This is a genomic window from Fictibacillus terranigra (assembly GCF_030412265.1).
Lineage (GTDB): Bacteria > Bacillota > Bacilli > Bacillales > Fictibacillaceae > Fictibacillus_C > Fictibacillus_C terrinigri.
In genome coordinates, this window is sequence record NZ_JAUHLN010000005.1 from 1 (window position 1) to 115,343 (window position 115,343).

A 115,343-nucleotide genomic window follows, 5' to 3' on the forward strand; every position below is an offset into this window, starting at 1 on the left:
CCAGATTTTTTTTCTTTTCCCATTTAGAACACCTCCCTTCTACTCTATTAAATGCTAATAGCAGAGAAGTGGATACGGACAAGTTGATCACTGTTGAAAAAAGGCTATGAACGGATAAACGCAAAACTGGTATTCTGCGGGATGCTAGTTTTATGAGGGAATAAATTTATGGCTTATGCCTTGGCGCTTATTTGTTATTTTATTGGGGGAAATGAAGGGTGGATAAGTGGCAAGTGTATATGGAAATTTATCAGTTACTTAAACAAGGAGGATTTAATAAGTGTGAGGTGGTAACTATTACCATATAATGTAAAATAGGTCAAAACACTCTACCGGCTAGGTGACATAGAAGGTTTTGTGAAGGTCGTTTTAGGAAGTTATGAATAATAACGATCTGATAATTAAAAAAAGGTTATTTTTATTCCCTTAATCCATCCCTAAAAGTAATTCCCTTTTCATGACGTTATTTACCTTAAAGGGAAGGTGCTTTGTGTATGACGTAAAACCCACGCTAAGACATTTTTTGGTAGTAAAGTAGCTTTTTCCTTACTCTAAGCTAATACAGCTTCTGTTAAAATGGGATCGCCAAACACATGGTTCCATTGCCCAAATTGAAGATTGGTTGTGATGATTCTGCCGTTAAGGGCTATCCCATTATGATCATTTGATGGAAACAGGCGATGACGCAGGATGAACCCACACATTCAAGAATGCGCTAAACGCTTGAAGTTAAGCTGGACTCGGGAGCATTATCATGAGATTAAGGCAGAGAGTCACGAAGAGTATTTATTGCGGTTAATGGAAAACACATAGAGATGACTTGAAAGAGGAGTTCTGCTCCTTGTTTATGAAGCGGAATATATCCCAATTCATCCAGGACGAGTACATCCAGTTTCTCAATCTGCTTGAACAATCGGCTCAGCGAGCCTTTCTCGTGGCTTACCCCTAATTATAAACCGTTTGTAAAAAGCGTTACCCTTTATGGGTACCTGTACTGCCCTAATTGGTGTACTACCTGTTTACGGAGCTCCATGTGGAGTTGCTGTTTATGTCATAGGTGTGAGTCTTATAACATTTATAACTGTTTCTATAGCATCTGAAAGAATCACAAAGAAACAAGTACAAAAACAAGTACAAGGAAATCTAACGGAAGAAAATCTGTTGAATGAAGTATCAGGGGGAGATAAATAACGGTCTGTAGTTGTAATATTCAGTATTTTTTCGGTGATACGGGAGTAGCGTGATATTCTTTATGTTTGCAAAATAAACCAAGCATCCGACTTTCTTGGTATCAGAAAGAAGATGTTCGCACTCCCTCAGTTTTTTAATAAATTTCTTAGGTATGGTGGGTACTAATAGTTACGGATACAGAGATTTCTTCGGACGTTGGGTTATCCGGAGAGAAGTCTATTTGATCCGCTAAACTGATTACAACTTAATGGTGAGACATTACAGGATCCAATACAGTGAATTTGATTTTCAAAGTTCCTTATATCCTTTCTTATCTTTCACAATCAATAACTTTGAACCTGGAGATGTTATTGCTACAGGAACTCCACTGGCGTTGGAATGGCTCGTGATCCTCAGATGTTCTTGAAAGATGGGGATGAATTATTAATAAAGTCGAGAAAATAGGTGAATTAAGAACTTTAGTTAAGGCTGAAAAGTAATCATTTAGGCTTTAGTTCGGACTGTTTTTAGTTTGTAGAGGGAGGGGACAGTTATGTATAAAGAATATTTATCATTCGCAATTCAACTGGCTAAGGATGCAGGACAACTCATTCTTCTTCGAGCGGGAAAAGCCGGTCAACAGACTTTGAAATCAGCAACAGACTTTGTAACAGAAGTGGATGTCTTAGCGGAAAGTTTCATCATCGACCGAATCCGGGGAAAATATCCTAATCATCAGATTTTCAGTGAGGAAGTGGGCGGGATAGAAGGTACAGAGGACTTTGAATGAGTTATCGATCCTATTGATGGCACGGTAAACTACAGTGTAGGTCTTCGAGTTGTATGGGGTTTCCATAGCACTCACCTATAGGGGAGAACAAGTTGTTGGTGTCATTTCTTTACCAGCGTTAGGTGAAATGTTTTGGTCGGCAAAAGGAGCAGGTGCCTTTCAGAACGGAAAGCGGAAAACCCATTAAAGTTAGGTATGTTGAGCTCTGTAAGGCATTTGTTTCATATGGTGATTTTGCAAAGGACGGAGACAAGGAAAGCAATAGGAATCGTATTAATTGTTGGAGAACATTGTAAATGAATTATACAGGATTCGTATGGTAGGAACGGCCGAATAAGGGACTTTTTTATAAGTTTCCATCATAAGTGTCCATTATTCGGGTGACAGTTCAAAGGAGCGAGGTTTCTTAACAAGTGATTTCAGGCATACCTACGAGAACAATTGGCAGATGGATCTTCAGCTAAGGCGATCTAAGCTTTGGTTTTTTAAAGGCTTGGAAAAGAGACCTACTTCAGAGGAACATCGTTAGACCACTAATATTGGATTGCCGGATTTAATCATTCTAAATTAAGGATATAGGTTTGGGTACTGACAGTATTTTTAAGATAATCTTCTTGGAGAATTCCATAAACTCCACAGTCCTTGTATTGATTCTTGGCATTGCGGATCTTATGCCTGATCATACCTTCCTGTGCCATCCCAACTTTACTCATAATTCTGCCAGAAGCTGCATTATCGATGTTATGTGCTGCGGATATTTTGTGAATATTCATATACCTAAAACCAAATTCAACAACCGCTCTTAACGCTTCAGTCCCATAGCCCTGATGCCACCATCTGCATCCAAGCGAATAACCTACTTCACAGTTTTCAGTGGGAATGTCAAAATTGTATAATTCGATTTCTCCAATTAGTTCACCGGTAGTTTTTATTTCAATGCCCCAGTCACAAAATTCCTTACTGCTATACTCCCTCACAATTCCATCCACCCACTCAAACGTTTCCGAAACTGTCTTGTGTGCTCCTTTAATTAGATTGTCAGTTACCCGTTCGTCTGAAAGCCAATGGTCAAACATACTTTGTGCATCAGTAGGCTCCAATCTTCTAAGGATTAATCTGTCGGTTTCTATTTTTGGTGTTCCTAAATAGTTAATCATTCTGTCACCTTCTCCAATTAAACCATTATATTAAAACCAATTTCCTAAAACTTTTCTGCGTTTTCATTTTCACTCTATCACTCGACTTCAGTCTATATTGATTGTTCCTTAAACGATCAATTATCATCCATCATCTGTTGATAAAGACCAAATCTTTCAAAGTTTGACAAAGTGTATTATCTTTTATATTTACTTATGTAAATGCTTGTGTATTTAAAAACATAAGTGTATTTATATGAACGCACTTTTAAAAGTTTGCCTTTAAGCAATTTAAAAACAACCCTGGCAGGATTAAAAAGTGCGCAGGCAAGTCTTCAGACTTTTGCTCTGATTCGGAAAACCAGCAGGCAAAGCAATTGTTTCAAGACTGCGCCCAACAAGCCCAGACAATCGTGGATTCTTTAAGTCCGCGTCTGCAAGAAATTGAACAAGAAGAGCCACAATATGAACAAACAGTAAACGGGAGAGTAGTGAAAAGAGTGGTTATGTCATTATTTTCCAATTTTTCATTGCATAACATATTTCAGGAATAGGTGATCGTATGAGGAAAATTCAATCAAAAGGTATTTTGATTTCCCTTTTGGTTTTATTGCTACTGAATAGCAGCTGTGAGACATCGTGGGCCGAAATCAGCTCCTGAACATCGAAGATCATTGGGATTGTGTTGGGTTATCATGCGGTTTGAAAGTAGGAGGTAATGTTCGTTTAGTTGTAGAAAATTCAATTTCTTTTCTATATCAAAATGAAATCCGAGATCGAGAAACCAAATAGAAAACGTGATAACAAAGGATAAACAACCAAAAATGCCCCCTAGTCATTAAGGAGCATTCTTGTATAGAGGTTATTGTTGTTGGCCTTGTTGGCCCTGTTGACCTTGTTGGCTCTTACGTTGTTGAGACTGTTGGTTTTGCTGACGAACTTGTTGAACATTCGTTTCGCTACCAAATTCAGTCCCGTAAGATTGACCAGCCTGTTGTTGGCCCTGTTGACCTTGTTGGCTGTTACGTTGTTGAGACTGTTGGTTTTGCTGACGAACTTGTTGAGCGTTAGTTTCGCTACCAAATTCAGTCCCGTAAGATTGACCAGCTTGTTGTTGAGCTTGTTGCTGTCTTTGACGAGCAGCTTGTTGTTGCTGTTGTTGGTTATCCATGTTTTTCACCTCCATGAAATATAATTTATCCTGTATATGAGCTTTTTATCCTTTATAATCACCGATTAACTTTCTTTTATGAAGAACTGTACCCGCATTGATGCAACGGTATGGTCCTTAATAACGAAGCAGAACCATGTTTTTTTACAAAGATAATTGTAATTCGGAATCATCCGTACCTTTATTCAAGGATTTAGGAACTTTCTCGCGGATACTTTGTCGGAAGGAGAATTGGTGAAAGCTTCCGTACTGTGATGACTCTGAGCATGTCACTTGGCCTTCTGCCACTTTGGTGGAGGGAGGTGAAGAATGATGAAAATCAACCGCAATATTTATAACAGGGTGAATGGCTTAATAAGAAAAAAGATTTATGCAAAAGGAATTTATGGTTCCTGATGACGAATAGTTAGGGGCTGGAGGGGGTGAAGAACTGGAAAAAAGGTCTTATTATCATTTCATCGTTTGCTATAAAGACAAGTTGGTCTTTGATGGTGATGAACATGCATTAAAAGAAATGGCTCCATCATTTGAGGCTAAATCATTGTTGCTTATGATTTCTATTTAGTGGAAGAAAAAATACTGTAATCCCTAGGAGCCGTAATGTTGGATGCCTCTATCAAGCTTCCACAACCAGTTTGTTAAAGATTATAATATAAAAGCCTCCTTTTTATTGAGTGATTCTAATTATTCCCCGTAGCTTTCAATCAGGTTGGCCATATGGGCATAAGCACCGCCTGCCAACAGAGCAGCTGCAACTAAAATAGCTTCTGATAGCTCTTCTTTTGTTGATCCTGCTCGTTGGGCAGATTTTGTATGAACGTCAATGCAGTACGGGCATTCTGTGGTATGGGCTATTGAAACTGCTATTAATTCTTTTAACTTTGCATTTAATTTTCCTTCTTTGGTTGCTTCAGTGTTGAAACGGGAATATGCCCTAAAACCATTAGGGATTAATTGATTCAAATTGGCTAACTTTTTAAGATTGGATCGGCGATAGAGGGTATCATTGGCATCTTGATCAAGGGCATTTTGCATATGAGTGCTATGAGTAACTGCTCCTCCGGCTTCAAGTGCAGCTGTTACAAACACTGCTTCTACCAATTCTTCGAGGGATGCACCCGATTTTTTAGCATTACGGGTATGCACATCAATACAATAAGGACACTCAGTTGCGTGCGCCACAGCGACAGCAATAATTTCTTTATCCTTTTTTGTAAGAACGCCTTCTTGCATTACGGTTCTACTAAAATTTTCGTACGCTTGCTGTTGGGCAGGAGCTAATTCGCCCAGCTTAGCAAGATGACGTAAGTTTTCCCTTTGATATAAGTTATTTGCCATCATTCATATTCCTCTCTATAAAACTGATTTTTTTAAATTCAAAGTCCTTCCTTTATTACTTCCTCAGATTCACCTTGGCCTGTTCCATTTTTTATACTATCCATTTTGAATAAGAGTATTCAAAGCTTGTCAAGCCGTATTTTTTCTTGGAATAAAAAATCAGTAGTATTTTCCTGGATACGGAGTCGTCTGATTTTTCCTGCCTGGTATGCAGCTAATACCGGTTTACAAGACTTTGCGAACAACAAGAAAACCCCAGGTGAAAAGAACAATTGTATGTAAACCCTAACCCCAGTTAATAATAGGAAACCATTTTAGAAATAATTGCATAAAAAATAGTTTAAATTGAGATGTTATGTAAAAAAGGAGGTGACTAAATAATGGCAAATCGTAGTGGTGGTAATCGTAATCAAGTATTAGTACAAGGTGCACGACAAGCACTTGATCAAATGAAATATGAAATCGCAACTGAATTTGGTGTGCAACTTGGAGCTGACACAGCTTCTCGTGCGAACGGTTCAGTAGGTGGTGAGATAACAAAACGTCTTGTTGCTCAAGCACAATCGCAACTTTCCGGAGGTTTTGGTGGAGCATCTCGTTAATTGTAGGTAATAATGTATAAGTTTTACTTCTCTCAAACAAAACATAAATGGATCAGGCTGCCTAAAAATAGGTAGCCTTTCCGTATTTCGATTCAAAACTAGATCACTTTTTTTAAAAGAGCTAAGGGATAACACAGAGGTGGTCTACAATGGCCAAGCAGACTGATTGTTATCCCAATAATCATTAACATCAACAAAAGGATAAAAAAATATCCAATTTTTTTGTGTTAAATAAATGTAAATTTACCACATAACAATTTCCTGGGACCTCTGAACCTCGGGCCTACACTTCGGCGGTTTAACTCGGGCGAGCCGTCATCTTAATGGTTTTCAATCCGCAACCGACGCGAGTTCCGTGCAGTACAATTACTTTATTTCGGGAGTTGATTATCATTTATTCCAATTATGGCCAAAGAATACCTTCTACAACTAAAATTTCAAATAAGCTAGTCTACATAATCGCAGTTCTCGGAAGCAAGCCAACAAGCAAAACCCTGAATTCGGCCAAAAAGGCCAAAATTCAGGGTTTTTGTGTGTGCGAACACAAGGAAAAGCACGTTTGTGAGGAAAGGACAGATCTTCGATATTCGCAAGTTATCGGCGTTTCTCTATCCTATGGGCGGTTTGACAATTGGTTACACTTCATTTTTATAGCTACTGTGTTAAAGTGTTCATGAGATATCCCCTAATACTATTGACCTTAGTCCTCTTGTTATGTAACCAAGCAAGAGGACCCTTTTTTGTTTCTCCCTTTAGTCACCCAGTAAAGGCCGACTCTCAAGGGATAAATTGCAAATGTCTGTTACCGTTGCATGCATATCTTCTACAATAGGACACAGTATACACAACGTCGGAAGGCGTAAAAAACAACAGGGAACAGGCGTACTTCAGTAAGAACTATCTTGAAGGTAGTTCTTTCCTTTTTGGAGATTCGACCTTCTTGTAGTGAGTCTTCAAAGACACAAAAAATCTGATCTCCCTTACAGAGATCAGGTTTTTTATTTTCACTTTGGTTACGGGTCATCTTCCTTATTGTCATATCCACTTCCCGAATGCTCAAACCCTTTTCCGTTTACTTTTTAATTTTTTTTCGATGGCTTTAACTTCACTCTCCAATAGTATTGTTTTTAAGATAATCATAAGTTCATTAGGCTGAACTTCTTTTGGATACTTCCGCATAATCTTTTCGACCTCGATCAACTGGTCATACGTTAGTTCAGCTAGAATTTGATCCTTCGTATAAGGCATACTCCTCCAGTCACTCCTTTTCATGAATGCCCCTCTGTGTACGATGTAGTTCGGAAACGGCTAAACCATATGTTTTAATGTTTACATCATTTTCTTCGGTTGGGGCAACCTACTCTTAGGCACTAGAAGGGTGTCCTAGTGTCTTCCTTAGTTCCTCAAAAGACAAGCGAAAAGGCGACCCATCTCGACATGGGTCGCTATCTACACTATTTCCCCATTAATCTCAATATCTCACATAATAAGGACTTGTATACCTTAACTAGGTAGTTCCCTATCTTTTGTGTTTGGGAATGCAGCGATGGTTTTGATCTTATCTGGATTTATCATGACATGTCCTGATTTATCCCCCGACTTCGTCAAGGGATAAATCGAACATTTCTCAATACATATTTTTTTGCGTGTTTAACATGCCTGGTTGTACGATTTCACAAAAGTAAAACAATTTAAACGGCCTTTACAGGTGTTTAAAATTTAAATTAGGGGATTGTTTACTTCTTAACCTCCTAAAGCTACACGTGCAGCTAATTGATCAAGAGCTTCTTGAACAGTCGTCGGAATTGGTGGGTCATAATCCGCAGGAACAGTAGGTGTATAGCTAGTCCGAAAGCATCATCAACTCTAATTAGTGTTGTACTCGTTCCTACAAGAGTTACTCGAGACCGAATAGGTATCGAATCTACTGTCGCTCTGACTCTTGTAATTACATTATTAACTCCATTAACAATTAACCTTCCTGAATTAGGGAAAGGATTGAAAATATTTTCCGTTATAGCAAAACTGGTTAAATTCAAAGGATCAATTGGAATATGACCAGATTGAACATTAATGATGATATTTCCATTTATTCCTCCACCCACTAAGTTAACTTGGGTATCCGTTGTAGCTTGTGAATTAATAGTAATATTTCCACTAGAAACAAATGAAGCAAACATCACCATCTTAATTCCATTTTGAGTGTAGCCAGAAGATAGCAACGAGACTTGATTAACAGAAGTGCTTAAAGCAGTGAATGTTGGAGTAGGTGTGATGTTGACTCCTTCAAAAAATAGGGAAACGGGCAAAAAGTGTAAAAATCGACTTGACGTCTACAACATACTGCTATTATCTTAATGATCCGTGAAAATTTGCATATAGAGGAACATAACAAATCTAACTTCTCAGTTACCTGAGATCTTAAAAATGATGGTGTACTAATTTCCATTACTACCTATTTGTTAAGATTCTTTAAGTCTTTTTATATGACTTAGAGGTGGGAGGCCGAACAGCCGAGAGTATTCGCGACTGAAATGGGATGGGCTTTCATAACCAACTTGGAATCCTGCATTTGCAGCATCTGCTAACTGTGAAAGCATAAGTCGATGGGCCTCTTGCAATCTTAACTGTTTTTGAAATTGCAAAGGACTCATTCCTGTTACTTGTTTAAAGTGATGATGTAATGAAGAAGAACTCATGTTTACAGACTGTGCTAACTCTTTTATGCTTATAGGCTGAACAAAGTCACGCTTAATTTTCTGTATCACTGTTGAAATCCTTTGAGCATGACTACCGGCGGTAGAAATCTGTTTGATAGAATCTCCCTTAGTATCTTGCATAATACGGTACAAAATTTCTCGAATGGCCAAGGGTGCAAGAACAGAAATATCCTGCGGAGTATCTAAAAGACGGACTAGTCTTACAACTGCATCAAGTAAATCGATGTTTGTCTTACTAACAAACAAGCCCCGAACCGATTCCCTCTTATTTTCAAGTGACATACTATCAGACTCGCGAAGAATATCAAAAACCAGTTTTGAATCAAAGTTCAATTGAAGGCAAAGGTAGGGAGTTTCGGAAGTAGCTTCGAGGATTTGCCCAGAAATTGGTAAATCGATAGAAACAACAAGATAGTGAAAAGAATCATATCTATAATTTTCTTGCCCTAAAAAAACCAATTTTGAACCTTGTGCTACTATACATAACGCCGGCTCATGAATGAGATGTACTGGTTCTGATTTTGTAGAACTACGAATGAAATGCATAGAAGGAATGCTAGTAGAGTGAACCCCGTCCTCAGGTGCTAAACGTTCAATGAGTTTTACTAATTCATTTCTTTTTTCCTTTTCCATATCTTCCTGCCTATCCAAGCCTGTTTTTCGGAACATATAATCCACCCTTTCAATAAATGCTATAATGCGAATCATTTATCTCCAACTCGATATTACTCAATTTAATCTAATAATGGAGGAATAGGCAAGAATTCGAATGAAATAGATTACCGCATATATCCCCTGTTGTTCGATAATAAATGGAGAACTTAATAATTTCAAGTTAGGAGGGTGAATTGAAACACTGATCATATCTAATATTTAGATGATGAGGACGTGTGAATGCTGTCTAAAAGAAATTCAATATTTTTATTATTCATCTGTATTTCTATTCTAGAGGCTTGTGATCAGAATCCTAAAGATCCATCAATCAGTCAAGAACTAAATGAATCAAACAATAACATTAAAGGAGATCAAAACATGACTAGTCAATCCAGCAGTCAAAAACACCCTTATGTTGGTATGTGGGTAACACAGGACGGATACATCCGACATGAACTGTTACCTAACGGCCGCTACGATGAAGCTCGTGGTGACAGGAAAAGTGCTTATCAAGGAAAATATATTATAACAGGGGATCACATCGATTATATAGATGATAAAGGCTTCACGGCTGATGGAGATTTTCGGGAGGGTATCCTTTATCATGCCGGAATGATTCTTTACCGAGAAGAAAAATAGTATTCATTATATATTGTTCCAATTTAAGGAGGAGAAATATCTTGACTATATCAGGAAAAGTTGTCGCTATCACAGGGGCAAGTAGTGGTATCGGAGAAGCTACTGCACGATTACTTGCTCAAAGTGGTGCCCAGATAGTATTAGGTGCTAGGCGCACAGATCGACTTGAGCAGATTGTTTCCCAAATTCGTTCAGGGGGAGGAATTGCGGAACATTATTCCCTAGATGTCACTGAAAGAGAAGAAATGAATGCGTTTATTAGCTTTGCTCAAAACACATATGGACGTGTAGATGTTATTGTAAATAACGCAGGAGTGATGCCTCTCTCAAAACTTGAAGCTTTAAAGGTGAATGAGTGGGATCTTATGATCGATGTAAATATTCGTGGCGTTCTACACGGTATCTCTGCGGGACTTCCCATAATGAAAAAACAAGGATTTGGTCAGTTTATTAATATTTCCTCAATTGGAGGGCATGTGGTATCACCTACTGCGGCTGTTTATTGTGCCACTAAATTTGCAGTGGGAGCCATATCTGAAGGCTTGCGAATGGAGGTTGAAGATGATATCCGTGTTACGGTTATCTCACCTGGTGTTACAGAATCAGAACTCGCAGACCGCATATCTGATAATGATGCTCGTGAGGTGATGAAAGAGTATCGAAAGATTTCAATTTCACCGAACGCAATTGCGAGAGCAATTAAATTTGCTATTGAGCAACCAGAAGATGTTGATGTAAATGAAATTATTGTAAGACCTACTGCAAGTTCCACTTGAACTGAAGAAGTATAAAGAATGAATATCAAACTGCTATAAATTATTGTTAAGTGTAACTCTTTTAACTCAGCTGCAGAATAAATGAATAGTTGATGTGAAAAAGCAATTTGCTATAATGGATGTTTATGGCGAATTTCTTAAATCTGAAAACAACGGTGTAAAATTCCCCAATAATAACGGATCATTATCTCAAAAACAACGGGGAGTGTAGAGGGATAATGATCAAGGATGGGGAATTTTTTATGATAGACTGCAATAGCAGAGTTAACCGGCTTTGACCCGAAAACCATACGGAAATATTTAAAGGAAAATGAGCTTCCTAAGAGCAACAATTCAAAGGGTACGTGTACACAACCATATTAGATTCATACAAGGATTACTTGTTAAGAAGATTAAAGGAAGGTACAACCAACTAGTGCGAGGTACTACTAGAGGAATTACATTCAATGGGTTATCCAGGAAAGTGATGGCATTGCAGAATTAGATCCTAACCAGCTATCTCTGGATGATGTGGAGGATAAGGAAGCCTAAACAGATCAAGTATAAAAGACTTCTGCTCTGCGGCTGGGATCCACGAGCAGAAGTCTCATCAGGAGAAGATGTGCCATAGGAAACCATTCCCTGTAGTTTAATTGTATTCATTCAGTCTTAAAATATGCTGAAGGAGAAGCAAAATGAACAAAATGAATCTCACTCTAGAAAATCTGGAAAAGTATCCGATAATGCCTAAACAGAATGGTCCTAATCTTGAAGGAGTGGCTGCAACACAACATGCCGTTGAATCTGCCCTTGAAACTCTATAAATACGTGCCGTTTGAAGAAAGAGAAGCGACGATCACGGCCAGCAATGATCCGTTACCATTGGCCGACTAATCAGACCAGCGATCAGACAGGTGATATCGCTAGGTATAATGCCAACGAGCAGATTGAGCGTAAGAAATTCATTGAGAGAATGGAAAGGGCAGTGAGCTAGGCTGCCGAAGATGGAACGGTTCCTTATAGAGGAAAGGTATATGTGCTCAGAATCGGAATACTTAACTGACTTTTCCGTGTACTGCCATAGTTCCAGCCGCCGATCAGTCATGTATCCTATGCAAAGATTCGATGGATTGATCGGCTGACACTAAATTTAAACCTGGCGAGTACTAAGGGAAGATGATTGGCCAGTTAGTTGATTCTTTTATTAAGGATTTTCTTTTTTATCTTTTGTGAAGAAATTAAAAGCCAACGAAGCCCTCCTGTATACAGCACAAAACAGATGTTATAAAGTAAAATGTGTTAATAAAGTGTTGAAAAATCCAATAGTACATCTGAACGAGGGAATGTCCTATGGCTGAAGGACACCAATAGCTTTGGCATATTGACCAATTTTATACGAAAGTGAGGAGTCAATGTTGAGGATTATGGAACTACCCGGAGGGAAATAGATGAGTAAAAGCTAATCACAAATACAGGTTTAAAAAACGTCACTTCTTGATGGCGTTTTTTTATATAGAATAAAATTCCGTTCTCCTTTTCATCAATCGGACAAATCACTATGGAATATTGAAAAATTCCATGTATGTCCATTGCGGTTCTTCAGATTTCCGCATCCTATAGAGTATCAAAAGGTATAAGGAGGTAACCATTTGCCACCTGGAACAACGGATGTTGTCGTTATTGTGTTTGAAAGAGTTCCAACATCTAGAAGGTTTCAAATTACCGATTTTGCCATTATCGGTAGTGCTGGCCCTTGTAGAGAGTTTCTAAGAAGGGGAGAAGATGTAGTACATGCAGAAAGTTGTCTTTTAAGACAGAACTTTAGAATTGTTTTTGACAGTTCAAATGTTCTGCTTTTTGTTCGTCGGTAATCATATAGAAATTAGACGTATAATATTAATTTATAACCAAGCGCGATTCTTAAAAAGAATCGCTTTTCTTGTTAAACTGGTGGAGATGGTTTATGCATTGAAACGGCGGCCATAGTTTTTTATAGAATCCCATAATAGGGTCGCTTTTTATGGGAAAAAATCTTAACTTTGCTCGTCGTAATTTTCCTGGCACAAGTTTATTCGGTTAATCAAAACAGGGTCAGCATACTTTGGAAAGAAAACAAAAAAACCTTCGCATAAGAGCAAAGGTTTTGGGTAAATGAGAAAATCAGCGACTAGGGGGGCTGGCCCCCTAAATTACTATATGTGAAAAGGTCAGTTAATGATTGGACAATTGGAGGTTGGCCTTGCATTTTTCCAACAACATTTTACATAAAATCTCACCAATTATAGCAACCACTCATCAAAATTCATTAGTTATTAGTGGTGGTCGCACACCCATAGCCTGCTTGATATCACAGACTGTAAACATCACCATAAGGCCCACTGGATCTCCAGTTGTCAGGGTCATTGTCCATCATTTCCAAAACTTCTCCTCTGGGTCCAGATGACCTCCAATTATTGTCCGTGTCCGTGGTGTCCATCGGTTCCAAATCGACTGCCATAGTGCCGAAAAAGTCTCTTTGAGTTCCACAAGACCTCCAATCGTTGTCTTCATCTGTTTCCATCGCTTCCAAAACATATGATGGATGATTGAAACAATCTCCGATACATTGATTATTCTCGAAACCGGAACACTGGCATTCTGGTTCCCGTTAACACATAAGGTTGGTTCATTGTTTCATTCATCACAGGAGATTCATTCATTTGCTGGTCACAGTTACAGTTTTGAGTAACATCTACGTTGTTTTCCATCTGTCGAATTTCAGGTAAGATGTCCATGACATCCATTATTCCCATGATCGTATTGTCATTACTGAAACTGCTGGAGCTGCTTGAACTGCTGCTAGATGACTCTTCCTCCCTGTTATTACTTGTACTAAGGGAGGGATTGGTTCTTCTATTAAACCTGCTTGATGATTCGTCTCGCCAAAAACTGGGTGCAGGCGTATTTGTCGATTCATATCTCCAATGGTATTTTGGGAGACTGGTCCTACTAGGAAGAACAGTATCATTGAAACTGGTTGGATCGCTGGGAACGCTCGGAGCGCTGGGACGGCTGGAACTACTGCTTGATGACTCGTTACTATCGTTTCTCCAGTCACGGATTTTTCGGCTCATATCATTTGCGGCCCTTACTGGAAAAACCCAAGTAGAACCGATGTAACGGCTGCTACTCGGTGACTCTTTTCTTTTGTGTAACATCATATTGCCCCTTTCAAGTTACTATATCTGGAAAGGGACAAGTATCATGATTTGAAAAATGGGTCGTAAAACCCGTTAATTAAAAACAGGATGAGCGCGCGCCTTTTCGCATTAACCATACTATGTATGGTACTGGCCCATATATTTCACCCCCATTAACTTATGGGGGCTTTTTTGTTGTTGAAAACCGATAGTTCACTTTATGGAACTTTTGCCTTTGTTTGATCTGCTTAAATTCTTAACAAGCGACTCCATCACCCTGTCTAAATCATTTACATCCTGACAGGACCACCCGGCTAACAAGTGCCTTAGTTCAGGTACAAAATTTCAAAGGGGATATGTAATCTTTTGACGAATTATGAAAGTATCAAAGGGATATGGTTTCGATAGGAGAGGGTTTTAATTTCGGTGGGGGCACTGAGATAAGAATCCTCTCTTTTTTGACGGATCTTTTTTAAGAGTTCATGTCCCAACCAGCCTCAAACATGTTTCTACAAGTAGGGGGATGGACAGTATTACTGGATCCCACGGGCCAGAACGTCCTCCCCCGACTACCTAAAGAATAACCTATAAATAGGATAACCAGATAGAACTGGTTAACCTCATAATACGATCGGCCATATAGTTGAAAAAAGGAATTTTTTGTAACATTATATTTTGTTCTAAACAACTATTTCATTTTTCAACGAAAGGATGAGCTTCTAACCGTTAAAAGTTAACATATTCAGTTTGTGGCGCATATACTGGATTGGTCCCAGGGTAGTAAACAAGATATCTAAGCCTTTATTCTTCAGAACATAAACTTTAAATTTAGGGGGAGATTAGTATTGCAAACTGCACAGCAAACAATGGTTAGTATTCCATTCCCATCAGTATGGGGTATCCATGCTGCTATAGCTGGTAGACCAATCGTTTGGGGCGTACTCAACATTAACTCTATGACAGATAACAGGGTAATTGGTACGGTTAATTTTCGTGGTACACATATTCCGATTAATGGACATTGGGATAAAAACACCAAACAAATAAGATTTGATTCACCTTATGCCACATTTTCTGGAAACTTAGCCATATTTGATGAGCCCCAGATTAGAATTCGACATTTTATTTTAAATGGGAGGCTTATTATGAAACCTCCTTCTTTACAAGCAGGCGAATACGGAACATGGATTGCTACAACCAATAGAGCTCTTACCGGAAATCCCGTAATTAGTGGTACCTTGCCCCCTGTTGGAGTCTTTTTAACATCGAATATACTTAGTCAGCTACAGCAGAATAATGTAAGAATTTAGGTTTAAATGGAAGAAATGTAAGACGAACCTCCTTTTTTGTTTTTCGATACATCTCCAACATACCTGTGACAAAACAAACTAATTACAAAATTATTTGAGGTGTATCATGGTCCACCATCTGAAGAATTTTTTGACGCGGGAATTTTTTACTGCCCCAACTATCTCTAATAAAACGAATCCGCACTCCATTTACTGCCTTTTCGAACAGCAGTTCTGTGATGCCATTACCAATTTGGTCGTTCCGATAGATGAAATATTCCAGATTTACGATGAATAGCTTGGGATTTGATATGCTAAGATATAGTAAGAAACCAATGACAGGCAAAACAAGGACGATTACTATCCAATACAAAGCTTTGGCTTGCCGACGAACTTCCTAAATTGCTATGAAGTAGATAAAGAACGTATTTAACAGGTATAGAAAAAAATCCACTCCAACTAAAATTCCTCCTTAGTTTTTTCCTTAACATGTACAAACTATGTGCAAGTATACGTTTGGAATACTAGGAATTGTTTAGATTGACCTTTGCAGGGATAGAATGTCGGACGATATTTCCTTTAAGCTTTCCCTGGATTTTGTCCAATTGGAATAATCGGGATCATTAAAGCCAGACGTAGGACTTTGGACGGACATTCAGTTGCAAATTATAGGAGAAGCAACAGGCGACTTGCAGACTATCTTCGACGTTCATTGGAATATCGCTGTACCAGAACGGATAAAGGCATGCATAATAGGAAGAAACACATCAAAAAGGAGCATCTGGTAGTTAGGTAGATGCTCCTTTTTTCAAAAGTTGTACTCTAATAAATTGATCCGTTATCATCTGATCAAAGTTATAAAAAATTACTAGCCACCTTCAATTTACGATTAGACAAACGCAATATCAATCATTCATTAATGGTTAATGGATGGAACGTTATCATCACTGACTGTCACTAACTCCATTTGATTTACTGTTTCTCTCCTGAGGTTTTTTTAGTCTTTCCATCCAAAAGAGAGCGTAATTCTTTAATATCCTCTTCAGATAAGGACTCCTCTTGGATGAACTGAACCAGCATCGACTTCAGCGTCCCACCGTAAATTCTCTTTATAAAAGACTGTGTCTCAGCGCGCTGATATTCATCCTGCGAGTAAAGGGGAAAAAAAGTATAGACCCTCTGATTTTTATTTACACCGACCACCTTTTTTTGGACTAGACGATCCAAAAGAGAGCGTACTGTTTTCAGCTTCCAATCCGTTCGCCCCTCCAATGAGAAATAGACTTCGTTAGCCGTTTGCGGGGGCTTTTCCCAAAGAACGTTCATGACTTCCCATTCTGCTTGAGAAATACTGGGTACTTTTTTAGACACTCTTATCCTCCTCCTTCTTAGAGATGTCAACCTCAATTGTTCGGTTTTTTCCACAGCAAATACTTAATATATGCCTTTATCTCTCAAAATAGATAACGTTATTTCTGCCGCCTTACTTCCGTAGGCATTATCTTCATTTTGTAGGTTAGTTGCAAAGAAATAAGTGTCTTCCGTGGTCTCTACATACCCAATAAACCAACCGTTTATATTTTTGCCATTTACATTACCTGTACCAGTTTTCCCTGACAACCATGCACTATTTTTTTCATCTAATTTGAGCGTATCTTTAACGGTTTGGACATTTTTCTCCTTAAATCCAAATTGGTTTGTATAAAAAGCTTTTAGTAATTGTACCTGCTCTACCGGAGATATCTTTAATGAAGACTCTAACCAATATTGTTCGATTCCACCAGAAACATCGTAATTACCATAGCCTATTTCTTTTAGATAAGCTTGAATGTTACCCAGTTTATTTTTTTTATCCAATTCCTGAAAGTACCAGGTTACTGAATTTGTCATTGCTGTAGACAAATTCTGATCCATATTCCAAGAATCATAAGGGTACTTTATTCCATTCCATTTAATTGATGAATTTTCACTGGTTATGACATTTGACTCCAACCCTAACAACGCGCTATAAATCTTGTAAGTAGAATTCGGGGAAACTCTCAATGTACTTTTATTCTCATTATAAATACTATATTGATCAGCTTGCATATCATATAATACAAAGCTCCCCTCATATCCGGAAAAATATTCGCTTAGATCTTCATAAACTGTCCGGTCACTATTAAAATTGTAACGATCATTATCATCGGCCATTGCAGAAACGATTGGAATTTGACTTGCAACAAATACTCCCACAAGCAAAAAGATAGCTATACTCTTCAGTTTCAACAGTTTTGACTCATTTGCAAAGGATGCAATCTTTTCAATACGTTTTTTTATTTGCTCCTTGGAGCCGTTTAACTGATTTGTCAAAGGCAATTTCATTGGATGAGAGGCTCTTTCCACAAAATGAATAATCGTATTTCCGTATTTTGCATAGCAGTCCTTATCTAAAAAGTTTAAAACAGCAATATCACAGGCTATTTCACGATCCAACCTCATTTCCCTAAAAGCAAACCAAACAAGCGGATTAAACCAGTATAAAATTTGATAAATAATGATCAAGTAATTCGTCGCAATATCTTTATATTTATAATGATTCAATTCATGTAAAAAAATGTGTTTAATATCTTCCATAGAAAGCCATTTGCCAAAATGAGCCGGTAACACAACATACGTTTTAAAAAGACCAAACGTCATCGGAGATGTGACAAGCGGTGATTCACCTACAGTAAACTGTCTTGATATATTTAATTGCTGCTTACACTGATCAAATAAGATGAGAACGTCTTTATTTTTTAGTTCAGTTGTAGTGCCTTTTATGCTCGTTACCTTTAACCAAGCATGAATTGTCATAACAGCCAATACTAACATCCCTGCAATCCATATGCCGGAGAAAATTATATTCAGGAATTCCAGATTGGGACGACTTACAGATACCGTAAAGTCATGCATCCAATTTCCGTTACTAACCACATCATCTCCAGTATGGGTAGTGGAAGGGCTTATTCCATTGCTTTGATTAACATTCAGCGAGATAAAACGATTTCCGAAATTAATTAATTGATTCGGTATATAAGGAAGTGTCAATGCAATCATCAATAAAAACCATAGATTATATTGCCATTTAGCTGATAATTGCTTTTGGAACACTTTCTTAATCAGCATAATAACTGCAATGGTAAATGAAGACACCATAAGACTAATTACAAAATGAGTTAAGAACATGTGCTCGTCTCCATTCCTCAGCATTTTTACTTAGTTCTGACAAAATTCGTTGATATCTTCTCAAAAAAAAATCTAATTGTAGTGCCTAATTTTAGCATTTCATTGGTAGTTTATCAATTTACTAATCCTTGTGAACATTATAGCAAAGGGGTAGCAAGGCTTTTCCTGGCTTAAACAGACAACAACTTTATTAAAGTCTCCCTATCTTTTCTAAATTTAAAAATTGACATCACTGGATTACAAATGTAGTATTATATTACAAGTGTAATCAAAAAAGGGTGTAAAGATAAGTGAATGTTATATCGTGTTGTATCGAGGCCTTCTGTTGCTGATGTTTTATAAAATGTTTTAGAAAGGGGTTAGATTTTAATGAAATCATGTAACACCATTTTTACTACTTTTAAATTTAAAAAAATTGTACCTGTACTACTTCTCTCATGTTTAATGCTTGTAGGTTGTTCAGAGGATAACAGCCATTCTGCTCAATCTAAACAAAAAAATCAAAAAACTTCAATTACAGATGATTTTGCCAAACTTGAGAAAAAATTTGATGCTAGACTTGGCGTCTTCGCACTGGACACTGGTACAAACAAAACAGTAACTTATCGGTCAGATGAGCGTTTTGCATATGCATCTACCCATAAAGCTTTAGCTGTAGGGGCACTCTTACAACAAAAGTCAATAGAAGACCTTAACCAAAGAATTACCTATACCCGTGATGATCTTGTAAATTTTAATCCGATCACAGAGAAGCATGTTGATACAGGAATGACTCTTAAAGAGCTTTGCGATGCTTCTATTCGATACAGTGACAATACTGCGGAGAACCTCATACTTAAGCAGCTGGGTGGGCCAAGTGGCCTTAAGAAATCACTCAGGGAGATTGGTGATAATGTTACCAATCCTGAGCGATTTGAGCCAGAGTTAAACGAAGTTCAACCAGGAGAAAAACATGATACTAGCACACCGAGGGCACTTGCTACCAGCCTCCGGGCTTTCGCAATTGGAGACGCACTCCCAACGGAAAAACGTACAATTTTAACACAATGGCTTAAGAGAAACACCACTGGAGATACATTAATTCGTGCGGGAGTACCGAAAAGTTGGGAAGTTGCAGATAAAAGTGGAGCAGGATCATATGGAACGCGAAATGACATTGCTATTATTTGGCCACCGAAAGGAAATCCTATTGTTCTTGCAATACTTTCTAGCCGTGATAAAAAGGACGCTGATTTTAACGACAAGCTTATTGCACAGGCAACAAAGGAAGTAATCGGTACCCTTAAAGTCAACCATAGGTAAGTAAGTTAGTGACGATAAAGTTATTTAAAAAACATATAATCCCATTCTGATTTTAGGATGGGATTAAAATAAATTTGTTTAAAACACCAGTTGTGCTGCATCATAATAGGGCGCTTTTCTAGAGTAAGGTTGCACTCTCTTCGCATCTAGGGGTATTTTTCAAAATGGACCTTTTCTAGGGGTTGGATAAAAACACCCAAATAGTAAGACATAATTGACAGACGACAGACAAAGCCCATTGAGTTCTAATTATTACCATGGGTTAAATTTCTGTTTATCACAACTTATTTTTGTATGGAATTCAACTTGTGGAATTACTGAAACTAATAAACCAAAGGGGCCGAACCTATTTCACGTAAGCTCACAGGGATCCATTTATCGAATATGGACCTGTGATGCGGTTGCATAAAATCGGCCGAAAACCCCAAATGTTGCTTAAGAACCGAAAACTAAAAATAAAAATGGAATGCCAGGATGAGCGTTATCACTTCGGTTATTTTTTTAAAATGGATTAAAATAAGGAAAGAGAGAGACAAAGTCAGGAGGGGAACGGATTGAAACATAAAATTTCAATTCTTTTTATAGCCTTACTTTTTATCCTGGTTGCAGGATGTTCGGATGGACCTAAGCCAGATCCTACAATAAAAGAATATATGAAAAACTGGCAATCTATGAAGTTTGATAAAATGTACTCCATGCTTTCCGATAAAAGCAAAAAGGAAATGACAAAAGATGAATTCGCGAAAAAATATTCCGCGATTTATGACGGAATCAATGCACAAAATATTTCTATAACACCGGTTATTCCAAAAGAAGAACCGGATCCAGACATGAATGGGAACGTGACGTATACATACAAAGTAAAAATGGATACGTTGGCGGGTCCTATTCAATACAAACATAAAATAAAAATGGCGGAGCAGGAAAAGGACGACAAGAAAAAATGGTTTGTAAAGTGGGATTACTCGCAAATTTTCCCCGGTATGGAAAAGGGGGATAAGGTTAGAGTTCAAACCAATAAGGCAAAACGGGGGGAGATCCTCGACCGGAATGGAAATGGGCTTGCCGTAAATGGCATGGCCGAACAGATCGGTATTGTCCCGCAAGAGCTTCCTGGGAATGGCGATGACAGCAAACAGCAGCTCGCAAAAGCACTTGGTATCAACAAAGAGGTCATCGATAACGCATTAAATTCTTCATGGGTAAAACCAGGGTATTTCGTTCCTATCAAAACGATTGCGGAAGATGATCCCCGGCTTAAAAAAATCTTAAAGATTAAAGGTATTAGTAGCCAGTCGATTGAAACTAGGGTGTATCCATACAAAGAAGCTGCATCACATTTAACAGGTTTTGTGCAGCCAATTAAGGCGGAAGAACTGGAAAAACTCAAATCAGAAGGCTATCAATCTACCGATGTTATCGGGCGAAGAGGTCTCGAGAAATTTTATGAAAAGCAGCTTCGTGGGAAAAATGGAGGACTCATCCGGATTGTAGATGAGGGAGAAAATGAAAAAAGAGCAGTCGCGAAGAAAGAAGCCATTGACGGTAAACCCGTCAAACTAAATATTGATATGTACCTGCAAAGGAATCTTTATAACCAAATGAACAAAGATGTTGGTACAGCTTCGGCAATAAATCCAGTAACCGGTGAGGTTTTGGCACTGGTAAATAGCCCAGGGTTCGATCCGAATGATTTTGCTTTAGGAATACTCGGTTCACGTTATCAACAATTGGAAAAGAACCCGAAACAGCCGCTGTTAAACCGTTTTGCCTATACATTCGCTCCGGGTTCCACATTTAAACCGATTACCGCCGCAATTGGACTAGAGACGAATAAGCTTAACCCAAATAAGGAAGTAGCGATTTCAGGGAAAAAGTGGCAAAAAGATAAATCATGGGACAAGAAGTTTGTTACGAGGGTTACTGAAGTTCCTTCTGTAAATGTGAATTTGGAAAAAGCACTGATTTATTCTGATAATATTTACTTTGCTCAGGCAGCTCTCGCAATTGGAAAAGAAAAGATGGTAAAAGGAGCTGAGAAATTTGGTTTTAATGAGAATATGCCGTTTGATTTGGATTTCGAGAACTCTTCGTTGACAAAAGAGGATATCGATTCAGAAGGAATGCTTGCCGATACTGGTTATGGACAGGGTCGAGTTGAAATGAACATTCTTCACCTCGGGCTCTCTTATACTCCATTTATCAATAACGGGGACTTAATTGCGCCTAAATTGGTGAAAGAGGAAAATCCGAAGCCAAAGATATGGAAGGAAAATGTTGTTTCACCAGAGACCGCTACGCGGATTCGCAGCTCTCTCGTAAAAGTGGTAGAGGACAAAAGGGGAACGGGATATAATCCCCCTCTAAAAGGAATCAAGCTTGCGGGTAAAACCGGAACAGCTGAGTTAAAATCAAAAGTAGGTGAGAAAGGGAAAGAAAACGGCTGGTTTGTAGCTTTCAACCAAAAACAGCCGAACCTGCTGATTTCTATGATGATTGAGGATGTACAGGATAAAGGGGGTAGCCATTACGTTGTTCCTAAAGTTAAAAAGACTTTTAAAACATATATGAAAGAAAAGCCTCTTCATTAAAGAAGGGGTTTTCCTCATATGGAAAAAGAGCATACAAAGCAGCCATTATCAAATTGTGATTTTACTTTAAAAATCACGGTCCGTATTCTGGAGGAACACTTCGTTATCCGCATATGTAAATCATCGGTTTTAAAGAGGATTACCATCAAAAGCATCAATCCCACCCCATTTAGGGCATGTTGATAAACAGGATGAGATGATTAAGATTAATTTTACTCCAAAACCAAAAATGGGGTTTTATGAGCTGAATATTTGAATTTGAAAGTAGAGTCAGATTTATAGCAAGAGCAATAAGCTTAACCGCCAAATCCAAAAGAACCGAGAATGCCTTGCGTGGATTAAAAGCGTACCGAAAACAAGTTGATGCGATTTGAAAGATAATCGAGAGCACCATCACCCTCGCTGATGTGTGGGACTAACTTTTTTGATCAGTTTACGAATGGCTTCAGGTTTATTTTGAATGTTCCATGAAACCTGGGTTCGGCTCTTCCTGCGTTATCAATCCCAACAGTACGCGACGCCAACATCAGGAATCACCCCATCGATGATCATTACTTTCGCGTGCAATAACCCTTTATCATAGAGATAGATTTGAAGCCCGGCTTTCCAACAGTTCGCCGTAAAAGGTTGGGGTTGAAAGGGACACGATTTTTTGATCCGCGTGCTGAGGAACCAGTAATCTTAGACGGAAGCCACGGGCCACAGCTGTCTTTTCGCCACGATTATATCTGCATCGGGTACAAAGTAAGGTGTGGTGATATCACAATGTTCTTGGACGCTCTCCACAGCTCACGAGGAACAAGATAAACCCATTGAAACATGGCTGCGTCGGAACGGGTAAAGTAGAGGACACAACAAGATCAGGATAAAAAAAAGCGGTCCGAAATCGCAGACAACAGCCACCTGGCAAGGCAGCTCTTTGTACAGGGGTGGCACTATGGAATATTGAGTTAGGCACCATCGTTGATGTCGTCCCAAGCACAAAGAAGTTGCACAAAGCGTATATGCATACGATGGAAGGTAATCCTGGAATTCTTACTCCAGTCGCCCGGGAGGCCTACTTCATTTTAGTGAGACAACTGTGCGGGGTATTGGCACTGGCTAAGAGACTATAAATATTAAAAAGGTAAGCTGACCCTGGAAAAGAGTCAGCTTTTAGTGCTGGTGGGCGGAAACTGAATGTAAGTAGGCGAAAGTGAGCTTTGGGTGGGCGAACCTTTGTCGAGGGAGAGCTTAGTAAATGATAAGGAAGCCCGGCCCCTTTTTTACAAGAGGGCTTCTATTTTTTTAGAATAGATAGAAAAAATCCTATTAACCAAAAAAGTAATCTGCTGATATTACGGCATATTATTCAAATTTTGAAAAGAGAAAAAAGGGTGAAATGTGTTTCGCACACAGGTTCACCCTTGTGAACGCGAGAAGTACATGAGCATGTATTAAGATTGAAACCCCTGATACCATTGGTATCAGGGGTTTTTGTTTGTTGTTTTGGTGGTCAGTTTTATTAGTCAAAATCATTGACCACATTTTGACCACCAAAATTTAATTTATTTAAGAATCCTAAACCTCACTCACTTTAGGAAGCTAACAGATATGTTAAGAGGATAAGTCATACAAGAGATCTATTTTTTGGTCTCTTATTCCTTATTAAACCATCGGCCCAGAATGTGGAGGAAGAGTTGCTGATTTTACAAAAAATAAATTAGTTAAGGATAAATGGTGGTGAACCGTACCATAAATGACGGCTAAATTTTTTTGTTTGGGAAGGGTTTAGAGGCGATTAAAGAGGCTGAGCAGTATGTTGTGATATGGAACGAATGAGGTCCGAGTAGCTTGGTTTAAAAACTAACCGGGACATCTTGAGCACCCTTCAAGTTTCGCCAAAAAGCGTTATTTTCTGCTGTGCTGGAAAATACAAAGAAAAAGATAGGTGTGATTTCTGCTTTACTCGGACTTTCTGATGGAGATGGATAATAGCCCAATAAATATCGGGAACGGAGTTGATCTATTTGATCCGACTGCCGTTTTCTAATCAAATTGGCATTAAAACGTGGAAGTTGACATCTGTGAATGTAAATTATAGACTGTACAACCGTGCAAAGTTAAGCTGAAGTTGAACTTCCGTTTACCTCCTGTTTAACTGCATTATGTAAAGGTGATTGGCTATCACGAAGAAGAGAAAATGGTGGTTGTCAAAGAAATGGGGATTTGCAGCGTCTGTTGCCTTAATTCCATACGCGGTATTAAAGACGCTTTGGGCGAATGGAGTCGTCATTCTCGCTTCCGTGAAAGGAATCGAGGGACTGCATGCCTCTATGAAAACCAGCGCAGATCCGGTCAGCGCATTTCTATACGTCAACGCATCGACATAACCGCCGTGTTGGCACTCATCGCTTCTACGCTTGCGGTCGCTCTAGTCCAAGAATGGGGGCGCAGGATCCCGCGCTGGATGCTGCTCGTACCGGCAGGCTTGGGCGGAACGTTCTTTATAAGTATCAGCCTCGCAACCTTCTATAAAATGGCTGTCGGAACCATTCGCTTGACTGATACACCGGAGTTTGACCCCTGGGTGCTGCTTCCTGTATACGGAGGATTTTTCTTTTGGGGAATTGCGATCAGCATGGCAGCCTTGTCTTACGGGATTAGAACGGGCTTTTACACCCCTTCGAACGTGTAACAGCTTTTAAAAACAATTGATTGAAAGAGGTGGCTTGGAACATGAGCAAGATCAACTTAAAGGTTTGGCCCGGTTACGCCGGGTGCCTCTGGGCGATTATGTATGCGGTTTTCGTTCGATTCTATCAAGCTGCGGGCGGATCGATCGGGCTGCCGGGCAGCCTCGCAAACCCCGAAGGGTTCCAAATGGTTAGTTATATCGCCGGCGTGGTGGTCATGCTTGCAGGTTTCTTCCTATTAGGACTCGTCAAGCCTTGGGGGAAAACCGTTCCGGCATGGATCCCCTGGATTGGTGGGAAGAACGTCCATCCTCTTTTATTATTGATCCCCACGCTCATTGGCTGCGCCTTCGCGATTGCTCACGGAGTCAGTGGGATCATCACCGAAATCCTCCATTTGGTAGGAATCATGACCATCCAAATCCCCGGTTGGGCCGAGCTCGATGTCCGCGAATTAGCTGTATGGGATCTTCTGGTTTACGAGCCATGGTTTATCGTCATGGGCATTCTGGCGGGCTTGGCGGCATGGAACTATGCGAATGATACCAAAATTTTGCAGCCTTTTCTGCGGCAATCTGTGGACGGATTTTCCCTTTGCACGGAAATACGCAAAACCATTACAACACCTATTTTGTTTCTTACCGCCCGATCCAGCGAAATGGATAAGCTACAGGGGCTATTCTTGGGCGGAGACGATTATGTAACCAAACCGTTTAACCCACTGGAAGTTGTCACCCAGTGCACCTTGGGCGACCCGTTATTTATTCACGATGGATCCGGAGCCGGACCGCATTTGGGTAACTTTCGATCCGAAGCTTATGACGCGCGCTATCCGCAATTTGCTCGTCAATGCCGTCGTCCATAATCCTGAGGGTACCAAGATTGCGGTTCGAATCTCGCAGCTTCATGATCGGACGACGGAGATTCGGATCGAAGATAATGGGGTCGGATTCAGCGAGAAGCTCGGTCAAAACGATGAAGATCGAACATCCTCCGCACGTTCGGGGTTGGGATTATCTATTGCCAATAAATTTATAGAAGCCCATGGCGGAACTTTAGCCGTCCACAGCAAACCGAGCGAAGGGACAACAGTTTCGATCAGGCTGCAAGCGGCGCAAAATTAGGGTGAAGTTGAGTTTCCGTTTACTTCATGTTTACTTACACTCCTTATACTAAAGCTAAAGTCGTATAAGGAGTTGTGATTTTTTTGAAACCAATAAATTGGGGTGATTTATCCCATGCAACAACGACTCGCTCGAAGCCATCGGCGTTGCGCTGGTGGAGGCGCTGGCCGGATTGGGCCCGTTACGCAGCGATTGTTTGGACGCTCTTCTATGGTGCGTTGGCGTTATATTGGTCGTTAGGAGGCTCAGGTTTTCCATTAGGTTTGTTAAACGATCCAATTTCGCAATATTCTGCTTTTAGACATGCGACGGCCTCGGTTGCAGGACCTGTTATTGCTATTCTAAGCTTCCTTGGAGCGGCTGCTCTTTTCATGTTCAAGTTCAATATGCGAGGTATCGCCCGAACGATTCTGTTGTTTTATGCTTGGAGCGCAGCGGCGTTTCTCTGCTTCGCTATCCCGGATACCCGCGCTCTCATTGGAGTGGCGTATGCTCCCATTTCATTGATAGCGGTTCTTTTCGGTAGGTCGCTCAATTATTTCGATTTCTTCACATGGCCGGTGATCAATCAATATATTTGCCTTGTAGGCGGTTTGCTTTGGGCGGCGACAGCATTATCTTTCCAGCGTCAAACCCGTAACGCTTGCGCCTATTGCGGGCGTAAAAGCGATGCGAGCCGTTGGATAGTTTCGAGCTCCGTCATACGCTGGGGAAGGTGGGTGACCTATGTTGCGATCCATGCCCCTTATTACGATATCACCCGCATTGCCTGGCTGCTGGGAATCCCTCTTGGAGTAACAAAGGAATTATATCAAAGCCTTCAGGATTCAGGTGCAGTATGGGCTGGAGCGGGCCTTGCCCTGGTATCGATTGGCGGCGCCGTTCTAACGCATGGACTTATCAAGCCATGGGGGGAGACCTTCCCTCGGTGGTTTCCGTTTTGGTCCGGGAAGCGCGTACCTGTAGCAGCAGCCGTCGTTCCTGCCGGATTTGTCTGCATCCTGTTAACCGTTTCCGGCATTCAAGTCTTCTTCCAATTTGTTTGGAGTCCCGACTTTGAAAATTGGGGAGCATCAACACCGCTGCTGCTAATGCCTATTTGGGGGATTGCGTTAGGGGTCGCTACGATGTTCTACTATTTCCGGAGGCAGCAACACTGCAGTCATTGTTCGCAATAACCCTGATAATGGGAACGACGATGAGGAGTTTATCAATAAGATCCGAACACAAATGCAGCAGATGCACGTAAGGTTCCCCTGCATGAAATCAATAACACAAAGAATGAAGCTGCCGGGGTAAGTTCCTTCTCAATTTTTGCCGTTATAACCGCTAAGGTGAAACCTTTGTTTTTTCGCTTAAGCAAGCGGCTCGCAACTTCTATCCCTTAATCGATGCTGCCCCTTAAACTTGTGCTTTCATTATTAATAAAAAAACAAAGGCATTTCATTCAGCACATCAATTTCTAATTGAGCATGATCACCACCATTGCAAGAAATCCGAAGGTCTTTTTATCTCTAGTTTCTTATATTTATTGGCCTCGTGTGCCTATATTATTGTAGAAGATTTGGAAAGTCCATCGTCATATTACGATAAATTACTATTTTTTCGTTCTTGACGGAGTAGGGGAGGTAAAGCCCACTGTTCAAAACCTGACGACCAGGTCACCCTTGCTTGGGGGCTGGAAATTTCGCTTTCGCGATGATACGCAGAACTGTATCTCAAATAGTGGTAAAGCAGGAGTGGAAGTTTCTCCTGGTTAGCACAGTCTGAAAGAAAAAGGATACGTATAATTTCAAGGAAGGGTTTTACCTTTCCTTTTAGCTTGTAGACAAAGTCTCATGTCTAGAAGTTTTTTTATTGTAGAATCGCCCAAGCGTACCAGTCGTTCTTAATAAAATGGTCTTGATTCAATATTTGTTGGTATTCGCTGATCAAAGAGATTGAAACCAATGTGGCTTACCGATAGTTCCTGGGGTATGGGTTAGGGGAAAAAATCCCCCACTTCTCCACCTTCGGGAAGAATTACGCCCGACGGGCATTTTTCTGCACAGGATAGACCGCGCTTGTATTGGACAAACATTTGGTGTAGGTAAAAAACCGGATGCCTACTACGACAAAGTCTTGATGACAAAATTAGTGCAGGTAACACGCACACGCTAAACTTGCATGACATTGATCTCTTTGAACAAATCTTTTACCGCATTACCGAAGGATCTACTAGCCCTTAGTTCGTGGCTTCCCGAAGCTTGCAATATAGTCTGCGATTTTGGATTTCACAACCGTCATTTCATAAAGTACTTGCGATAGTAGGAATAGTCTAACGACAACTAACAAATGATAAGGGATACTATATGGATGTTGTTTTCATCACATATGACAGGAGTGAAAAGTACTTGAAATCCAATTTCTTTAAGAAAAATAAAAACAAGAATAAACAGGATCAAGAGATTACCCCTGATCAAATGATGAAAAAAAATAACAGAAGCAAACTAACCGGTAAATTGGATGAAACGATTCAGATTATCAAAAGCCTTTTAGGAGAAAACGATGATTTTGTTATTCGCCATTTTCATATCTTTGGCCATTATTCGGCCGCTATGGTTTATCTCTCTCACATCGTTGACCATGAAGTTGTCAATCGTGATATTCTAAAGCCTTTAATGAATGTCCCGAATCATTTAGTGAATAAAATGATAAACCTCACTCAATTGGAAGACGTGTTATTGAATGAAACGTTGTCTCATAGCAAAACGCACATAGAAAACGATATTGGAAAATTAATTTCGGCTCTATTGCATGGTAAAACGGTCATCGTGATTGAGAAGTTAGACAAAGCGTTTCATATAGACACGCACAAAGTAGAGAAAAGAGCTGTTACACAACCCGAAACAGAACAGGTCATCTTAGGACCAAGGGAAGGCTACATTGAATCGATTGTGACCAATCTTGCGTTATTACGCAATCGTCTACCAACAGCAGATCTGAAAGTAAAGACGATGACGATTGGTCGTTTAACGAAAACAAAGGTAGCGATCTGTTATCTAAAAGGAATTGCGAATGAATCACTCATTAAGGAAGTCGAAAAGCGCTTGTCTCAAATCGATATCGATGTCCTTCTTGATGTTGGCTATTTAGAACAATTTATTGAAGATAATCATTACTCACCCTTTCCCCAGATCCAGACCACGGAACGGCCCGATAAAACGGTAGCAAGCTTAGCGGAAGGAAGAGTAGCTATTATAGCGGATGGTTCTCCTTTTGCTTTGATTGCTCCTGTCGTATTTCACCAGTTCTATCAGACAACAGAAGATTATTCTAGTCGGTTTTTAATGGGCAGTTTTATGCGAATGGCTCGAGTCTTAGCCCTTGTATTTTCTTTATTCTTCCCCGGAATCTATGTATCAATGATCTCGTTTAACCCTGAATTAATACCAACCGAATTTGCGGTGGCCGTTGCCGGAGGAAGAGCGGGTGTACCTTACCCTGCCGTCGTAGAGGTTTTGTTAATGGAAGTCTCTATGGAGGTGTTACGGGAAGCGACTGTTCGTTTACCGAGGCAAGTGGGTGGGGCTCTGTCCATTGTAGGTGTTCTTGTCATTGGACAGGCTGCCGTGGAAGCGGGATTTGCCAGTCCAATTACGGTCGTTTTTATTGCATTAACTACGATTGGCTCATTCGCTACTCCTGCTTACACTGCAGCATTTGCCTTAAGGATATTACGTTTTTTGATTATTATACTTGCAGGAATCTTTGGTCTTTATGGTGTGGTAGTTGGCGTGATTTTTATATTCAACCATATGCTTTCATTAAAATCTTTTGGTGTTCCTTTTATGAGTCCCATGTCTCCAGGCAATTTACAGGGTATCAAAGATACGGGTGTTAGAGCACCTCTATGGTGGATGTATAAACGGCCCTCCTTCCTTCATCCTACCAACGAAGTGCGGTTAGGCACTAGTCCGAAGCCGTTCCAAAAGGCTCAAAGTGTTCCATCAGTTGAGGGCAATCAACTGACACAGGAGGAAAAAAATGAACCAACTCCGTGAAATAACGGTTATTCAAACAACATGTATTCTTATTAGTACCATTATAGGAGTCGGCGTATTGCCTCTTCCTCTCTTCGGAGTAAAAGCAGCCGATACGGGGGCTCCATTGGTAACGTTCCTAGCCATTATGATCGCCTTTTTAGGGTTGTGGGTCATTACCAAGCTTGGAATTCGTTTTCCAAACCAGTCCATTATTCAATATAGTGAAACGATTATTGGGAAATGGCCAGCGAGAATATGTAACTTTTTGGTCATCGCTTTTTTTCTGCTTTTAACCGGACTCGGCGCAAGGGAGTTTGGAGAGGTTGTTGTCACTGCTGTCTTAAGAGAAACTCCAATCGAAGTCACTGTGATTGTCATGTTATTAATGGCCGCAATTCCGGCGCGAAACGACATCAATATTTTTAGTTACATTCACGTATTTTTTCTTCCAGTGATTCTGTCACCCGGTTTAATTATCGTAGCCCTCTCGCTAAAGAATGCAAACGTTCTTTATCTGCAACCTCTATGGGGACATGATCACAAAGTGATGATCCTTGGAATATTGACGATTGCCGCCTTGTTTCAAGGCACTTTCATAATAACCATACTAATTCCTTACATGCGTCGACCAAAGAAAGCGATGAAAGCCAGTCTGTGGGCAATCGGAATCGCAGGAACCTTTTATTTATTAATTGTGATTGCGGCCGTTTCAGTATTTGGACCTGAGGAAATCAAACAATTACTTTGGCCAACGTTGGAGTTGGCTAGAACTACTTCTTGGGGAAGGGTTTTGCAACGGTTGGATGTGATCTTTTTAGTGGTTTGGGTAACGGCGGTATTTACCACGCTTTATTCTAGTTATCTGTTTATGGCTTTTTCCATCAGCCAATTTTTTCATTTGCGTGATCATAAGATGCTCTCGTATTTTCTTTTACCGCTTGTGTTTGTCATTGCTATGTACCCGAAAAATAGCCTCAAAATGTATGAGGTTATCGTACTAGTAGGCACATTCGGATTAATCCTTACCATTATTTATCCCTGCGTTTTATTGGTTATGGCTATACTTCGGAAGCAAGAGGGACACAGGACGATAGAAAATGGGTAATCATGGAAATATTATTCGTTTACTTTGTGTTATCGTTTTATTGGTACCGTTGTTAACGGGGTGTTGGGATAGTGTCGACATTGAGGACCGAGCAGTTGTGCTTGCCATTGCCATTGACAAAGCTGAAAAAAATGCTAAAGAAAATGAGGCAGAGATTTCCCACCTTAAACAAAAAGGTTTTCGAAAACCTCAAGAAAAGATGATTCGTGTCACTGCTCAAATCGCTGTACCTGGACGGATACCATTGGGTCCAGATACAGGGGGAGGAACGGGTGAAGAAAAACCGCCTGTTTGGGTATTAAGTGCCGTTGGGCACACGTTAGATGATGCATTACTGAATTTACAACAGGAGGTGGCAGACCCCATTTTTTTAGGACATCTACGTGTAATCATTATCAGTAAGGATCTAGCAAAAAAAGGGGTGAAACGTTTTAACGATTATTTTCGACGTAATCCGGAAATCAGGAGATCTGCATGGTTGGCCATTTCTAATGGTAACGCAGCCAAGCTTATAAATGTAGCCCCTAAACTCGAAAGAGTACCGGCGTTATATATAGCTGCGATGCTTGAAAACGGGGTTAAACTGGGGAAATTTCCTAATGATTTTATCGGCTTGTTTTGGAGGACATTATCCAGCAAAGGCCAGGACGCCTATCTTCCTTTTTTAAAAGTGAAGGAAGAGGAAAATATTCAAATAAAGGGTCTTGCCAATTTTAGCAATGCTAAAATGGTAGGGATGACGGAACCCTTGGAAATTGGACTATATATGGGTGTAATGGGCGAGCGAAAAGGAGGCTATGGAGTCTTTGTTGACGTTCCAGGCACTAAAGCAAAGGTGTTAGTTGAAGCAGTTCATCGTAAATCCAGAGTAAAAACGGTTATCCGAAACGGGAAACCCCATGTACAAATTAAAATTCGTTACGAAGGTCAGATTAATGAAAAAGACCATGAGAAAGTGGAAATAAATAAGTCCGCAGTGATTAAACGTATTGAAAAAAAGGCCGCTACTGATACAGAAAAATCAGTCAAGGGGCTAATAAGAAAAACCCAGCAAATGCAATCCGATATCTTTGGTTTTGGAGAGTATGTTCGTGCGAAACATCCAACGTACTGGAATGAAAACGTTAAAACAAAAGAAAACTGGCACAAACTTTATAAAGAGGGAACGTATGAAGTCAAAGTGGTTTTCCATATTCGTCGTGTCGGAATGAAAGCCGAATAGGAAATTAAAATCATCAAAAGAAATAAGAAAGGAGATCTTATGTATGAAATTGGATACGCCAATTATATTGTTTTTTTATTAGTCGTCACCGGGGTACTCCTCTTACGGCAAGATGCAAAAGCATACCAAGTGGCTAAGATGAAAAGGGAGACCAAAGCGGCAAAATTTATGGGATGGCTCAATATAGCGGTTGGTATTTTTGTATTTTTGGCGGACTGGGCCATAGAAAAATGGTTTTGGTAAGGTAGGGGTATCGCCGACAAAACGGGAAAATCGGACGCTAAACCAATTTATGTAACTTTAAAATCGTGATTTACTTGTCAAGAACGATACAGAAAAAGAAATTCCGCTTCAGGAACTAGAAGAAGCATAACAAAAGAAGTAACCGATCGTTCTTTGATAACTGAGCGATTTTTTTTGGACATAATCGGAATGTCTCCTCATGAAAGTCCACAACTCTATATAAAGATGACCAAATTAGGGAACGCATTACGGACCTACTGATTGAACGGGCATTGGATGGTGTAGATATCCGTTTTGTAAGAGATGGGTGGGGGAGCAAGAAGTTATCCAAAACTCAGATTCTTCGGATGATCATAAGCCCTCAGACGATTCAAATCTGAGGGCTTTTTTGAAAATTAAATTAGAACCCTGGGAAGAAATAAAAAGGGAAAAATCTTTTCTTTTCATAGAAGTTCTTTTTTATTCACAAAGATAAAAATCCCTTTTTTAAAACGAGCCATCCTTCAAATCTGGTAAATACGGTGGTATTGGTACATTTATGGTTGATGCCGGTATCTCAAGTATCTTTCCAATTTGAATATCGTAGGGTGAAATTAATGCGTTGGCTATTTGTAAATTTTCAACAGATATGCCATATTGATTAGTCAGCGATTGTAAAGTATCTTCTTCAGTAACGATATGCTGGGTCCGCAACTTTTCGATTTTACATGCTGATTGCTTAAATGTTGGCTGTTTGGATAGTGGATCGGTAAAATCCGCTGTTAACTCATTTGCGGCTTCCCGTCCTTCCCAACTCCCAAAATGAAATGGAACAAACACTAGTCCTTTTTGTACCACATTTCCAATTCTTGCAGGAACCTCAATCCATCCACGTGGGGACGAGATACGTATAAGTTCTCCGGGAAGAAGAGAAAGTAACTCTGCATCAGCCTCATTGATTTCCACATATCCTCGGGGAGCAGCTACATGCAAAAGAGGTGATCGAGCCGTCTTTGTCCTGGTATGCCAATGCCAAACAAGTCGTCCTGTTGTCAGCCACATAGGATACTCTTTTGTCGGCTGTTCAGCAGGTGGCAAATAGGTGATTGGATAAAGGATTGCCCGACCATTTGGATTTTTCCTTTCATACTCTATTTTTGTTAAAGGCCGTCCTGTAAATTGATGTTTCGTAAAACTCTGGGTATATTCTGTTTCTGTAGGAAATTTAAAATCAGTATATAGTCTAGTTGTACCTTCAGAATGCTCTTCATTTACAGGCCAGCGAAGTCCGTTATACTTTTCTAACTTATCGTAAGTTATCCCGGTCATATCACAAGGACGGCCACGAGAGACATTTTTCCACTCTTCAAAGCATTCTTCTGTTGTTGAGTAAGCAATTAACGGATTTCCATCACGGTCCTTTAAGCCCATCCGTTTTGCAAAATCCAACAAAATTTCAAAATCAGTTCTTACTCCTTCCGGAGGGTTTACGGCTTTTCTTAATAAATTAATCGTTCGATCTGCATTTTCCATAACTCCCTCTTTTTCTCCCCATAAAGCAGTTGGCAGAACCACATCCGCAACGGTGACCGTCTCAGTTAAAAAAGGATCCTGAACTACAACGAATGTTTTTTCAAATGCTGCTTTGGCCCGCCGTCTATTCGGGAGAGAAACCATGGGGTTGGTGCCAATATTCCAAAAGAACCCGATTTGGCCCATTTCCATCATATCAATTTGTTCCTCAATCCCTTTTTCCGGACCAACCGGAAGTTTCGCTTCATCCATATTCCATAGCCTTGCTATCTCTTGTATATGTGACGGATTGGCCGAATTCCGCTGTGCTGGAAAAGTTCCGACTCCCCCTGCAGTCCGGTTGGCAGATGAACTCGGCTGTCCTGCCATATGGAGTGGTCCGCAGCCTGGCTTGCCAATTAACCCTCTTATCAAATGCATATTATTGATGGCTACACAGGCTGTTGTGGCGTCAGCGCTTTGATAGACTCCCTGCAGAGTGGTGGTGATAAGTGATGGAGTTTTCCCCAGATGGGCTGCCACAAGCAGGAGTATGTCGATAGGTACCCCCGTTACTTCTGACGTTTTCTCCGGGGTCCAATTTTTTACCGATTCCGCCAGTTCTTGAAACCCAATTGTATGGTTATCAATAAAACTTTGATCAATCCAGCCATTTTTTACAATCAAATGAACAATTCCATTTAAAAGAGCCACATTTGTTCCAGGATAAAGCTGAAGATGAATATCCGCTGCCTTTGTCGTGAGGGTTCTTCTGGGATCAACCGTGATGATGAACGGTTTTCCAGTTTTTTTCTTGCGCTCCATAATCCGTTCAAACAGTACTGTACCCGTTTCCGCTACATTGTGGCCAAACAGCATAAGCGTTTCAGTTTCATCGATGTCATCAAAGGAGGCCGGGCTGCCATCCGCCCCAAATGATTGAAGCAGGCAAAATTCGGTGGTGGCTGTACAAAGCCGGGTATTGGCGTCCAGTAAATGAGTTTGAAGACCGGCTCTGCCGATTTTTGCAATTGTGTAGTAATCCTCTAAAAAACCTTGTCCGGTCGAATAAATGGCAATGCTATTTTCCCCTTTCTGTTTTAGAGACTCGATCGCTTTTTTTACAATTAAATCCATTGCATCATCCCATGTAGCAGGAACCAACTTTCCGGAAGAGTCACGGATCATGGGAGTTAACAGACGGTCGGGGCTATTATTGGCATACCACTGATTTTCCCCTTTGGGACCAAGTCTACCCCTGTTAATGGGATGGGCACTGTTCCCCTTGATTCCAACTATCTTCTCATCTTTCACAGCAATATAGCAGCCGCAGCCAATTGAGCATATGTTACAAGTACTGTACACCCACTTATCAACATCTCCCTGGCTGTAAACATTTATATCGGTTCTTTCAGTTTCCCAGGACATTGAACTTCCTCCTTGGATATTAGTTGTGAGAAAAAAGATTTAGCGAAGGGCAGATATGTAAAAAGAAGGAATGATATACTTCGTTTGCTTAGCCCCATAAATCTTTTCCAATTCGGCAGCTGAGTGTTCAAGGTTGGTCTTAATCTCCTGGAATAAAGGCTCCAATTTTCTCACTGATTCCAGGTAGGGAAGGTTCATCCATTCAACCGCTCTTTTCCATGCTCGAAATGTAGGGTTGGCTATTTCATTATCATGATAAATAATTGTCAAAAATTCTGTCATGTTCTTTAGTTCGGCCCCATCTTTTGAAAGCTCAAGCAATAGCTTTTTAATCATTTCCAGTTGCTCTCTCAAAATAGCTTGAAGTAAAATCGCAATCGAGTGATCAGAATTTTCTATTTCCTTTATTGCTTTTTCAGTTTGGTTTTGAAGATCTGAATATAACTCTTTCAGTTGTAACAATAAATTTCCCCTCTTTCTTAAAAAATTAAAACGCTGCGGGCACGCTCACATTCTTTACTAGATTTCCCAATCAGTTTAGGAATATACTTTAAGTAGAACCATTTTACCCCATTTAAAGTAAAAATCGGGTGGAGTTTATAGATCATCGTGGGACTGTAAACGCTAGAATAAAGTTGACAGTTTTCGCTTGATTAGATTTTACACTTTTGCTCGATCAGCCTATTACTTTAGTAAAATAGTTGGTGACATTATTTTACTGGAGGCTAGGGTTTTGGAGGAGAAATTAGTGTTATATGTAAAGATTTCAGAATTACACAAACAAAAATTCAAATTTTCACAAATCGCTAAGCAGCTTAAGATCTCAAGACCAACTGTCTATAAATATTTAGAGATGACATTTGATGAAGCAAAAGCTTATACTGAACAGCCTCTTGGGAGGAAAAAGAAATTAGACAGCTACAAAGATTGGATGTTGGCCTGGTTGGAAGAATACCCACATCTGAGTAGTGCACAAATTCAAGATATCCCAACCTTGTAGTCGGTGGAAGCTCCGTGAGATCTTACGTTAAAGAAGTCAGGGAAATATACCAAATTGAGAAAAAGGTAATGGTTCGTCAATACGAGGCAGTTCCTGAGCAACCAATGGGGAAACAACTTCAGGTAGACTGGGGCGAAACAAAACAGGAGACGACTGACAACAAAGAAATCAAGCTGTATTTCATTGCGTTTGTACTCGCTCACTCTAGGTATAAATATATGGAATGGCAGGCACGTCCTTTTACCACAAGAGATGCGATCCGGTGTCATGAAAGTGCATTTCAATTCTACGGAGGACGTACAGACGAAATCGTATATGATCAGGATCACTTAATCACAGTGAGCGAGAATGCAGGCCAGCTGCTTTTAACAGCTGAGTTTCAAAGTTATGTGAATGAACGTAAGTTTAAAGTTCACTTGTGCAGAAGAGCTGATCTGGAATCTAAGGGCATGATTGAAAATGTAGTGAAATACATAAAAGGCAACTTCGCAGACAGTCGAGTGTTCAGCGACATAGAGGATTGGAATCATCGGGCATTACAATGGCTACAGCGTACGGGGAACTATCAAGTTCATCAAACAACGAAAAAAAGACCAGCTGAAGTGTTTCTCCTCGAAAAGCAACACTTACAGCCAGTCTCTTCGTTACTTTCATATGAAAGTACCAATAACCAAAGTATAACAAGAAGTGTAAGCAAGGACAACACGATTCGTTACAAGTCAAACATTATTCCGTCCCACTTGGGACTTATCAAACAAAGGCTGAGAATCTTGTTTTAATTGAAGTTAGAGGTGAAGAGCAACAGACGCTCGTGATTCAAAAAGAAGCAGAGAGCGAAATCATTGCCGAGCACAGCATCAGCTTAGAAAAAGGAAAGCTCATTCAAAATCGAAATCATACCCGTGATCGCTCAAAAGAGGTTGAAGGATTCAAACAACGCCTGATCTCCTTTTTTGAAGATCAGATACAGGCAGCTGCTTATTTTGATGTGATCAGCCAAAGATACCCCAGGTATCGTCGAGACCAGTTTGCGATCATCCACCGGGTCATTCAACAGTATCCAGCGTTGATTGATACCGTAATGACCAAGTGTATGACAGAAGGCGGATATGGTAGCGAATGTAACTCTTTTAACAACCTTAACTAGTTTCTTTTCCATAACTACTTTACTTTATTTATTAAATGTAATAAATAATAAACGGGTAATACTTTTTTCGATTGCTAAGGATTAAAAAGTAATTAAACCCGGGGGACACGAATTTAGGTGAAGTTCTGGCTCCATAAGTTCCTTACATATTACTTTTTCGCCAGGTTGGGTGTAAACCTAAAAGTAACCCAAAACTCAAAAAATTATAAAAAAAGTTGCAGAATGTAGCAACTTTAATAAATATTTATACTATCGTTTTTCTGTTAAAGAAATGTTTCAGATTCCATCATTCCTTCTTATTTTAGCTAAACATGAAGTCCTATTAACTGTTTCATCCGACTCCCACTTCACTGATGATTTAGGTAATAACGTAGAGAAAAATATAAATACCTTGAAAGCTTAGAAGCTCCCAAATTGCCATAATTAAAAACCACATACGAATCAGCAAACAAAGAATCAGCAAAAAGACCACAACGGTTTTTTTGCTTTTTTTATTTTGGCTTTCCGTTTACGATGATTTCACTTGCTAATGGCCAGAAAGAGAGTTCAGCCATTACCTTTGAAGTGTTTTTGTAGAAAGAGGGAAGCGAGTTGTTGGTCAATCGGTTTCGGCAAGTTAATGCTGAACCAATATAGATGATTTTTTGCTGTTTGACTTTTAAAATGAAAGGTGTTCCTTCATACATGAGGAGCACCTTTTTTAATGCTGCGTTAAGATTAGTGTAAGAGTTAGCTACTACATTCTATACAACAACCGGTTTAGTCGTTTAATTAGCAATAATATTTTAGAAACGCCTCCGAAAACAACTTAAATGCAAAAGTGAGATCCATTTGTATTTTCCGGAAATTTATATAGCCTACCCATTTTGGCGGGTCTTCCTGAACAAAATTTAATTTATTTATCTTTATATAAGCTTGCGAATAATAGGAGGGCCAGTGCTACAACAGTTACGGAAAGAATAGTTGTCATATCCATACCCCCTCTTAAACCTCAATCGGATATATTGAGATCAATCCAATCTATCACTTAAACGTAACAGGTTGTCCGATTTTCAAAGGAAAATTACAGGATAAATCCTGTAGTCTATTCTATGCGCTAGTTAAAAAGTTTGCTTAAACAAATTAAAAAATCGAAGCCAGGGAAGAGGAGAATTCCAAATTTTTTAACCAACTTGAAATTGAACAGAGAGTGCCACTCTCTGAGTTGTGTTAACTGACGGGCAGTCAGAACGTTTTGGCCTTTCAGTTCATCTAGTTCATATCGCGTAATAGATTCTAAGAATTCTGGAGGAGTAGCGATGATTTTAGGAGGTTAGTTAGTAGATAAGTATTTTATTAACCGAGAAAAATTCCTTTATGATTAAAACACCTTCAATCGAATTAGCTATTATCTATCAAGTACTCTCAGCTTTATCCAAAACCCCATTGGCATGCTTGTGAAAGGGTGCATCCGGGGGTGATTGGTTTTGGGGGAAGATTCATATAGTCAAAGATACTTTTATCGGGCGGCTCTGCTCCTTCTCCGGCTAACAAATATATGATTTTAATATCTGAAACCGCCCTACATAAATAAGCCAAATTGCTATGATATATTTTCGATTTCTCTTAATCATTTTACGACTCAAAGTAACCCTGCCCACTAAATCTTTAACAGGAAGTTGTTTTTTCTCTAGTATAAACTCAGTCATTTCCTCGTCTTCAACAAGCAGTCTGGCAATTTCTTTGGCATTTTCCCGGGCGTCTACGTGTTTAGGACAATCCTTGCTTAACACCTTAAAGTTCAGGCCAAATTCTCTAAGTAATCTTTTGAACTCTTTGATTTCAAATACCGTTTTCTCAGCCAGTGTATTTTCCTTATAATGCTCCATTGCGGCTTTTTGTTCAGTAACTAGCTTTTTCATTTTATTCCACTGGCTGCAAGTAAGTAAATCGATTTTTACTTGCTTCTTTTCCAATATAGTCGATTAATCTTCTTCGAATCACCATGTCAGCAAAAGTGACTAATCTGCGTCTAACCGAATATCTATCAATCGCTTCATTAAATGCGGAAAAACCTTTACTAAACTCGTCCATACAGGGGTCCATATATTGACGGCATACTGTTGAAGTGACTCTTATAATAAATGGCCGAAACGCATCCACCAGCTCTCGCAAACCTTTTTGAATCTTCATCACTTTAATTTCAAAGTCTTTAACATTATCTATAGTTCTGTTTCCTTCTTTTAACATAGCTGCAGTAGAAACCCTTTCACCTCAATCGTGATTATTTAACTTTGGGATAACTAACGAGAAACTTAAAATAGACAGCGCTTGTTCTCTTATTAACATTTATATCATTGTTTTGTAGATTTTAAGGATACAGTTATATAACAATATTAAATAATTGACCTCTTTTGTAATCGGTCTGTCATTTTTATGTAAAGTTATCTTCTTAGGATTTAGGAATTTTTATTAATATGGCATAACAGCCTATTTAGGGATACGCAATGTTACAATTTTAAAAAGATCAAAGAATGCCCCCTTGATGAAATGGTGGCCATGAGATGAAAGCCAGCCCGCAAACCGATTTATATAAAAATTATATTCATCAAATACGGTGACCGTGTCCGGAGCAACCGCCACTGCGATGGAGATAACTGAAATGTCAGAAACGGTGCCGGAACAGGATTTTTGGTCCCTAGGCACAGTGAGCAACGGAACCAAGCTAAAGGTTCTTGGCAGTGTCAAAGAACGGATGGGAAAACTTGGTATTACGTGGCCTATAAAACGTGGGCCAATGCAAGCCCGGATGACGTGAAATACTATATGGATTCAAACAATTTTAAAAATGATCCTGTAAAATCGAATCAGTTTATTAAGCTTTCACAATCAGCCAGTTTGAACGCCGATGAGGTCCATCAACGCATTCTCACCGGTAAAGGTATCCTTCACGGACAAGCTGCAGCTTTTATCACATCAGTGGAAACCTACCATATCAATGAACTCAAGCGCTGCTCGAAACCGGAAACCGGGAGTTCAAAGCTCATGGGTTCTGCAAAAGCGTAGCCGAAGGATGGTTTACACCGGAAGCTGCAATCATTGGCGGCGCAAAATTCATCTCCCAGGATTACATTCAGGCAGAGCAAGACACGATCTACAAAATGAGATGGAATCCGCTTGGGGCGTCAACCAGTGGAAAAGATACCCATCAATACGCAACAGATATCGGCTGGGCGGTCAAACAGACCACGAAAATGCACAATCTTTACAGCCCCTTCTCCTCCTATAAAATCATTTATGGAAATACCGGTTTATGCACTAAAGCAGTAGAAACAAAAGGGACTCTCTTTTCAGTGATGTCCCTTATTTAGATTATGAGTAATGGTCTCGAATGCAGGAGTTTGTTATGCTGAGGTGGTATCCATATATACATAGATAATTTTAGATGGGTCTTTAGCCTAAAGCTCGTTTGCTCGTACGTATGCTTAGCAAGTTTTTAGGATAAACAGTCCCTTTTTAAAATATCTAATAAAATAAAATAAATACACTTGTGTAAACGTTTTTGTTTTCACATATATGTTTACGCTTGTATAACAAATTGCTAAGTATTAGTACTCTTTTGTTTGGCTCTTGGTATGTGCGCTTTAAATTGGTTAGTACTTATTAGGTTAGAGGGTTATAAATGAAGAGCGATTACAAAAATGTTAAATGATAAAACAGAATACTTAAAGGAGGGATTCAAGACTTCTTAATGTTCTATTGTCAGAGAAATTCAAACCAACGGAGGCTTTAATATTTATTAAATTTTAAGGTTGTTTCTACATACCGTGTTAGAATATGTTTATAGACAATTACAAACCTGAAGATATGGAGTGTATAACATGATAATAGTTAATGGTAAAGGCATAAAGGGGTTTTTATATGATTCTTTAGAAACAGCAAAGGATGACTTAGAGGACGATGAAGTCATTGTCACAAACTATTCCGATACACTTGTCATTATACGGAAGGAAGATTTAGAAAAAGTGGGTACTGTTGGATATACTAAAGTAAACTAAAGTGATTTGTAGTTTTTTGCCCCCGTATCAGCCATATAGAGTGTAAATCATGATGAAGCGACCAAGTCACCCCCTTGGTCGCTTTTATTTTGGGACCTCCTAGTTTTTATTCATTGATTTTGGTTTCAGTTAATAAAGATCATGCTGCGCTCGATGATGAGGAAACCAAATTTTAATACTTACTTTTGTTTTCCGTTTATAAACCAAAAAATATAGAGAAAATAATAGAGAGTAGGAATATAGGGCACCGAGGAATTTAAAAACTCAATAAGTTTAAAATCAGGTAGAAAAATTAATCTATAAGCAAATATTTCCACCAATAAATGTACAACACAAAAGAGAAAACATTTTATTGTAATCTACGTGTTTTCGGTAAAAAAGAAAAAACAGAAAAATGATTGTTTAACAAGCTGCATTTGAAGTTAAGAATGTAGTGAGGAATGACAATGTTTCCCAAGGTGGCTAATCCTAATGATTGCGGTTACTATATATTATAGTCCGACACGAGTAGGAGATTTGTAAGCCGAATCGATAATCACAATGCAAATTAATATTAAAACAATCTGATTGATTCGAAAAAAATATATTTAAAACTTGCACAAGGAAAGACAGGAAGGGAAAAACCGCCTTTTTCGAGGTTCCGAACAATCCAAAACTCAGCGAGCTCTGGGAGGAGGATTAGCCCGTTTTGAGAGTTCCGATAAAATTTTCCCTTATGTATTATGCTGATCCGCTGAGACGGTAGCTCTTATCACAGTGTGTGAGGAATTAATTGTAAAACGTGTTTCTGAATACGATGACATAGAGCTTTTGAATAATCAATCTACAATGTATATGTAAGTAAATCCATACACATTCTTTTTGTGGGTTGATAAAAAGCCCTTAAATTTTATCTGATTGTTTCATTAGATACAAATAATTAGAGATTTTAACAGCTACCAATTTAAACAGGGAAATTTCACTTTTTGACTACTACCTTTTTTATTGTTCTTAGGAAGTGGGCCGTAAGGTTGATGCTGGCCCCGTTTCTTATAAAATCATTTAACATGGAGGTATCAGGATATAGATGAAGTTTAACAAGAAAAAAATTAATGTTGTAGATATAAAAAAAGCTAAAAAAAGTGTGTTTGCTACAGGTGTAGGAAATGCAATGGAATGGTTTGACTTTGGTTTATATTCCTACCTAGCGGTTATTATAAGTAAAAACTTTTTTACTGCTGTTGGAAATGATGAGCTAAAATTAGTGTTTACATTTGCCACATTTGCGATTGCCTTTTTAATGCGTCCGCTGGGGGGAATTATATTCGGTATGATTGGAGATAAATTGGGAAGGAAAGTAGTTCTAACCACCACCATTATTTTAATGGCTTTTTCCACATTACTCATCGGTTTATTACCTACGTATGACCAAATCGGTATATGGGCACCGATCCTATTACTAATAGCAAGGATCATTCAAGGCTTTTCAACTGGGGGTGAATACGCTGGTGCAATGGTGTATATTGCAGAATCATCTCCAGACAATAAGCGAAATGTGCTTGGTAGTGGATTAGAAATTGGTACGCTCGCTGGTTACATACTCGCTTCACTGCTTGCCAGTTTACTATTTCTGCTTCTATCTGATGAACAGATGGCCTCTTGGGGTTGGAGAATCCCATTTTTACTTGGCTTACCATTAGGGCTAGTTGGTTTTTATTTAAGAGGTAGTTTAGGGGAAACACCTATTTTTGAAAACGAACTTTCAGAGTCTGATGATGAGGTAGAAGAAGAAAGTTTCCTGTCCATATTAAAGAATCATAAAAAAGATGTTTTTGTATGCTTTGTAGCTGTTGCTTTTTTTAACATCACAAACTACATGCTATTATCGTACATGCCTTCTTATTTGAATGAGATTATTGGATTGTCTAATACTGCAGGAACTGTATTAATAACAATTATTATGATCCTCATGGTGCCACTAGCTTTCATTTTTGGAAAGCTTAGTGATAAAATCGGGAACAAGGCTGTTTTCTTAATTGGTCTGGGGGGCTTAACCCTATTGTCTGCTTTATCATTTTATTTAATAAACATGAATAATCTGGCTTTTATTTCGATAGGAATTCTAATTTTGGGTATTCTACTTTCAACCTATGAAGGAACCATGCCAGGAACTTTACCAACAATGTTCTACACGGATATTCGCTATCGAACATTAGCTGTAACCTATAATGTGTCAGTTTCACTATTTGGTGGGACGACTCCGTTGATTGCCACGTGGCTAGTTCATAAAACAGGGAATAACTTAGCGCCTGCTTTCTATTTAACCATTGTAAGTATTATTGGATTCCTGGTGGTTTTGTTCTTGTTCACTAATACAGCAGGAAAATCTCTTAAGGGCTCTTATCCAACAGTGGCTTCTAAATCTGAGTACAATGAGGCTGTTAAAAACCCAAAAGATGCACTGTGGTGGTATAGCGAACAATCAGAAAAATAATTTCCCTAGCTTATGGAAAAAAGAATCTTGGAAATTTGAAAACGATTCTAAGCTATATGAGTTCAAAAAAAGCCTATTACAGTCCCATAGGGACCAATACACCCTATAAGAAAAACGAAGTTATATCTTTAGTAGTAACCGCTCTTTTAAGCCCAGTTGCAAAAGCAACTGGGCTTTTCTTTTATTATCTTATAACCATATACGGCCTCATCATCTCGTAATCCTCGTGCTCCAATATATGACAGTGCCAAACGTACAATCCTGTATACGGTCCAAACTTCATGATAATTCGCGTTACTTGTTTTGGATCAGCCCTTACTGTGTCTTTTTCTCCTTGTTCTTGTGGATCGGGGGGAATTATTGGTCCGGTATAATGGATGACCCCTTCTTTATTATATTTGTCAACATCAAAAGGTCTTCGGTCTAGTATTTGGAAACCAATCAAGTGGATGTGAATGGGATGTGTATCCGTCGTTAAGTTAATGAGATACCAAATTTCGGTTGATCCTAATTTTGGATTTTCGGTTATGGGGGCATCCCATTGTTTATTATCCAAAAGCATGAATTCCCGTCCATATTGATCCATATTATCATTTAAGGTGAGGTATCTTACATTTGAAGCCGTCTGTTCACTTAGCTTTTGAATGGGTTCCATGTCCTGCGGAATAACACTCGTATCAATACTTGAGAGTGGAATTGAGACTCTAAATTGCATAATTATCTTTACTACATTTGCAGAATCTCCATCTGGAAAAGGTGCGGGGGCATCATTTGTCATGATAATGTTCTTTCCTTCAAGATTCGTAAAGTCAATGATAACATCTGTTCTTTCTGCAGGAGCTAGTAAGATTTCTTTGATCCCTACTGGATATTCCTTTAATCCGCTATCCGTCCCGATTTGATAAATGCGTTGTCCTGAATCAAGTTTTATCCTGTAAAAACGGGTATTAGATCCATTTAAAAGACGGAACCGGTATTTTCGTGGTTCCACATTTAAATAGGGCCATACTTTTCCATTAACAAGGATGGTGTTTCCAAAAAATTCATGGATAATGGATGTTTTTAATCTTTTGATCGGTTTTGGTGGCTGGTTTGGATAATACAAGGAACCGTCTGTATGAAAAGATCTGTCTTGGATCATAAGAGGGATATCATATTTACCGCTAGGTAAATTCAATAAACGTTCCTTTTGATCTCTTATAAGATAAAAACCTGCCAAACCCGCATATATATTGAGTCTAGTAATCCCAATCGTATGGTCATGGTACCATTGAGTAACAGATCTCTGGTTATTATCGTATTGATATACTTCCTTTTTAAATTTTGGACCAACTTTTGCGAATCCATTGGTGAACCATGCATCAGGATAGCCATCGCTATCCGGTTCAACACTAGCGCCATGAACGTGTACTACTGTTCGTGTATCCGGTACATCCGTATGGGCACCATGCACAGTATAATCTATTGGCAAAAGGTGTTTATCAGGAAGATTGTTGATCCATTTAATAAACACTCTTTCTCCACTCTCTACTTCAATTGTAGGACCTGGATAGCTGCCTTCATAACCCCAAACAGTTGTATCATTTAACTCACTATGGAGTGATTGCTTAAATTCCGTCATTTTCACTTCATAATAAGTCTGAAATGGATCTGTCCATCGAGGTTTTAAAATAGGGAGGATAGGAAGTTCGTCTACAAATTTAGAGAGAATCATATTTTTGCTCCTTTATAACCACCATAATCAATTCTTCTTTATAAAGGATATAAATAATACAGGTCCTGTATGACAAACTCAAATGGTTTTTGCAAATATGCCTACTATTGTAACTGCTAGAATGTGGGACAGTTTTCGCTCAATAACAATGAACACTTTATTTCCAGAAAAGACGTGCACTTTATATGGAGAGGCGGGCATGATATCCTATTCTGCTGAGCCAAATTCCCTTCGGAGTCGTGGCTTCATGGCTCGCCATCTTGCCCGTAGAGGCTCCATGTAAAGTGACAATGTACTTGCTCTGACTTCCAGTAAGTGTTCAATTCAAATGAGCAAAAAGTGTTCATTTGTGATGGACGGTTACAACTATAAGAACTATTTACTACAACCCGTGTTAATTCTTTTCTCATCATCACAACTTGTCTCACTTTTTCACACGATTGTTTAATTAAGGTATCAACAGGCGAGTATAAAGTAAATGCAAGTCCACATAATCGGGACAACTTGCGTGAGTTTCCGTCGAGTACGGTAGAAGATGTACGTGCTGCAGCGCTGGCTTGGGTTATTAACGATTCAGGCGTTGAAAGCTGCTGGAGCAAGTGGAGTGCTTGTTGTAGAGCTTTCAGAGGAAAGAAGAAATTTGGCTAGGAAAATCTTTGCAGATGTTATACTAAATCCTGCTGAAGTGGACGCTGTACAGGAAATTAAGCGTCTAACTAATGATCTAGGAGTCGAAGTAAGTTTTGATGCAGCGGGCGTTGAGCCGACATTGAATGCCAATTTCAAGAAAGTGAGTATTTTAAAGGGAAATCAACAGAACGGATAAGATTGAAGCAAAACACAGCGAGTTAAAACATTGAGGTGGCGTCATCTTCGGGTCTAATTATAGAGTTATAAGGAGCAATGACTATATTTGCCGTGAATGTAAAGAGAATAAAACTGCACCTCCAATTGTTAGTTGCGTCTAACAATTGGGGTGCAGTTTTACCTATTTTTAATTAGTTTTCTTTCAAGAATTTCGACAAGTTGGTACATAATGGTCGCAAGGATGGCAATAATGAGTAGTCCGAGCAGGACAAGTGTGAAATTAAATACTTGGAAACCATAGATAATCATGTAGCCGAGTCCTTGTTTCGCAACGAGAAATTCCCCCATGATGACACCAACCCATGCCAGACCAACATTTACTTTTAGGACGGAAATGATGGTTGGGAAACAAGCGGGTAGAATCACTTCTTTAAAACAATGCAACTTCGAACCGCCCAATGTTTGGATAACTTTAAGATAATTAGGCTCAACGTTTATAAATGCAGAGTATACCACCATGATGGTAATGATAATGGTAATTAAGATACCCATCGCGAGGATGGATGTGAAATTTGGCCCGAGTGCAACAATTAATATAGGACCAAGGGCAACCTTTGGCAGCGCATTTAAAACGACCAGATACGGATCGAGCACTTTTGAGAGGAATGGCAGCCACCATAAAAGGGAGGCGAAAAGGGTACCAAGTAGGGTTCCCAACAAGAAACCCAAAATCGTTTCGGAAAGTGTAATGCCCACGTGAGAAAATAGGCTGGCGTTAGTGAGCTTTTCCATCAACAGAAAACCTATCCGTTTAGGAGAACTGAATAATAAAGGATCAATCCATCCTTTGTTGGAGGAAACTTCCCATAATCCAATAAACACGATGAAGATGAAACTCTGGACAAATACCACATTTCGTTTTTCTTTCTTTAAACGTTGAAGGTATTCGGCATGCGTTTTATTCACTGTCGTTTTGTTCAATTTGCTCCAACTCCTCCCATATTTGCTGAAACATCATTGAATAATCTGGATGATGCCGAGCTTCAAATGGGATGAGCCTCTTTAGTGTTTCTGGAGTTTTAAACGTTCGAATAATACGTCCAGGATTCTTAGAGAATAGTATGATCGTGTCACTCATTGCGATGGCCTCACCGATGTCATGGGTCACAAGGATGGCGGTTTTACCATGCTCCATTAATGTAATGGAAACGAGGTCTTCAAGTTTAAGTTTTGTCTGATAGTCAAGTGCAGAAAAGGGCTCATCAAGCAGCAATATTTCCGGGTTAGTGGCAAGTGTTCTCACAAACGCCACCCGTTGCCGCATGCCGCCTGAGAGTTGTGTTGGATACATATCTAAGGTACCCTCTAAGCCGACTTCTTTAAGTAACGAAAAAGTTTTGGATATATGTCTATCGTTCTGCTGATCTCTTAATTTTAAACCGAGAAGCACATTTTCTTTGACGGTTTTCCATGGGAAAAGATAGTCTTGTTGGAGCATATATCCGATTTTCGGGTGTGGTCCTTTAAGGAGTTCACCACTTAGCGTAACTGATCCCACTGTAGGAGGAAACAATCCCGCAACAATGGATAATAACGTCGTTTTCCCACACCCACTGGGACCAAGAAAGGAGATAAATTCGCCTTTTCGCACAGATAAAGATATATCTTCCAAGGCCGTTGTGGACGATCGTTTTGAAAAATAGGTTTGACTAATACAGTTTAACTGTAAAAAAGCCACTGCTATCCCTCCAATAAGTTATTTATAAAGCTAGGGAAAATTGCTAGTTTATGAATTATTTTATAAAAGTCAAAAATATTACTATGGGAAATCTTATTTTATTACTTTCATTAGTTGTTTTTTACTAATTGAAATCATGTACTGGTTTGACAGACAAAAACGAATTTGAATCTAGAGTTGTTTTTATTGTTTGAAAAAGCTTCCTACCAAATTAAAATTTAAGGCAACTTGGAAACTCTTACTCTATAAATATGATTTTTCTATTAAGTTGAAATGGACAAGCGTTTAGAGTACGAGTGGAATTTGCGAGAATCCGTATGCCTTGGGGCTTCATTATTAAATAGAGAGCTGGTCAAGTCCTCTTTTATTCGTTTGTGAGGGGATTTCACGTTATATCAGTCATTTTGAAAATAACTTATCCTATGGTTTGGTTTGGAGAAGGGTGGGTAATCAATTCAAAGGAGGAAAATTGGGCTTGGTATCTGAACGAAAATTGATTGTATGTTCGGGTCATTGTATTGTGTGGGGTATTGTGTGGGGTAATCAGTGGTTAAGAATGCGTGTTCCTATGCGTTATTATGAAAAAACTGGGTGATTGGCTTGGGAGCCGTATCAGGTGGTTTTTGGAGTTTTTTTCATTTTTGTTAGAAACATGGGTGTAGAACGTAGGCTCTGTTGGGACTGGGAACCAGTTTCTTTAAACGGTTCAACCCCTAGCTAACATTTACGTTAAGCTCGTTGGGCATCAACGTGGTGAACTTGTGGAACAGTATGAAAACGCCAATTAATCAAATTCGCGATGAGCTCAATTGTAATTATGGACCAATAATTGAATTAAAGAATAGGGGTGTCTTTTTTGGTTGACCGTGGCTAGGGGGATTTGATTTGAAACAATCAAGCCGCACACAAAAAAAGCACTTTCCTCTTAAAGTGAACCCAAAGAGTCAGACATATATTTTTAAACAGCTTCCGTTACTCTGGACCAATTTCAATATTTTAACAAGGTTCCTTACATTTTATGTTGAAATTTAAATATAAAGTTATTCAACAAGATTATCCATAGAAATTAAATAGAAAGGTAGTGTTCTCTTGTATATCCCTCCAGACGTAATAGAGCGCTGTAATACCCCCCGTGGTGAAATTCAACTTCAACGCCGCGGAAATCACTACGAGATCATAAGTAATGGAACGTTTTTAATGGCAACATACAATGATGTGTCCGAAAGATTACTAGTAAAGGCGGCGCTGGATGTAGCATTAACTCCGGAACGTGTTCTTATTGGAGGATTAGGTGTTGGATTTTCGTTGGCAGAGGCATTAAATGATCGACGTGTAAGTCAAGTAAAGGTTATCGAGATAGTTGATAAAGTTATCGAATGGAATCAATCCTATCTTGCGCCCTTTTCAAATAACAGCTTAGAGGATTATCGAACAGAAGTAGTTCACGCTGATCTCCTCGAATGGATTCACCGGAGAGAGGGTCAATTTGAAGTTATTTGTTTAGATATTGATAATGGGCCTGATTGGACAGTGACCGAAGCCAATGCTAGGTTATATCAGAAGGACAGTCTTGTTGCATTGTCAGACTTATTGGCTTCAAATGGTGTTATTACTTTTTGGAGTGCTTCTCCATCGCCGGAATTCGTCGAACGACTAAGGCATACCTTTCATAAAGTAATAGAATTAGCTGTACCTCAGGAAGGTCACGATGCGGATTATGTTTATATAGCGTCGCTCCCGATAAATCCAGTGAAAGTTGACCAAAGATAAAACAGACCCTTTCCAAGTGAATTCCTCAACAGAGCCAGGAAGGAACTTATAGTCTTTGTGCTTCCACAAAAGGAAAAAATAAAGAGGATGAGGATCAAACGTATCCATGCATAATTTTATGTTTGAATCAAGAGAGTATATCGTTTCCGAAAACACCGAATCGTCTTAGTATACCCTACGCGTTTTGCTATCGTACATTCTATATGTAAAATAAAGAAGACCTCTATAAGGTAGAAGGGGATAATAAATTATACCTTTTGGGGGAAGAATTCCGGTTTCTTCCCTATGTCCATCACTTCTGTAAGACCGGATACGTCAAATAATCGGTGGACATGATCCGTCAACCCTCTTAGCTTTAGCGTACTGTCGTTCTTTTTCAAGGACTTAAGAACTTTAATGAAAATACCCAACCCTGTGTTGTCCATGAAGTCAATTTGTTGAAGATCGATAATAATGTCTTTCCTTTTTTCTTCTGATAGTGGTATAAGTACTTCTTTTAACTTTGGTGCAGTATAGATATCAATTTCTCCATTCAATACTAAATAATGTGAATCGTTTAATTGTTCATGTTTAATTTTAAGATTCATTTGTTTTCCCCCCAAGAGTAGAATTGGCAGAAAATTCATCCTTAAGTGTATTAGCGTAGTTATATGTAGGGACGATGAACCGTTATAACTTAATGACTTTAATCTTTTTTATAGACTATTTTAATCCCTATTTAATGGTTAACAGGATGATCCTACTAAAGTTCAACAAAGTGGACGTACTTGTTAGTTATGAAAGTGAAAAGAAACTTGGAATCAAAAAGGAAAGAAGGGGATCAATGGTGTTCTTCAATCACAATTAGTACAAAAATACCCTCGAATTGTTAAGAAGAACGAGACCATTTTATCAAGTTGGGTATGTTTACACAAACCCGTTCTTAATAAAAATAAGCTGCTCTGACAAGTTTTGCAAAGCTAGCCAGTACCTCAAGCACGAACAAATCATTTTCACCTTTTCCTTAAGGAGTTCTTAAATAGTCTGTACTAGGGATGATTTTATTATTTCATAATAATTTATTTATAGGTACTGGGTTAATTTGTCGTAAAAGTACTAGTTTTGACGATGTTGGTCTAATCCTAAAATACCGTACAAAAAAGCGGGCAACTACCGAATTCAATAATTGGTCGTGTGGATGTGTTCCTAGATCTGCACCACTAGGGATTTTACAAAGTTGAAGGCACTGATGAAGATGTAACGATGTCCATTCCGCGCGATTTGTTCCTGATCCCCGAACAACAGAAGGAAGCAAATATGATGCAGGAATTTACCGCTATGACTATTCAAGACAACTGAATCTCCCTTTGTACAACTCTCTTCAGCAAAAGGTTCTTCTGTCTTCACAAATATTTCTCTGTATGATCAGGCTTGATCTTCCAGGCACTGCTTTAGGCTCATTTGAATTGAATGGTTTTTATTTGAAGTTAAAGGGCAAACCCACTATTGGGGCCAAAAACAAAAAGGCATGCTCGTTAAAACAGTGGAAACCGGAATTATGGAAATTTCACGTGGCAGTTAACGATTGATATCTCGCTCTTTTGGATAACTGATTCTCTAAAGGGAAAATTATAGGATACCCTAAAGGAAGTTCCCTGAATATATATTGTCAAAGAAGGCATAAGTGCTGTTAACTTGGATTGTATGTTATCTTTAAATGCACTTTTTTCACAATTAAGTTCCCAAGAAAAAACAAATGGTACAGCAATTAGAATCGGTGCATAACACTTAGTGCGTATGGAGTATTTTCCACCTTCCCTATGTCATCATTAAAGAATTTATTTTGCTCATTTATTCCGACCCTGCCATATGGTGTCACGTATTGGATACGGAGGGCCAGCATATCCAAGAGGATACTATGATTTTGGCAAAAATCAGTTCGACACCTGGGAGGCGGCACGCCATGAAAGCTTTTCAGTAATTTTTCCTTATATTTCCTGTTTTCAGCACACCGAGTTCGATTAAATACTCTTCAATTCTTTGTTCATAAATTTCTTGTGGTACGATAGACATATTGCCTATATCTTTCAGACTTTAAAAAGGACGAAAGCATTACTCAGCGGTTAGCCCCTCAAAGAACAATTTATAGTCCAGAACATAGTTTAAAAGGGTAGAGGGGGACCGGTTATTGAGCTTATCATCGACATATTCGAAACATAGAAGGGCATAAGCTTGACATGTTGTTCTAATTTTTGTTCATGTAAATGATATTGTCTAGTATTAGCCAAAGTTAAAACCCCTTTCATTAAAAACTTGTTTACATAATTATATTATGTTTTACTTACTGTCGAAACAGGCACCTTGACATATTCGTATTGGGCAGGGTAGAGAGTTTCTAGATCTGCGATCGCCTGTTCAGCAGCTTCTTCACCTTTAAAGATTGTATCAATAGTAAAGGCCTCATTATTGGTACTTAAATGAAACACCCTAATTTTATAGTTCATATTAAAACCTCCTAAAACATTAGTATTGAAGAATTTGTCTTGTAAACTCTTTAAAATCACCAAGGTGTTTTTCTACAATTTGTTTTAAGATCTCATTGTTTATGGACTGATAATCATGTACTGCTATGTTCCTAAATCCAACCATTGCTTTTAATCGCTTAGCCATTTGTTCTTCAATAATCGCATGCTCTTGTAACATATCGAACGCATCTCTACTTGATTGCGGAAGTCCAAGACGTTTATCTGCAATTATATGCATCGCCAAATCAATTGAGGCTTCACACGCACGTTGTACATTAAGAATGATGGAGTCTTGTTTGGTAAAGTCCTTAAGGTTGTTAGGATTATTTTCATAAACCTGGTGGATTCTATTTATACAACGTTCAATCACACTTATTTTGTTTAGAATAACGTCATTTTTCATAAATTGACCCACTTTCATCAATTTTCTTTAATATTTTCTTCCGTTCTTCATTCAACTTAGCGTACATGCTTAATGCAGTCATTTGTAAGTTCTTAAATACGTTTTCATCTACACAATAAATTAACTGACCAGTTGAATAAATCTGAGCCTTAAAAACAGTGGAAGCTGTGTTAATATCGATTAAATCGACATCTACCTTAAGCAAAGATGCCAGCTCTTGTGCAAGTTCAAATAATTCATATGGAGTAAAATTTTTTTGTGAATGGAACGCAATATCAATATCGCTCTCTTTATGTATGGAGTCTTTCGCATAAGACCCAAAGATAATAATATATGTCGGATCAATTTTTGTTATTAGGAAATCCTGGATGATTTGAAACATATCTGGTTTCATTTACACACACTCCCTAATATTTATGTCTACATTATACCAAACATTTATTCCTAGGTTATGTAGTATTCCTAATAATACTAAAGGACAAGCAGAGGGGAGAGGTCATTATAATTTTTTATAATGACGCATAACACAGCTTCTGTGTAATTCAAACCAATTACCCATTGTTATAGGAACATATGTTGCCGTATAATAAGAATTATAGAATTACATATTGATTTTATTATGCGTCATTTTAATGAGGTGCTTTTATGAGACATGAACAACGAAAACAGATCCAGGCTTTAGTCGAACAAAAGAAGCTTCGTCTTCCTTGGTATATTAATGAGTTTTTTGACTATCTGGACAATGACGGTTGCAGTCCTAATACTGTTTTAACATATTGCAGAGACATCGATATTTTCATTGATTGGTTATTGGCTGAAGGGTTTTATCCTGGTGAACGTAATACACTTCCCTTAGAAGTTTTAGAGAAGCTCGCCATACGAGATATCACCACCTTTCAAAATCATTGCAGAAATGTGTTGGACAACAACACGAATACTGTTGGTCGTAAAACGGCATCGCTAAAGTCGTTGTTCCACTACCTGAGCCAGATTGCGGAAGATGACAATTTATATCCTTACCTTAAGCGGAATGTGATGGCCAAGGTCAAAATCAACAAGGAAAAAATATCTGAGAAAAAGAAAGCGGCCAATATTGCTAACACCATATTGTTAGGTGAAGAATTTGCTGATTTTCGGTCCTTCATTGCATCCGGTTACGGCGATAAAATTAGAGATCAGAAACGCAAATACCTATCTTACAAACATAACAGGGAAAGAGATTTGGCGATCATCAGTTTAATTTTAGGTTCCGGTTTAAGGGCTTCAGAAGCACTCTCTATTGATGTGAACGATATTGACTGGACAAAGAACAAGGTGTCAGTCAATCGAAAGGGCGACATTGATGATATTGTCTCGTTCAGTGACCTGGCCGCTTTGGATCTAAAAGAATATAAGGATATACGGGAAGGCCGCTATAATCCTCCTTCTTCTGAGAAGGCTTTTTTCTTATCAATGTCTACCAATACTGGTTTTTCCTCTCGTTTGAAAATCCGCTCCCTTCAAAAGAGGTTTTCAAGTTACATCGCGATGTACGAAAAAAACACCTTAACCATTCATAAGTTAAGGCATTCATTCGCCACCAGGCATTATAAAGAAAACAATGATATTGCGATGCTTAAGGAAGTACTAAATCACAGTGATATCAATACAACCATGATCTATACACATGTACTTAATGAAGATATTCATTCTTCGATTAATAAAACAGATAAATAATAAAATCATCAATTGCCTGCTAAGGCAAGGCTGATCAAAGATTATCGGACATTGGACCAATTTTGCAGTTAGCGGGCTCCTGCTCTTGCTGCCTTCAGTTAAGGCAGAATTCATATGGTCTCTTAGAGGGAAATTTTTGCAGAAGGAAAGTGTCTGTAGGGAACCTGCTTTCAGATCCTCTTAACAAATGGTTTGGTGTGTCCTAATGATGATTTTGTTTAATTCTAAAACATGATTAACTCCTTCATGAAAAAATGAATAACCTACATCAGGTTATTCATTTTTTATTATTTAACTTTCTTCTAAATTCCTATTTTGCTCTTTTTGAAAACGCTTATCAAAAGATTCGTAATGCATCTTGTCCCCAATCGGATTTACATAGTCAAAATGATAATTCTGATGCCTATTTAATATCTTTATCGTTGTGGCTGACTAATTTAATTTGATGGATCGAGGCTGTTGCGGCAATAATAGCATCTGGAGCCTTGACTTTCACTCCGTCCAATTTTCCTTTTCTTCTAATTTCAGCTGCAAGTACTACAGTTTCTTCATCCACATCATAAAAGGTTTCCACTTTGCAATCATTAATCTCGGCTTTCTTTTATTTCAGGGTTGGTTTCAATAGTAGATACGGATAATACTTCGTGTTGTGCCATGCGAGACATGCAAAATTCTCCCCTCATCATTTTGCTTTTTAATATATTCAACAACTGGGTAATAATCTTTCTCGTATATTGCCAATATTGTTGGTATCAATCAACAATTTCACTCAGCGTCTTCCTCCCCATCTTCTCGATTGGCGATACGATCAGATTCTTGTAGACCCTCCGCATCAAAGAATCTTGCCTTGCCCGCGATTTTGTTTAGCATTTTTAATTTTTCTTCTTTGGTTAGTTTTTTCTGTTCTGGCTTCATATCAATTTCATCCTTTGGCGTTTCTACAAGGATATCCCGAGCCCTTCCACGAGCTTTAATAACTTTCACTTCAACAGTATTTCGAGCTAAATGAGAGTTAGCTCTTTTATTTAACTTAGACAATTCATTTTCGAATTCAGATATATCTTCTTGAAGAATAGAGTATTTGAATTCCATTTCCATCCCTCATCTCATCCTTATATTTCCTTTACGATAACATGTTTTAAACAAAAAATAAAAATGCTATTCGAATAAGCGCCCTCCGCAGGCGATTAGCGATTTTTAACAACAAAAATTGTCACGCCTGTTTTATCGGTAAACTTTAATATACTTAACATCTCCGTTATTGGTTCCAATTCTTACTTGCTTATTATGTACGTCAAGATAATGACTGTGTCTGGAAACCGGCGAGTTGTTAGCGATCAGCACAACGCCGGCTAACGTTTGACGGCAGCACAAATCGAACACTGGCCATCAAGGGAAAATGCGTGACCGAATTACTGAGATGCACCACTATGTGCATTGATGCGTCTCAATCCGTTATCAAACGCCCGTACATTCGTAAAATTAGAATTTTACGCAAACTTAATTTAAAAGATTATATATTCTCTCCCAGTCAACGTCAATCCGTCAACGTCTTCCACCGAAGAAAACTGCGGACAGACATAATTTTCAAAAACAGCATAAACTCCTTCTACAAACCGTAGAAGGAGTTCTCCTTTTTAAACAAACATATCGATTAATAAAACCGCAAAGAACGCGACAAATGAAAGCAATGTCTCCAAGACCGTCCATGTTTAAACGTTTCTTTAACCGTTAATCCGAGATATTCCTGACTAACCCGAAACCTGCATCATTTACGTGTGAGAACATGAGCGATCCCGCCCCTGTCGCGATAACAAGTAGTTCCAAATGTGTAGATGAACCCCTTCCCGGAGAGAAATTGGCTGCTCATGGTGGTTAAAATTTTGCTTTTGATAACTGAAACGGCTACCCCTGTTTACTAAGTGCGATTGAACTGCATACTAAAGTCTTCAACTATAAGTTGAAAAGAGGATATTACCTTGCAACTTAAAATCAATTACTTCAAAATGATGTTAATCTTGTAAATAAGGCTTTATCAAAGCAACCCTAGATTGAAATTCTGTATATAAGCATTCAAAAAGGGTAAGTTTATGTTTATGAAACCATGTTTCCTGTGCATGGTTTCTTTTTTTTTACTAAATTGGTGATTGTCTTCACCTTTGCCTTTTTCTTTTTTGTGGCTGCTTCCAAAAATATGTATGCTCCTTTCTTTTTAAAAATGAAGGCTCCTTTTGATTGGTACCATTTGGTTATTCCCTGTTGGTGATTTGCGATTTGGTTTGCCTTGTTCGGTTGTTAAATAAAATTGAAAGCATTATCTCCCCTTTAAATTCCGGCAAATTGCAGCACCAGTTGCAAGTGAACAATATTTAAGAATCATTTATAGGAACACTTATGAATTCGTTGTTGAAGCTTGTCTTACTACCCATGAACGTTAAACCATCAGCTCTTTTACTCTTGGCAAGAAAATACTCTGATAATAGCCTTTTTTACAAAAAAATAACCCTTGAAGACAAGGGTTTGTAGGACCTCATGAGGGTTTTATTGTTATTGAAATACGGAAGGTGGACATAAATATATTCCCACTTCATAAAATAGTTAAACTACTTATCTTTTTCTTTTTAAGTTTTTTTCGATTTCCTTAACTTCACTTTCCAATAATATGGTTTTTAAGATGATCAAAAGTTCGCTAGACTGGACTTCCTTTGGGTACTTCCTCATAATTTTTTCGACCTCCATCAATTGACTATACGTTAGTTCAGCTAAAATTTGCTCCTTAGTATAAGTGATGATTGTCATACCCTCTTTCTCAGTGAAATGCCCCTATAACATTTGCCATAAAGTTCGATGAGAAGCTCCTAAATGGGACGGTTCTCCACTCCATAATAGAGCAGCGCCAATATTTGATTTATCCCTCCTAAGGGTTGACTTTCATCGCGATGAGTGAAACGATCATTGTATTCTCAAGGAATTCTGGCCATATTTTTGGAACCTTTAAAGTCCCTCAATCACTAAAGAAGCTCTCCCATTTGAAGCTCGGCATCGATTATTCAATGATGTTTCAACAAATATGGGAGGAGTTGAAGCAAATTGACCATAGGAGTTTCTCGTCGCCAAAGAAGGCATCGGTTACGGCCTTTTTAGGAGTAGACCATTCAACCCTTGTGAACAAAATTAAAAAATTCAATATGCACACCCACTGATGTATGGCCCAGTTTAATCACGTTAAAGACTTTTGCATTCTTTTGTAACTAAACTGGCAAAGGGTGGCGTGTTGGGCTTTAAAAGGTGCAACGGGTTCTAGCTTAATTATCAATTTTGTATTCCCCCTTCTCCATCAAGACACCAGTTAACCGACCAACAACAATATTTTTTTATATGAAATCTTTTCATTCTCCTTTATACTTTTAGCATAAATCCTCATAAGGAGGCTGTGCATTTGACTACCCTCTTAGTACATAATGTCCGTTTAATTAACGAAACAGAGCCGGTAACCGGTTATCTCTACGTCCGTAACGAGAAGATTATCTCGGTTGGACAAGGTCAAGCTCCCTCTGAATATCAAACTGACTATACTATTGACGGCAGTGGACATTTTTTAATCCCCGGCATGATTGATGTTCATATACACGGAGCGGAAGGGTATGACATGATGGACGGTACCATGGAAAGCATTCAGGCCGTATCAGCTGCATGTGCCCGTACGGGATGTACCTCCTTTTTGGCCACTTCCGTGTCATCGTCTCTTGATGACCTGCTTCAAATGATATCGAATGTTTCCAAGTCCGTTGGCAGTGAACCGGGGGCTCAAATTGCAGGAATACACATAGAAGGGCCATATTTAAATGCTATACGCAAAGGCATGCAGAACGAACAATATTTACGGCATCCTAATAGAGAAGAAATGGAATTAATAGTAAGAAAAGCTGATTCTTTGCTGAGAATGGTGACATTAGCACCAGAGCTTCCAGGTGGCTTTAAAATGGTTGATTACTTAAAGAAACGGGGCATTATTGCAGCCATTGCTCATTCAGATGCAACCTATGAGGAGGCAAAAAAAGCATTTGCGCTAGGAGCTAGTCATGTAACCCACTGCTTCAATGGCATGAGGCCAATCCATCACCGGGATCCAGGGTTAATCGTTGCAGCTTTTGAGGAAGTAAGCGTTAGTGTTCAAGCCATAGTGGATAATGTACATCTTCATCCCGCTATTGTGAGGCTTTTATATCGAGAAAAAGGACCTGACAAGATGGTATTGATCACAGATGCGCTTCAGGCCATGGGAATGGGAGATGGGACATATTTATTCGGAGGCCATGAAGTAAATGTAAGCCAGGGGATTGCCACTTTATCTGACGGGACGCTCGCCTCAAGTACAGTAACAATGAATGAAGCATTGAAAAAAACAGTTGAATCAGGTATTCCTTTGAAGGATGCTGTTAAGATGGCTACCGAGACGCCAGCCAATGTGCTGGGCATGCCGCAGAAAGGACGTCTCATACCCGGCGCAGATGCCGATGTTGTGATCTTGAATGATCGCTTTGAAATCGTTAGGACCATAATTAAAGGAAAAACGGTTTATTCTCAAAACTAAGACCCTGGTTTTAAACGCAGAGCGGCCAGTTGCTTTTTTATTCTTATCGGATAGGGGTGTAATGATATTCCTACACATAATTCAAGCTTTCAGGATGAGGAAAAGGGATTGGAAAAATACTGCGTAACTCCTGATCTTCTAATTCAAAAGAACCGTCTTTTAGCAATATGCTCTCTAGTGTTTTGTCGTCTACAATCACTGATTTTTGGCTGCGAATGAGACATTTACGGTTGTTGTCCCCCTCTCCCTGCGACGAGATCCCTCGTGATTATTGGTGTACCATGCGTAAGCTCGGTATTCTCTGTTTCGGTTTGTCTGGCCTGCCGAAGTCTGACATTTCCCCCAAATTGATTCGCGCTCAGGCACAATGATTGAATCTTCACTTCTATGAATTTCAAATTTGGGCCAAAGTATTTGGATTAAGTAAAAGGAGGCGCGCATCCTGTCTAAGATGCGCGGCCGGCTGTAGTTTATTTAAAACCAAATTTTAAATGTTTTAATTTCAAATGGTTCCATCGCAAAGGAAAGTGTCCGGCCGTTATATATTGCCTGCTCCTCCCCTTCTTCAATCAAGCTGCATTCCGCTGCCTTTTTAATAGGTAAAGCAAATGTCACATTAGCAGGATTTCTGAATTGCTTATATTCATAAAAACGGACAATAACAGCTTCGCCTTCTTCTGCTTTTTTTACTGTCTCAAGAATCACATTGTTACAATCAATGCTGGCAAATTCATACGCAGCCGGCAGGTTTCCACTCGGATTCGCCGAGACTTCACTGGATAGAAGCGGGACATTAAGATTATAGGCTTCTTGGACTGTATTTCCTTCGCGCCAATCCCCTTGATGAGGAAGTAGGCTATAGGTGAATACATGAATGCCTCGATCTGCGGTCTCATCAGGCTCAATTGAAGATTTGATTAATGTTAACCGCATGATATGGTCTTTCACGTCATAACCATACTTGCAATCATTTAACAGGCTGACACCAAAGTTTCCTTCCGAAAGATCTGCCCACTTGTGCCCAACTACCTCAAAACGGGCTTGATCCCAGCTTGTATTCCAATGTGTAGGCCGCTCAATACAGCCAAATTGTATGTCATAAGTGGCTCTTGTCGACCGGACATTCACAGGAAACGCAACCTTTAGGAGAGTTTGTTTTTCCTGCCAATTGACGTTTGTTCTAAAGTCTATTCTTGGTGAATTTTTATAAACGGTTAATAATTGTGTTATCGTCGAATCATAGAATCTCCAGCTAAGCTTAAGCGTAGCCCTGATAGGTCCCGTTTCCAGGATTTCGATAGCTTCTAAATCATCAATCTCTCTCATTTTTTCCTGATAATAAAGGTCGATATCCCAGGCATCAAAACGCATTGGTTTATCTTCAAACGTTTGGAATACATTTCCTCTTGATCCTTTAGCCAGTACTTCTCTTTCGAGACGTTTATCAAACAAGGAGGTGATCTGTCCTTTTTCGTTCAATCGAATCTGGTAATAATCATTTTCAATATAATTCTTATAAACAATCATATCCGACTGATGATCCTGTTCAGCGTAAGACACTGTAAAGGTTTTGTATCCAAGGGCAGGGATGTTTTCAGCTTCGGCCAGCACCTTCGGAACCTCGCCATCGATTATGGTCTGAATAGGGGTTATATTTCCTGCTTCATCTATTAGTGCCGCAGCCTCCTTTGTGAGAGCAGTAACCGGAAGTTCCAAGAAACCGTTGCGTCTTAAGGAGAGCGGGTTATATACGACTATCCCATCCTCTTTAGCCTGTAATCTTTGTTCCAACGTTTCCTTTGCCTCATTTACTGCTTTTTCACTGATCGCCTGTATTTCATCATAATCTCTTCTCGCATCTTCATTTACCTGACGGATGGAGGATCCAGGCAATATATCATGAAACTGATTGAGGAGCATTAATTCCCAGCCTGCGTTTAAGCCGTCATGCGGGTACTGAGGTTTGCCGGTGAAAAGATCAGAAAGGACACTGAGCCACTCTGCGTTGTGATACGTATATTCCGCTTTCCTGTTTGCTCTCTTTAGTGCTGCCTGAGAGGTATATGTCCCGCGATGATACTCAAGATATAATTCCCCGTCCCACACAGGGAGTGTTTGGTTCTTAACCCTCTCTTGCAGGTTTTCAAAATAAGGTTCGGCTTTTTCCATCTCCACTTTTGGAAGTCCCGGCAGGTTTTTCATGACCCGCGCAGATTCAATCATTTCTTTGGTGGGTCCTCCTCCCCCATCTCCCCAGCCAAAGGCCAGGAGCAATTCATCATTGATCTCCTTTTGCTTGTAAGCATCCCAGGTCCCTTTTATACTTGATGGCTTGATCATTCCATTGTAGGTATAAAACCAGGAACTATCTTCAGGAGTTGTAATAAAATGTGTAAATATCTCTGTCCCGTCGACTCCTCGCCAGTGAAAGGTATCATAAGGGAACCGGTTATATTGGCTCCAGCTTATTTTTGTGGTCATAAAGGTCTCAATGCCTGATTTTTTTATGATCTGAGGCAATGACCAAGAATAGCCAAACACATCAGGTAGCCATACTACTTTTGAATCAACGCCAAACTCTTGTTTCATAAATCGTTTTCCAAACTGAATCTGGCGGATTAACGACTCCCCGCTTGGCATATTTGTATCAGGCTCTACCCACATTCCACCTGTTATCTCCCATTCTCCAGCAGCAATCTTCTCCTTTACCTTTACAAAAATTTCCGGATAGTCTTCTTTTAAAAACTTATATAACTGGGGTGATGTATGAATGTACCGATATTCAGGATATTGCCTCATTAAATGGAGAACTGTTGAAAAGGTTCTAGATGCTTTTTCCCGGGTATGAGTTAAACGCCATAACCAGGCCATATCAATATGAGAATGACCCAGAACTTTGACTTTCGCCTTTATTTCCTCATGTTCAGCTAACTGGTCCACTTCAACCTTTAAAAACTGGTAGGCCTTCTCGATCGTTTGATAGTAATAGTCAGAACCAGGTTTTAGAAAATCAATCATCAGGATCGATTTATTCAAGACCTGCAGCAATTTGGTTCTTCTTAAATCTGTTTCATTGAGGATTTTCACGGTATTAAGTGAAGTGTCCGCTAAGTAGAAAAATTTCTCAGTGGCAGTATCCACGCAGGCAACTCTGGCAGTCTTGAACCTTCTTCGTTCTGGGGGTTTTAAGACTCCGCTCCAGGCTTTTAAAGCAATATGAATGTTTTGTTCCTTAAGCACCTCTGGCGGCAGCCAGGCCTCTTCATGCCATACGTCAATGCCCTGTAACGGAGTACCATTAATATATAATAAAGTTTCGGCTGTGGATCCTCCTCCATCGCGCGGGCCTACTAAAAAATGAAGTACGACTCTTTCATTCTTCCATTCTTTCGGGATGGATATAGTTGTCCTGAACCAGGCAGATTTATCGTAGCCTCCCCAGTATTCTCCAACATGGAAGTCGGACCAGTCCTGATCATCAAAGCCAGGCTGACCCCCTTCTTTAACTTCCTCACCAAACTCCCATTCTTTAAATTTAAACGAGGGAATATCTTGAACTCTCCGGTAGATATGCCCTTTTATTTCTTGTAAATATGCTTCTATTTTTTCAATGGTAAATAACATAGCTCACCTCAAGGAAGATTTATTAAGCTGAAGCTTTGCATCCTCTACTGAAACCCAATTCTTCGTTGAGTGTTACAAGTTGCTGACTTTAATAGATTACTCAACTTTTCCTAGTTGAAAATGAAAGCTTTTTACCTTCATTTATGTCACGTATCAATTAAGATCCACCTTTGGCCAATGAATGGGGGAGACAAAAGTTCGTTCATACCAAACCATATCGTCAAAGGATTTCTCTTTCGATTCCAATTAATTTAGTCTGAAAGGCATAAGGAACAACGATGTCCTCGTTCAAATTGATGATGTTATACCACTCTTCCCGCAATCTTTTATTTTCTCATCCAAAGGAAATTTCCACTGACCATTAAGGTTAATCCATTCCTTACGAGTAAAATTCCGGCCTTGATACTCTGGTCTTGGAATCCTTGTCATCGTACACAAGCCTTCTCCATGATTTGATCTTCGTGAATGCCGTCTACTTAACCTCGCAACATTAAACAATAAAAACGCCTCCTTCAATATTTTTTAGCTAGCCGTTTCATTGAGGTCATGGGACCCGGCAAAAATGACAGTTTTGCATTCTCCCATCACATCCTTTCGCTTTCCGAAAGCGTGCGAAATCTGGATGATTTCGCACGAACCTACATCAACGTGCCTATTGTATTCTTTCAAAGTTTCAAAGTTCGGGGATAACGTTTTGACACCTCGTCTTATTTGACTAAAGTTTGCTCTTCAAGTGGTGCTATAATCACTTGGATCCCTCTGTTTGCAATCTCCTGCAATAGATCTTTATCTGCAAGATCACTAGTAATAAAAATATCCGTATCTTGAAAGCTGCAAAAAGCGGTTAACCCGGTCTTTTCAAGTTTGCTGTGGTCTGCTACCACGACAATTTTTTTCCCGGTAGAGACCATGGCTCGTTTAATTTCTGCTTCATACAAATCAGAACTCGTAAAGCCTTGTCTTAGAGAAATACCAGATGAGCCTAAAAAGACATAATCAGCACTGTATTTCTGTAGCTCAAGCTGTGCTTGCGGTCCAACGAGACTCATAGAATTGGTGCGTAATTCCCCACCTAGTAGATAAATAGATGCTGTTTCATCTTTACTGCATTCTTCCGCTACATCCAGTGAGTTCGTAATGATCCTCAGCCTTCCATTCTCCTTGAGGTTTTTTCCTACATACCAGGTGGTCGAACCTGCGTCTAATATGATAATTTGGCCTTCCTGTACAAGCTGTGCAGCGGCTTTTCCGATTACGTCCTTCTCCCGGGAATATTGAAGTTTTCGCTGATCTACAGGAAGAATGAAAGGGTGCTGCCGGTAGTCTTCTATTAGGATTGCTCCTCCATAATTTTTTTTTGCGATTCCCTCTTTTTCAAGCTGCGCCAGATCACGCCGAATGGTTTCCTCCGAGACGTTCAGTATTTCAACGAGGCTTGAAACCTTTACACTTTTATTTTTGATTAAAAGCTCCCTTATTATCCTGCGGCGCTGAGCCAAAATCATTAAAACACCTCCTCGTGCTGTAATGATTCTCTTAAATGCTGAAAAGCCTTCTCAATAAAACTTGTTTCACCAAAACTTCCAGATTTTAGTAGCGATTTGTCCGCTTTTTCATTAAATGGACTCAACTCAACACTCCCTATGTTAATTATCCCTTTATCTACGAATAATTAGGATTTTGTTCCACTAGGCAAGCAGATACGGGAGACAATAGCTTGCCTCTCGCAAATGCGTACCCTAATTTTAAGAGCTATGTTCATATTGCATAAGCGTTTTGAATGACTCCCGATTACACTTCCCATTCAAGTAAATTAGTTTCAACAATTGGCTCGGATGGATCTCTTGGAATCCGGAAGGTTTTAATTTCAGAAGGTTTAAAATAAGCTTCTATTGTACGATTCCATTTTGGCAGTTGAATAACGGCTCCCGTACCATCATTCGCAGTTTCATAGGCCCGTACAATTAGGTAATCCCCTTCTTCAGCCTGCTTCACAACGCTTACGATGACATTGTCGACATCAACCGTTAAGAATGAATCTTTTTGCGGAAGTGACCCCTTATGGTAGGTTTCAATTATACTGATGGGTTTTTGATTTAACTCAGCCGCACGTTTTACGGTTCCAGCTGTTTCCCAATTTCCCTTATGTGGAAGCAGGGAGTAGGTAAATTTTTGAACACCCTGATCAATAAATGTATAATGGCCGTCTTCCCGGGGAATCACTGGATCATGATGAGCATAGATGGGGCTGCGGAGGACCGTCAGACTCATTTCTTTATTATCAATGTCAAAACTGTACTTGCCATCGTTTAACAGACTAAGCCCATATACTTCCCCAGTGGGAGGATGAGTACCAGACATATCAATCCAGCTCTGACCAGGTTCTTCTTCCCCATTACATTCTCTTACCATATGGCCATAAGGTATTTCATATGTGGCCTTTCTAAACACAAGGTTGACTGGAAATTTAAGTTTAAGAGCCTTAAATTGTTCCTGCCAATTTAATGTACAGTGAACATCAATTTGGTCGAGATCCTTGTACATCGTAAAATCTTGAACAAGCAAGGACGTACCATATTCACTAATAACTCGGATCACTGATTTAACGGACCCATGTTCCACAAGGTTCACACTTTTTGCTGTAAATTTTCCGGCCTCATCCTTGTATTGGAGCACATTATGTGACCAGGTATCGCTTTGGTCATGAATGACCACAGGTTTTGCGGACGGCCCCTCCAAAATTTCAAGGTTTTTTGTTTTATCAAACAAACTGGTAACGAATCCTGTTACTGGATCAATTACCACACGTAAGCGATCATTTTCTAACGTCGTATCAGTAGCTTTGATTGGTTCAAAATCTTTAGAAATCTTGGAGCGCACTATTTTGTATACTCGATAGCCCATAGAAGGAAGAACTGCAATGAAGCTGATGCGATATCGGCCTCCAGCAGTGGCATGCGATTGAACAGTCTGCATAGGTATCTGCTTTCCTTTTTCATCAACTAATATATCGCCCTCTTTTAAACCGCCTACTTCAACTTCTATATTTACCTTGCTGTTCCAGGAGTGAGGATTAAAGACAACAATCGGTTTCATGCCCTCTTCTTGCTCAATATCGATTCTCCAGGACAGAGATTGAATGGCATAGTTAACACCTCTGCCAGCAATGGACATTGCTTCTCCATGCATGTTACGCGCATCTTCATAGGCCTCCTCCAGGCTTGTCCCTGCCAAAATATCATGAAATTGATTGAACAAGACATTCTTCCAGGCACGGTCATATTCTGAAAGGGGATATTTCTGTCCTGTGACCCAGCTGGCTAACGCCGAGAATTTTTCGGCTTTAACAAGTGCATTTTCCGCCTCGCGATTCCACCTCTTAATGCCAGAATGGACGGCATAGCAGCCGCTCGCATGATGCTGTAAATCATCATGCACAACAGGAAACGGCAGATTCTGTTTCATAAGCTCTTCAAAGAACTTATTGGGTGTGCTTAGGACAAGATTTGGAAACGATGGATCTTCATTTAAGCGTTTAATGCTCTCTATGTTTTCCTTAGTAGGTCCTCCTCCGTGGTTGCCGACACCATAAAACGTCATTAGGTCATTAAAAGGCGCTTTCAATTCACCTGCATTCCGCCGGATATGCTTCTCCAAATCCTTGCCCCATGTACAATATTCGAACGGGATTCTAAAGGATAAAACGCGGGAGCCATCATCGGATTCCCACCAGAATAATCTACCAGGAAGACCCTTTTCCTGAGGGTTCGGACGCATGAAAATATAATAATCCATGCCGCTTTTCTTTAAAATTTGCGGAAGCATGCCATGGTGGCCAAAGCTGTCCACATTGTAGCCAACCTTGGCAGTTACTCCGAACTTTTCCTGAAAATACCGCTGGCCGTACAATCCCTGCCTGACGAATGACTCTCCACTTGGAATATTGCAGTCTGGTTGAACCCACCAGCCTCCGACGATTTCCCAGCGTCCCTCCTTGATGCGCTGTTTGATTTCCTCAAACATTTCGGGTTCATTATTCTCAATCCACTCGTAATTAGCGGCCGAACTATTTGTAAAAACAAAATCGGGATACTCCTTCATTCGGTCTAGTGCTGAACGGAAGGTTGCTTTTGTTTCTTGGAACCCTTCCTGCCATTGCCACAGCCAGACTGGATCCAAGTGGGCATTTCCAATCATATGTAAGGTTTTTTCTTTTATCTTCGGTAACTTTCTTTCCTTAACTGCCATTGTTTCTTCCGTCATTTTTCATTTCCTCCTCGTTTATGCATGAACCGAAACCAGCGCTTCAGCATGCTGTCCAAAATGGATTTCCCCTACTGTTAAATCAACAGCAATCCGTTCTCTGTAAACCTTTACATTTTGGGGAACCGAAATCAATGCCGTAAATTGCCCGGATTCTTTTGGATCGAGTGCCACTTCATAAAAGGCGTTGTCAACCTTCCAACCTTCTGGAACAATGATTCGGGCAAGAACCGCTTTCGGCCAATTAAAAGGGTTCTTTATTTGAACATGTACTGAATAAGATTCCCCTGCCTTCACCTTCGTTTGGTAAGGCTGGATAACAGCTCCAAATCCATCCGCACCAAAGTCGACATTTTCAAGAGGCAGTAAGTCCTTATGCAGCTGTTCAAGAACTTTCCCTTTTTCTTCAATGCGTTCAAGGTATTCAGGGGTAACGAAAATCGGATCCCAATGGCCGGATAAAAGAAAATCAGGTTGGAGCGTTTTATATAGTTCTGCACTCGCTATATAATCACCAATTCGAAATTTATTTCCATATACATAATTGTATTCATCCTCTCCCTGGTGCTGATCTCCAATGGCCAGTACACGAGCTCCGTCTACTTCAAATTGCAGTGCAGCCGCATATAGGGTATGGCCACCCTGTTCATATACGGTGATCTCATATTCTTCCCATTTTACTTTTTGACCCATCGGCAGCTGGCGGTCTACTTTTATAGGGTCATACCATAAACAGGGCAGATCATATTTTTTCGGATTTTCAAGCACATCCGAAAAATTTTGCGGACACCAAAGTTCTGTCCCTTCAACCTCCCGTAGCAGGTTGATACCAGCCACATGATCATCATGAAAGTGAGTGGGAAGGACAACGTCAATTTTTTTTACCCCATACTGCTCTTTCAGCTTTGAAAGAGTATATAGCCATGGTCTTCTTGAAGCCCTGTCAGAGCCAGTTGTAAATCCACCCAAAAAGTCATACCCGTAATCGATCAACAAGGCGTTTCCACTTTCTGATAACAATACGTAACCATTAGCCATACTCGTTCGATTTTTTAGAAGATGTGGAGTAATGGCTTCATACGGCCTTTCCCGTAACTCAAAAAGTCGGGGATTTTGCTTTCGATGTTTCATTAATACCGCCAATCGTTCGACTAATAAATCGATTGCTTCAATGGGATGGTCCATAATCTGTCCATGGGACGGCAACAGGACATCCGGATTCTTCTCTTTTAAATCAAGAAGGGACAGCACACTCCGCGCAATTCCTTCTCCCCCGTTATACGTCCATTGTGTGGCTGACAAAGACCAAATCTTCCCTGGGGCATATATCAAGTCGCCGGTAAATGCGGCCATCTTCCCATCGATTGCGGCCATGATGGTAATGGAACCGACCGTATGGCCTGGGGTTGGGACAATATGAAGCTCTAGACCGTCCGCTATATGGGTGGAATAGTCTTTCAGTGTCCCAGAGATAGGAACCGAATGAAGCAGCGAAAACCGATCCTGGCGCATGTTATAGTTGTTATCGATTTCCCTGGCACCCCAGTGTTCATTCATATTTTGAAATAAGTCTTGTTCATTATGTGGAACCCAGATACGGATTCCTGCTTTGACAGCATCATGGAGGCCCTGGGCTTGATCCCGGTGATGATGGGTCATCAAAATATCGGTTACTTTTTCCACGCCTATAAGGGGAAGGGATTGCAGTACATCTCCAGCTCCAAAATCGATTAAGACTGCTGTATTTCCATTTTTAATCACATACACATGACAGGTATCTTCAAATAAAAATAGATTGGCAGATATCCGTATCATTAGTTCTATTTACATCTCCATTCATATTCCTCATTAAATATTGGCAGGCTTCCCTCTTTCACGCATGTTCAGTAAAGATATATAACGCAGCGGACCAGGATACGTCCTGACCGACCGTGGAACCATTCGTTGAATTCCAGTCCGTGGCTTTTCCCATCTGGTTCATATGGGTTAACTTCCCAAGCTAGATTCCTGCTTCGTCCAAACGTCCAGCCTGAACGAGCACATTTAATCCACATCCGTGGATGTAATTCAGGATTTTGTCTGCCTTTTTCTTATCTGCGACACCGAAGATAATGGCTAATAAGTTTGCTCATGTATCAAATCGGTCTGCATAATCCCTAAAACCATATAAGGTAGATAAAAGGGGCGTTCCGCAAGTTCTGTGTCTACTCGTATCAATGGATAAAGCCACTCTTTGCGCTCATTGGCAACTCAGTAGTAATCATAAGGCTCTTCGGGTCCCACCCATAGGAAAACATTCATTTTTTTATGAACAGCCTTCAAATTCCGTTCACAAAATTTCACTTGGGATGGATAGATCTTCGGCCATCTGCATCATACACTTCCACGCACAAAGTAAAGGACATTATCAAACAAGTTACCAAATCCGCCCAAGCCATCGCCTCATGGACTTCTAATAACCCATATTCATTGGAGTCCTGATACCTTAGCCACAATCTTGTGTAATGCCCAATGGTACCAGAGGTTTCCATCTATACAACCGGCGTGTATGGTATCTCTATGGCATAACCTTCTTTTCCTGACGACTGTTTGTCATACTATGGACCCCTTTACTGCCTCTGCTTTTGACTTGGCGAACTTGATTAATGGCATTAGAATGTCTCCCGCTATTGTCTTTGGGTGCAGCTTGACTTCTTTAGCTGATTCATTCAGCCAGTTGAAGGGAACCGTAATATCTTCGTTATTTTCGACTGCCTTTAATACGGCAATGGCTCTTCTTCCTGCCCATGCCCAGCTCTCCATAAGTTCTATCCAGGGGATTAGATTGTTTCTAAGTGCATAATTTCTCATTCTGAATTTCAAAATGTAACCTGCTTCATCTAACGAATCCAGGTACTCATGAAGCAGCTGTACAGCTGGGCTTGTTGATACTTGTTCTTTGGCATCAATAGCATCTAGCGCATTTTTTGTCAGCTGATTTAAAGTCTGCGCATTGTCGCAGCCCAGACAAGATTGCAGCGAAATTTCAGCAAACCGCCGCAAAGACTCATAATTTTCATCGCCGCCGACAACCCTTATTGCCTTATCCCAGGACTTCCAGGGATTATAGTTCACTGGATCAGCGAAGTAATCCGAATAAGTGACTAAGACAACTTTTGATGCTTCTGCCTGACTCATGGTGTTCACGAATAAGCCTTTACTAGCCTTTGGAAGAGAAGCATCACGCCCGTAGATCGGACCAATATGCATTTCACCAGTCATTTCCAGATCATTTACCGGATAATTATCCCAAATAACAGGTTTACGGTTAACAGCCGCTGCGAAGTCGGTCGAATCCTTTTCTGAAATGGTCCTGGAACATATATCAGGCCCTGTATAATAAATATCAATAGCTGGATGAAGACCCTCCCCAAGTTCATGAAGATAAGGACTGAACGGTGCCTGGCCATGATAATCCGTCGGACACATGGATAATTCGCAACCAGCATCAACTGATTTCAGCCAATGGTAAAGCTTATTAGTGAGATCTACATGCGCTTCCGCATAGCTGGTATACCTTGCCCGATCTTCTGCATGATGAAATTCCGCCGAAATATCATCCAGCATAATCATGAACTTTCTTACACCGATATCATAGAACGCCTTAAACTTGGACGTTATATGGGCAAAATCCGTTTCTGACGCATAATTTATGGAAACGCCGCACCCAATTGAATAGCAGAAATCAACACCGCATTTTTTAGCATGAGATACCGTCTTAGCAAACTGTTCCATGATGTAATCCGGATAGGGCTCCCTCCAGCGGGCACGATGTTGGCGGTCATTTTTCGGTCCATAGATGTAATGGTTAAATCCATGTTCGGCTATAAACGAAATTAAGTCATCCCGTTCAGGAGCTGTGTAATAGACACCGTAAAATGCTTCAATAACCCCCCTGATCGGAAAAGGCGAATGAGTCATCCAATTACTCTCCTTCTTTCATTTGGAATGATACCGCTTGTTTAGCGCTGCCAAGGAAATGTTCTATTTTTTCAATGACGGTTTCTTCTACAGCATCTTGTGCCAATTTTAAATGGGCTGGTGATAAAGCTTTGCATTCCAGATTTGTCATTCTGTCTTTTCTTTTGATTGCAGCCAGCAATGAAAGCTCTAGATCTGTTGCAATATTCACCTTGCTGATTCCGCCGTTTGGGAGATGAATGGCTTCTTTTATCATTGAGGAAGGAATGCCGGATCCTCCATGAAGAACAAGGTGAACCGGTGTCAATTGGCGGATCGCTTTTAATCGGCTAATATCAATCTTCGGCTGTTTTACGTTATAGACACCATGTGCTGTTCCAACCGATACGGCCAATGCATCACACTTTGTCTCACTGACAAACTTCAATGCTTCTTCCGGGTCAGTATAAAGCTCCTCATCTTTGTCCGTTTCCACGAAATCGGTCGTTCCAATTTTCCCTAATTCTGCTTCTGCAGAAATTCCTTTTGAATGAGCATAGGCCACTGCTTCCCTGCTTATGCCAATATTTTCAGCAAGGTCTTTTTCAGATGCATCGATCATAACGGAAGTGAAGCCAGCATCAATTGCATCAACAATAACTGAAAACTCCTTGGTATGATCAAGATGCAAAGCGGCGGGAACAGATATCTCCTCTTGCTGGATGCAACGGTAAAATTCGCCCGCAAATTCAGCTGGTGTGATTCCATATCGCTCCAATTCCTTTTGTGATATTTGCACGATTACCGGTGAGTCTGTTTTTTGAGCAGCTCGTAAAACTGAAGGAATCATTGGGGTATACCGTGGTGAGAAGGCTCCAATGGCAAAGATATGCTGTTCTGCCTTTTCTAAAACTTCTTTTAATGTAAACACATTTTTAAGTTTTATGTTATTTGACATAATCTAATCTCCCTATGTGTTAATTTGCAGGAACCACTAAATATCAATGAAATCTATGATAAAAACTCCGGAGCAAAGTAATAGTTTAATAGGCTAAAAGATGATCAGCCTTTAGAACCGGCCGATAAATTCATTCCTTCAATAAAATATCTCTGGAACAAGAAGAAGATAAGAATCACGGGAAGCAAAGCCATAAGGGATCCTGCCATTAAATAGTTCCATTGAGTATCATTTTGCCCCTTGAACACTTGTAAAGCGAGCTGCAGGGTGTAGAGCCGTTCATCATTAATAAATAACAAAGGACCAAGGAAATCATTCCATGCACCGTTAAATGAAAAGATTGCAACGGTTGCTATGGCCGGTTTTGAAAGAGGGACGATGATTTTCCACCAAATGTACAAGTGGCTGGCACCATCCATTTTCGCAGCTTCAATAAGCTCATTGGGAATAGTTAAATAGAACTGACGAAGTAAAAAGATATAGAAGGCACTTCCGAAGAAAGCAGGAAGTATGAGAGGAAGATAGGTATTTAACCACCCAAGTTTTGCATATAAAACATATTGTGGAATTAAAGTGACAAATCCAGGAATCATCATCGTGACTAAGACGATGGCAAATAATATATTACGGCCTTTAAACGCTATTTTTGAAAATCCATAGGCAATAAAAGAATTGGCAAGAACGTTGCCGATCACGACACAGAAAGTGATTAATACGGTATTTAAGGTATATCGTAAAAATGGTCCTTTATGAATCGTCTCAATGTAGTTTTCAAAGTGCCACTCTTCAGGTATAAAAGTAGGGGGATAGGTCATAATTTCCTGCATGCTTTTTAATGATGTTGAAACCATCCACCAGATCGGCGAAAGAATCAGCAAGCTCCCGGATATAAGGATAATGGTTACAAGGGCTTTAACCAATCTCTTTTTAAATTTTACACTTTGGAAGTAATTACGCTTGGTTTGTGCGGCTAAACTCATTTTTGATCTTCCCCTTCATAGTGCACCCAGCGCGGGGCTAGCTTTAGATTGATTACGGTCAATACAAGAATGATAATGAATAAAATCCAGGACATGGCCATGGCATATCCCATGTCAAATACTTCAAACGCTTTATTCCACATATGTAAATTAAAGAACACCAGCGAGTTGGCAGGTCCTCCATCACCGCTTTTACTCATGACATACCCTTCCTGGAATATTTGGAAAGCTCCGATCGTACTCGTTACAATATCAAAGAAAATAACCGGGGTAATCATTGGCAGTGTAATATGGCGAAACTTCTGAAACGCGCTTGCACCATCAATTTCAGCAGCTTCATATAAGGAAGGGGATACACTCTGAAGGCTGGCTAAATAAAGAAGCATTCCTCCACCAACACTCCACATCTTCATTAGAATTAAAGCTGGCTTTGTCCATGCTGGATCGGCTAACCATGAAGGACCCTCGATCCCCACCCAAGAAAGAAGGGTGTTCACAAGCCCTGAAGACGGACTTAATAGCTGCATCCAGAGAAGATACACACCCACACCAGATAGTACCGCCGGTAAGTAATAGATTGTTCTGAATACCCTCATTCCCCGTATTCCCTGATTGAGAAGAACAGCGAGAAGAATAGCTCCTGCAGTGGTTAATGGGACAGATATCACCACGTAATACAGGGTATTACCTAATGAAATCCATATAATATTGTCATTTGTAAACATTCTTTTATAATTATCCAGACCAATAAAATCCATAGTGGATGTGATATTAAAGTTAGTAAAACTGCCATAAAGAGAGAACAAAAGCGGGCCAGCCAAAAACACAACAAAACCAATAATCCATGGGGCGACAAACATGTATCCTTGTAATTGTTCTTTTTGTTTGAATGGAATTTTTGGTTTTTTAGATTTTATATTTGTTTGAGACTTTTGTTTTTGCTCTAAAGTAGGTTGCATTGCGTTCATCCCTTCATTCGGAGGTGAAAAATCAGGGAGTGATTCGTTCACTCCCTAAATTTTGAAGCATTATTTATTGCTTTTTACAAGCTTCTTCACGGCTTTTTGTGCTGCATCCAATCCTTCTTTAGGTGATTTTTTTCCTAAAAGAACCGCATCCAGTTCAGGATTTATTAAGTTGGTGTAATCTGGTGCTTCAAGAGGTGTAGGTGTCAACAGAGTTTGTTTCATATTATCAACAGCAGCGGAATATACCATTTTTCCGTCATCGGTGAAATCTTTGCTCTTAGAGGCATTTTCTGATGCTTTTTTGTTTGCGACATTATCAAAGTTTTTCTCTGCCCAATACTGCTGCGCTTGTACATCCGTTAAATATTTTAAAAACTCAAACGCTTCTTTCGGGTGTTTAGCGCCTTTCGGAATCTCAGCCGCAAAGCCACCGCCCCAGCTTGTATGTCCTGAACCTGGTTGCATTTCTGGAAGAGGAGCAACCCCAAAGTTAATATCTTTTCCGTAGTCTCGGATTTTGGTATAAAAAGTGGCCGCATCCGTTGTCATGGCCAGCTTGCCCGCAACAAATGGGTCAGCAGTCTCTTCCCCAAACTCTGCTTTAAAGGAATTGATGACTTTATCGCCATAGGAGTCATAATAATTTTTCACCCATGTTAAAGCTTCCACATTTTTGGGATCGTTAATGATTGGTTTTTTGGCTTTAAAATCCCAATATCCTTTTCCGTCAGCCGTAATCATCCATACATCTGACGCGATGCCGTAGTTTGGAAGATATCCTATCCTTGTATACTTCTTACCTTTTTTCACATCTAGCTTCTTGCCGTATTCCTCTAACTCTGCCCATGTTTTTGGCGGTGAATTAGGGTCAAGGCCAGCTTCTTTAAACATGTCTTTGTTGTAGAACAATAAGCGGGTGTCTGTATTGAATGGAAGAGCGTATGGGTCGCCTTTGTATAGGGTCGCCTTATATAGTTCCGGATAAAAACGATTCTTTAATTCAGGATCCTTTGCTATATACTTTGCAAGATTGGTATTTTGGGCATTCTTTGCGCGTGTTGAAACGGAGTTGATGTCATTAATAATTAAGTCTGCCGGGTTGCCGGCAGCAATGGAAGCTAAGTTCTTTGTCCAAATATCCCCCCAGGGCAAATATGTATGTTTGACTTCGATCCGATCCTGGGATTTATTGAAATCACTGATAATTTTTTCAATGACAGGCCGACGGATTTCAGAACCCCAAAACGTCCAAAAATCAACAACTACTTTTCCCCCTTTTTCGGGACCGTTCCCATTTTGCCCATTGCTTTCTTTACTTGAACAGCCTGAAAGGATGAGAGCAATACTCAAAACTAAAAGAAACAAAGACATCAGAGCTTTTCTCGGCTTTTTCACATCATTTCCCCCTTTAATTTTTTTCACGCCAATCCCACATTTTTTTCATTTATCATGAATGAATGTTGACCATTTTTAAATCGTTTTGTGGGTTTCTAGAGGTTTTAGGTATAATTTCGACGGAGTTTGTGGTATTTACTTTCATTTTTGTGGGATTTTGGTGACTTGTTTATATTATTGTTGAATGCGCTTTAAAAGTCAATATATTCTGAAAATATATCAGGAAACTTTTACTCGTTTTTTTCGACATTTTCCTGAAGTATTAATCTCTAAATATTAAGGAACTTATGAGATAATTTAATCATACCAATTCGACCTATTTTGCTAATGATCAAGGCTATCAAGCTTCCAAATACTAATACCCCAGCTCCTGTAAATAATAGAACCAGTAATAAAACCAACAACAATCCACATAACATCACAAAGGACGTAAAAGGCTGCCGTACTGCTACCATTAAGGAAATAAACAACGTTTTATACCAAGAAAAGTGGTACTGGAGGAAAACTGGAATACTGTATAAAGCCGTAGTTAAGTAAACAATCGCTAATACACTGATTGAATAACGAAGGGTTATGAGTTCAGCAGTATCTGAACCTGCCAAGATGTTCCAATCTATGTAGAAAAATATCCCGATCACACAGACAGCGAAACCAGTGGGGTAACTCTTTAAAAAGATTTTGCGAAATTCTCTATAGAATGTGGGGATAATTGCTAGATCCTTATCCTCTTCCATCCATTTATTTATGACGGAACACATTGTAAAAGTAGCCGGGATTACAGTGATGATGGGGAGACAAAACATAATCCATACCACATTTAAACACAACAGCCTCCAGATCCACTCCATTAAAAACAGGATTGCTTTTTTAAACATCATACTCTCTCCTAAATTTTATATTCTGTTAGCTGGGGGGTGAGTTTTCCGCTTGTCTACGTGCACAATTAACGGTAAAGGATTAACTTAAGATATTAAGTCAATCCTTTATGCTATTAAAATAAAATCTCAATATTCACTTTTGTATCGTATTGAATGCTGTCCGGGGGGAGGAAAATTTTTCACCAAACCAACCGGAACATTTTTGGTTGATTATTTCGTTTACGTAACATCTTATAGCTTGGGAACTGGAGCTTCATAATTAATTTTTATTATGTTCCCTGAATCGAGTGCTTCCTTGGCTGCAATCGCTACCGATAGCGAAAGAATGCTATCTTTATAAGTGGATAGGACCAGGGAAGGATTGTTTTCGGAGATCGCTCTTGCAAAGGATTCCAGCTCCCTGCGGTATAACCCCTCGTCCTTTGATAAAAAATGGACTTTCTCTCCATCAATTTTTCCGCTGACACTTCCCTCTACAAGATCTAGAATTAAATGCAGTTCATCAGAAATAAGTTCAATATTGGTAAAGACATCTGGATACGACCAAGAATGAGTATGATTTTGAATAATATCATTTTGGTATTTCATACAGAGGCTAAAGCTGTCTTCTACTGTGAAATCCTCACTTTTTGGGACTATCAAGTTTTCCTGATATCCTGATAGCTGTTCTACCTCTCCAATCAGGTAACGTGATAAATCAAAGATATGCACTGCCTGGTCGAATGCGGGCCCTCCGGAACGTCCTTTATCAAAAAACCATCGAGGCCAATTGGGACGCAGAGCAAGTCCGTCAAGCATGGCACTCCGGATAAGAGCGATTCGTCGGCCGGCTATTAATTCCTTTGTGTGCGCTGCTGCCTGGCTGTACCGATACATAAAACCAACACTATTGATGACACCTGTGCGCTCTAAGATATCGTCTATCTTTTTAGCCATTTTTAAATCCTTTGCAGGAGGTTTTTCTATAAAACAATGGATGCCTCGTTCAGCCGCTTCCCGTACCAAATGCTCACGAATCTCCGGCTGTGTGCAAATGATGACCCCCTCGGGATAAGATTTCTCGAGCATCTCGACATAATCCGTGAAGCCCTTGACCCCAAATTTGGTCTCAGCTTTCTTTAACATATCTTCATTTACATCACATACACCGACTACCTCGATACCCTTTATTTCATTCATCGTATTTAAGTGCCCCTGGCCCTGCCAGCCGGTGCCTACTACAGCGATACGTACCATGTACTTCTCCTCATTTCACATTTTTATTTTCTGGTAGTGTATGTGCCAGTTTCAAATGCAGACTTTATCCATTGAAGTGCAACGGCACAATCGTGAGTAGGATCGTGATCTCCAGCTTCATATTCAATAGAGAGAGTACGATCATAATTCATTTCTTTTAATACTTTAATACAATCCCCAATTCCGACGATACCTTCCCCTAATGCGACTGGATGATGCTGGCCTGTTGCTTTTACATCCTTTAAATGCACATGAAATAAAAACTCTTTTAAATCCTGCAGGGCGTGGGGTGCAGAATAACCCTGAGTTCCGAACCATCCTGTATCCACTGCGGCTCCAATGAGGTCACCATAATCCCCAATTACCGTCCTTATTTCGTCAGGATGTTTTTCCGGGTGGTTCTCAACCGCAACTTTTAATCCATATTCATTACATAATCCATAAATGACAGGACCAGCCTCTTTTGAAATGCCACTGGTAATCATGTCAATCCCCAGCATTTTTGCTGTATCAAAACAGAGACGGGTCCACCTTGGGTATCTCACAGGATCACCAAGAGAACAAGAATAAGAATAGACACTAAGGCAATGTTTCTGCCAAATTTCTTTTAGTTCCTCTGCTAAATACGGCGTCATAAACTTGGGGAAGGCATGTCCCATCCACAGCTCAATATGTTCAAACCCAGCGTTCTTAATATCCAAACAAATACGATCAAATTCGGCCAGACTGAAGTTTTCAATTACTTGACGTTCCGCATTTCCCCACTCGTCCATGCTTGTTTCATAATTGGCTGCACGAGCAAAGTAATTTGCAGTTTGAAAGCCAATAAGCATTCAATGTCCTCTCCTATCAGTTTCTAAAGTTTTTAGGTTAATTTAATTCCCTATTTTAAAGCGCTTCCATTTTGGATTCTAGAAAAATAATGTTATAGCAGTATTCCTCAGCTACTTAAAGCTGGACAACAGAAGACACAGTACTTCTGGTCGTCAGGTTCAGCTTTTCACTATTTTGGGACCGTTCCCTTTTTAATTAGTGAAAATTCAGAAATATTAAAGTATGGAACTGGATAACTACACCCCTAGTGGGACCGTTCCTAAATGTTATAAGCTTAGACTAGTTGATGTGGAAAACGCTGTCAATATAATTCGAGCAAATTGACAAATCTCTTAAGCTAAGGAAGAGGCAAAGATTTAGTATACCCAGCGCATAGGAAAAGGGTTTATGGAACTACTACATATGGATGAGGCCCATTCTCTTTCGATAATCCCGCGGCGATTGGCCGGTAAACCTTTTAAATTGTTTATTAAAAGCACTTAGCGACTGAAAACCGCTTGCAAAGGCAAGATCGATCATATTTTCGTTTGTGGAATGAAGTAAGTCCATTGCATTTTGAACGCGCAATCGGTTAAGAAATTGATTAGGAGAAAGTCCTGTCAACATACGAAACTCCCTGTAAAACATCGTCCTTCCCATTCCTGTCTTCTTGGCCAATGTGTCACTATCAAGTTGATCCTTGTAGTGATCCAGCATATATCCGACAATATCCCCTACTTTTGAAAGAGGAAGGTTTTCATTAGAAGGCTTGAAGTGATCTTTGGCAAATTCATTCACTTGCAGCAGAATTTCAATGAGGTGCATGTATTGCTGAGTCAACCATGAATCTTCTCCGTTCTCCTGAGCTTTCATTGCATTAATCGCAGCACTTTTAATTTTTCTAGCAAAAGGCGTATTGGCTGGAATTAAAGGCCGTATATAATGTTTGGCGTAAAAAGGAGCCAGCAGCTTGTTTCCTTTCGGTATATTCCGTACCGATGAAGGCGTAAACAAAATAAGGATGCACTCAAACGGCTGATCGGGTTTAGCATAGCTCCAATGCGGTTCAAAAGGACGGCACAAAAAAACATCTCCAGGGCGTCCATAATAAGTCCGATGGCTAAACCTGTATTCCAGCTCGTTATTTAACAAGACACCAATCTCTAAACAATCGTGAATGTGTAAATCGTGCTTTTCATGTGATCCCCAAACACGGCAAAAGGCAAAAGACCGTTCCAACCGTAAGTGCTCTACATACATTTATTCACCCCCTAATCCATTTTATCTCATAATTGGTTTGGACAAAATGACAAGTTTTGAAGGAGTTTGGAAAAGAATTCTATTGGTACCTATGGTAGATTGATTTCATTAAAAAGATTGAGGTGAAAGAATGAGAGTGTATATTATAGGCGCAGGAGTCATTGGCCGGACCCATGCCCGTGCTGCATATAAAATTTTTCCTGAACTTGAGCTTCGAGCAGCTGATTTAAATCCACACGCCCTAAAGGGGTTTTGCGAGGAGTACCCAGAGGCAGTTGCGTTTAACGATGTACAAGAAATGTTGAATTCAGAGAGTCCATTAGATGATGACATTGTCATTGTCAGCACACCTCCTTTTGCGCATTTTAATCCAACTAAGGCCGCTCTTCAGTCTGGACGCCATGTTCTTTGTGAAAAGCCCCTTGCAATGAACCTTTCACAGGCCAATGAGATGGTTCACATTGCTGAAGAAAATAAAAGGCTTCTTGGCTGCTGCAGCGTTCGATTTAAAGGAATGCCTCATATGGAAACAGTGAAGGAAGTACTTCTTTCAGGTGCCCTAGGCGAGATTTACCATGTTACGTTTGTAAACAAAAGGGCACGCAGCCGTTCAGGAATTGAATATCAGGCCGAGTCACCTTGGTTTTTGGATTCAGCTAAAAGCGGCGGTGGTGTTCTAATGGACTGGGGGCCATATGATTTTGCTACTTTATTGGATATTTTAAAGCCCGATAATATTGATGTTAGTTCCGCATGGATTGCAAAGCCGGCAACGGATGCTGATCCAGATGATAAACCATTTAATGTAGAAACACATGCAGGATCTATGATGACGTTTTACGGAAGCAGCCAGTCGGTTCATATTCACTATGAACGTGCTTCCTGTGCCCATGGAGAAGAATATGTAAAAGTAGAAATTGAAGGTACCTCCGGTTCAGTCAGGTGGACGCCTTTTGACTCACGCCAGCCGGTTTTTCTTCGGTACGACCGGCAGGGACAGGCCATTGAGAAGGAAGTAGAAACCGGTCCTAAGAGCGAGTTTACAATATTTGATAATCCTCTCCTCCATTTTTCCCGTAAAGTTTCTGGACTTAAGTCATATGCAAACGTTAATCAAAGTGCCTTAGACCATTTTCATTGTATAGAAGCTGTTTATGCTGCTGCGAAAACTGGGCAGAAACAAACGATCACATTGAATAGACCGGAGTATGTAACATGAAAATACATGGTTTTTCAACCAATATGTATGGCTGGGTTGAACGCTGGAAAGTGGACGGCAGAACTCCTAATTGGGAAGAGATATTCTCCGCCTGCGCAGAAGCAGGCTTAGATGCTGTAGAAATAGACCCAGATACCGAAAAACTTGCATTGGTTCGGTCACTTGGATTGTCTGTGTCAGGATCCTATCTCGGCTTAAGTCTACATATCCCATTAACATTAGAAGATATAGAGCGAACTGTGTTACCCTTTGCTGAACGTTTAGCTTTTGCGGAAGGAACAGATTTACTATTAAATGCAGATCCCCTCGACTGGAAAAATCCGATTCGAAAATCAGAAGATGAACTAAAGATTCAGGGAGAAAACTTATCCTGCATTGCGGACCTAGTGGCTCCAATGGGTTTAAAGGTTAGCATGCATAATCATGCTGCTAAGAACCAGGATGCACTTGGGGATTTAAGGTCAGTCACACAGTATGCCGAATCAAATGTAGGGCTGTGTATAGATATCGGATGGGCTCATATAGCGGGCTGCGATCCCATTGCAATGGGTAAAAACCTATCCAGAGCGCCTATTTTCCTTTCACTTGAGAAACCAGAAAGGGAGCATTCCAACCGAAGATTTACTTGATGGAGATATTGCAATCCCGAGTTTGCTGCATGCCGCAGAAGCAGTTCAATATAACGGCTGGCTGTCACTAGAGCTTTGGCATACTCCTGCTGCCAAGCCTTCTCGTACAATGACACAAGATGTAAAACGGTCAGTTGAATTTTTAAAGGATTGTGTGTTAAATAAACTATGATAGGAGGTTGACTCCAGCCAGAAAATCACGTCGGACCACTGTATAAGGATTTAAAAAGAAAATACATGCTCTATGGTTTATTGAGTATAATGTGTAGCTAACTTTCAATATTTGTTACCTATTATGAAACTATTTGTTCATGCACCTCCATCCTTGTTGCACTTGAAAGAACCCCCTTTAATATCAATAACAATGGCAAACTTCCTTTACTCCAGGGGTTGCCTTTTTTTTTAACAACGAAATCCGACCTATAGCCGGCCGGATTTTTTTACGAATCGTATGAGTTTCCATTTTAACCATATGGTTATAAAAAGGAACATTGTTGGTGTCTGTTTTTACTCTTCGATCTCAAGAACCATTTCAATTTCCACTGGTAACTTGAAGGGAAGCACATTTGTACCAATCGCGGACCTTGCGTGTTTCCCCTTTTCTCCATAAACTTCTACCAAAAGATCTGATGCACCATTGATTACTTGTGGATGATCATAAAAGTCATTTGTACAACTTACAAATCCAAGACATTTTTCACTTTATTTAAATCTCCGACTTCTTTCTTTACTATACTGAGTAAATTTAAAGCCGTAATTCTAGCAGCGTCATAGCCTTGCTCGATAGAAATATCTTCTCCAACCTTGATAAAGGGGTTTTCCGTCGATAAAGCATCCGGATCCCGATGTATAAAGAAGGCTACCCGAGCGATTAACGGTCACATAATTTGCAAGTGGTGCTGGTTCTTCAGGTAACTCATATCCAAGTTCTTTTATTTTAGACTCTACCATTCGTATACTCCTTTCATTTACTACATTTTTATTTGTTTTGTAATATTTCTGTTATTTTATATGGAAGGATCTGTTCTCTCCGCTGCCTTTTCAAATAACTTGATGACGGAAGCTGCTAAAATCGCTACACCATTCCCCATCGCCGCTAAGTCAAATTTCATATTTGGGTGATGTAGACCTGGTTCTAAGTCTGTACCTAAACCCACCATCGTGGCTTGAATATGAGGTCTTTCCTTTGTATAGAAATGAAAGTCTTCGCCGCCTGGCGTAACCGGAGGACGGACGAGTGACGTTTCACCAAGCATCTGTCGAACCGCATCTCCCACTATTTCTTCCATAAAGGGGCTTTTCTCTGCTGCTACCATTTGTGCCCGAATTTCAAGTTGCACTTCGGCGCCATTGGCTTCTCCTGCATATTGAACCGCTCTCATTACACTCTCTGTTAAAGCCTTCATCGCCCTATTCGTTTGTGCTCGAAGATCAATACTAAACTCAGCTTCATCTGGAATAATATTGATGTTTTCCCCTCCAGCTTTCACTTGTGTCACCTTAGCTGAGGCTGGTAAGGTCGGATCCACTTTCACCGAATTCACAGCACTTATGATTGCCCCAAGGGCATCTACAACATTAATGCCCAAGTTAGGTCTTGAGCCATGGGCTTGTATCCCTTTAATTTTCCCTTTTAATAGAGTGGTAGCTCCATGATAAATCGCGGAAGAGGCCTGCCCCATCCCAAGTTCGAATGACGGCCTAACATGGATACCGAGCATGTAATCCACGTCATCCACTATTCCATCCTTAATGATGGCTTGAGCACCTTTCCCCGTCTCTTCGGCTGGTTGGAAAATAATTTTGAGGCATCCGTTATTCGGGTGGAAATCGGACTCCTTTAAACAACGAAGCGTATTTAGTACCATGGACATATGTGAATCATGGCCGCATGAATGGTTTGCCTTCCATACACCTTCAACATTTTGCCATAATGCATCCATGTCCGTCCGCAAAGCGATCGTTGGGCCATCGGAATCACCGTTCCATGTAACGACAATCCCATAGTGATCTTGAAACGTTTGATAAGAGAGACCGAGTTTATTGAGTTCATGACAAAGGAAGTCCCTTGTAGTTTTTTCCTTCCAACTGACTTCAGCCAAATCATGTAAGTGGTTGTAAGTATCTAGCAGAAGGGTATGGTTGTTCTTCACCCATTCTTTGATGCTATTTAGATTGGTATTTCTCTGTATATTATGCAGGAGGATCACTTCTTTCTAGTACGTAATACGCGATATCGTCTTCCGGGATCACCCCGGTCACGTGATAGCCGTTTAGCAGGGCTTCGTTTAGTTTATTGCGAGTGTGTAATCGCCACTCTTGGACCAGATCAGGGGCATCTTTCTTCATTTGCTGTACCTCTTTTGGGATAGGCAACAGATAGCCAGAAATATAATACTCCACACTTTTATCCTCACAAGGAATCGGATGTTTACCGTCAAATCGAATATCAAATAGTTTTTCATACTTTTTCCATCTGGCCTGATTTCGGTTTCCCCTAAGCGCATAGTTAACCTTTTCAGATAAAAGATCCCATTCCACTAAGAATCGATCGGAGGGTGTGTCTTTGTTCAATTTATCATTCATGTAACCATAATAAGCTTCAATATACGTTTTTACATAGCCACCGAGTTTCGAGAGATTAAGATACCCATTTTTAACTTCCAGAGGGTCAAATGTCCAAATGATTTTTTCATAACCATATCCAATGGCCCACTCTCGTTGTTTTAATTTCAAATGCTCACCGATTCCTTGATTTCGATAGTCTGGGTGTATGGCCATCATATGTGAACACAAATAGGGCTTTTTACTAAGCTGACTGTAACCTGCAAATCCATAACAAAATCCCACCAGTCGATGACTTTCATTATCAAATGCACCAATGACTATCCCTCCGTTGTGAATGGCAGCCACCATTTGGGGGGCAGAGGTGACTACCTCTTCTCCCCACACCGACTTTTGTAATTCAACAATGTCTGAAAGGGGTTCGAGTTCGGTGACAATCTTATAAGTAAACCTTGCTTGCATAACTGTTCTCCTGTCGCAACACTTTTCCTGCAGTGGTGCCGGTATACTTGCCCTCTTTTACGGCCAACTGCCCGTTTACAAGAACATATTTAATTCCAACCGGCTTTTCTAGAGGGTTTTCGTATGTTGATTGATCTTTGACTATATTGGGATCAAACACCACTATGTCCGCGGCATAACCCTCTCGGATGAATCCTCTGTCTTTCAAACGAAGCAACTGCGCGGGTGCTCCGGTCATCTTACGCAAGGCCTGTTCAAGGGTAAGCGCCTGTTTTTCACGCACATATCGTCCTAACACACGAGGGTACGTGCCGTAAAGTCGAGGATGGGGTTTCCCGCCAAAAATACCGTCCGACCCAACGATCTGTAGGGGGTGTCTCATCCCATAAATGACATCCTCTTCATCGCCCCAATGAATGACCATCGTAATACCTGCATTTTCCTCAATAAGTAAATCAAAGGCTGCGTCTGCAGGATCTGCTGCTTCTAATAATTCAGCTACTTCATTCATGTTTTTGCCTTCGGCCCAGCGATTTTTTTCTGTGGAAACAGCCGTAATAAGAATGTTTTCCCAGCCACAGGTAAGGACCCAGTTTTCGTAGTCCTCATTATTCTTAAACTCTTGTTTTATTTTTCCTCTGATTTCCAGTTCCTTTAATTTTTCTAACAGAGCAGAGGTTCCTCCAGAATGCATCCAAGGAGGTAAAATAGCGTGAAAAACGGTTGATCCGGCGGTATACGGGTATTGATCAAAAGTAATTTCAATTCCTTCGTTACGGCCCTCGTCCATTTTTTCAAGAGCTTTTTCAAATTTATCGCGATTCGTTTTACCTGCGACTTTGAAATGAGAGACATGAAGACGAACGCCTGATTGACGGGCGACATCAATGACCTCATCCAATGCTTCTAAGGAGTGGTTGCTTTCGTTTCGAATATGGACCACAAAGCAGCCGTCATATTTAGCTGCCCCTTTGCAGATCGCAATTAATTCTTCTTTATTGGAAAACACATTGGGAGGATAGACCAGACCCGAAGATACCCCTACGGCCCCCTGCTTCATCCCTTCTTCTACAAGGAGTTGCATTTGCTCCATTTCCTCTTGTGTCGCGTGACGGCCATCAAAGCCCATGACAAGAGTCCGTACAGCCCCATGGGGTACGAGGTAGGTTGCATTCCCTGTGATATCGGAATCTTCCAAAAACTGAAGATATTCATCGATGGAGTTCCATGGCCAATCACCGATATCTCCGTTAAGTCCTTTTAACTGCTTTTGCCATAACGGCTTGGTTTCTTCCGAAACCGGAGCAACCGAAATACCATCCTGGCCAAATAATTCAGTCGTAACACCTTGTAATACTTTAATATGGTGGATCTCTGGTTTCGTACAAAGCAAATCCGAGTGGACATGCGTATCAATAAATCCGGGTGAAACCGCCAAGCCCTTAGCATCTATCTCCGTAGTAGTATTTTCGTTTCTCAGGGTCCCTATTTTACGAATGACCCCATTTTTAATTCCAACATCAGTTTTAGTCCATGGATTTTCTGTTCCATCATAAACGTGGCCACCTCTTATAATAAAATCAAACAATCTAATCCCTCCTATTAGTTGTTCTACTGAAACTACTGCAGTATCAATTCGTTTGTAAATGTCTCTTTATTGATCAAATATTGATCAAATACAGCCTTGTTAATTTCATAGCCAATTCCATGAGATGTTGGAACCTCAAGCTTACCCGGTTTTGATAATATGATCTCTGGTTGAACGATATCATAAGCCCAATAACGATCAGAGGCGGATGTATCCCCAGGGATGCTAAAGTTGTTGAGCGACGAAAGTGCAATATTGTGTGCACGACCGATCCCTGCTTCGAGCATCCCTCCACACCAAACAGGAATATGATTTGATTTACATAGATCATGTATTTTTTTGGCTTCCGTTAGTCCGCCTACACGGCCAACCTTAATATTGATGATTTTGCAGCTTCCTAATTCGATTGCTTTCCTAGCGTCTTCGGCCGTATGAATGCTTTCATCCAAGCAAATGGGCGTAACTAGCTGTTTTTGAAGTTTAGCATGATCAATAATGTCATCGTGAGCCAAGGGCTGCTCAATCATTATAAGGTTATACTGGTCCAATTCTTTAAGGATATGAATGTCATTTAAGGTGTAGGCAGAATTTGCATCAGCCATTAAAGGTAGATCAGGGCCATATTCTTCCCGAATGGCACGAATCACTTTGACATCATGACCGGGTTTAATTTTCACTTTAATTTTCTTGTAGCCTTCATCCGTAAACTTCCCCACTTTTTCAAGCACTTCTTCCACAGTATCTTCAATACCGATACTGACCCCCACTTCAATCTCTCTTTTTTCACCTCCGAGAGCTCTCGCAAGTGACACACCTTGATGTCTAGCATATAAATCCCAAATCGCTCCTTCAAGCACAGCTTTAGCCATGTTGTGCCGTCGGATTGGCTTGAAAAGTTCATGAATTTCATTGGGATGGGTGATGCTTTCGGAAGAGAACAATTTAGGTATGAGAAATTCCTTAAGGATATAGCTGATGGTTCCTGTAGTTTCTTCATTATAAACAGGGTATGGAAGAGAAGCACTCTCAGCATAACCTGTTAAGTTTCCACTATGAACACTTACGACGAGAAAATCTTTAAACGGAATGAGGCCGAAGCTGGTTTCAAACCGTATTTTTAGTGGCATACGAAGCCTAGACAATTCCACTTTATCTATTTTCATATCAAAGTCCCTTTCTCTATCTCTATTTTGCTGTTAGCGGATCAATGGGTTTCCTGCTTAAAAAACGGAAAAAACTGTTCGCTCGTTTGTTCGTAGTCATTGATACGGTTATGTACCTCTTCCCACTTCGATGAGGCAACGCCAGATACAATGACATTCAGCAACGAAAACATGGTGGCCATCCCATTCAGACCGGTAGGCGAAGGGGTGTACACTTTTATCAACAAATCTGCAAATAATCCTAAGGGAGATAATTCGTTATCGGTGATGGCGATGATTTTCGCTCCCTTTTTCTTCGCGGCCTTTACAAACGATATGGTCTCCTGAGCATAACGCGGGAATGAAAACGCGATGACTAGGCCTTCTTTATCCATGTCTGAAATCAAAGAAATCGCGTCGTCAATTTCTCCTCGATACAGATGGGTATTGCCTTTTACAATGTTTAAACTAAACGCCAGCCAATTGGCTGCTGCATATGAGCTCCTTAATCCCACAATGCATCTTTTTTTGGAATACAGAATCGCCTCAATAACTTTTTGGACTAAATTCGAGTCCAACGCGTCCAGGTTTTTTTCTATAAAAGCAATCTCCTGCTCCTTAATATGGTGAATAAGATCTACGGTGTTTTGACTGAGAGCTCCTGTAGATACTCTATATTTTTCTAATGGATCAGTTTGTCCTTTATCTAATAAATTTGACTGAATCTCCTTCTGCAAATGAGTAAAGCCTTTATATCCAAGCGCATAGCATAAACGGATCACTGTTGTCTCACTTGTTTTGGTCAACTCTCCGACTTCTTTTGCCTTTTGAAAAGCGATATGTTGGGGATGCTCCAGAATAAATTGGGCTACCATTTTTTGACGATTCGTTAGCGTATTGAAATTCTTTCGAATGACTTCGTTGATAGGTTCCATCCATGATCTTCCTTTCTAGATGTTAGGGTGCTAGGATTGGCACCTACTGTTACATCTCTCACTTCGAATAGGGTTATGCCTTTGTTGTCTGCTTTCTATAATCTTGAACGGAGTCTAAAGGAAAGATCGGCCGATTGATTCGTTCATAATGAAATGACGAAAAATCACAAGTGCTTAAACCAGGTGAATCGACAGTAATAATTTTCTTTGCGATGGACTGGAAGGCAGCTCGAAAGTGCTGACTTGATTTTAAGGCTACAATTTTGTAATTGGCTACATCGATTCCATGAAGCAAGAAAATCTGCTCATCAAAGGTTTGGGCTCTGACGGAGCACACAATAATATCGACATTTGCGGCTTTTAATCTCGCGGATTTTCCAAGATTTACTTTTAATCCTCGCCACATGGGAGAAGATTGAAAAAACTGGCCATCCGATAAACTCTTGACATATACTTTTAGAGGCAAAGGTTCTCCGTGTAATAAATCGGTTTTGCCTCCTAATTCTACATCGATATATGACCCTACCCCTATTTGATGGGCCAACTCTGCTACTTCAGGATCATAAATAAATCCAAAGCACGTATTGGGAGCATTCGCTTCAACCATCGCTTTTAATAAAAATGTTCCATCTCCTGGTGTCCCTCCACCTGGGTTATCGGACGTTTCGTTGATAACGATGGGGTAGTCTGCTTTAGATAAAGCCTGTTGAATTCCTTCCTCAGGATTGGGGAGATCTGTTTGAAACTCCATTCTCTTCTCCCAGATCGTTTTGGCTACCTCGTTCCCCACTTGTTGAGCTAATAAAGGTTTTCCGTTGGTAATGGTGACTACGGAAACGCCAACATCAGGAATATCGGTATAAGGGAACCCGTGGAAGAACGTGCAATCCACCACATCCTGTTTCTTTTCCCATTCCCAGCAAATCTCATTGATATCCTTGGCTGGAGAATGATAGGTTGTGGAGGTGGGAATCATAAGCGGTAGCTGTTCTAGATGCATAACAGGTTCTATTTCGCCTTGAATAATTTGTTCTAATAACTCAATGGCTTCCTTTCCTCTTACATGAGAATCCGTATGGGGATAAAAATGAACGCCTAAAAGGGCATTGGCTTCTTGCACCATTAATTTTGTTACGTTGGCATGCAAATCTAATGTTATAACAATAGGAATCTCATATCCTATGGAACGCCTAAGAGCCTTTAGCAAAGACCCCTCTAAGTCGTCCACTCCTTCAGCAACGCCAGCCCCATGTAAAGCAAGACAGATTCCGTCTACGTCTCCTGCATATTGGATGCTGGTGATTAACTCGTTCTCTAATGTTTCATAGGTTTCTTTCGTGATCATGCCTGACGGCCCTGTAAAGGTAGAAAAGGCAGGTGCGATTTCGATACCAAGCTGGTTGCATTTATCAATCATGCCCCCTACGTAATCATCAACCCCTAAATGTCTTTCAATAATTTTCTCCTTATAATCCCATTCCCAGCTTTTAAAACGTTCTACTGTCGTTGCCACATTAGAGAATGTATTTGTTTCATGAGCAATCTGCCCTATCGCAATTCTCATACAGTAACTCCTCCCTACATAAAATTTTGTACAGTATAAATCAACCTTTTTTCCACGAACGAAGTAACGGTTGAAATAAAATGTTTGTATTCATCTTTAATGACGTTATGGCTGCTTTTTTCGAATATCACTAACTCGTTATCTGGAATTTTTTCGGCAAGTACAAAAGACTCTTCTACCGGCGTAATCCAATCATGACGGCCTGCTATTATCAAAGAAGGACATTTAATAGATTTTAGTTGTCCGATGACATTATACGTTTTTAAGAATCCTTTAAATCCTGCATTTAAAGCTTTAAAAGATCGATTCGATCTTTCATAAGCTTCTGTTCTTTTTTGTAGTTCTAGTTGAGTAGGTTTTGGATTAAATGAAAATGAATATAAAGGTTCCATTACTTTGTAGTATTCCGTTAACTGTTCTTGGGAGTCAAATTCTCCGTTCCAGAGGATTTGTGCCATTTTTTGCTGTTCGTTGGTCCCTTTTTCCGACACAATTTTCTTTGCTTTTTCAATAAAATTGAAACTAGGTGATGTTGTGATCAATAGAAGACTGGAAACGTTTTGAGGATATGCAATGGCATAGCTTAGTGCAACCATTCCTCCATACGATTGTCCCATAAGAACAATCTTCTTTAATCCTAAATATTTTCTTAATGCTTCTAAATCCTCTACATTTTGGTTCAAAGTATAGGTCGATGAAGATTGGCATTCAGAAAAACCACTTCCCCGATTATCGATATAGACGAGTTGCATCAAATCGGATAATGGGGTTAAATGTGGTTTGTACACCGTGTGATCTCCTCCTGGACCGCCATGGAGGACAAAACAAGTTGGTTTCTCCCTTAATTTCGGCCCTTCGGGAACGAATCCTGAACCTTCAATATCAAAAAATAGACGTGTATCATTTACAATTGCGTACATTTAGTACACCTCCAAACCGATTACTGTTCACTGTGAGGAGGAGATTGAATTCTCCCCCTTCTTAAATGTTTACTGCTCTTGTTTCTAAGGAATTTTTTGCGTCACCTAAAGTTAAGCAAGCAATAATGGAAATAAGGGAGGAAAAAATTAAAAAGAAGAAGGCCGCATCATAGGATCCATTAAAAGCAGTGATTAAATAGCCCATGACCAATGGAGAGACAAAGCCAGCTAACTGACCACCAAAATTGACCATTCCTGCTGCTGATCCCATTACTGCTGTCGGAAGAATTTTTAGAGGTAATGACCAAATCCCTGCGAACCCTGCATATAAGAAAAAAGCTGAGAGTACTTGATAGATAATAGCTAATTCAATTGAAGGTGTTTTAAACATTAAGTAAAGGAATAATGCTCCGAGTACTTCTACAATAATCGCAAAATATTTTTCTCGGTTAATAAAATACTTATCTACTAACCAACCTCCTAAAATCATCGCTACTCCTCCAGCAAAGAATGGTAATGAGGCAACGAATCCGGCCTGAAGTAAATCTAAATGACGAACTTTTAACAAGTAAGAAGGTAGCCAGGAAGCAAATCCCCATAAAACCACATCCAATCCAAACCAGGCTATGACAAGTTTCCACATCGTGGGTGTTGTCAATAAATCTTTTATGGAAATTTTTTTCCCCAGACTTTGACTCTTATCGTTTTCTGTTTGATTTGGCTTCTTTAGAACCAAACCATATACAACCACAAGGACCAATCCAACTAATGCAATGACAATAAACATGTGTCGCCATCCCAGCCACAGCATCATTGGTGCTGCAACCAGAGGAGCTACGGCAGCACCAAATGCGTTGGAAGATAACATACCGGACTGTGCCTTCGCTCGTTCGGCTTTTGGAAAATATTCGGCAACTGCTTTTGAACTGGCTGCAGGGAATCCGCTTTCACCAACTCCGAAGAAAAAGCGGATGACGAGCAAAGAAGCCAATGACCATGCAAAGCCCGTAAACGCCGTGAACAATGACCATGCAATAAGTGATACAATCATGACTCTTTTTGAACCGTACTTGTCTGCCAAAAAACCTCCTGGAATTTGCATTAAGGCATAACCCGCAAAAAAACTGCTAAGAACAATCCCTAACGATGCAGCACTTAGATGAAGGTCATCACCTATGGCTGTTAGAGCAACACTCATTACCATACGGTCTAAATAAGCAACCATCCATCCTGCAAAAAGAATAAAAAGGATAAAAAACTTATTCTGAGAGAACTCGCGCAAACGCCCCATAATATACCCCCCTAATGATTTTAAATTAACCACGCGGTTTGATTTAAGCAAAAACAATGGAGTTCATATTCTTTTTTTAAAAATTTGAACAGAATTTGTGTTTCGGCAGGAGAAGAGTAAATCTAACTTCTGTAGGATATTTGCTGAAGGTCTAAGGGGCGATTTTTACAAATGTCATAGATATGATTCCAGGGTTTTAGTTTTTCAAATATAGCACTAGCTGTTATGACATCGGTATCTGCGTAACGTTTTCCGATGATTTGCATTCCGACGGGAAGTTGGTCTGCAAGCCCTGCAGGTATGGATGCACATGGATGACCCGTAAAATTGGTGAGGTATGTCATACACCATCCATTAATGAGTCGATTTCTTCACCGTTAATTTGACTCGGCCCGACGGTGTTTCCAGCATGGCCGTTTTCCGTTGGGAGGGATGCTACAGTTGGTGTGATTAATAAATCATACTTTTTAAATACGCTTTGAATCTTGTCATAAATGGTAGTACGCATAATTTGATCTTGGTGAACATCAAGCATGTTCATCTGGTAAGCTTTCTCAATCCATTCAAGATACTGAGGAGGCAAATCTTCTCGATGATCCTTTAATAAATCAATTCCCTTACTTTTATAATTTTCGAATATGGAAATAGACCCTCTCATTACGACTCGATTAAAGAGTTCGCTTAACTCACGTTGATCGTAAGGAATACCAATATCCACTTCTTCAACGGTAGCTCCAGCCTGCTTGAATACTTTTACGGCTTGGGCAACGGTTTGAGCAACACGACTATCAACCGGGTAAACGTCAAAATTTGGACTGTAAGCAATTCGCCAATCTTTGATAGAACCCTTTAATGCCGAAAGGAAGTCCACTTTTTTATTTAGACAATAAGGATCCCGATCGTCATATCCAGTTAACATGTCAAGACTTAGTGCGGCGTCTTCGACAGTCCGAGTGAGTGTTCCCTCTGATGAGAAAATGTACGTTCTAAAACCATCAGGTCGTCCTAGGAAAGGAACGCGTCCTCCAGAAGGCTTAAAACCATAAATTCCACACCATGCGGCTGGGATTCGAGTGGATCCACCGGTATCCGATCCTTGAGCAATGGGAACAAGACCATCAGCCACTGCAGCGGCGCTACCACCAGATGATCCTCCTGGATTTCTTCTTAAATCGAATGGATTTCGTGTAGGTCCAAACAAGTAATTATCTGTCACCCCACGAAAACCTAAAACGGGACTATTCGTTTTACCTAGTAAAATACCACCTGCCTTTTCAAAACGTTCCCCATAAGCACAATAATGGTTTACTACATTATCTTTAAATGCTCTGACGCCCCCAAAGGTAGAAATCCAGCCGGGCTTCGCACCGAACAAATCTTTTAAAGCAGAGGGCACACCATGAAAAATGCCAACATTTTCTCCGGCTAGTAAAGAACGTTCTGCCTCCTTTGCTTTGTTCAACGCGTCTTTATAACCAAAGTAGACAAAGGCATTTAAACTTTTATTTCTCTCCTCAATACGACTGATAAAGGCCTCTGTCACTTCTACAGGGGAAAATTCACGGTCTTTGATTTTAGAAGCTATCTCACTTGCAGACATAAAGGCCACTTCATTATGAGAAATCATTTAAAACCTCCAACTAAAAATTTAAATCATACTGGATAATTCAATCCCCTATAACCCCCTTTTAACTTTTTGAAGTGTCAACTTCAATAAAAAAGTAATTTGAAGTTTAAACTTTACGCATTAAAGTTTAAACAATTTAGAAGATTTAGTCAATTACTATTTTATTTTGTAGAACGTCGAAACGAATTGTTCGTTTTGGGTGAACCCTAAAAAAAAAGGCGAGATTGGAACGGATTCTTCCAAACTCGCCTCTTTCTATAATTTGAACCAATTTTATTTGAATATGTAACTTTCTCCTTTTGATCAACATGCCAGTTCATTTAATAATTACTGATTTTAACAAGCATATTCTTGTTGATACAGTATCTTACCCTATTTTTAGAAAAAATCATGAAATCTTAAATTACTATGTTATACTTAGTTAAACCATTTACTTACTTGTACAATTTACCTGCTCTTGCGTTGAGCGGGTTTTTTAATGCACTTTATTAAACAAAAAAACAGATCCTTTTAAAAAGGACCTGTTTTTATTTAATTTATTATGCTTTTTGAACGTTTGCAGCTTGAGGTCCACGAGCACCTTGCTGAACGTCAAAAGTAACTTTTTGACCTTCGTCTAATGATTTGAAACCTTCAGATTGGATAGCAGAGAAATGAACGAATACGTCCTCTTCACCTTCGCGTTCGATAAATCCGAAACCTTTTTCTGCATTAAACCATTTAACTGTACCTTGTTCCAAAATTATTTCCTCCTAGTGCGTTAAACAACACAAAATGTTACAATTCTTGCCCAAAGTGATCACCCAGATGAAAAATCGAATACTTAAACTTCTTTTACACCGAACAAAAATAATCCTTTTTTATTCTAACAGAAATTAGAAGAAAAAGCTATTTTTAAGAAAATAAATAATATTTAAAACCAACGTGAAGTATGACCTTCGTTTAACCTCTTCCTTCTAATTGAGACAGTAAAAGAACAGAAGAGCCCTGGTATCTAAAACAGATGGAGCTTTCTCGATGGTTTAAACATTGTTCCTTTACATCTATATTCCTGACAGAGGGTTCTTCCTGTCCAACGCAAAAATTATTTTTCTTTTCTTTTTCATTTTTCATACATGAAGGTAGAGTAATTAAGTTGCTCTCATTAATAACTGCTTTTTTAATGTTTCTTACTAAATACGATAAGACCGAAAAGAAATATATTTGGGAGCATTAAGCTTACGTGTTGCCATTCTCACCTTCAAAATTCCAAAACCGTGTATGCGGCAATACTTTTATCCCATTGATCTAAATATGAATTTAGGATACGGCAAACGTTTTGATAATTAAGCCGAAAATGAGCTTTTCTTTTCCCCGTACATCCTTCATACATAATCGTTTCTATAAACTGTCCTTCACTCAGCAATTCCACGGTTTCGTAGACAATTTTTGTTTTTTTTCCTTTACGATCCACAGATGATCCATTGACTTGAAAAACGAATTGTTTCTTTTGATTATCCCGTTCTTCCAACCAACGTAATATCCGTTTTTGCATTTCGTCTCGCACCATTTTCATCACCTTCTCATTGGTGTATAGGAATTTAAAGTGTTCATTCAAAGCATACATGCACCTTACATTGTTTTACCAGAAGAACACTGGCTATTTGCATACATTGTAATTGAAAGCGATAACAATTTCAATAACACCGAGTATTCTACTACCGAGTGACCGATATTCCTTAGCCATTTGATGGTCGCTTCGGTTGACAAAAGCAACAATTTACAATTATTATTGAGTTAATATTCATAGTTTTCTGTAAAATTTGGGAGATTTACTTAATGAATGCTGAAAAAATCCGGAAATTCAATCGTTTTTATACCCGTGTACTTGGTCTTATGAATCAATATACAGATAAAAGCAAGTTCACTTTACTAGAAACTCAGCTTTTATATGAAATCAATAGAAATAAGGGGTGTTCAGCCAATGACTTAATCAATTTTTTTCAATTGGACAAAGGTTATTTAAGCAGGGTGTTAAAGAAGTTGGAAAGCCAAAATGCTGTGATAAGACATTACTCCTCTGAGGATAAAAGAAAAATCAAACTGTACCTTACCAATGACGGAAAGAAAGAGTTAGATGATCTTATTGCATTATCCAATTGCTATGTTTTAAGCATGGTTGACCAGATTCCTGAAGAAGAACAACTAAAACTTATTAAAGCCATGGAACAAATTGAACTCATACTGACTGAATTTGTGGATCAAAAAAGAAACAAATAACAGGAGGTATTCATTTTGGCCAATTATATCCATATCACTGTTGTCGCTCTGTATCTTGTTTTTATGATTATTATGGGAATGTATTATGCTAAAAAAGAAGTAAAAACAAGTGAGGATTTTATGGTGGCAGGCAGAAGGCTTCCGAGCCTGGTTCTCATCGGCACTTTATTGGCCACATGGGTCGGTTCCGGGACTGTTGTTGGCGGGGCAAGCTTTATTTACCAATACGGACCTTTTGCTGCGTTAATTTATTTTGCCGGTGCGCCCCTTGGCATTATTGTTCTTTATTTTATCGCTGACAAAGCTCGTGTCCGTGCCAAATACACAATCCCAGAAATGCTTGAGATTCGCTTCGGCAAAAAAACACGACTCATTTCTGCCGTTTTTATTTTACTCGCTTATGTGGGGATTACGTCCTATCAGTTTATTGGTGGAGGCTATGTTTTAAATATCACCACCGGCATGCCAGTTGAAGTCGGAACTATGATTACTGCTTTTATTGTTATTTTCCTTGCGACTACCGGCGGACTTTTCTCAGTCGCTTATACGGACTTCCTAAGTTCCTTTCTCATTGTTTTTGGCTTTCTGATCGGTGTCCCCCTCGCACTCTATTTAGCAGGCGGTTTTGAAGGTCTTGCCCAAAACATTCCTGAACAAAAACTAACTTGGAATGGTGGCCTTACCACTGCTCAAATCCTTGGCTTCTTCCTACCCACTTTCTTGCTTATTCTTGGTGACCAGAATATGTACCAGCGTTTTTCAGCTGCAAAAGATCCCCAAAGTGCCAAAAAATCTACCATTGGTTTTTTTCTAGGTGATGTCCTCATTGTCATATTGTCGATTACATTAGCGACATGCTCCATCGTTTTATTTCCAAACATTGCACCAGATACAGCGATCCTGGAATTGGCAGCAAAAGGTTTTCCTACCGTTATGGGTTCGCTCATTTTAGCCTCATGCGTGGCTTTTATAATCACAACAGGTAACTCCTATCTGTTGTCATCTGCTGGAAATTTGGTGTACGACTTAATTAAATCGTTTAAGAAGGATGCTGTGCCAGAGGAAAATCTTTTAGGTTTTAACCGGATAGTCGTGATTATTCTAGGCATATTAGCTTATGCGATGGGTCAGTTTTTCCCGTCTGTTTTGTCAATCCAGATGTATTCCTACACGATGTACGGCGCAGCCATTACACCTACCATAATAGCCAGCTTTCTATGGAAAAGAGCGACGACCGCAGGTGCAATATCCTCTATTATCACAGGTGGACTAGCCACTCTTTTTTGGGAATTGGTTCTCGGCAAGCCGATGGGTTGGAACAGCATCCTTTTTTCCCTGCCGCTTTCAATCCTTGCTCTTATTGTTGTCAGTCTGTTTACCATTAATAAGCCCCAACCGCTTGACCAAAATACAATTTCCATAAAATAAGAAAGGTGATGAAAAATGTTGAACATCCGAAATCGAGTTGAAACATTCAGAAGCTATCTTGAACGTGGGGGCATGGATGCGGCAGTTATTATGCTGCCCGATCACCAATATTATCTAACTGGTTTTAAAGCACTGATTTATTCGCGTCCTATTTTCCTTATTATAAATAAAGAAAGATCAACGCTTGTTGTTCCTGGTCTTGAAGAACTCCATGCCGGAAAATCAGCTCACGTAGAAGAAGTCAAGGTCTATTATGAACACCCTGAAGAATCACAAACACAGCATATGAGTTTAGTAGAATCTGTTGTTAAAGGAAATGCCAAAGGTTCCACGATTGGCCTTGATTTTGCAAACGCACCAACAAGCCTTTATCGAGCATTGACATATTGGGGCTACCAGGTGAAGGATGTAGGTCAGGAGTTAGTACGGATGCGGTATGTCAAAGAAGAAGAAGAAATTGCCTTGATGAAGAAAGCGGGAGAACTGGTTAACCTCGCATTGGAAACCTCATTAAAAGCGTGTGTAGAAAACGTCAGTGAACTCGAGGTGGATGCGAAAGGAAATGCTGCTTTGTACGCAAAAGCATCAAGGGATTATCCAGGATCCACACTCGATACGATTGTTATGTCGCCTTCAGGAAAAGAACGGACGATTCTTCCCCATGTTTTCTCGAACACGAGACGGTTTCAAATTGGGGACGGAGTCATTCATAGCCGGCAAGTTGCACTGAATGGTTTTCGCGCAGAGCTGGAACGAACGATTTTTATAGGAAAGCCGAATGATGAACAGCAAAAGATGTTTGATCTGGCAACAACAGCTCAGAAAATGGCGCTTGATTTCATAAAGCCAGGAGTTTCCGCTTCAGAGGTGGACCAGGTTGCAAGGAATGTGTTCCAAAAAGCCGGCGTCGCGGATTATGCCGTTCACCGGACAGGACACGGCCTCGGGATTTCTGCCCACGAAGAGCCTTATATCCGTTTTGACAATGATTTACTCTTAGAGGAAGGCATGGTATTCTGCATTGAGCCCGGAATCTATATTCCCGGAATTGGTGGCTTTAGACATTCCGATACGGTGGTTTTAAGGAAAAACGGAGCAGAATTAATCACACATTATCCAACAGCCATTGATAGTTTGACGTTTGCATAATTGAATAAAAATGTATCCCTTCTTACTGATAAGAGGGGATTTTTTTATATAATTGAAATTGAGTGATCATGGTAATATAATTCTATCCTTTATGTATATATCCCCCTAAAAATAATCTAAGAAGAATGTACTGCTTGTCATCGGAGTTTACTAATCATTTTATAATAATTGTTGGAATCAATATATGAGGTAAATGTGTTGCGTGAAACTGCAAGTTGCCCAACGTTTGACTAAGCAACCTTGTCGTTCTTTTCTATACCGGCAATGGCATATTTAGTTATAAGTCGTTAAGAGGTGACTGCACATTGTTTTTGTACATAAAACGGAAAGGAAGATGGCGTTACAGAGCATGTAATTGGTAAATACGAAGCGTTTTCTGAAATCCAAAGCAAACTGTCAAGAAATTTCCAGATAATATAACCGACCAAAAACCATTCCGATAAGGATATGGGTTATCAGAATAACACCTCCCCTTTAAACATTTTGTAAACAATAATATTTCAAGTGAACCAAATTAGACAAACTTCATGTATCAATTGACTTAGGATATGAAAGATATCTAAAATATCCTTTTTGTTTTCTCCCGGAAATTAATTTTAGTCATTGTGAATCCAATATAAACTGAATAAAAAAACCGTAGGTGTTTACCACCTACAGTCAACTTAAAACTTTTACGTCATTTTATGTTTGGGCTATTTTTTTTGGTGATGAGACAATATTGCGACCACTAAACTTGCGAAGGAAATCATCAAGACAAGTGTCTGGAATATTGTCATCAAGCTCTCCCCCCTTCTAAGTCGAAGTGTGAAGACTAACGAGCCGATTCTATTGTTGGGGTTTAATTATACATGAATTTCTATCTTTAAGATGAATTATGGGAGACATCAACAATTAAATACATTAAATTTGTTACAATAAATTGTTTAAATAAAATAAGCTCAGTACATTCTCACCCGAAAAAAACCTTCACTAAAAAACGGAATGATAGGCGGAAGTCTCGAACGAACAACGACGTGTTTATTATACATAACGTTTTATTTACATTTTATGAGATTAAACGGTGTTATCCCCTACGATATCAACCACAGGGGCTTTAATTCTATTGTATTACAGAAGAATAATGTCAGCCTTAAGTTTTACACACCCACGAAAAAACTTACCGTTATTAGGTAAGCTTTTCCCATGTTAATTTGAGAGTGAACATCTAAAGTTTTATACTGAAACCATCCCATCTTCAACGAGCTGTTTTTGAAGCTCTTTAATAACAATGTTTGATGGGGTTGTTCCCTTAGCCTCGATTGTGGTGCTTTTCATTGACCTTTTGGCTGCAGTTGTACATGGATAGTATACCGAGTGACGGTCTTGAGGAAAAAAAATAAATGGTGGCTTATTCTGAGTTACCTGCTCCTCCGTGCTCACCCTTGCATAGATCGCGATCATTGACACCCTCCCTTCTGTAATTACCTTTAAGTTAGTAGTAATTTTGGTTGATTACACTATATTCTGGTTCAAACCGATATTCATTTCGTTCCACGGCACTCATTGGCCCAATGACTCTCCTTAACCAAGTATATAAACATAACAATTAATATTTCACAAATCTGCTGTTAACAATCTTATAATTCATATTTCTTTTCAATCTAGCAAAAAAAATGCAAGTACGTGCGGGATATTATAGAGCTTGCACTCTGGGATTTGTTCAGGAAGTACAAAACATGAGGAAGAACTGCCCCCTTAACCTCTAAACAATGGATAAACCTACCTGTAGTAACACCCTTAATTTGTTTAAATTAGTTTGATAAGATGAATATAGATGGTTTTCCAACGAATCCCATCAACCGTTGTGTCCCTCGTTTAGTCGGATTTCACTAAAAGAGGGATCTTTTTTTATTATTTTTTAATTTCAACCGATGTTAAATACTTGAGTCATTCATAGTAGCCTACTTTTATGTACTTTCATTAGTTCATTGCAAAAATAAACGGCCGTGAAATCGCGTGGTTATGAGGTTTTTGACCAAATAAAAAATGGGTACCAATTTTCAAATCACCCATAGGATAGAAATACGGAGAGAACAGACGAAAATGGAAGATGAGGCCCCTTCCGGAAAACGTGCTTTTTCCCTCTCTTTGGCACAAGGCAAAACCCTGAATTTAGGCTTATTTGGCCAAATTCAGGGTTTTGCTTGTTTGATGGTTCCGTGAACTACGGGTAGCTTATTTAATGTTGTAACCGGCTGAATATCGTTTTAGTGTATTACTCAACAAGCTGATCCTCAATAAAATGCATCCGCTTCATGACCTTTCCTTCCTCACTTTTATCATAAACATTGTATTCTTTTTGTGGTTCAGCATCTGACCAAATGATCGATGCAATGAGATCACGCTTATGGTGTTCCATCCGATCCGTATTCATGTAACTTTCATCAGGCTGCCAGTCTCTTGGCAAATCGTCACTTTCCCTATAGAAGGATATATAAAAAATCCTGTTTTTGCCTTCTATTACTTTAATTTCACCTTCAACTGGATGATTCTTAATGTATTTTTCAACTAATTCTTTCAAATCTATTAAATTATTGGGTGGATTCAGAATCATATAATGTTTTTTGAGAGTAGCCACTTCTTCATGCTTTCTACCAACGACCTCTTCTGTATTGGCAATTTCGAAAATCTTTGTTTCCCCGCTTGATTCCCCCCCATTCTTTGTACATCCAATTAAGTATAATGGAATGAAGAATATACCAAGAATCAAAACTAAAATTTTTAAATTAACTTTAATTACAATTCCCCCTCGAATGGTATATTCATTTCCATTAAAGAAACAAAGGGCTTATATTTGCCATCATATTCATCATAATGCTGTAAGACAAACCAGGCACGAAATCCTGCTAAGTTGACATACACCTTCTCCACATCTGGCTGATCTAACCCAAAATGATCATATAAACGAACATGCATGACACCTTTAAAATGATTGTTTTCTACTGAAAAATCTTTTACGGATACGGTATTCCCCCAAGTATCATTTACTGTAATTGTAAGTCCGCCTATAATATCACTGTTATTATGAAACACCGGGTAAGAAGCATTATCCTGTATATATTGATAAAATTTATTGGTGTCCTTTGTACTTTTATCATACTGAAGTGCTGCCAAATTACCTCCATTTTTCTTTAACTCATCAACTAATGCATTTTTGACAAATTCAAAATAGGCTTTTGTTGTCTCATGCTCACTCGCTTTTTTAGTTAAAGTCTGATTGCGATACGCTGTACCAGTTCCCTCCTCAAAATGATCAATCATATCTAAAACAACATCTTCCATATCTCCCGTAGAAAATATGCTTGTTGACATTGTCTCGAACTCATCAAAGAGAATACCTGGGAAATAAGATTCAAGTAATTGGAATCTAAACATCCAGTTAATGTCAGTCATTTCATCGCCTGTATAATCATTTGTTTTCATATCATTAGCTACATTTCCATTTTCATCATAGCCTTCTGGTCTATCTGATTGATAAATTACTAAATCGGATAAATCGGAGTACAACGGTCTCGAATCCTCCTTATCAAACTTTCCATCTCCGTCACTATCTTTTCGGTCAGGAAAACTGGTTGGAAAGAAACCTTCAAAATGAATAGTAACTCCAAAAATGTCTACCGTGAATGTTTTGAATGGACCCATTTCTTGCCCATCGGTTAATCCATCTCCGTCAGTATCTTTCATGTTAGGATTTGAGTAGATTATACCGTATGGTGTTTTCATTCCTACAATTTCATAGGTATCGTATAAGCCATCCCCATCTGAATCTTTTGGATCTATCTCTCCATCACCTGAATCATCACTACTAAAGACAATATCCCTCAACTTATCACTTGCAGCTGGATCGTACTCTCCACCTGTTCTCGTTGCAATATTGCGAAGCAGCGTTTCATTTACACCTTGCTTCCTTGAGTAGTCTATTTCCCTACTCCAAAGCTCCAACCATTTTGTCTTATCAACAACCATATATTCACTAAGCTGATTAGTTTCCACACTTATTGTATTCTTACTTGTATCTAACACAGCGTTAAGGCTTTCAAACATTTCCTCATCTTCATTATACCAAATGATGCCTAAATCATTTTCCAATGTGTCTCCTAGCTGCGTTTCATCATAAGTAAGCTTAATGCTTGCTTTATCAACTTCCGATCGAGTATTGATCCTTATAGGAGAACCAATAATACCGTATAAATTAGTTGTTTTATTGACTTTGTTTGTGCTAATTCTAGTCGTTTTATTAATATTATCCTTTGCACTAAAACTAACTTCTACACTTGTAATTTCTGATTTATCCGGCAATGATTTACGAATAGATTGTTCATGGAATTCTTGTGAATCTATGATCTCGTCTTTATCGCTGTCTGCAACATTCGGATTTGTCTTTAAAGCATATTCATCTCCATCACTTAACCCATCGCTATCTGTATCATACTTATTAGGTAATGAATCAAACTGATGTACTTCAAATCCGTCAGTTAAACTATCTTGGTCTGAATCTTTTTTAATCAAAGTTGTTTGATAAACCTGCTCATCTTTATTATTCAGGCCGTCTTCATCGATATCTTCATCTGCATCACTTATGCCATTATGATCTGTATCATATTTTGTTGGGGAAATAAATGATTTAATCTCATATTCAATATTGTCCTTTAATCCATCACCATCTGTATCCTTTATAAATGGATTCATTCCCTCTAAGAATTCCATTCCATCTGTTATAGTGTCACCATCCGTGTCAGAGGTAGAATCAAAGAAGTCTGTGTTAAATGGATAGCCTGCCTTTTCTAGTCCGAATAACACTTGTTTATATGCATTTTGATAGGATTTTGATGCAGGGATAGCTAGATCTTTTTCTAGAAACCCATTAGCCTTTTCAGACATTTTCACAGCATTATTCAAATGAGCTTTTATTCCTTTGTGATCCGTTTGCTCAGAGATATCCGTTAATATGCCAATAGCATTTTTATTGACAATTTTATCCGATAAATAAAAATTAAAGAGTATATCTGAAATTAATACTTCAGTTGGTTCATTAAAATCGTTTTTTGATACAACCCCCCATAGACATACTGTTAACCTATGTTTGATTTTTAAGAGCAAATCACTTTTTAGAACCTCTCCTTTTATATACTCCTCTTGAACTGCCTTTTCATATTGGTTAATCAATTGTTCAAACATATCAAGTTCATTCATATCTTTTTGCTTAAAGTCTCCGGTTTTATCAAATTCCACAATCAGATTGTCTAGTGCATTAGAATCAAACTTAGCATTCGTATCTTTTATGACTGGTGCGAGACGATTTAATTCATTTATTGCAACCTTATCATAGATTTTTGCATCTCTGGTATCCTCATAGAATTCATATTCACTTAACCACTGTTTTACATTTTGCTCACTAAAATTCTTATGTTGTCCTTGATTAGCATGGTTATTACCCTTGGCAACCACTGCTTGCCCAGATCCGCCGAAAACAATTGCAAAGGTCAATAAAAAACTCAACTTACTTTTTACTTTATTTTTCATCATTAAAGTCTCCTCTATAAAATATTAATTTAACCTATAAAAATATAACTATATAGAGAGAAGTGGTATGCATTTACTCTGGTAGATACTTATAAATATGTTGCCGACTTTTATAACGCAATTTTATTTGGTTTAATGATCGAAGATACGTTACCGTGGTTCCCATCCAAAGAAATATTGTCAAAATCCTTGAGTTAATGTCATTAGTTCAACTCCCTCTTATTAATATGGTTTGTGTGGTTGGGATCAGTATGTGTTGCACAATGAATCTCTGCGTAGATTATGATGACGTACCCTCCCATGTCTCTTGCCATCTGAGTGTATACATTCCTTCGTTCGGTCTCGTCATAAGGCAGAGGCTAGCGATGCTCCTCTAGGGACTCTAGGTCGGATGGTGAAAATAGCACTTCTCCGTGTCACCCTATGGTCTAGTGCTTATTAAAAGGGTGAAGGCGTTAAGCTGCATCTTCGAGACAAGGAATATCTTTTATCATTCATTCTGCATCAAACGCTGTTTGCTTTGTGCTTATCCATGTAATACTTTTAGTAACTTACCGCATAGTACAACAATTGTTTGTTGTTTTTTTACTTTACGATTATTGCCTCTGGTGGTGTAAAACTCACGCATTCTACGAAAAGCTTTATTGTTTACGCATCATACGCATCATCACTCGGAATAGGAGGGCACGTAGCTTCATTCTGCCCGATTTGGAAATACGTTTTTGTCCTTTATGCTGACAGGATGAATCTTCACGTAACGTTAATCCCGCGAGTTTGATGTAGTGGCGTAGATCGTACCTGAGTAAGATCTTCGATTTCCTGATTTAACTGATGGTAACGGCGGACGTGTGTGCGATTTCATTACGAGCCACTTCCGTCCCTCTGTTACAACGATGGAGTTAGCAACGACTTTAATGAGATACACTGGTTTCGGTCTTTGGGGAGATTTGAGCCCTATGCGTCGGGTCATCGTTTAGAAGTAAGCTGACAGAGGAATTAGTAGGTGTCAAAAACATGATGATTCGCTGGTTCCTGAATTTACTCAAGTGAGTCATTTGGAAAAATGGCTATGGCTGTACTGGAATAGACCCCATTTCCGAATGATCTTCTGCAGAAACAACCCGATGAAGAACGTCCATAGGATTAACCATAGCCAATAATTAACTAATTTTTAGTTTAATTTATTTATTTTATAATTATAAGGGAATAATTTCCTATATTAGATATTTTTATTTGGATCTTCTGATCTGTGATTTCTTACGATTAAGGTTAAAGAAAAATAATAAATAATAACTACGTATCTTATTCATTATCAGTTAACACAATCGTAAATATGAAGTTAGCACAAAACGGCAATCCTATACGATTCAAGAGATTGCCGTATATCGACTTTGCATGATTTATAATACCGTTGATATTTCAAGATTTTTAGCCTAAAAGGAGTCTGTCAAATGATAAAAAGTACAATTTTTATGCACCCACTTATTAAATAAAGGCCCGTTTGCGGAACAAAAATTAATTCATCTTTCCTTAAATCGGTACCATAAACGGTTGTTTTGGGATGGATCATTAGAGCTAGTTATAAGACTCTTTGCGGAATTTCTATCCCTCAACTCATACCAATAATCAACGTTGCACTATATCTATTTAAATACCTTTATGGTATTAACTCCGGCAACGATCCTTACTATCTTTAGGCAATAAAAAGCACCCATAATGGATGCTTTAAAGCATATTACCTTTTCGAATTTGAATAATGGTTAACAATTGCTCGAACCCAAAGATGGATTTGTGTACCGAACATATACTACATGGTTTTTAAAGCATAAAACCCTATGAAATCAATACTTTTTAAAAATAAGTGTTTACTAAAACATATCAAAGTTGGTACTTTGGTGAGTAAAATGTGGCAGTTAGATAGGCAAAATTATATCTAAAATACACGTCCTTCTTGCGCATTATTGTGGAAGATCGTCAAAGTAAATTTAATGCTGTAGAGTCTAATTTTTGAGTGAATATCTAGTTTGACGCCTCTTATTAAAAATTGAACCCTAAATATCTTCAAAAAAATAATAGAGAAGAAACAAAAAAAGCTCTAATATTTATTTTCCTGTAACTTAAAATAAACATTCCTCCAATACTATTATTCTGAAATGATAAAAATACAGTATAGGAGATTGATGAAATGAAGAAAAAACTATTAATAGGAATGAGCTTTGCACTAACTCTCATATTTAGCCCGTTTCACCAGGCCTTTGCTTCAGATTCGAGTCAAGTGGATACCATTGCGCACCGAGGAGCATCAGGCTATGCACCAGAAAACACAATTGCAGCTTTTGATAAAGCAGTTCAAATGAAAGCAGACTATATTGAAATCGATGTACAAAGAAGCAAGGATGGCAAACTAGTTGTTATTCATGATACAACAGTTGATAGAACAACAGAGGGGACAGGGTATGTCAAGGACTTAACTTTTGATCAATTGAGATCTCTTGATGCAGGAAGCTGGAAGGGCGAGCAATTTGTCGGAGAGAAAATACCAACATTTGATGAAATACTTGACCGGTACCGCGGAAAAATAGGCATTTTAATAGAATTAAAGTCTCCCGAGCTTTACCCAGGAATTGAAGAAAGTGTTGCTAAGGAATTAAAAGAACGCTATCTTCACCTGCCACAAGATGAAAAAATCATTATTCAATCGTTTAACTTTGAATCAATGAAAAAGATGGATGCCCTTCTTCCATACGTGCCCATTGGAGTACTGACTTCTTCTAGCACTGATACAACAGAGCAAGCATTAAAAGAGTTTTCCGCTTACGCCGATTATTTTAACCCAAGCTACGGCATTGTCACAAAAGATTTAGTGAATCAAGTACACTCACAAGGAATGAAAATTTCTTCATGGACAGTACGTAGTCAGGAAGCAGCTGACTTTCTTTTAAGCATGGATGTTGACGGTATTATCACAGACTATCCAGATTATGTAAATCAAAGAAACTAACATTTCATCTTTTCGGCTCACTAAATAATCAAATTAGTAGAATTTCAAAGAACCTGTGTCGAACGACACAGGTTCTTTTTATGTAACTGGCAATATTACAATATTGCTTTCACTTTCAATCAAACATGTCAAGGTCGAGAAGAGATGAAGGTAGGATATATGTGTCCGTTATTATTCTATCTTTTTCACCTTTTTATCCCCTTGTTTGTTCTAAATGATATACAGACAATTTGTGGGATGTTATAGACGGCAAAAATACAACTGTTTTTCGAAAATTAACCGTTATATATGTTTATAACCCAAATGAGTCATTTCAAATTGATAACAACTGGCTGCCACCCCATGCACCCATCAGTGTGTTGCAATCTTCACTGGTTCACTCGTTGTAACTTCCACCATTGGATGGGCTGTTTCGCTTCTTCTACAATAAACCCAAGGGTTCCTTTTTTCGTGCTCTTACCTTCAATTTCCTCGCCCAGCTCTTCCTAATCAAACATTTTTTTCTGGCCATCACTTGTTTTTACCAGTGCAACAGGGGCGTATTTGACCTTTTTATTAGAAGTAGTTTTTATTTGCACTGCTCTATCTTAACGAAGTCGAATTCTTCATCATGTTTATGAAAGGAAAAAATCAATCATGCTGAATCAGGTTTGTAATGAATAAGTTTTACATCTTGAGTGGTTAAGCCAATTGGTCCAACATTGTAATTTTTATTTAGATTTTTTATAGCTTCAAGCGTGATCTCTCCTTTTAGAACCATTAATCGTTTGGCTGACTTCCTTCAGGTTTTGATCATCACTCACTTGTGGATTAGGAACGTGCACATCTTAATTTTCCGTTTTATTTTTTTCAGTTTTTGTCGTTTTTTCCTTCGTCTCCGTATTCGGCTTCTCATTTTTTGCTGATTCGTTATAACTGAAGAGGGATTATCAAGTAAAAAAGAGATTGGAAATGCCGCAGTTTTAGTTCATAGAGTCTTTATTTTGGTTCATAACAACACTAGTTTGGTTATTCATAGATCACAATCTCTCTACAGGATCCAAATGGAATAGGGTCTGGCCCAAAAGGAGTCATTCCCCTTCTTCTTTATATTGGCAGCGAAAGAATTCCCTGCTTTCACAATAATTCCCGGCAAATCGACCAAGCGTCTGCAACTTTCGAATCCATCTAATAGCTCTTTCGGATCAAACTGCATGTTCACTCCCTCTCGCTTTTCTCTTTTTATTAACATTTAACAATATCAATAGAATCGCAAAAACGATACATAACAACGCTGTGATAAAAAACCAGCCTGATGAATAGCTGCCGTTCAGATCTACGATAAAACCAAAGACCGGTGGTGCGGCTATAACGCCAAGCGAACCGATTGTAATGCTCAAACCACTGGAAATGCCAGCTTGCTCAGGGGGAACCAGTTCACTTGCAAGGTTCATCCAGATCCCGTTAAACCCTGAAACAGCAAACCCAAAGACTGCAACGATCGGAACTAAAAATCCAAACGGGGTATGTTCAGGCAATAAAGCCAATGTACTGCTGGATAAGGCAGAAATGACTACAATCACAATAACAATGACAACTCTTTCACCGTTAAATATCCGGTCACTTATCACACCCCAGGCTACCCTTCCAAACGATCCGAATGCTTCCGATATAACAAGCAGCAATCCCGACAGAAAAAGGGATATCCCCATCTTCTCATAGGCGAAGAGCACAAGATACGTGTTTAAGCACATCTGCGCTCCGTTCAGTCCGAGCGCACTCAAACTTACGAGCAGCAGCGGCCGATTCCTAATCATTCCCCACATCGATTTATAGAAAACAGACAGCCGTTGATCGTTACTGCCTTGTGGTGCACTCTTAGAATCGCGATATTGGAAAAAAGATAATACTCCGGTCAAAATTAAAAGCATAGCGGCAGCAATTACAGCGGTCCGCCAGCCATATGATGCAGCGATCGGAAGCAAGATCACCGCCGATAAAGCGGATCCGAGAGTTACCCCCATCTGCTTGATTCCCATCGCTGTTCCCCGCTGTGTTTGTGAGAACCAATAAATGATTCCTCTGTTTGAGACCGGATGCATCGCTCCATATCCAACTCCGCCAATGATAACGAAAATAAGCATCGACCAAAAATGTGTAAAGAAGGTTGCGAAAATAAATCCGAATCCTAAACACATCGAAAGAACTAGCAGAAGCTTTCGGGATCCCAGCCGGTCCACTAAAAAACCTGCAGGGATGGAAGCCAAAGCTTGTCCTAAAAAGAGACCCGCCGGGAGCATACCGATTTGAGCTTTCGTGAGAGAAAGGTCATCTCCAATCAATACGCCTAGCGGGACAAGTCCTCGTCCTACAAAAGCAACCATTATTTGAACAATCAAGAGCCAGATTAGCATCCGCCAAAGTGGCTCAAGACGACTACGTTTAACGCTCAAACTTGAATTTGCCATTTCTGCTTCAACTCTTTTTTTAATCTATTGTACTATGTTTAATTTATCATTTCGCTTGGTATTCTCCTCAGGTGTTCCATATTTCTTGAATTTTCACAAGCTGCGGACCATTTTCAGTACGTAACAATACAGGACTTTTCCCATTGGAATATTCATCTAGCGCTATCGCACCATTTGGTGTTTCAAGTTGAACATCTACCCTGACCTTAACCTTACTGATTTGAGTTTTCAAATCCACGGCAAGTTCCATTGGTAACAAGCTTGGTGTCCTTACGACCAGGTCTAAATCACTGGTCGGTTTTGCTGTATAGACATTACTCGCCAGCTCAAAACCAACACTTCCTGTTGGCCCCCAATTCTCAGAAAACCGGGATAGTGTTTTACTTACATGAGGAAGTGATTGTAGTGCATCAATAAAATGAAAACGCTCATTCTGTTCCCATGATGTTTTCTCTACGAGTTGTTCTGGTGTAATCGTTTCTAAAATTTTGTCATAGGGGATAAAAGCTGCAAACCGTTCGGATCGCGATTCTCCCCTTACTCCGACCGGTACTAATTTCTTCATTAATGGAGCCCGGCGAACAACGACAAAGGGTGCTCTACTAAGAGATTCCTTCACCCAATCTTGTAGAGGAGAGTCACATATCAAATCCTCTTCACCCTTCAGCTTGAGTAAATCATGTGGATGGAATTCCATTGTTGCTCCAACAGTTTACGGGTTTTGATTGAAGCTGTACGGCCACCATTTATCGCCTCTTTTGTCAGTAACCGATTGCTTAAGTCAGGAGGATCAGAGCGTGTGTCTGCAATTGCGTCCGTTAATTTATTTTTAATCGTCTGAATGTCTTGTTCTCCTGGTGTATCTGCTTCGATTCCATCAATAAGTTCATAAAGAGCACCAAGTAAAGAATAGGAGGTAACATCATACGCCATTGCTGGAACTTTCCGAGTGGCTTCTTCTAAATCCCGAATACTGCGGCGTGTGATGCGAGCAGCAGACTGTTTTGACATCGCGTGAACATTTACACCATCATCATTAAGAGCTAAAATGCGGTTTGATTGATACCCATGGGCTAAGAAGGCACCAGAAATGGCGTTGCCAACGATTAATGAAATTACTGGATGTCCGGCTAACCGTGCCGTTGAATAAGCATCCACGGCTGCTGCTAAAGCAAAGTGAATCCCGAGTAGCTCTTCTCGATAACCGTAAGCTTGGCTTGGGACATCGACGATTGCCACAATGGCCCGGGGGTCACCATTTTTATCCTTTTCTACTGCATCACGAACACATTTCGCGATCGCCCATCCTTCATCAAGTCCAACCTCTCCTTGACGGGCACGGGGAAAACGGTTATAGGGGTTCGGAACAACAGAGATATAACGTACATGTTCTTTTCCTAAAATAGAATCCCCATAAAGAACGGATGGGATATCACCTTTAGGGTCTGCAATACCAGATAAAGATTTAAACCAAGCCCTTCCCCGGCTATTTGGCATATCTAATTCGGGAAGTGAATGGATATCTACCTGCTTTGGAATATCTGCATTTCTTGCTTGTTTCCATAACTCCCGAATCGTTTGTGAATCAATTGGTTTTGAAGGATCAATCTGACTTAGGAAATGATGATAAAAATCAACTTGCTCGGTTTTGTTGATTTCTTTTCCTTTCCCCAAAAAAGCTTGGTGGATCACTTTTCTAATCTCGGTCACATCGTCATCTACAAGTTCATCTACAAATCCAGTAGAATAACGTTGTGTACCGCCAATCGTCCCCCAGATAAGCGGGCGGTCACTTGAATCAAACTCTTCTATCCCTGCTTCTTGCTCGATTACTTCTGGCCCATTCAGCCCAAACCTTGCTCCCTTAGTCATGATCAGATGACTGAACAAAGCCGCTGTAATTGACATTCCTCCGAAACAGCCTACATTGCCCGGAATCACTCCAACTACAGGGACATGTTGACGTAGGGCTATTACGGCTGCCATAATCTCTGAAATGGCAAGCAGTCCGTAGTTGGCTTCTTGAAGCCGCACGCCCCCCGTATCAAATAGCATGACTGGAAGTGTTTTTATACCTTTTTTATTATCACGGAGAGCTAGTTCTAGGCTTCCTGCGATCTTCGCTCCCGATACTTCCCCAATTCCTCCTCCTTGGAAAGACCCTTCTATTGAAATCACAACAGCCTCTTCTCCATCAATCTGCCCACGGCCAATGACAACACCATCATCACTTTGTGGAACAATACCCTGTGGAGGAAGATGAGGAGATTCAAGGCCATCAAACGGTCCCAGTAATTCCTGAAAGGTTCCTTCATCTAACACCGCTTTTACTCTTTCCCTGGCATTTAATTCGATGAAGCTATCTTTGGTGATGGGGGACATCTTGACTCACCTCCAGTGCCTGTGCCAGTCTCAAGTTAACCACTCCTGGGGTCGCTCCAAAATCATTGATGGTCACTTTGGCTGCGATATCATTCACCAAGAAGAACCGATCTAATACAGCTTTCCATGCATCCCCAAATCCCTCACTGCCCGTTCGAATCGTTATTTGGGCTTGTCCATTACTAGATGGTTCAAGCAATACTTCCAAATCGCCAGACCCTACAACTCCAACATGTGATCGTTGATGAATGGTTCTTGTGGCTCTATATTCAAAAGTTAATGTTTCCAACTAAAACACCTCCATTATTTAGAAACGAACCATGTAAACGATCTAAAAACAAAGTCCCAGCCAATAAATCTGCACAGCCACCAGGTGACGCGTTATGGGAGAGAAGCATTCTATCCAATTCTATAAGAGCTCTTCCTCCTTCTAGAGAAGATGAACCACCAACATCTAATACAGTCTTTGCTCCCGCTTTTGCGGAAGATAGAGCCTCCGTTCCTCCCCGGTGCAGAATGCACGTATCATCAAGATGAGCGATGATTGAGAGAAGGGCATCTAATCTAGCAGTTGTTTCAGATAACCCCTTTTTACGAGCTCTCCATAATACAGGAAGTGCAATATGGACGATATGAGGGAATCCTAGTTGCGCCTCTCCCGTTGCACCTGAAACACCGTACTTCTTTTTCACCTTTAATCCATTCGTTATTAATTCAGATGTACATCGATCTTTGTATTTGGCTATTTCTCCCGCTGTTTGAGCAATCTTCTGAGGGGATACATGTGGTCCATGAATCGCCGCACTTGCTGTTAATAATCCTAAAGCCCAAATGGCTCCTTTATGTGTGTTTACCCCGTTTGTCGTTTGAAACATGATTTGTTCACCACGTCGACCGATTTCAGCCAATTTCACCCGCAAATCCTGACTGGGGAATTGCCCTATACTTGCTTCAGCCATTTCAGCAAAAGTAGATTGCAGAGCATACGCAGACTTTAGCATTAAATCTATGGACATATCGGTATGAGCCCCTTTACTCTCCTTATCTACTAAACCGGGTTTAGGGGTAAGCATCGCTTCATCTATAAGTGCTAATACAGCAAAATGAGCGAGACGGTCACAGAAAAGTGTCCCTTTTTTCCCTTTCTCTTGAACAATCACCATCAATAGCAACTCCTGAATTTATCCGGGGGGTTATATAAACCACCTGACCACTCTACGAGATCTTCTACACTTTTGGCGGCTAAAAGGGTCCGTTTTGCATCCGTTCGCCTGATACCTAAGTCTTCCGGCAGCGCTACGAGTCCATCCTGACGCAACTTTTCAGTACGTTTTGTGTCATGTTTCATTCCGATCGGTGTTACACCCGCTATCGCGGCAAGTGCATGACGGCGTTCTTCTAAACTTTGGGCTTTATATAAATAAGCAATTCCTTCCTCTGTGACAACATGAGTAACATCATCGCCGTAAATCATAACAGGGGTTGTAGATAAACCAGCGGTGCGTGCCACACTAATCGCATCAAGAGACTCCACAAATACAGGAACGTTTCCTGCCTGGTGTGTTTCTACCATTTGTACGACCAATTTTCTCCCCCGGGCAAGTTGATCATCACTTGTAACTAAATCGAGCCAAGCAGGCGTTGAATGACGTCTTCCTCTTGGGTCATGTCCCATGTTCGGTGCCCCACCGAATCCAGATAACCGTCCTGAGGTAACAGCAGAAGAGTTACCAAACTGATCAATCTGCAAGGAGGATCCGATAAACATATCCGTTGCATACTGACCTGCAACCTGACTCAAAGTACGATTTGATCTCAAACTGCCATCACGTCCCGTAAAGAAAACGTCAGGACGAGCAGCCACATACTGCTCCATTCCGACTTCCCCGCCAAAACAGTGGATGCTTTCCACCCAACCACTTTCGATAGCGGGGATTAAAGTAGGATGGGGATTAAGTACCCAGTTTTTGCAGATCTTCCCTTTTAAACCAAGTTGCTCTCCATACGTAGGCAAAAGGAGCTCTATGGCAGCTGTATTAAAGCCGATCCCATGATTCAAAGACTGAACATTATGCTTTTCATAGATACCTCGTATGGCCATCATACCCATGAGGATCTGAAGTTCTGTGATATGTTTCGGATCCCTTGTAAATAGCGCTTCTAGCTGATATGGCTTTTGTGCTTCAACAATAAAATCAACCCAAGAACCCGGAATATCAACACGCGGCAACTCTTCCACGAGTTCGTTTACTTGAACAATTACGATGCCATCTTTAAAAGCAGCCGCTTCAATAATAGTCGGTGTCTCTTCTGTATTTGGCCCTGTGTACAGGTTTCCGTTTATGTCTGCTTTATCCGCCGCTACGAGTACCACGTTTGGAATAAGGTCAACAAAAAGGCGTCCATATAACTCCAAATACGTATGGATTTCCCCCATTTTTAACATTCCATCTTCTATCATTTGTGCCACACGCAGGCTTTGGGGACCTGCGTATGAGAAATCTATTTTTTCTGCCACCCCTCTTTCAAAGATATCTAGATGCTCCGGTCGAGAAATACTAGACATGATCATATGTAGTTGATTCACTTTTCCTGGGTCAACTTCCGCAAGTGAAGCTGATAGGAACGAAGCTTGCTTTTGGTTATTTCCTTCCAAAACGACCCTGTCACCTGGAGAAATTAATAGCTCGAGAGCTTCTACTATTCGATCTGTCGGGATTGCCCTGTTCTTCGCTAGGTGTTCTACTTTTGACATTTTTATCGCTTTTTCATCCTGACGTTTTGTCCAAGAACGTACAGTTTTTTGATTTGTATCAAAGTAAACCATAAAGTACCTCTCCCTTCTCCTACCTATATATAGTTCAAACTGATCTTGCCTTTTCTCGTTGGATTAAAATAGAAGCGGTTTGTAAGCCATACTCTGAAACAGAAAGTGAACGTGCATCTGTAAATGCACTTCTTGCTAGCTCTGTCAGCACACTCCCGGGCGACATTTCTACAAAAAGACGCGCCCCTAATTCAAACAACACAGAAGTGGCATCATACCAACGAACTGGATTCGAAATACTAAGGGCGAGATCTTCCCGAATCGCACTAGCCT

The 115,343-nt window shown here is 39.7% G+C and carries 92 protein-coding genes and 14 pseudogenes (1 of these 106 running past the window's edge); 40 read left to right on the plus strand and 66 right to left on the minus strand.

Annotated elements, in window-relative coordinates; genetic code table 11:
* Nucleotides 1-551: 551 nt before the first annotated feature.
* Both QYF49_RS26020 and QYF49_RS20060 read right to left on the minus strand, forming a co-directional pair.
* Nucleotides 552-704: an ATP-binding protein gene (locus QYF49_RS26020; RefSeq protein WP_425589613.1), complete on the minus strand. Its 153-nt coding sequence runs from the start codon at nt 702-704 to the stop codon at nt 552-554.
* A gap of 98 nt (nt 705-802) precedes the next feature.
* Nucleotides 803-940 (minus strand): annotated as a pseudogene (locus QYF49_RS20060) (ATP-binding protein); the annotation flags it as partial.
* Nucleotides 941-1,723: 783 nt separating this feature from the next.
* On the opposite strand from QYF49_RS20060, the gene QYF49_RS20065 reads away from it, so the two are divergent.
* Both QYF49_RS20065 and QYF49_RS25850 read left to right on the plus strand, forming a co-directional pair.
* The gene (locus tag QYF49_RS20065; protein WP_290401387.1) at nt 1,724-1,960 is read left to right on the plus strand and encodes an inositol monophosphatase family protein; all 237 of its coding nucleotides are present in this window, start codon (nt 1,724-1,726) and stop codon (nt 1,958-1,960) included.
* Nucleotides 1,961-2,009: 49 nt separating this feature from the next.
* Nucleotides 2,010-2,147 (plus strand): inositol monophosphatase family protein, encoded by a 138-nt coding sequence (locus QYF49_RS25850; protein WP_354005859.1) that lies wholly within the window; start codon nt 2,010-2,012, stop codon nt 2,145-2,147.
* A gap of 370 nt (nt 2,148-2,517) precedes the next feature.
* On the opposite strand, the gene QYF49_RS20070 is transcribed toward QYF49_RS25850, so the two are convergent.
* The gene (locus tag QYF49_RS20070; RefSeq protein WP_290401388.1) at nt 2,518-3,117 is read right to left on the minus strand and encodes a GNAT family N-acetyltransferase; all 600 of its coding nucleotides are present in this window, start codon (nt 3,115-3,117) and stop codon (nt 2,518-2,520) included.
* A gap of 255 nt (nt 3,118-3,372) precedes the next feature.
* On the opposite strand from QYF49_RS20070, the pseudogene QYF49_RS20075 reads away from it, so the two are divergent.
* Nucleotides 3,373-3,569 (plus strand): annotated as a pseudogene (locus QYF49_RS20075) (DUF1657 domain-containing protein); the annotation flags it as partial.
* Nucleotides 3,570-3,958: 389 nt separating this feature from the next.
* On the opposite strand, the gene QYF49_RS20080 reads toward QYF49_RS20075, so the two are convergent.
* Nucleotides 3,959-4,267: a gamma-type small acid-soluble spore protein gene (locus QYF49_RS20080; protein WP_290401389.1), complete on the minus strand. Its 309-nt coding sequence runs from the start codon at nt 4,265-4,267 to the stop codon at nt 3,959-3,961.
* Between the two features lie 684 nt (nt 4,268-4,951).
* Nucleotides 4,952-5,608 carry a carboxymuconolactone decarboxylase family protein gene (locus QYF49_RS20085; protein WP_290399191.1) on the minus strand — a complete coding sequence of 219 codons (657 nt, stop codon included), beginning with the start codon at nt 5,606-5,608 and terminating at the stop codon, nt 4,952-4,954.
* A gap of 377 nt (nt 5,609-5,985) precedes the next feature.
* Between QYF49_RS20085 and QYF49_RS20090 the strand changes: the two genes are divergently transcribed.
* The gene (locus QYF49_RS20090; RefSeq protein ID WP_290399192.1) at nt 5,986-6,207 is read left to right on the plus strand and encodes an alpha/beta-type small acid-soluble spore protein; all 222 of its coding nucleotides are present in this window, start codon (nt 5,986-5,988) and stop codon (nt 6,205-6,207) included.
* A 1,056-nt stretch (nt 6,208-7,263) separates the two neighbouring features.
* Here the strand turns inward: QYF49_RS20090 and QYF49_RS20095 are convergent.
* The 3 genes and pseudogenes from QYF49_RS20095 to QYF49_RS20105 form a co-directional block, all read right to left on the minus strand.
* Nucleotides 7,264-7,479: a hypothetical protein gene (locus QYF49_RS20095; protein ID WP_290401390.1), complete on the minus strand. Its 216-nt coding sequence runs from the start codon at nt 7,477-7,479 to the stop codon at nt 7,264-7,266.
* A 471-nt stretch (nt 7,480-7,950) separates the two neighbouring features.
* A pseudogene (locus QYF49_RS20100) lies at nt 7,951-8,504 on the minus strand (hypothetical protein); the annotation flags it as partial.
* A 165-nt stretch (nt 8,505-8,669) separates the two neighbouring features.
* Nucleotides 8,670-9,596, minus strand: a complete 927-nt coding sequence (locus QYF49_RS20105; protein WP_425589616.1) for an AraC family transcriptional regulator — start codon at nt 9,594-9,596, stop codon at nt 8,670-8,672.
* Nucleotides 9,597-9,959: 363 nt separating this feature from the next.
* Between QYF49_RS20105 and QYF49_RS20110 the strand changes: the two genes are divergently transcribed.
* The 7 genes and pseudogenes from QYF49_RS20110 (at nt 9,960) to QYF49_RS20140 (ending at nt 15,464) form a co-directional block, all read left to right on the plus strand.
* The gene (locus tag QYF49_RS20110; protein ID WP_290401622.1) at nt 9,960-10,220 is read left to right on the plus strand and encodes an Atu4866 domain-containing protein; all 261 of its coding nucleotides are present in this window, start codon (nt 9,960-9,962) and stop codon (nt 10,218-10,220) included.
* A 38-nt stretch (nt 10,221-10,258) separates the two neighbouring features.
* On the plus strand, nt 10,259-10,996 hold the full coding sequence (locus QYF49_RS20115) for an SDR family oxidoreductase (protein WP_290401623.1): 738 nt from the start codon (nt 10,259-10,261) through the stop codon (nt 10,994-10,996).
* Nucleotides 10,997-11,214: 218 nt separating this feature from the next.
* Nucleotides 11,215-11,409 (plus strand): annotated as a pseudogene (locus tag QYF49_RS20120) (IS21 family transposase); the annotation flags it as partial.
* A 261-nt stretch (nt 11,410-11,670) separates the two neighbouring features.
* Nucleotides 11,671-11,799 (plus strand): hypothetical protein, encoded by a 129-nt coding sequence (locus QYF49_RS20125; RefSeq protein ID WP_290401391.1) that lies wholly within the window; start codon nt 11,671-11,673, stop codon nt 11,797-11,799.
* An 825-nt stretch (nt 11,800-12,624) separates the two neighbouring features.
* Nucleotides 12,625-12,846 carry a hypothetical protein gene (locus QYF49_RS20130; protein ID WP_290401392.1) on the plus strand — a complete coding sequence of 74 codons (222 nt, stop codon included), beginning with the start codon at nt 12,625-12,627 and terminating at the stop codon, nt 12,844-12,846.
* 901 nt (nt 12,847-13,747) lie between these two features.
* Nucleotides 13,748-14,134, plus strand: coding sequence for a hypothetical protein (locus QYF49_RS20135; RefSeq protein WP_290401393.1), 387 nt, complete (start codon nt 13,748-13,750; stop codon nt 14,132-14,134).
* 865 nt (nt 14,135-14,999) lie between these two features.
* Nucleotides 15,000-15,464 carry a hypothetical protein gene (locus QYF49_RS20140; RefSeq protein ID WP_290401394.1) on the plus strand — a complete coding sequence of 155 codons (465 nt, stop codon included), beginning with the start codon at nt 15,000-15,002 and terminating at the stop codon, nt 15,462-15,464.
* Between the two features lie 109 nt (nt 15,465-15,573).
* Here QYF49_RS20140 and QYF49_RS25855 read toward each other — a convergent pair.
* Nucleotides 15,574-15,816 (minus strand): annotated as a pseudogene (locus QYF49_RS25855) (phospholipase D-like domain-containing protein); the annotation flags it as partial.
* A gap of 176 nt (nt 15,817-15,992) precedes the next feature.
* Between QYF49_RS25855 and QYF49_RS25860 the strand changes: the two are divergent.
* Nucleotides 15,993-16,189 (plus strand): annotated as a pseudogene (locus QYF49_RS25860) (phospholipase D-like domain-containing protein); the annotation flags it as partial.
* Nucleotides 16,190-16,415: 226 nt separating this feature from the next.
* Here the strand turns inward: QYF49_RS25860 and blaI are convergent.
* Together blaI and QYF49_RS20150 are read right to left on the minus strand one after the other, a co-directional pair.
* On the minus strand, nt 16,416-16,814 hold the full coding sequence (blaI, locus tag QYF49_RS20145; RefSeq protein ID WP_290401395.1) for a penicillinase repressor BlaI: 399 nt from the start codon (nt 16,812-16,814) through the stop codon (nt 16,416-16,418).
* Nucleotides 16,815-16,877: 63 nt separating this feature from the next.
* Nucleotides 16,878-18,650 (minus strand): BlaR1 family beta-lactam sensor/signal transducer, encoded by a 1,773-nt coding sequence (locus QYF49_RS20150; protein ID WP_290401396.1) that lies wholly within the window; start codon nt 18,648-18,650, stop codon nt 16,878-16,880.
* Nucleotides 18,651-19,094: 444 nt separating this feature from the next.
* Between QYF49_RS20150 and bla the strand changes: the two genes are divergently transcribed.
* The 12 genes and pseudogenes from bla (at nt 19,095) to QYF49_RS20210 (ending at nt 32,937) form a co-directional block, all read left to right on the plus strand.
* Nucleotides 19,095-19,952 carry a class A beta-lactamase gene (gene bla / locus QYF49_RS20155; RefSeq protein ID WP_425589617.1) on the plus strand — a complete coding sequence of 286 codons (858 nt, stop codon included), beginning with the start codon at nt 19,095-19,097 and terminating at the stop codon, nt 19,950-19,952.
* A 554-nt stretch (nt 19,953-20,506) separates the two neighbouring features.
* Nucleotides 20,507-22,543 carry a penicillin-binding transpeptidase domain-containing protein gene (locus QYF49_RS20160; protein WP_290401398.1) on the plus strand — a complete coding sequence of 679 codons (2,037 nt, stop codon included), beginning with the start codon at nt 20,507-20,509 and terminating at the stop codon, nt 22,541-22,543.
* A gap of 2,189 nt (nt 22,544-24,732) precedes the next feature.
* Entirely contained in the window at nt 24,733-24,915 is a 183-nt protein-coding gene (locus QYF49_RS20165; protein WP_290401399.1) for a hypothetical protein, read from the plus strand.
* 5 nt (nt 24,916-24,920) lie between these two features.
* Nucleotides 24,921-25,220 (plus strand): hypothetical protein, encoded by a 300-nt coding sequence (locus tag QYF49_RS20170; RefSeq protein WP_290401400.1) that lies wholly within the window; start codon nt 24,921-24,923, stop codon nt 25,218-25,220.
* Between the two features lie 575 nt (nt 25,221-25,795).
* Nucleotides 25,796-25,957 (plus strand): annotated as a pseudogene (locus QYF49_RS20175) (response regulator); the annotation flags it as partial.
* Between the two features lie 79 nt (nt 25,958-26,036).
* Nucleotides 26,037-26,342: an ATP-binding protein gene (locus tag QYF49_RS20180; protein ID WP_290401401.1), complete on the plus strand. Its 306-nt coding sequence runs from the start codon at nt 26,037-26,039 to the stop codon at nt 26,340-26,342.
* A gap of 263 nt (nt 26,343-26,605) precedes the next feature.
* Nucleotides 26,606-27,520, plus strand: a complete 915-nt coding sequence (locus QYF49_RS20185) for a hypothetical protein (protein WP_290401402.1) — start codon at nt 26,606-26,608, stop codon at nt 27,518-27,520.
* A 688-nt stretch (nt 27,521-28,208) separates the two neighbouring features.
* Nucleotides 28,209-28,377, plus strand: a pseudogene (locus tag QYF49_RS20190) (transposase); the annotation flags it as partial.
* A gap of 427 nt (nt 28,378-28,804) precedes the next feature.
* Nucleotides 28,805-30,385 carry a spore germination protein gene (locus QYF49_RS20195; protein WP_290401624.1) on the plus strand — a complete coding sequence of 527 codons (1,581 nt, stop codon included), beginning with the start codon at nt 28,805-28,807 and terminating at the stop codon, nt 30,383-30,385.
* A complete protein-coding gene (locus tag QYF49_RS20200; protein ID WP_290401403.1) occupies nt 30,369-31,472 on the plus strand; it encodes a GerAB/ArcD/ProY family transporter in 1,104 nt (367 codons plus the stop codon). Before QYF49_RS20195 ends, QYF49_RS20200 begins: the two co-directional genes overlap by 17 nt.
* Nucleotides 31,465-32,694: a Ger(x)C family spore germination protein gene (locus tag QYF49_RS20205; protein WP_290401404.1), complete on the plus strand. Its 1,230-nt coding sequence runs from the start codon at nt 31,465-31,467 to the stop codon at nt 32,692-32,694. The genes QYF49_RS20200 and QYF49_RS20205 overlap by 8 nt, the downstream gene beginning before the upstream one ends.
* A gap of 39 nt (nt 32,695-32,733) precedes the next feature.
* A complete protein-coding gene (locus tag QYF49_RS20210) occupies nt 32,734-32,937 on the plus strand; it encodes a CLC_0170 family protein (protein WP_290401405.1) in 204 nt (67 codons plus the stop codon).
* 486 nt (nt 32,938-33,423) lie between these two features.
* Here QYF49_RS20210 and QYF49_RS20215 read toward each other — a convergent pair whose 3' ends face one another.
* Together QYF49_RS20215 and QYF49_RS20220 are read right to left on the minus strand one after the other, a co-directional pair.
* Complete coding sequence (locus QYF49_RS20215; protein ID WP_290401406.1) at nt 33,424-35,856, minus strand: molybdopterin-dependent oxidoreductase; 2,433 nt, start codon at nt 35,854-35,856, stop codon at nt 33,424-33,426.
* Nucleotides 35,857-35,895: 39 nt separating this feature from the next.
* Nucleotides 35,896-36,318, minus strand: coding sequence for a hypothetical protein (locus QYF49_RS20220; protein WP_290401407.1), 423 nt, complete (start codon nt 36,316-36,318; stop codon nt 35,896-35,898).
* A 286-nt stretch (nt 36,319-36,604) separates the two neighbouring features.
* On the opposite strand from QYF49_RS20220, the pseudogene istA reads away from it, so the two are divergent.
* A pseudogene (gene istA / locus QYF49_RS20225) lies at nt 36,605-37,997 on the plus strand (IS21 family transposase); the annotation flags it as partial.
* Nucleotides 37,998-38,494: 497 nt separating this feature from the next.
* Here the strand turns inward: istA and QYF49_RS20230 are convergent.
* The 4 genes and pseudogenes from QYF49_RS20230 to QYF49_RS20240 form a co-directional block, all read right to left on the minus strand.
* Nucleotides 38,495-38,689, minus strand: coding sequence for a hypothetical protein (locus QYF49_RS20230; protein ID WP_290401408.1), 195 nt, complete (start codon nt 38,687-38,689; stop codon nt 38,495-38,497).
* A gap of 509 nt (nt 38,690-39,198) precedes the next feature.
* A pseudogene (locus QYF49_RS26025) lies at nt 39,199-39,288 on the minus strand (ATP-binding protein); the annotation flags it as partial.
* A gap of 241 nt (nt 39,289-39,529) precedes the next feature.
* Nucleotides 39,530-39,904 carry a hypothetical protein gene (locus QYF49_RS20235; protein ID WP_290401409.1) on the minus strand — a complete coding sequence of 125 codons (375 nt, stop codon included), beginning with the start codon at nt 39,902-39,904 and terminating at the stop codon, nt 39,530-39,532.
* Nucleotide 39,905: 1 nt separating this feature from the next.
* Nucleotides 39,906-40,232, minus strand: a complete 327-nt coding sequence (locus QYF49_RS20240) for a sigma factor (protein ID WP_290401410.1) — start codon at nt 40,230-40,232, stop codon at nt 39,906-39,908.
* A gap of 525 nt (nt 40,233-40,757) precedes the next feature.
* On the opposite strand from QYF49_RS20240, the gene QYF49_RS20245 reads away from it, so the two are divergent.
* The 3 genes from QYF49_RS20245 to QYF49_RS20255 all read left to right on the plus strand — a co-directional run bounded on the left by QYF49_RS20245 (nt 40,758) and on the right by QYF49_RS20255 (nt 44,513).
* Nucleotides 40,758-41,048 (plus strand): hypothetical protein, encoded by a 291-nt coding sequence (locus tag QYF49_RS20245; RefSeq protein ID WP_290401411.1) that lies wholly within the window; start codon nt 40,758-40,760, stop codon nt 41,046-41,048.
* Between the two features lie 815 nt (nt 41,049-41,863).
* Nucleotides 41,864-42,040, plus strand: a complete 177-nt coding sequence (locus QYF49_RS20250; RefSeq protein WP_290401412.1) for a hypothetical protein — start codon at nt 41,864-41,866, stop codon at nt 42,038-42,040.
* 1,066 nt (nt 42,041-43,106) lie between these two features.
* Nucleotides 43,107-44,513, plus strand: coding sequence for an MFS transporter (locus QYF49_RS20255; protein WP_290401413.1), 1,407 nt, complete (start codon nt 43,107-43,109; stop codon nt 44,511-44,513).
* A 184-nt stretch (nt 44,514-44,697) separates the two neighbouring features.
* Here the strand turns inward: QYF49_RS20255 and QYF49_RS20260 are convergent, their stop codons facing one another.
* A complete protein-coding gene (locus tag QYF49_RS20260) occupies nt 44,698-46,227 on the minus strand; it encodes a multicopper oxidase family protein (protein WP_290401414.1) in 1,530 nt (509 codons plus the stop codon).
* A gap of 541 nt (nt 46,228-46,768) precedes the next feature.
* On the opposite strand from QYF49_RS20260, the gene QYF49_RS20265 reads away from it, so the two are divergent.
* Nucleotides 46,769-47,053, plus strand: a complete 285-nt coding sequence (locus tag QYF49_RS20265; RefSeq protein WP_290401415.1) for a zinc-binding dehydrogenase — start codon at nt 46,769-46,771, stop codon at nt 47,051-47,053.
* A gap of 158 nt (nt 47,054-47,211) precedes the next feature.
* On the opposite strand, the gene QYF49_RS20270 is transcribed toward QYF49_RS20265, so the two are convergent.
* Entirely contained in the window at nt 47,212-48,015 is an 804-nt protein-coding gene (locus tag QYF49_RS20270; RefSeq protein WP_290401416.1) for an ABC transporter permease, read from the minus strand.
* Complete coding sequence (locus QYF49_RS20275) at nt 47,993-48,772, minus strand: ABC transporter ATP-binding protein (protein ID WP_290401417.1); 780 nt, start codon at nt 48,770-48,772, stop codon at nt 47,993-47,995. Before QYF49_RS20275 ends, QYF49_RS20270 begins: the two co-directional genes overlap by 23 nt.
* Nucleotides 48,773-49,969: 1,197 nt before the next feature.
* Between QYF49_RS20275 and QYF49_RS20280 the strand changes: the two genes are divergently transcribed.
* Nucleotides 49,970-50,542 carry a spermine/spermidine synthase domain-containing protein gene (locus QYF49_RS20280; RefSeq protein WP_290401418.1) on the plus strand — a complete coding sequence of 191 codons (573 nt, stop codon included), beginning with the start codon at nt 49,970-49,972 and terminating at the stop codon, nt 50,540-50,542.
* A 248-nt stretch (nt 50,543-50,790) separates the two neighbouring features.
* Here QYF49_RS20280 and QYF49_RS20285 read toward each other — a convergent pair whose 3' ends face one another.
* Nucleotides 50,791-51,129 carry an STAS domain-containing protein gene (locus QYF49_RS20285; protein WP_290401419.1) on the minus strand — a complete coding sequence of 113 codons (339 nt, stop codon included), beginning with the start codon at nt 51,127-51,129 and terminating at the stop codon, nt 50,791-50,793.
* 580 nt (nt 51,130-51,709) lie between these two features.
* Here QYF49_RS20285 and QYF49_RS20290 point away from each other — a divergent pair.
* Nucleotides 51,710-52,097 (plus strand): annotated as a pseudogene (locus tag QYF49_RS20290) (M14 family zinc carboxypeptidase); the annotation flags it as partial.
* A gap of 754 nt (nt 52,098-52,851) precedes the next feature.
* On the opposite strand, the gene QYF49_RS20295 reads toward QYF49_RS20290, so the two are convergent.
* The 3 genes from QYF49_RS20295 to mntA are packed head-to-tail and all read right to left on the minus strand — an operon-like array spanning nt 52,852 to nt 53,843.
* A complete protein-coding gene (locus QYF49_RS20295) occupies nt 52,852-53,025 on the minus strand; it encodes a hypothetical protein (RefSeq protein WP_290401420.1) in 174 nt (57 codons plus the stop codon).
* A 19-nt stretch (nt 53,026-53,044) separates the two neighbouring features.
* Nucleotides 53,045-53,449: a type VII toxin-antitoxin system HepT family RNase toxin gene (gene hepT / locus QYF49_RS20300; protein WP_289483420.1), complete on the minus strand. Its 405-nt coding sequence runs from the start codon at nt 53,447-53,449 to the stop codon at nt 53,045-53,047.
* Complete coding sequence (gene mntA, locus QYF49_RS20305) at nt 53,439-53,843, minus strand: type VII toxin-antitoxin system MntA family adenylyltransferase antitoxin (RefSeq protein WP_290401421.1); 405 nt, start codon at nt 53,841-53,843, stop codon at nt 53,439-53,441. The genes hepT and mntA overlap by 11 nt, the downstream gene beginning before the upstream one ends.
* 251 nt (nt 53,844-54,094) lie before the next feature.
* On the opposite strand from mntA, the gene xerS reads away from it, so the two are divergent.
* Entirely contained in the window at nt 54,095-55,165 is a 1,071-nt protein-coding gene (xerS, locus tag QYF49_RS20310) for a tyrosine recombinase XerS (protein ID WP_290401422.1), read from the plus strand.
* Between the two features lie 403 nt (nt 55,166-55,568).
* On the opposite strand, the gene QYF49_RS20315 is transcribed toward xerS, so the two are convergent.
* The 3 genes and pseudogenes from QYF49_RS20315 to QYF49_RS20325 all read right to left on the minus strand — a co-directional run.
* On the minus strand, nt 55,569-55,721 hold the full coding sequence (locus QYF49_RS20315; RefSeq protein ID WP_290401423.1) for a type II toxin-antitoxin system VapC family toxin: 153 nt from the start codon (nt 55,719-55,721) through the stop codon (nt 55,569-55,571).
* A 209-nt stretch (nt 55,722-55,930) separates the two neighbouring features.
* On the minus strand, nt 55,931-56,263 hold the full coding sequence (locus QYF49_RS20320) for a hypothetical protein (RefSeq protein ID WP_290401424.1): 333 nt from the start codon (nt 56,261-56,263) through the stop codon (nt 55,931-55,933).
* Between the two features lie 539 nt (nt 56,264-56,802).
* Nucleotides 56,803-57,004: pseudogene (locus QYF49_RS20325) on the minus strand (GntT/GntP/DsdX family permease); the annotation flags it as partial.
* Between the two features lie 1,600 nt (nt 57,005-58,604).
* Between QYF49_RS20325 and nagA the strand changes: the two are divergent.
* The gene (gene nagA, locus QYF49_RS20330) at nt 58,605-59,759 is read left to right on the plus strand and encodes an N-acetylglucosamine-6-phosphate deacetylase (RefSeq protein WP_290401425.1); all 1,155 of its coding nucleotides are present in this window, start codon (nt 58,605-58,607) and stop codon (nt 59,757-59,759) included.
* Between the two features lie 474 nt (nt 59,760-60,233).
* Here the strand turns inward: nagA and QYF49_RS20335 are convergent, their stop codons facing one another.
* The 13 genes from QYF49_RS20335 to QYF49_RS20395 form a co-directional block, all read right to left on the minus strand.
* Nucleotides 60,234-63,383 (minus strand): alpha-mannosidase, encoded by a 3,150-nt coding sequence (locus QYF49_RS20335; protein WP_290401426.1) that lies wholly within the window; start codon nt 63,381-63,383, stop codon nt 60,234-60,236.
* A gap of 707 nt (nt 63,384-64,090) precedes the next feature.
* Nucleotides 64,091-64,888, minus strand: coding sequence for a DeoR/GlpR family DNA-binding transcription regulator (locus tag QYF49_RS20340; RefSeq protein WP_290401427.1), 798 nt, complete (start codon nt 64,886-64,888; stop codon nt 64,091-64,093).
* Nucleotides 64,889-65,174: 286 nt separating this feature from the next.
* Nucleotides 65,175-67,646, minus strand: coding sequence for an alpha-mannosidase (locus QYF49_RS20345; RefSeq protein ID WP_290401428.1), 2,472 nt, complete (start codon nt 67,644-67,646; stop codon nt 65,175-65,177).
* Between the two features lie 18 nt (nt 67,647-67,664).
* Entirely contained in the window at nt 67,665-69,461 is a 1,797-nt protein-coding gene (locus QYF49_RS20350; protein WP_290401429.1) for an MBL fold metallo-hydrolase, read from the minus strand.
* Between the two features lie 777 nt (nt 69,462-70,238).
* A complete protein-coding gene (locus tag QYF49_RS20355; protein WP_290401430.1) occupies nt 70,239-71,606 on the minus strand; it encodes a protein O-GlcNAcase in 1,368 nt (455 codons plus the stop codon).
* Nucleotides 71,607-71,610: 4 nt separating this feature from the next.
* Nucleotides 71,611-72,543 (minus strand): class II fructose-bisphosphate aldolase, encoded by a 933-nt coding sequence (locus QYF49_RS20360; protein WP_290401431.1) that lies wholly within the window; start codon nt 72,541-72,543, stop codon nt 71,611-71,613.
* 104 nt (nt 72,544-72,647) lie between these two features.
* Nucleotides 72,648-73,523, minus strand: a complete 876-nt coding sequence (locus QYF49_RS20365; protein WP_290401432.1) for a carbohydrate ABC transporter permease — start codon at nt 73,521-73,523, stop codon at nt 72,648-72,650.
* Nucleotides 73,520-74,482 (minus strand): carbohydrate ABC transporter permease, encoded by a 963-nt coding sequence (locus QYF49_RS20370; RefSeq protein WP_290401433.1) that lies wholly within the window; start codon nt 74,480-74,482, stop codon nt 73,520-73,522. The genes QYF49_RS20365 and QYF49_RS20370 overlap by 4 nt, the downstream gene beginning before the upstream one ends.
* Nucleotides 74,483-74,551: 69 nt before the next feature.
* Nucleotides 74,552-75,886 carry an ABC transporter substrate-binding protein gene (locus tag QYF49_RS20375; RefSeq protein ID WP_290401434.1) on the minus strand — a complete coding sequence of 445 codons (1,335 nt, stop codon included), beginning with the start codon at nt 75,884-75,886 and terminating at the stop codon, nt 74,552-74,554.
* A gap of 269 nt (nt 75,887-76,155) precedes the next feature.
* Nucleotides 76,156-76,761 carry a YesL family protein gene (locus QYF49_RS20380; RefSeq protein ID WP_290401435.1) on the minus strand — a complete coding sequence of 202 codons (606 nt, stop codon included), beginning with the start codon at nt 76,759-76,761 and terminating at the stop codon, nt 76,156-76,158.
* A 234-nt stretch (nt 76,762-76,995) separates the two neighbouring features.
* Nucleotides 76,996-78,000 (minus strand): Gfo/Idh/MocA family protein, encoded by a 1,005-nt coding sequence (locus QYF49_RS20385; RefSeq protein WP_290401436.1) that lies wholly within the window; start codon nt 77,998-78,000, stop codon nt 76,996-76,998.
* 23 nt (nt 78,001-78,023) lie between these two features.
* The gene (locus tag QYF49_RS20390) at nt 78,024-78,833 is read right to left on the minus strand and encodes a sugar phosphate isomerase/epimerase family protein (protein ID WP_290401437.1); all 810 of its coding nucleotides are present in this window, start codon (nt 78,831-78,833) and stop codon (nt 78,024-78,026) included.
* A gap of 397 nt (nt 78,834-79,230) precedes the next feature.
* Nucleotides 79,231-80,073 (minus strand): AraC family transcriptional regulator, encoded by an 843-nt coding sequence (locus QYF49_RS20395; protein WP_290401438.1) that lies wholly within the window; start codon nt 80,071-80,073, stop codon nt 79,231-79,233.
* A gap of 130 nt (nt 80,074-80,203) precedes the next feature.
* Here QYF49_RS20395 and QYF49_RS20400 point away from each other — a divergent pair, with 130 nt between their 5' ends.
* A complete protein-coding gene (locus QYF49_RS20400) occupies nt 80,204-81,292 on the plus strand; it encodes a Gfo/Idh/MocA family protein (protein ID WP_290401439.1) in 1,089 nt (362 codons plus the stop codon).
* Nucleotides 81,289-81,921 carry a sugar phosphate isomerase/epimerase family protein gene (locus QYF49_RS20405; protein ID WP_290401440.1) on the plus strand — a complete coding sequence of 211 codons (633 nt, stop codon included), beginning with the start codon at nt 81,289-81,291 and terminating at the stop codon, nt 81,919-81,921. Before QYF49_RS20400 ends, QYF49_RS20405 begins: the two co-directional genes overlap by 4 nt.
* Before the next feature lie 507 nt (nt 81,922-82,428).
* Here the strand turns inward: QYF49_RS20405 and QYF49_RS20410 are convergent.
* The 13 genes and pseudogenes from QYF49_RS20410 to QYF49_RS20470 all read right to left on the minus strand — a co-directional run bounded on the left by QYF49_RS20410 (nt 82,429) and on the right by QYF49_RS20470 (nt 95,570).
* Nucleotides 82,429-82,872, minus strand: a pseudogene (locus QYF49_RS20410) (RidA family protein).
* Between the two features lie 56 nt (nt 82,873-82,928).
* Complete coding sequence (locus QYF49_RS20415; RefSeq protein WP_290401441.1) at nt 82,929-84,074, minus strand: M20 peptidase aminoacylase family protein; 1,146 nt, start codon at nt 84,072-84,074, stop codon at nt 82,929-82,931.
* Nucleotides 84,075-84,114: 40 nt separating this feature from the next.
* The gene (locus QYF49_RS20420; RefSeq protein ID WP_290401442.1) at nt 84,115-84,948 is read right to left on the minus strand and encodes a GNAT family N-acetyltransferase; all 834 of its coding nucleotides are present in this window, start codon (nt 84,946-84,948) and stop codon (nt 84,115-84,117) included.
* On the minus strand, nt 84,926-86,536 hold the full coding sequence (locus tag QYF49_RS20425; protein WP_290401443.1) for an N-acyl-D-amino-acid deacylase family protein: 1,611 nt from the start codon (nt 86,534-86,536) through the stop codon (nt 84,926-84,928). Before QYF49_RS20425 ends, QYF49_RS20420 begins: the two co-directional genes overlap by 23 nt.
* Before the next feature lie 32 nt (nt 86,537-86,568).
* The gene (gene menC, locus QYF49_RS20430; protein ID WP_290401444.1) at nt 86,569-87,699 is read right to left on the minus strand and encodes an o-succinylbenzoate synthase; all 1,131 of its coding nucleotides are present in this window, start codon (nt 87,697-87,699) and stop codon (nt 86,569-86,571) included.
* 41 nt (nt 87,700-87,740) lie between these two features.
* Nucleotides 87,741-88,613, minus strand: coding sequence for a MurR/RpiR family transcriptional regulator (locus QYF49_RS20435; protein WP_290401445.1), 873 nt, complete (start codon nt 88,611-88,613; stop codon nt 87,741-87,743).
* Nucleotides 88,614-88,686: 73 nt separating this feature from the next.
* Complete coding sequence (locus QYF49_RS20440; protein WP_290401446.1) at nt 88,687-90,177, minus strand: M81 family metallopeptidase; 1,491 nt, start codon at nt 90,175-90,177, stop codon at nt 88,687-88,689.
* Nucleotides 90,178-90,191: 14 nt separating this feature from the next.
* Nucleotides 90,192-91,097 carry an alpha/beta fold hydrolase gene (locus tag QYF49_RS20445; protein WP_290401447.1) on the minus strand — a complete coding sequence of 302 codons (906 nt, stop codon included), beginning with the start codon at nt 91,095-91,097 and terminating at the stop codon, nt 90,192-90,194.
* Between the two features lie 61 nt (nt 91,098-91,158).
* Nucleotides 91,159-92,388, minus strand: coding sequence for an MFS transporter (locus tag QYF49_RS20450; RefSeq protein WP_290401448.1), 1,230 nt, complete (start codon nt 92,386-92,388; stop codon nt 91,159-91,161).
* A gap of 122 nt (nt 92,389-92,510) precedes the next feature.
* Entirely contained in the window at nt 92,511-92,732 is a 222-nt protein-coding gene (locus QYF49_RS20455) for an amidase family protein (RefSeq protein ID WP_290401449.1), read from the minus strand.
* The gene (locus QYF49_RS20460; RefSeq protein ID WP_290401450.1) at nt 92,729-94,015 is read right to left on the minus strand and encodes an amidase; all 1,287 of its coding nucleotides are present in this window, start codon (nt 94,013-94,015) and stop codon (nt 92,729-92,731) included. Before QYF49_RS20460 ends, QYF49_RS20455 begins: the two co-directional genes overlap by 4 nt.
* A 539-nt stretch (nt 94,016-94,554) precedes the next feature.
* Complete coding sequence (locus QYF49_RS20465) at nt 94,555-94,755, minus strand: cold-shock protein (RefSeq protein ID WP_290401451.1); 201 nt, start codon at nt 94,753-94,755, stop codon at nt 94,555-94,557.
* Between the two features lie 500 nt (nt 94,756-95,255).
* The gene (locus QYF49_RS20470; protein WP_290401452.1) at nt 95,256-95,570 is read right to left on the minus strand and encodes a hypothetical protein; all 315 of its coding nucleotides are present in this window, start codon (nt 95,568-95,570) and stop codon (nt 95,256-95,258) included.
* 263 nt (nt 95,571-95,833) lie between these two features.
* Here QYF49_RS20470 and QYF49_RS20475 point away from each other — a divergent pair, with 263 nt between their 5' ends.
* The 3 genes from QYF49_RS20475 to QYF49_RS20485 are packed head-to-tail and all read left to right on the plus strand — an operon-like array spanning nt 95,834 to nt 98,851.
* Nucleotides 95,834-96,274, plus strand: a complete 441-nt coding sequence (locus tag QYF49_RS20475) for a MarR family winged helix-turn-helix transcriptional regulator (RefSeq protein ID WP_290401453.1) — start codon at nt 95,834-95,836, stop codon at nt 96,272-96,274.
* Between the two features lie 15 nt (nt 96,275-96,289).
* A complete protein-coding gene (locus QYF49_RS20480; protein ID WP_290401454.1) occupies nt 96,290-97,702 on the plus strand; it encodes a sodium:solute symporter family protein in 1,413 nt (470 codons plus the stop codon).
* A gap of 15 nt (nt 97,703-97,717) precedes the next feature.
* Entirely contained in the window at nt 97,718-98,851 is a 1,134-nt protein-coding gene (locus QYF49_RS20485; RefSeq protein ID WP_290401455.1) for a M24 family metallopeptidase, read from the plus strand.
* A gap of 692 nt (nt 98,852-99,543) precedes the next feature.
* On the opposite strand, the gene QYF49_RS25870 is transcribed toward QYF49_RS20485, so the two are convergent.
* From QYF49_RS25870 to QYF49_RS26030, 6 genes are all read right to left on the minus strand, one after another.
* Nucleotides 99,544-99,627, minus strand: coding sequence for a putative holin-like toxin (locus QYF49_RS25870; protein WP_354005863.1), 84 nt, complete (start codon nt 99,625-99,627; stop codon nt 99,544-99,546).
* A 436-nt stretch (nt 99,628-100,063) separates the two neighbouring features.
* The gene (locus QYF49_RS20490; RefSeq protein WP_290401456.1) at nt 100,064-100,291 is read right to left on the minus strand and encodes a hypothetical protein; all 228 of its coding nucleotides are present in this window, start codon (nt 100,289-100,291) and stop codon (nt 100,064-100,066) included.
* Nucleotides 100,292-100,322: 31 nt separating this feature from the next.
* Nucleotides 100,323-100,394 carry a DUF5370 family protein gene (locus QYF49_RS25875; RefSeq protein WP_354005864.1) on the minus strand — a complete coding sequence of 24 codons (72 nt, stop codon included), beginning with the start codon at nt 100,392-100,394 and terminating at the stop codon, nt 100,323-100,325.
* A 711-nt stretch (nt 100,395-101,105) separates the two neighbouring features.
* The gene (locus QYF49_RS20495; RefSeq protein WP_290401457.1) at nt 101,106-101,468 is read right to left on the minus strand and encodes a hypothetical protein; all 363 of its coding nucleotides are present in this window, start codon (nt 101,466-101,468) and stop codon (nt 101,106-101,108) included.
* A gap of 158 nt (nt 101,469-101,626) precedes the next feature.
* Complete coding sequence (locus tag QYF49_RS20500) at nt 101,627-104,416, minus strand: DUF3289 family protein (RefSeq protein WP_290401458.1); 2,790 nt, start codon at nt 104,414-104,416, stop codon at nt 101,627-101,629.
* 638 nt (nt 104,417-105,054) lie between these two features.
* Entirely contained in the window at nt 105,055-105,237 is a 183-nt protein-coding gene (locus tag QYF49_RS26030; protein ID WP_425589618.1) for a transposase, read from the minus strand.
* A 130-nt stretch (nt 105,238-105,367) separates the two neighbouring features.
* On the opposite strand from QYF49_RS26030, the pseudogene QYF49_RS26035 reads away from it, so the two are divergent.
* Nucleotides 105,368-105,497: pseudogene (locus tag QYF49_RS26035) on the plus strand (IS110 family RNA-guided transposase); the annotation flags it as partial.
* Nucleotides 105,498-106,598: 1,101 nt separating this feature from the next.
* Nucleotides 106,599-107,414, plus strand: a complete 816-nt coding sequence (locus tag QYF49_RS20510; RefSeq protein WP_290401459.1) for a glycerophosphodiester phosphodiesterase — start codon at nt 106,599-106,601, stop codon at nt 107,412-107,414.
* A 1,184-nt stretch (nt 107,415-108,598) separates the two neighbouring features.
* Here the strand turns inward: QYF49_RS20510 and QYF49_RS20515 are convergent.
* The 7 genes from QYF49_RS20515 to mdcH form a co-directional block, all read right to left on the minus strand.
* The gene (locus tag QYF49_RS20515) at nt 108,599-109,792 is read right to left on the minus strand and encodes an MFS transporter (RefSeq protein ID WP_290401460.1); all 1,194 of its coding nucleotides are present in this window, start codon (nt 109,790-109,792) and stop codon (nt 108,599-108,601) included.
* A 136-nt stretch (nt 109,793-109,928) separates the two neighbouring features.
* Nucleotides 109,929-110,558, minus strand: coding sequence for a malonate decarboxylase holo-ACP synthase (locus QYF49_RS20520; RefSeq protein ID WP_290401461.1), 630 nt, complete (start codon nt 110,556-110,558; stop codon nt 109,929-109,931).
* The gene (locus tag QYF49_RS20525; protein ID WP_290401462.1) at nt 110,525-112,243 is read right to left on the minus strand and encodes a biotin-independent malonate decarboxylase subunit beta; all 1,719 of its coding nucleotides are present in this window, start codon (nt 112,241-112,243) and stop codon (nt 110,525-110,527) included. The genes QYF49_RS20520 and QYF49_RS20525 overlap by 34 nt, the downstream gene beginning before the upstream one ends.
* Nucleotides 112,221-112,532, minus strand: coding sequence for a malonate decarboxylase subunit delta (locus tag QYF49_RS20530; protein WP_290401463.1), 312 nt, complete (start codon nt 112,530-112,532; stop codon nt 112,221-112,223). Before QYF49_RS20530 ends, QYF49_RS20525 begins: the two co-directional genes overlap by 23 nt.
* Nucleotides 112,513-113,406 (minus strand): triphosphoribosyl-dephospho-CoA synthase, encoded by an 894-nt coding sequence (locus tag QYF49_RS20535; RefSeq protein WP_290401464.1) that lies wholly within the window; start codon nt 113,404-113,406, stop codon nt 112,513-112,515. Before QYF49_RS20535 ends, QYF49_RS20530 begins: the two co-directional genes overlap by 20 nt.
* On the minus strand, nt 113,406-115,070 hold the full coding sequence (gene mdcA, locus QYF49_RS20540; protein WP_290401465.1) for a malonate decarboxylase subunit alpha: 1,665 nt from the start codon (nt 115,068-115,070) through the stop codon (nt 113,406-113,408). Before mdcA ends, QYF49_RS20535 begins: the two co-directional genes overlap by 1 nt.
* A 34-nt stretch (nt 115,071-115,104) precedes the next feature.
* Nucleotides 115,105-115,343: the end of a malonate decarboxylase subunit epsilon gene (gene mdcH, locus QYF49_RS20545; protein ID WP_290401466.1), read on the minus strand. The gene runs 697 nt beyond the window's last position; 239 of the gene's 936 nt are visible here — the last part of the coding sequence; its start codon lies beyond the right edge, outside the window; it ends in the stop codon at nt 115,105-115,107.

What these genes read in the sequence shown, in the direction of transcription:
- QYF49_RS26020 (WP_425589613.1), bottom strand. Translation starts at nt 704, where the DNA reads ATGTGTGGGTTCATCCTGCGTCATCGCCTGTTTCCATCAAATGATCAT.
- QYF49_RS20065 (WP_290401387.1), top strand. Translation starts at nt 1,724, where the DNA reads ATGTATAAAGAATATTTATCATTCGCAATTCAACTGGCTAAGGATGCA.
- QYF49_RS20070 (WP_290401388.1), bottom strand. Translation starts at nt 3,117, where the DNA reads ATGATTAACTATTTAGGAACACCAAAAATAGAAACCGACAGATTAATC.
- QYF49_RS20080 (WP_290401389.1), bottom strand. Translation starts at nt 4,267, where the DNA reads ATGGATAACCAACAACAGCAACAACAAGCTGCTCGTCAAAGACAGCAA.
- QYF49_RS20085 (WP_290399191.1), bottom strand. Translation starts at nt 5,608, where the DNA reads ATGATGGCAAATAACTTATATCAAAGGGAAAACTTACGTCATCTTGCT.
- QYF49_RS20090 (WP_290399192.1), top strand. Translation starts at nt 5,986, where the DNA reads ATGGCAAATCGTAGTGGTGGTAATCGTAATCAAGTATTAGTACAAGGT.
- QYF49_RS20095 (WP_290401390.1), bottom strand. Translation starts at nt 7,479, where the DNA reads ATGAAAAGGAGTGACTGGAGGAGTATGCCTTATACGAAGGATCAAATT.
- QYF49_RS20105 (WP_425589616.1), bottom strand. Translation starts at nt 9,596, where the DNA reads ATGTTCCGAAAAACAGGCTTGGATAGGCAGGAAGATATGGAAAAGGAA.
- QYF49_RS20110 (WP_290401622.1), top strand. Translation starts at nt 9,960, where the DNA reads ATGACTAGTCAATCCAGCAGTCAAAAACACCCTTATGTTGGTATGTGG.
- QYF49_RS20125 (WP_290401391.1), top strand. Translation starts at nt 11,671, where the DNA reads ATGAACAAAATGAATCTCACTCTAGAAAATCTGGAAAAGTATCCGATA.
- QYF49_RS20135 (WP_290401393.1), top strand. Translation starts at nt 13,748, where the DNA reads ATGACATCCATTATTCCCATGATCGTATTGTCATTACTGAAACTGCTG.
- QYF49_RS20150 (WP_290401396.1), bottom strand. Translation starts at nt 18,650, where the DNA reads ATGTTCTTAACTCATTTTGTAATTAGTCTTATGGTGTCTTCATTTACC.
- bla (WP_425589617.1), top strand. Translation starts at nt 19,095, where the DNA reads ATGCTTGTAGGTTGTTCAGAGGATAACAGCCATTCTGCTCAATCTAAA.
- QYF49_RS20180 (WP_290401401.1), top strand. Translation starts at nt 26,037, where the DNA reads ATGACGCGCGCTATCCGCAATTTGCTCGTCAATGCCGTCGTCCATAAT.
- QYF49_RS20195 (WP_290401624.1), top strand. Translation starts at nt 28,805, where the DNA reads ATGATGAAAAAAAATAACAGAAGCAAACTAACCGGTAAATTGGATGAA.
- QYF49_RS20200 (WP_290401403.1), top strand. Translation starts at nt 30,369, where the DNA reads ATGAACCAACTCCGTGAAATAACGGTTATTCAAACAACATGTATTCTT.
- QYF49_RS20205 (WP_290401404.1), top strand. Translation starts at nt 31,465, where the DNA reads ATGGGTAATCATGGAAATATTATTCGTTTACTTTGTGTTATCGTTTTA.
- QYF49_RS20210 (WP_290401405.1), top strand. Translation starts at nt 32,734, where the DNA reads ATGTATGAAATTGGATACGCCAATTATATTGTTTTTTTATTAGTCGTC.
- QYF49_RS20215 (WP_290401406.1), bottom strand. Translation starts at nt 35,856, where the DNA reads ATGTCCTGGGAAACTGAAAGAACCGATATAAATGTTTACAGCCAGGGA.
- QYF49_RS20230 (WP_290401408.1), bottom strand. Translation starts at nt 38,689, where the DNA reads ATGTATGAAGGAACACCTTTCATTTTAAAAGTCAAACAGCAAAAAATC.
- QYF49_RS20235 (WP_290401409.1), bottom strand. Translation starts at nt 39,904, where the DNA reads ATGAAAAAGCTAGTTACTGAACAAAAAGCCGCAATGGAGCATTATAAG.
- QYF49_RS20240 (WP_290401410.1), bottom strand. Translation starts at nt 40,232, where the DNA reads ATGTTAAAAGAAGGAAACAGAACTATAGATAATGTTAAAGACTTTGAA.
- QYF49_RS20250 (WP_290401412.1), top strand. Translation starts at nt 41,864, where the DNA reads ATGATAATAGTTAATGGTAAAGGCATAAAGGGGTTTTTATATGATTCT.
- QYF49_RS20255 (WP_290401413.1), top strand. Translation starts at nt 43,107, where the DNA reads ATGAAGTTTAACAAGAAAAAAATTAATGTTGTAGATATAAAAAAAGCT.
- QYF49_RS20260 (WP_290401414.1), bottom strand. Translation starts at nt 46,227, where the DNA reads ATGATTCTCTCTAAATTTGTAGACGAACTTCCTATCCTCCCTATTTTA.
- QYF49_RS20280 (WP_290401418.1), top strand. Translation starts at nt 49,970, where the DNA reads ATGGCAACATACAATGATGTGTCCGAAAGATTACTAGTAAAGGCGGCG.
- QYF49_RS20285 (WP_290401419.1), bottom strand. Translation starts at nt 51,129, where the DNA reads ATGAATCTTAAAATTAAACATGAACAATTAAACGATTCACATTATTTA.
- QYF49_RS20295 (WP_290401420.1), bottom strand. Translation starts at nt 53,025, where the DNA reads ATGAACTATAAAATTAGGGTGTTTCATTTAAGTACCAATAATGAGGCC.
- hepT (WP_289483420.1), bottom strand. Translation starts at nt 53,449, where the DNA reads ATGAAAAATGACGTTATTCTAAACAAAATAAGTGTGATTGAACGTTGT.
- mntA (WP_290401421.1), bottom strand. Translation starts at nt 53,843, where the DNA reads ATGAAACCAGATATGTTTCAAATCATCCAGGATTTCCTAATAACAAAA.
- xerS (WP_290401422.1), top strand. Translation starts at nt 54,095, where the DNA reads ATGAGACATGAACAACGAAAACAGATCCAGGCTTTAGTCGAACAAAAG.
- QYF49_RS20320 (WP_290401424.1), bottom strand. Translation starts at nt 56,263, where the DNA reads ATGGAAATGGAATTCAAATACTCTATTCTTCAAGAAGATATATCTGAA.
- QYF49_RS20335 (WP_290401426.1), bottom strand. Translation starts at nt 63,383, where the DNA reads ATGTTATTTACCATTGAAAAAATAGAAGCATATTTACAAGAAATAAAA.
- QYF49_RS20340 (WP_290401427.1), bottom strand. Translation starts at nt 64,888, where the DNA reads ATGATTTTGGCTCAGCGCCGCAGGATAATAAGGGAGCTTTTAATCAAA.
- QYF49_RS20345 (WP_290401428.1), bottom strand. Translation starts at nt 67,646, where the DNA reads ATGACGGAAGAAACAATGGCAGTTAAGGAAAGAAAGTTACCGAAGATA.
- QYF49_RS20350 (WP_290401429.1), bottom strand. Translation starts at nt 69,461, where the DNA reads ATGATACGGATATCTGCCAATCTATTTTTATTTGAAGATACCTGTCAT.
- QYF49_RS20355 (WP_290401430.1), bottom strand. Translation starts at nt 71,606, where the DNA reads ATGACTCATTCGCCTTTTCCGATCAGGGGGGTTATTGAAGCATTTTAC.
- QYF49_RS20360 (WP_290401431.1), bottom strand. Translation starts at nt 72,543, where the DNA reads ATGTCAAATAACATAAAACTTAAAAATGTGTTTACATTAAAAGAAGTT.
- QYF49_RS20365 (WP_290401432.1), bottom strand. Translation starts at nt 73,523, where the DNA reads ATGAGTTTAGCCGCACAAACCAAGCGTAATTACTTCCAAAGTGTAAAA.
- QYF49_RS20370 (WP_290401433.1), bottom strand. Translation starts at nt 74,482, where the DNA reads ATGCAACCTACTTTAGAGCAAAAACAAAAGTCTCAAACAAATATAAAA.
- QYF49_RS20380 (WP_290401435.1), bottom strand. Translation starts at nt 76,761, where the DNA reads ATGTTTAAAAAAGCAATCCTGTTTTTAATGGAGTGGATCTGGAGGCTG.
- QYF49_RS20385 (WP_290401436.1), bottom strand. Translation starts at nt 78,000, where the DNA reads ATGGTACGTATCGCTGTAGTAGGCACCGGCTGGCAGGGCCAGGGGCAC.
- QYF49_RS20390 (WP_290401437.1), bottom strand. Translation starts at nt 78,833, where the DNA reads ATGCTTATTGGCTTTCAAACTGCAAATTACTTTGCTCGTGCAGCCAAT.
- QYF49_RS20395 (WP_290401438.1), bottom strand. Translation starts at nt 80,073, where the DNA reads ATGTATGTAGAGCACTTACGGTTGGAACGGTCTTTTGCCTTTTGCCGT.
- QYF49_RS20400 (WP_290401439.1), top strand. Translation starts at nt 80,204, where the DNA reads ATGAGAGTGTATATTATAGGCGCAGGAGTCATTGGCCGGACCCATGCC.
- QYF49_RS20405 (WP_290401440.1), top strand. Translation starts at nt 81,289, where the DNA reads ATGAAAATACATGGTTTTTCAACCAATATGTATGGCTGGGTTGAACGC.
- QYF49_RS20420 (WP_290401442.1), bottom strand. Translation starts at nt 84,948, where the DNA reads ATGCAAGCAAGGTTTACTTATAAGATTGTCACCGAACTCGAACCCCTT.
- menC (WP_290401444.1), bottom strand. Translation starts at nt 87,699, where the DNA reads ATGAAAATAGATAAAGTGGAATTGTCTAGGCTTCGTATGCCACTAAAA.
- QYF49_RS20435 (WP_290401445.1), bottom strand. Translation starts at nt 88,613, where the DNA reads ATGGAACCTATCAACGAAGTCATTCGAAAGAATTTCAATACGCTAACG.
- QYF49_RS20440 (WP_290401446.1), bottom strand. Translation starts at nt 90,177, where the DNA reads ATGAGAATTGCGATAGGGCAGATTGCTCATGAAACAAATACATTCTCT.
- QYF49_RS20445 (WP_290401447.1), bottom strand. Translation starts at nt 91,097, where the DNA reads ATGTACGCAATTGTAAATGATACACGTCTATTTTTTGATATTGAAGGT.
- QYF49_RS20450 (WP_290401448.1), bottom strand. Translation starts at nt 92,388, where the DNA reads ATGGGGCGTTTGCGCGAGTTCTCTCAGAATAAGTTTTTTATCCTTTTT.
- QYF49_RS20455 (WP_290401449.1), bottom strand. Translation starts at nt 92,732, where the DNA reads ATGACATACCTCACCAATTTTACGGGTCATCCATGTGCATCCATACCT.
- QYF49_RS20460 (WP_290401450.1), bottom strand. Translation starts at nt 94,015, where the DNA reads ATGATTTCTCATAATGAAGTGGCCTTTATGTCTGCAAGTGAGATAGCT.
- QYF49_RS20470 (WP_290401452.1), bottom strand. Translation starts at nt 95,570, where the DNA reads ATGAAAATGGTGCGAGACGAAATGCAAAAACGGATATTACGTTGGTTG.
- QYF49_RS20475 (WP_290401453.1), top strand. Translation starts at nt 95,834, where the DNA reads ATGAATGCTGAAAAAATCCGGAAATTCAATCGTTTTTATACCCGTGTA.
- QYF49_RS20485 (WP_290401455.1), top strand. Translation starts at nt 97,718, where the DNA reads ATGTTGAACATCCGAAATCGAGTTGAAACATTCAGAAGCTATCTTGAA.
- QYF49_RS25870 (WP_354005863.1), bottom strand. Translation starts at nt 99,627, where the DNA reads ATGACAATATTCCAGACACTTGTCTTGATGATTTCCTTCGCAAGTTTA.
- QYF49_RS20490 (WP_290401456.1), bottom strand. Translation starts at nt 100,291, where the DNA reads ATGATCGCGATCTATGCAAGGGTGAGCACGGAGGAGCAGGTAACTCAG.
- QYF49_RS20500 (WP_290401458.1), bottom strand. Translation starts at nt 104,416, where the DNA reads ATGATGAAAAATAAAGTAAAAAGTAAGTTGAGTTTTTTATTGACCTTT.
- QYF49_RS20510 (WP_290401459.1), top strand. Translation starts at nt 106,599, where the DNA reads ATGAAGAAAAAACTATTAATAGGAATGAGCTTTGCACTAACTCTCATA.
- QYF49_RS20520 (WP_290401461.1), bottom strand. Translation starts at nt 110,558, where the DNA reads ATGGAATTCCATCCACATGATTTACTCAAGCTGAAGGGTGAAGAGGAT.
- QYF49_RS20525 (WP_290401462.1), bottom strand. Translation starts at nt 112,243, where the DNA reads ATGTCCCCCATCACCAAAGATAGCTTCATCGAATTAAATGCCAGGGAA.
- QYF49_RS20535 (WP_290401464.1), bottom strand. Translation starts at nt 113,406, where the DNA reads ATGGTGATTGTTCAAGAGAAAGGGAAAAAAGGGACACTTTTCTGTGAC.
- mdcA (WP_290401465.1), bottom strand. Translation starts at nt 115,070, where the DNA reads ATGGTTTACTTTGATACAAATCAAAAAACTGTACGTTCTTGGACAAAA.